Origin of the sequence: Chryseobacterium sp. SG20098 (assembly GCF_031844745.1) — a bacterium.
Classification (GTDB): Bacteria; Bacteroidota; Bacteroidia; order Flavobacteriales; family Weeksellaceae; genus Chryseobacterium; species Chryseobacterium cucumeris.
This window is the reverse complement of sequence record NZ_CP134622.1, coordinates 4,649,730-4,765,072: the sequence shown is the minus strand read 5'-3', so window position 1 is coordinate 4,765,072 and position 115,343 is coordinate 4,649,730. Positions and strand designations below refer to the sequence as shown.

Genomic DNA, 115,343 nt, shown 5'->3' with positions numbered 1-115,343 from the left:
CTGAAAATATAACAAATTAAATAACAGTCAATTACAAATAAAAGGTGTAGCAGGTGAAGATGGTGTAGATCAAAAACAATCTTTTTTTTCTGCGTTTATAATGGTTCCATACTTTCTGCGTGCTGTCTGGTATCCTGAGTTTCTTAATCGATCAGCAAAGGTTCTAAGTGAACAGGCTTTAAATCCGTTATCCTCGCAGAAATACTTGTATTCTTTGTACATCTCCTGTAATGGAATTTCCTTTATCACAGAAATGCTGTAATTATATTCACTTAAATACATCTGTACGCTGTCACTTTCCATTCTGTACCGCTCAACCGCTTTTTGAGCTGCCTGACAATCTGAAAATCTTTTCTGTTCCAATAATCTGTTCAATCCTTCCAGTACCCAGTTAAAGACTCCTGAGAGTTCGTTCTCAATAATTTTGGTATGCAGGTTTTTATCCTGCTCTTCCGGTGGAACCGTTACATCAAAAGGAATAATTAAAAATCTCCTGAAATAAGCATTGGTATGTTCCACATCTTTAGGAAGCTCATTGCAATTAAAGATCAGCTTAGCATACTGTTTTAAGGTAAAAGGCTGTCCATAAGGAAGTCTGGCTTCTACAGGTTCACCGGAAACCAACTGCTTGAATATGGAAGCTTCCAGGGTTCCGTTAATTTCACTGGCATAGTTCACCAGCTTATTAGCAATCTTCGCCCTGAAATATCCGTTATCATTGGTAAGGCTCTGTAGTGAATAGCTGCTTACATTCTGTTCTCCTAACAAAGCACCCACAATCTCAAAAAACACGCTCTTTCCATTGGCTCCTGTTCCATAGAGTATCAATGCTTTTTCTTCCTTTAAGACATTGCTTCCATGCTTAATGAATACAAAACCCAGATACTCTGCTAAAACTTGTTGTCTTTCCGTATCCGGCAGCACTTTATTTAAGTATGCCTCAAATAAAGGGGCCTGTGCATAAGGATCGTAGCTGAAAGGCAGCTGATAGGTCATAAAATCCGATCGGTTAAAGGGTCTTAAGTTTGTACCATTGGGACTTATTTCAAATGTTCCGTTTTGTAAATTAATCAGTACTTTATCTTTACTCATCTTAGGAGTAGGCAGATAAGCAGTAGAAAGAAACTGCTTAAAAAGCTGTTCCCGGAATTGGTAAAACCGGGCTGAGTATTTCGGAACTCCCATCTGTTCTGAAGATTCACCCAAAAACTTCTGAAAATGTTCCTTGTCAATTTCATCCCAGAATGCACCATTGTAGAGATAAATAAAGTCATTATTTTTACATAAGCCCCAGCGGTTCTTTTCTGCAAGCCGTATCACGTGCTCAATGGAGAGTACCAGGTAGTGCTTTTGGTTCAGTTTTAACTGTGAGAGTGCTTTACGGATGAGGTTAGCCTTCTCACTTTCCCTGGGAAGCTTTTCCAATTCTCCCCGGAGCTTCTCTACCTGTGGAAATACCAGAAGCATAAAGTCCAGCTCTTCAAACTCTTCTTTCAGCTTTTCCAGAATTTCAGCGTGGGGGACTTTCTCCCGGCTTTTCTCTACCAGCCCCCGAACATGATTAATGATCGTAGCAGGATCATTCAGGTCATCAAATACAGGATTTAATTTCATTATGAAAGATTTTTAAAGATGAATAACGCGCTTACTTCAGTCTGTTTTTTTCAATAAGCGTCTCTATCTCATTTCTTTTGAAATAAATCCGGTTCCCAAGACCGTAAGCAATAAGAACTCCATCCTTACGCCAGCGGTGAAGGGTACTCATATCAATAGAAAGAAGATCACAGACCTCTTGACGGGTTAAATACACGGTGGGTTCTTTAGGCTGAAATTCCTCTTTAAGTTCTCTTTTAATATCAGGAATAAGCTCTCTTCTCATTTCCTGGATTAAATCATAGGGCTGCATACCAATAAACTGTAACTGTTTCATAAATAATTGTCTTAAATTTTATGAAACAAAGGTGAGTGAGGAAAAAATGCGGAAAAAATTTAATTTTCCGCACCCTTGTTTTTAGACCTATAAATAATTTTCAATTCACTTATTTACAATAACTTATGAAGATATTGAATTTTTATTTTTCACTTCTCAGAATACGCTTTTTAATTCCACTTTTTATTTTTCCGCACTTTTCCCTTACTTTTTCCGCACTCAATTTCTTTACAAAATTCGTCTCTCTTTCATTCCAAACGAAACCAGCAGCCTGTCCAGATCTTCTATATCTTTTTTATTTTTGATAGGATATTTAACAGATTTTTTATCACGTGTAAACTGACTGCTCTGATTTCTTACTGTGATAGGCTCCTTAGTCAGAAACTCAAAAAAGCCTGCCAGCTGACGATCTGATAAGGTGGGATATTGGGTTCTTAAAAAGTCCAGGATTCCGGTATGATGCAGTAAGGCTATACTTTGGGTTTTACTGGTCTTCAGTTCTGAAATATCTATATCGGCCTGAGGTTCTTTTTCCTGTGGAGAGAGTTCTTTAATCTTTCTTATGATGCTGCGCTGGAATTCATACAAAGAGAAAAATTCAAACGGAAATAGTAAGCTTTCCAAATCAATACAAACCGTTTCTTTTTCGCCGTTCTCTTTTGTATGGGTTTCCCTGATTTCTTTCTGCCGATCTGTAAAAAGATGCTCAGGTCTTATATCTAAGCGGGGAACAGGAAGGTCTTTAGCTTCACGTTCTTTAATAGCCTGAGCGATCTCATCCGAATCATATTCAGCCTCTTTCTGATCCTTTTCAATGAAAAGATAAAATTCAAGGTCTTTTAAAAGGGATTTCAAAAGGTCAGGGTGGTAGTTCTCTGTAATATCTTTTAAATATCGGCTTCTTTCCAGATAGCCTACATCATTATATCTGATATGATTAAAAAGTTCCCAGCTGTTTAAATCAATATTCTTATCCGCATTTGATTTTTTAGTTAGATCCTCAAACCTCAGCAGTAGAGTTTTTTCAAGTTCTATCTGCTCATCTATGAAGGCTATAATCTGATAAAAGTTTTCCATTCTTTCTGAAAAAAGGGTCTGTTTATAGGAAATTGTTTTTTTTAGCATAAACAAATCACGAATCTTCTTATAGAGTTCTTCCCACTCATCCTCCCGGATATTTCCAAAATCAACACATTCTCCCAGAAGCTTTGGATTTATGATAAAGTCATCATAAGTATATCCTCTGGGATTAAACTTTTCCAGAAGATCATTTTTAAGGATGAATGAACTTTGATAAGGTAGAAGGGATTCCAGCTCTCCTATCATATCAAATAAGGTGAAAAGGTTGGAATCTCCCTTCTCGTGCAGACTCTTACATTTTTCAATATACGTATTGTACCTCTTTTTTAACATAGAGAGGTACTTCAAAATACTTACTTCCGCCTGAAAGGAGAAATCTGCCAGATAATTGTCTTTGAAATCTTCCAGACTTTCATACAATGGAACTTCCATAATTTATAATTTGGGAAAACCAAGGTAAAAAGCTAACACGACAAAGTATGTCGCAAAATAATTTTATTTCAAAAGTGTGAGTTTTCGGAGTCCAAAAAAGAAAAAGAATTGAAAGAGTAATTTTAGTGGGCAGTAAGCAGTATAGATGATAAAAATGTTTTTTAGAGAATAACTTGAGTAACTCCAATAATTTTTTTCCGAGAAAAATATTTTTTGTTTTCTTGCTTCACCTGCTACACCTACTTCACCTTTAAAGACATAATGTGCTAAATAACAATCAATTACAAATCAGAGGTGTAGATGTGTAGATCAAAAACAATCTTTTTTTACACTTAATTTCTTTCTGACTGTACAACTTTCAATGAAAAATATTTTTGTTTTTTCAGCGTCACTTCCGTCACTTCCGTCACATCCGTCACGCAAAAGGCCTGTAACAAATCCAAAATACTGATTATTAAAAAATTATATACTAAGCAATAAATATCTCTCTAATAATCTTTTTTATTCCTTGTAGATGGATTTTTCAAAAAATCAGTATTGGCATTACTTTTCTGTTTTCCATAAATACCTGTATCTTTAATGGAAACCTAATGACCACCAAAAAACAACTCATATTCTCATAAAACCCTATGAGTGCTACGTTTTTATATTGCAGTAATGGCAACTGACCACCTTAAAAAAAATCTGTGGCTAGCGTTTTTCTGGGGTTCGCAGCACCGTAAAAGAAGATTCCTGTAAAGTAACTATTGAAATTTTGGGATGTATACCAGAATCTCTATATCTTAAGAAGCGCCTTATCTCTATTGGGATAAGTACTTTTCTTTCAGTTGCTCCTGCTTTTTCTTAAAAGATACTCTTCAAAAGTTTCTGCTTCCCATTCTCTTTTTTCAGTTGAAAATCTTACATACAACGGCAGCTCATATTTTTCATTGGAAGACTGATCAGATAAAAAAGTTAAGATTCTATCCAGTGACACATCGAAAAGCTTTTCACTACATATTTTGCTTAATTCAAAATTATAGCTTGTATTGTTATCCATAACCACGTGAAGACCAAAGGTAATAGGTTTTAATATGGGAATGTCCTTCTTTTGCTGAGAATAGATTTCATACTTTATCTTATTGCGGGTATAGGATAAAACGGTTTTGAAGGACTTCCAAATCTCAAGGCTTTTTTCATGATAGATCAGTGCAGCCAAAAAGGGAGATGAAAAACTATAAAATACCTGAAGGGAGAAGTCTTCAAAATTGGCATTATATTCTTTGTCAGATCTAGTCTCTTTAAGGACAATGGGTAAATCCGTAAACTGTTCTTCTATATATTGTAAATCAACTTCACCGATACTGCCTAAATGATTAAGCAAAACAATAATATTTGTGTTTTTATGCATCGTATTTTTTTTCAGTACCAAAAATACATAATCTCACCAAATACTTACGATAAGGGACTACTCATTTTTATGATATTTTTTGTTGTGATATTTCACGAAATGTTTTTGCTGTTTGTAAAGCATGGTCTGAAGATGTCTTACCAATATAGGATAAAAACGTTCTTTCTGTTTTGTGTCCTTTAATAGCCATTACTGTGGGTTGGTAAATCTTTTATCTCCTAGAAATTAGTAGCAAAATTTCTTATGCAAATATGGGAGCTTACAAGATTGAATTTTTCTGCCTCTCGCGAAAATTGCCATCTAAATATGATCAAATAAATGACGGAAATAAATTTCAGGTGATTCTAAAAAACTTTTTGTTATTTGATAATGTTCAGTATCTTTATGGTTTACAAGTTGAATATTTTCATCCAATAAGAAAATATCAGCTTTAGGATAACTCATCAGAATAGGGGAATGTGTAGAAATAATAAACTGAGCTTTACCTGTTTTCTCAAGTTTATGTATGATTGATAGTAATGAAAGTTGTCTTTGTGGAGACAAAGCTGCTTCTGGTTCGTCAAGAATATAAATTCCCTTTTGAAAATGATTATGAAACAAAGCTAAAAATGCTTCACCATGAGACCTGTGATGTAGTGATTTCCCTCCATATGCGTCTAAAATCTGCTTGTCTTCTTCAGCAATCTTGTCAATATATGTTGAAAAATTAAAAAAGCTTTCTGCTCTCATAAAAAAGCCTTGTCCAGTTTTAATTTTCCAAGACAGTGTAAGATATTCTGATAATTGGGATTCAGTTTTGTGGAAATTGTAATTATGATTTCGACTACCTCCAGACAGGTTAAAATTACATTTATCAGCAATAGCTTCTAATAAAGTAGATTTTCCTATTCCGTTTTCACCAACAAAAAATGTGACACTCTTGTTTAGTTTAATATTTAATCCGTCTTTCAAAAAAGTAAGATTGAAAGGAAAGGCTTTAGGACATTCTTCTTTTAGATAAATTCTTGATAAATAAAGCATAGTGTAATTCTTAACATTAGTTTTTAATTTAACTACAAAAATTATGCAAATATCTTAAATCATTTTCCTTGGCACTATAAAATTTTATAAATCGTCTTGAATTTTAATAAAATTTTGTTCACAAGTTTGAAATAAAAATCTCACTTATTTTACAAAGTACTGAGCAAATATACAATAGAATTAGAGATCTTACCTTATATTTCTGTTGAAAAAAGAGGGTTTGAATTCAAAGTACATCTCTGTGGTATTATTAATAGTATTTTATATAAGCTTAAAAACAGGTATTGAATGGTATCTTTTACCTATACTTCAGTTATTAAGCAAAGAAGTTCTTCATTATAAAAAGTCTTTGGATATTATCGTAAATGGTGTAAAGCAAGAAGATGAAAAGCCTGTTGGAGTAGTACTTTACAAAAGAACAAATCAAAAATTGATTTATCCAGTGGAGATGTAGATGGTAGCCACACAACAGCCTTGCTTGGTGATGAAGCAGTTGGTTATCAGGGTAGGAAAAAACGGAAACAACCAATGCTATATATCTGACTGATAGAAACAGTTTGCACTTAGCTATGTCAATACCTATTTGTAGAAATAATAACAATCTTTTTACTATTGAAAAACATTTTGAGCAGATCACAGATTTTTTACATCAATCAGCTATTCCCATTGAATGGGATTTCCCTGAATTTTGATGCAGGATTTGATGCTGAAAATTTACGTAAAAAAGCTTTCAATTTTGGAATAATAGCCAATATTCCTAATAATAAAAAAACTCATAAATATATAATGATTATTATTTTGATCATCAATTATACAAAGAACGATATGCTATCCAAAGAACAAATGCCTTACTGGATATCTTCAGATCAATACTTAAAAGGTTTGACACTTCAATAACAAGCCGAATAGAGTTTAATTATCTAGCTTTCATTGTGATTGCTATGAAAAAGTTTCAAAAAATAAAGTCCAGATAAGCTCTGTGTCAGAAAAAATTAGAATATAAAATTATTAATAAAAACAGCTATATATATCCAAATTAAGGAACACTACCTAACACGCAATATTTAACTTTTCTTGCCAGCTTCTTAAATGTTTATTGTTTCTCTCAAAAAAACTCAACTCACAAAAATAAATAACAGACATTTATTTTTAAACTTTATTTATACCGAAGCACTATTGTCCGATAAAATTTAAATTTTCATTTTTTTAATTTTACAAAACATTGATTATCAATTTGTTGTATTTTTACATTTTACAATTTCTAAAAACAAGCTATCAAAAAAGTGTAAGCTGTTCAGATTCTAGCCGCTCTATTTGCAAGTCTTTTTCTGGGTTTTCCAGAAATTTCATCAAATTGATATAGTTGAAAAGGTGGATTTTGCAAAAACTTACCAAATTTGAAAATGAGCAATTGCGTTTGACTCTCTTTTTAATTACCACAAGCAAAACATTAACAGTCAATACGCAGTAAATCTGTATTTTAATGGCGTTTTCATTATCTCCCAGAAAGTATTTTAAGGGAAAGTTTTGTTTGAGCTGTTGGAACAAAAGCTCTATTTGCCATCTTGTTTTGTAGAGAGCGGCAATCAAATTAGCCCGCATATCAACCAAATTGGTTAAAAATTCAAATTCTCTTTTGTTTTGGCGTTCATAAAACGTCACTTTTCTCAATGTTAATTTAATATTGCTTTGCCTTTTTTCACCTCAATTTCTATGACTTCATCTTTTAACCCCCTGAATGAATATGACTTTCAATATCTAATTTTTCTATTTTCAGATACGAGGCATTATCCTTTATTCGGGTTACAAGTCCTGTGTTTTGTGATGTGAAATGCTTGAAAGCCTTGTAGTCATTGTATCCTTTATCAAAAACATAATCATACAAAGTACTTCTTTTGGGAATATGATTGAGCCGAAATCCCGCCATTTTAACTGATAAACCTAACATTGCTCCTGATATTTCACGTAGGGAAGTACATTTTGAAAAAGAACAAAAAAGCATACTTATCAGATGATCTTTCGTCTTAAAGCGTTTGGTATAGCGGTCGGAATCACATTTTTTAACCTCTTTGCCAATCAATCCTTCATCAATTAAAGAAATCAGCTGTCCGAAAACCGATTGGGTAGAAAAATGATTACTTTTACTCATCGTATTTTATTTCTTTCAAAACTAAATTAAGACAATTTCAAGAAGCCTTTAATTAGGCTTCTTTTTTATCGGACAACAGTGATACCGAAGCTAGTTTATTGTAATTTCTCAATGAAAAAAGAAAGATTACTTAAAACAGCAGGACTGGTCATATTATCATTACACAGTATTGTAATACGATATATTTCTCCGGTAGTGTGCAATGAAACTAGTATTCTACCTTGGTCTCTAACAAGAGGATTAAATGATAAATTCCATCCAATCCAGTTATTAGAATTTACTGTAGCTTGTGTTTGCTTGAGTAAAGCTGAAGTAGAACTGCTACCAATCAATTCTCCCCATATTGTCATTTGGGTTGTAATGCTTGGACTTAATTGAATTGAATTCGCACTATTTTTTACATTATTAACAAGTCCTCCATATCTAATTGATAGATTTCCGAAAGTTGTTTTAGTAGCTTCTTGAACTGCAGCATCTGTTGTTGTAGGGATTGGACTGACTATCTTCTTTAAGTATTGAACTGGATTAAGACTTACATTTTCTCCCACTGTAGCGTTACAATTTTTCCCCAAAAAGCTTATTGGAAATGATACCGTATTTGGTGAGGTAAAGTTGGGCGTTCCCGATATTGAATAGGATATGGAGCCATTACCATAATTAAGTGTTCCAGGATTTAAAGTAAATGTAAGTCCATTCTGGGAGAATGAAGTTCCTGAAAAATAGGTTCCTCCATTACCTTTGATATAAGGAACAGTAAGTGTCCCATTATAAACAGCTCCAGCAGTAAATGTTGTCGGAAAAGTAGAAGAATCTGTACAATTAAGTGATAAAATATCAGGAAGTACAGTAGGATTGTTATTCAACGATCTCCATTCTGTACCATTCCAAAATACGAATCCCTTAAATGTAAATCCACTAGTTCCCATATTGTAAACCATCAAACCATCGGTAGGAGAAGATATCGTCTCTTGGTCTGTAGAACCTTTTAAGGCAACTCTTGGAATAAGAATTCCTTTGTTAGTAGAAGCCACTTCCAAAGCTGCGCTGACATCAGGAGAAGTAATCCCAATCCCCACATTACCGGAGTGATAAATATTTTCTGTAACCGTAGCTTCACCGGTGCCTGTAGTAGTGGAATGCCACGGTTGTAAAGTGGTAGTAACCATCTTTTGCCAAGCAGAACCATCAAAGTAATAATAGCCAACAGAAGTAATATTAGATCTCTGACCTGTTACATTTCCTCCAGAAACATCCGTAATGTAAACCATAGCTCCTTTCTGGTCTGGGCCATAAAGCGTATCACCTTTACTCGTAAGCTCAGCTATTGTAAGACGCGGAGCCTGAAGTCCTGCAATATCTGTGGAAACTGCTAATCCTGAAGAATCTTTTTTACCATTTATGTCAAAGGTACTTTTGGGAGTGGTTGTATTAATGCCCACTCCGGAAGATTGTGAATAAACTATCTGAGAAAATAGAACAATCACTGTAATAAAATTTTTTTTCATTATCATTCAGTTTAATTTTAGAATCATTTAGCTAATAATTCAATTTTGACAAAGGATCACTGCACAGTATTTGAAAATTAACTAACAGATAATCATAATAGTTATTTTAAAGAATAATAATCCATATAACTGTTTTATTATAAAAAGTTTTCACAAGCATTTACATTTTCAACTCAACCATCATTATTAAAATTGAAGTGTTATATAAATAATCTCGTTAAATAAAAAAGCAAACTTACTAAAAAAAACATATCCTATGATTATTCATATAAAAATAATTACAAAACAAATAAAAACTAAAGCAAAACAAATACCATTACTATTATAATCAGAATGTAAACTCACTAACTTCAGCTATATTCAAAATTATAGTTTTGGCTAATAAATTCATTGTTATCGTTGGGGAAATTTTGCTAAAGTGTAGGAAAATTATTTGACATTAGAAGCTTAAAACTACCCACTCACTTAGATCAATATATTAGAAGTAAGTATATAATACGAAATTCATTTGAGTTGTAATTAGGATTTCAATATTTTAAATGTTTCAGTTATGTATATACGAACAGTTACAAAATTCTTATACATACAATTTTGTCCGTTATTCTCTAGATTTTTTTTAGTAATTAAATTTGGAAAATAAATTTTAATAAATGGAATTAGTAAGTAAAATAATTTATTGGGTATGTTATGTCTATTATTTGTACGTATTCGGATATGCGTCATTATTCAAAATCTTTCAGAAAGAATCTATGATGAAAAGTATGCAATTGCTGGGTTTCAATAGAACATGGACAATAATGATTGGTGCATTAGAGTTTATTGGCTTTATATTGATTGTTGTGGGATTAATTAAACCACAATTCAGAAATTTGGGAATTCTTTTTCTATTTCCTTTTGCAATCGCTGCATTCACTACTCATATGGCTCATGGAGAGTATAATCATTACTATAATTCCTTAATAATGTGTGTATGTTCGGTAATTCTGCTAATGTTGGATAAGAATTTTAAAATAATAATTTAATAACTGTTATGTTATTGAATAGTAAATCACCGCAATTTATATTAGCGGAGATTTTATGTTTTGTCATACCTCGACTCACCCCACTCATCCATGCACTTGATGATTTCTTTAAGAGATTGGCCAAGTATTGTTAATTCGTACTCAACTTTTCGAGGGTATTGGGGGTAAATGATTTTGCTTATTAATCCGTCATTTTCTAATTCTTTCAGCCTTTTGATGAGCATTCTTTCGGAAATTCCTTCAAGTTTATTTTTAAACTCTCCAAATCTCAGTTTCTTTTCTTTTAAAAGATAGGCTAAAATATTTATCTTCCATCTACCACCAATCATTACCAGCGTATACGAAATGCCACAATAATTATTCAGATAATTTAGATTGACATTGTTTGTAGAGTTTTCCTTTTTTGTTTCCATATCTAACTTCTAAAATGTTTTATACATTACTATTAATTAATTGTAAAAGAATAAATTGTGTATTTAGGGCTGAAGTAATACAAAAATACGTATTTAAGTTTCAGATAACAAAAGAAATAGGAATACGAACAAAATTAAATTACCGTTTGCATTTAATTTTTTAGTAACAGATATAATTCAGAATACATAAGATTGGCAGCGATACTTTCAAATGACCTCCCCCAAAAAAATACATGGAACAGTCTAAAATAGAGAAATTTGTATTTTATGACTGTTATTGATGAATTCATTTGGCGTTAAATTCCCTGGCGAGCTATGAGGTTTGTATTTATTGTAATCATCACTCCAAAAATCCAATTTTTGCTGTGCATCTCGTAAGGAGAACATTAAGACACTCATCCCGTAATGAACCGTTAAAACTCTCAATAAATGCATTTTCAGTAGGTTTTCCCAGTCTTGAAAATTCTAATTCTATTTTTTCATAAGCCCCTCTATCCAATTCTTTGCTGATAAATTCAGGACCATTATCTATTTTTATACGCTCGGAAAAGCATTCTTTTCAAAGGTAATATTTTTTAATATTTCTGTGACGTTTCTACCTTGATGGAAATTCCCGCCTCAATAGCCAAAAATTTTCGACCATAATTATCAACTAAAGTCTAAATCTCTTTCGATCAAACAAGGCATTGCTCATGAAATGTATGCTCCAGCATTTGTGTAAAATGGAAGATGTACGATCCGTAGGCTTTCTGTTTCTTGCAGATTTTATTCTCTTATTCTTCTTCCTACGCAGATTAAAGCCTTCCTCACAATAAATCCGATACACCCGTTTATGATTATCTTTCCAACCCTCACGCCTGAGAAGAAAGCGTTGAATGCCATAAAGGACACAAATTTGTGAAAGCTACCAAATCACAGCTCCTTCTTAATGATATTTGTAATTATAACATATTTCAGAATTACAAACGATTAAGAAAAACAATAATATTTGTGTTTTTATGCATCGTATTTTTTTTTAGTACCAAAAATACATAATCTCAGCACATATTTACTATATTACGATAAAGGACTGATCATTTTTTATGATATTTTCTCTCCCTTCTCTTTTATCTCTCTAAAAGTTTTTGCTGTATTCAAAGCATGGTCTGATGAGGTCTTTCCAATATACTGCAAAAAGGTAGTTTCTGTTTTGTGTCCTGTTATAGCCATAACCTGGGGCGTGGTGAACCTTTTGTCACCGTAGAAATTGGTAGCAAAACTTCTTCTGCAGATATGGGTGCTGACGAGATTATATTTTTCTGTCTCTACAATCTCATTGCGTTTTAGATTGTCATCATAGATCCTGCCTTTTAAAATCTGATTAATGCCGGAAAGTTCACAGACTTTCTTAATAAGGCTGTTGAAACGGGTTGCATTACTATTTAAAGTTGCACCCCTGAATAATGGAGGAAAATGATCCCTATACTTTTTAAGAATTTGTTCAACCTCATCATGGATGGGTATGCTCACATCTTTACCTGTCTTACGCTGGACAAGGTCTATAAATCGGAAGCTTTCCCCTTCAGAATCTGTTTTAGTGAAAATTTTTGTTGGGTTCATCTCCAATAGATCACTCACACGCTGTCCCGTATAACAGCCGATTAAAAGCCAGTCACGGGCATGAAGCAAGTCTTCCCCTATAATATTGGCGTTTTTGATTTTTGAAAGTTCCTCAAAGTTTAAAAATACTTTTATAGAGGTTACACTCTCAATGGTAAACTTATCAACCTGAGGGTGAAGCAGCTTGCCGTTTGCTCTGGCATCCAGCAATACTGTTTTCAGGTTCTTTAAGGTTCTGTTAGCAGTTGATTCCATTAACTTGTCTTTTACCATAAGCCAGTTCTTAAATTCAAGCATTACCCGTTTGTCTACCTCAGCAAATACATAGTTCTTTTTCTGAACTTCCTGAAATCTTGAAAATTTATCCTCAAGCATAAGGTACTGGTGATCGGTAGTCTTTTTAGTCTTAGCCAATGCCCGAAGCTCGTTAAAGTTTTTCATGTAGTTGACCACAATATCATCGCTGGTTTTTACATCTATTCTCTCAAAAAAAAGACTGATCTTATTTTTAAGCCAATGCGAATCAAATAGAACACCACCAGAAAAATCCTTATTATATTCTTCTAAAACAAATTTCTTTAAATCAACAAGCTCTGCAATCAGATTTTTATTATGGGGATTGTTTTGTTTGGGAAGAGAAGTCTTATCGCTCCAATCAGAATAATCAATCTGCAAACCTGTAGAATTTCGCATTTTAAGATCTTTCGATATTGATAACTGAATTTGTATTGCACTGCCCTTTGTTTTGCTACGCAAATAGTATTTTACCGTTGCCATATAGAATATTTTAAAACAAAGATATTCAAACTAAACAATGTGTCAAAATTTGTGTCAATATTTTCGCCTATTTATGAAATGAGATAAAACCTATTGCAATGAAGATTAATTACAAAAACACCATATATAGATTGAATACGAATAAATTACTACATTTTCAGAGGAAAATAGAAAAATAACACATTGCAAACTTGTAGTACCTACGGAATGACAAATAGAATGCCAAGTCTATTCATGCAGTCTGTAATTCCGTAGGAATCTAATTGGAATCGTTAAAGTTTCGGCTAAAGCCAGTGGAATTTGGGGTATCGTTTCTAAACGGGCTCCCGTCATCTAAGCTCAGGATGATAAACCGTTTCTATTGAATATCTAGAACAGTTTACTCAATATTCTGAAACGATAATCAAAGATATGTTCCAGTTTCTTTTTCACGAAAAGATCGTGGACAATTTCTCCTAAAAATCCCATGGGAAGTTCATAGTCTATAGTATCCTTCATCAATACGCCTTCTTTATTGGAAATAAATTCATGATAGTGGTTCCATAGTTTGTACGGACCTTTTTTCTGAAAATCAATGAAACTTTTCTGAAAATCTACGTGGGTGATCTCCGTCTGCCACTTCATTTTGATACCGAATAATGGAGAAACATAATAATCGATGAGCATTCCTTCAAAGATTTCATCATCTTCCATTTCCGTTAATACGACGAAGCCCATATCCTTCGGAGTAATTTCTGAAAGATTGTTTGCGGAGGAAAAGAACTTCCAGGCGGTTTCTATATCACAATTGAGCTGTTGTTCACGGAAAAGAGTATGCTTCATAAGACCGGATCAGTTTATCTGATTGTTGTGAAACAAATGTATGACAAAGATTTAATTATAGATCCACATCAGTACTGGTTTTCCCGATTTCTGAATCATCGGATCAATTTCTTTCATGGCATTGTTGGAAACAGTCGGGCAGCCCCATCCTTCGGGAGATCCGTCAGGAAACACTTCCTCATCGCTCATAAGATCCCAGGAATGAAAGACAATATATCTTTTTAAAGCATTGCTGTTGGTTTCTTCAAGGCCGTGCATAAGGTATTTTATATTGATTCCCCAATCGCTGTAGCCTCTTCCTTCCAATTTATACTTTCCTAAAGATGAAAGGTGGCTTCCATCTTCATTGCTGAAACTCGGATTGGCTTTAGAATTATCTTTACTCCAGGAATTGGAACCGCAACCATGCCCTACCAGATATTTTTTCGTAATCTTATTATTCTTAAAATCCCAGACAAAAAAACGGTTAACGCCGGAGTGAAGGCTCATATCAATGAGAATACAGAAATCTTTGCTGAGGTTCTTTGAAGCACAGAATTTCAGGGCTTCTTCTGCTTTTATTTTTAATTTAGAAAAATCAGCTTCAGGTTTCTTTTCTGCAACTACTGATGTTTCTACCGTTCTTATTGTATTATTTCTCCTTTCCTGAGAACATGAACAGATCCAAAAGATGGTGAAAAACCAAAAAACCTTTTTCATATTTTATTTATAATGCTGAAAGATTCCGAAATCAGAAGGAGTCCAAAGTGCGGCTTTTTGCCCTGCTGCCTTCAAAGCGTTATTTGACCAGGTGTTGCAGGTATACAGAAAGCTATAAGTCCCTTTTGCATCATAAAAAGCATCGTTATCACCGTAAACAGCATTGGTAGGGATCAACATAAAATTTCCGTTCTGATCTCTGTCAAATTTATCTTCCACATATTTCACCAGATTTTCATACTGACTTCTGCTGATCATAATCATTTTACAGTCATCGCCTTCTTTCATCGTATTATAATAAGTACAGTGCATAGCTGAATCACTTAGCCAGAATGCAGCTTTTATGGCTGTTGAAAATTTCAGGTCTGCCCACGTAGGTGTATCAAGATAAAAACCTTTATCTCCCCATCCTATCCCTATATACTGATAGTCTGTTCTTTTTGATTTTGTATTGGCAAAAGGAATTTTCCGGCTCCAGTCCTGCAAATCGTTTTTCACAGGCATTACAATATCGGTATGCACTCCGTTGGTATAAATGTAGATTGGAATTTCTTTCTTTTGTCCGTCATCTTTTGCGGAAACAGGAATATAGGGAATCAACAACCCAAGGATGACATAAATAATCACAATCCCTAAAATAATTCCTACCACTTTCAGGAGATACATAAATATTGTTTTCACAGTCATGTTTTTTAATAAAATTTAATCTTTAATTTTTAGTAAAAGTATTTGTTTTAATCGAAAAATTAGCTATATTTAGTTACGAAATATTCACAAATATGCGTAAAAATACTAAATCCCAAAAAAGGTTTAAAGTAAGAGTAAAAACTGCTCCTAAAAGAATACAAAAAAGACGTTGATTTTCGGTGAGATTCTGATCTCCTGAAAATCAATTTTTCTTTATAGGAAAGGCTTTTTAAGAAACTTATTAATGTAAATCTTCACCTCCTTAAAGCGAAAAATTTAAGGAATGGTCGACCATCAGCTCTGGTTTGGAACTTCAAAAAATTCCAAAAGAGGGATTGTCACCAAAAGTTCAGAGAAAACTCAGTCAGAAGATTTCTGTAAAAACTCAATATTTCTTTTGAGTCCTGTAAATTTAGTACGTTTTACGGGAGACTTTCTGAAGATTTCTGAGAAAATTTCCTGAGTAAGTTCCTTCCATTCTCCTTTTTTGAAGTTTTTCAACGCTTCATTGGGTTGGAAGCGGCTCTGTTTGTTAGGCGCTGAGAACCTGTTCCAGGGACAAACATCCTGACAGATATCGCAGCCAAACATCCAGTCTTCCATTTTATCTTTAAAATAATCCGGGATTTCGCTTTTGAGTTCTATGGTTGCATAGGAAATGCAGCGGCTTCCATCTATAATTTTTTCAGAAACAATGGCATCTGTAGGACAGGCATCGATACATTTTCTGCAGCTTCCACAATGATCTGTAGTGGCGTGGTCAGGAATCAGCTCCAGATCGCAGATGATTTCGGCCAGAAAATAAAAAGAACCGCTTTGTTTGGTAATGAGGTTGGCATTTTTCCCTACCCAGCCTATTCCTGATTTTTTAGCCCACGCTCTTTCCAAAACCGGCGCAGAATCTACAAAGACACGAAATCCAAATTCCCCTATTTCTTCCTGCAGCTCTGCAACCATTTCACGGAGTATTTCTTTGATTACTTCATGATAGTCTTCTGCATAAGCATATTTTGAGATTTTAAAGTTCTCCAGCGCTGAAATTTTTTCTTCAGGAAAGTAGTTGTAAGAAAGTGAAATCACAGATTTTGAACCTTCTACCAATAGTCTCGGATCAAGTCTTTTGTCGAAATGATTTTCCATATACTTCATTTCGCCGTTGTAATTATTCTTCAGCCATTTTTCAAGATGAGGAGCTTCTTCCTCGAGAAAATCAGCTTTGGAAATGCCACAACTCTGGAATCCAAAACTTTTTGCCTTGGACTTTATGAGTTGGGAATATTTTTCAGCGTCTGCATTCATTAATTTCACACTGCAAAATTAAGATTATTTTATCAATCTTCAGATTTATGCCAAAGTACCTCCCACGAATGGTTCTTTCTGAAAAAATTATGTTTTAATTAGGATTTTTTTCAAAAAAAAAATACGTAATTTCGTTTCTAATTTAATATTTAAACCAACAACTATGTCTTTAATAGAAGTAATACAATCAGGAAACTATGAATTAATCGACGTTCGTGAGCCAATGGAGCTTGAAATGGACGGTAATATAGATGGTGCTAAGAATATTCCTTTAGGTGAAGTAGAAGACAGACAGGATGAGATCCTATCTATTGAAAAGCCTGTTATCTTATTCTGCAGAAGCGGAAACAGAAGCGGAAAAGCATTGGATTATCTTAACGCTCAAGGATTAAAGGACGGTTATAACGGCGGAGGCTGGGCTGAGCTGAAGGCTGTTCTGGAAGCAAATCAGGGAACTTTTTAAAAGTTCCTTTTTTTATATCTTATTTCTATGAATCTGAAAAACTATTTTGAAACGCTTTGTTCTTCTTTCACCGAAAACAAACAGCTGATCGACAGTCTGTGGAACGAAGTTGAAACCAGATATTCTGAAAAAGGCAGACACTACCACAATCTTCTTCATCTTGAAAATATGTTCAGTGAGCTTGAAGCTGTGAAAAGCGATATTTCAGATTTTACAGCCATTTCTTTCTCCGTGTTTTACCATGACGTTATCTACGATGCTTCTTCTAAGTCTAATGAGGAAAAAAGTGCGGCCAAAGCAGAAAAAAGGCTTGGAGAACTTGATATAGATAGAAATAAAATTTCACTCATTTCTGCGCAGATTCTGGCAACAAAATCACATCATCAATCCGATAATGAAGACACCAATTATCTGCTTGATGCCGACCTTTCTGTATTGGGTATAGATTTTAAAACTTATTCAGAATATACTCAGAATATCAGAAAAGAGTATTCTATTTATCCTGACTTCCTTTATAAACCGGGACGAAAAAAAGTGCTCAAACATTTCCTTGAACTTGAAAGTATCTTTAAAACAGAATATTTTAAGGATAAATATGAGGCTCAGGCAAGGGAAAATATTGCTGCCGAGCTACAGTTATTGAAATAAAAATAGATCAATCTGTTGATTTAACAAAGACACCCGTTAACAGGTGTCTTGTTGATATTGTATATTAGAAATAATTGCTGATAAATCCGGCCGCTTTCTCCAATACAAGCTCAGGCACTTCTTTATGCGGTGTATGTCCTATACCGGGAATGATATATTTTTCTGCACTTCCACCGACCTGAGTAACTGTTTTTTCTACCTGATCCAATGTGCCATATTCATCGGCTTCTCCCTGAATAAATAACAATGGAGCTGTAATATCTTTCAGGAAATACTCTATATTCCAGGTTCTGTAATCATCCCGTGTCCAGGTTTCTGTCCAGGCTCTGAAAAGCATTTCTACTTTATCACCATGATATTTCTGCAAACGTTCCGGAAGATTGGTCGTTTTGTAAGCTTCCCATGCGTCGTAAACTCCTTTTAAAGTTGTTTTTTCTACAAAAATATGACCAGCTTCACAGATAACGGCTTTTATTCTTTCGGGATATTTTGCAGCGGTGATCAAAGCAATTGTTCCCCCATCACTGTGCCCGAACAGGACAACGTTATCAATATTCATTTCAGTCAATACATCATTCAACAGATCTGCTTCCAGTTCCATATAATGTACCGGCCTCTCATGAGTAAGCATAGGAAACGATTTCCCATAGCCTAAACGGTCATAAGCAAGAGTATTGCATTGTGTGATCTCAGCCAGCTTAGCCGGAAAATCTCTCCAGAGCTGCACAGATCCTAATGAATCATGCAGAAAAACAATGGTAGGCCTGTCTCGAAGTTGATTATTGTGTTCGATATATAATTTTTGTCCCTTTACATCAATTATTCTTCCTTCCATCGAATAAAATCATATCAAAAAACCGGCATTTTCGTTTCTTCAAATTCTTTTAAAAGATGGCTGAAAACAGTTTCCACCGGAAGAATTTCATCAATTAAAGCAGAAACCTGGCCTATTTCTAGTTCTCCCTCTTCCATATCTCCTTCAAACATCCCTTTTTTTGCTCTGGCTCTTCCCAGCGATGCGATTAAAGCATCTTTGTTTCTTCCGTTCACATAAATATCTTCCAGCTCATTGAAGAATTTATTTTTAACCATTCTTACAGGAGCCAGTTCTTTCAACGTAAGGTGTGTATCTCCTTCCTGGAGTTCTGTAATTTTCTTTTTCCAGTTTTCATGGGCGCTAGCTTCGTGGGTAGCAGCAAAACGGGAACCGATTTGTACACCGTCCGCACCAAGAATCATTGCAGCCTTAATTTGTGAACCCAAAGCAATTCCTCCGGCAGCGATTAAAGGTTTAGAAATATGTTTCTTTACATTCGGAATAAGACAGAATGTGGTGGTTTCATCTCTTCCGTTGTGGCCTCCTGCTTCGAAACCTTCTGCAACAACAGCATCTACTCCTGCGTCTTCGCATTTTACAGCAAATTTAGTAGAAGAGACTACGTGAGCAACCTTTATTCCTTCTTTCTGAAGGGTTTCCGTATAGGTTTTCGGGTTACCGGCTGATGTAAATACAATTTTCACTCCTTCTTCAAGGATGATCTGAATGATTTCATCAATATTAGGATATAACATCGGTACATTTACCCCGAATGGCTTATCTGTCGCCAGTTTACATTTCCGGATATTTTCTCTCAGGATATCAGGATACATACTTCCTGCTCCTATTATTCCTAATCCTCCACAGTTAGAAACTGCAGAAGCAAGTCTCCATCCTGAATGCCAGATCATGCCTGCCTGGATAATTGGATATTTAATATTAAAAAGGTGTGAAATTCTATTGTGTGTAGCCTCCATGTCATGAAGTTTTTTTGCAGCGTTAAAATCTATAAAATTGCTCATGTGTAAAAATAATAAAAACAACTGTTTTCCGGGAAAAATATGTCAATATTTTCTATCATAGCTTATTATTCTTTAAAGCTTATTATAAAAAAAACCTTCAGAAATTCTGAAGGTTTTGATTTTATTTTGTTAAGGATTGTTTCTTCCAGTTAGACTTAAAGTTACAGGTGTCGTAACGTCCGTCAATTGAAATAAAGGTTGTCGGTAACTTTGAGTTGACAAACTTTTCAACCATTTCACTTTTCTTTTTATTCAGCGCCATCTGCTTGATTCTGCTGAAATCTGTTTCCAGAGTAATCTGGTGAGAAGGAATCACATCTTCAACTTTGATGATCTTGATTTGTTTTCTCTTATTCTCTTCGTCTTCAAAAGCAGTAGTGATATCACCTTTGTTTAATCCTGCCAATTCGTAACTGATTGTTCCAGGGATACTTTCTCTTTCAATTTTATCAGAGCCATCAGCTCCAGGAATGATCCCGGCATTGAATTTTGTTCTTTTATCGTCAGAGAATTTAAAAGCAGCATCTTTAAACGTCATTTTACCATCAACGATAAGACCTCTTATACTGTCTAATTTTGCTTTTGCTGTTTTGATCTCATCATCAGTAGGTACTGCTTTTAACAAGATATGTCTCGCATCATATACTTTACCAGATCTTTTCACTAACTGAATAATATGGAATCCGAATTCAGATTCAATAGGATCTGAAATTTCATTTTCCTGAAGGTTCAATGCTGCAGCTTCAAATGGCTTTACCATCTGTCCTTTATTGATATTTTTATATAATCCTCCATTAGCGGCAGATCCTTCATCTTCAGAATAGATTCTTGCCTGGCTTTCAAAAGTTTCCCCTCCGATAATATCCTGCTTGATTTTTTTCAACCTGTTGATAAGCTCTTGTTTGTGAGCTTCTGTAAGTGACGGGTAGATCATAATCTGAGCTAAAGTAACTTCATCTTTTACCTGTGGCAGCTGTGTTTTATACATATTGTAAAAATCAGTTACCTCATTAGGAGTTACGTCCGCTTTATCAGTTATTCTCTGGTACTTTGCCTGTCCGTAATACTGGTCTGTATCAATTTTTTCAATAGCATTTTTCAGTTCATAAGCATTTCTGAACTTATAAGCTGCAAGCATTGTTTTTTCATCCGGAAATTGAGAAAGCATCTGACGGTATTTTGCATTAGCCTGTTCTTTGATTGCTGCAGAACGATTTTCAATTAAGGTATCTTTTTTTGCTTCGTATACAAGAAGCTTATTGCTGATAAGGTTTTCCAGGAACTCACATTTATCTGTGTTGGCAGCTCCCTGTTGTTTACCATAATTCATCTGCTCGATTACATCAGATTCCAATACAATCTCATCCCCGATAACAGCTGCAATACCATCCACCAAATCTCCTTGTTTTAGCTGGGCATTCATCATATTTGAAGAGAATATCATGATGAAAATCCCAAGAAGAAAAGTGATTTTTAGTTTATTTGTCATTTTACTATTTTAACAAGTTGCAAATTTAGAATTCTTAACGAATTTCACTCAATTTTTTATTATAAATATTTCTTAAAAAGACTTATTTACTGCAGTTCAACATCAAATGTCGTTAATTCTTTGAATTGTCTCAATCTGCTGAACATATCTGCTTCGTTTACTTCTTCTATTCTTTCTGTTCCGAATTTCTCTACAGTGAATGAAGCCATTGCAGATCCTACGATAAGAGCAGATTTCATCGTTTCGAAGTCAATTTTTCCTTTTTTAGCAAGATATGCCGCGAAACCTCCTGCAAAAGTATCTCCAGCTCCTGTCGGATCGAAAACATCTTCCAGTGGAAGTGCCGGGATAGCAAATACTTTATTATCATGGAAAAGTAGAGCTCCGTGCTCTCCTTTTTTAATGATCACATATTCAGGACCCATTGTGTGGATCTTTTTAGCTGCTTTCACTAAAGAATATTCTCCTGAAAGCTGTCTTGCCTCTTCATCATTGATGGTAATAACATCTGTTTTAGCAATCATATCCATTAAGATATCCCATGCAGAATCCATCCAGAAGTTCATGGTATCAAGGATAACCAGCTTAGGACGGTTGTTCATTTTTTCAAGTACAGATAACTGAACTCCAGGGTGTAGGTTTCCAAGTAGTAAAATTTCGGCATCCTGCATTGAATCCGGGATTTTCGGATCAAAGTTCTCCAACACGTTTACTTCTGTAGCCAAAGTATCTCTTGTATTCAGATCGTTGTGGTATTTTCCGGACCAGAAGAATGTTTTTCCTTCTTTCACAATTTCAATTCCTTCGATGTTTACCTCTCTGTTTGTGAACATATCAAGATGTTCCTGTGGAAAGTCTCCTCCTACTACAGAAACAATTCCGGATTTAACGCCTAAAATTGATGAAGTGATCCCGATATAAGTGGCTGCACCTCCTAAAATTTTGTCCGTTTTACCAAATGGTGTTTCAATTGCATCAAATGCAACACTTCCTACAACTAAAAGTTTCATATATTTTTCAATGTATATTAAAAGTAATTATTTTTTCCATTCAAAAGTGTCCAGCAGATGTTTCATATCATTTTTGATATAGTTCACTGCAGGCGCAAGAGAGTCCGGTTTCGGTCTCGTATTAAAGTATAAGTAAGCAGTCACGAAGTGTTTCGTACTGTCTGTAATGTAAAACTGAAGATTGGAAGCACTCTGCCCTTTCAATTCATAGAAGTTTCCATATACTTTCTTTTCAGGGTATTCAAAGGATTTTGTATCAATGGAACTGGCTTTGATGGTATGCTCATATACCATTTTTTCAGCTTCCTTAATATGGTCAGCAAAGTCGTTTTGTATAGGGTAATAGGTAATGAAAAGCTTAGCTTTCATTTTTGGATAGTTCAGATAGAACCAACAAGGTTTCTTCGCTGGAGCAATCGAAGCAAAGTCCGAATACTCAAAGGTATAGGCGCAATCGTTTTCAAACTTCTGGTATTTCGGTGCGGGATATTCAAGACGCAGTTCTCCATAAGGTTTTGGTGAAGGGTCTTTTCCACATGAAATTAAAAGCAGCGATACAAAAATAAAAATGACTTTTTTAATCATTTTGCAAAAGTACAAATTAGATTTCAGATTTCGGAAGACAAATTTCAGTCTTTCAGTGCGTTTTGAATGTAAATTTCCAAAGGCTTCGGAAAGGATTTTTCATGAGAGCCTTCAAGGTCTGTAATCAGGTATTGATTTTCAGCGATAAAATCATTCCATTGTTTTTCTGAAGTAACCTCGACATTCCAAATTTCAATGCTTAAATTCTTATGAGTCAGTTTATGGGTGACTGTTTTTGAACCTGTAATGAAGGGTTTCATATCGGAAGGAATAGCTGTGGGAAACTCAAATAATTTCTTCCATATGAAGTCATCTGCTCTCTGACGGATCAGAAATTGTCCTTTTCTATGAACAAAATAATAGGTCAAAGCAAGATCTTCTGCTTTTACTTTTTTCGTTTTTACAGGATAATCTGAAATTTTTTGCATGGAAAATGCCAGACAATCTTCATTTACAGGGCATTCTCCGCACAACGGATTTTTGGGTTTACAGATTTCCGAGCCGATATCCATCATAGCCTGATTAAAGTCTCCTACATTTTCCGGCATTACCAAGGCGGCCAGTTCAGAAAAATAGGTAAACGCTCTTGAATTTGAAATATCGAAGTCATCGGCAAAAAGACGGCTCAAAACGCGGTAGAAATTTCCGTCAACAGCAGGCATTCTTCCACCGAAACAAATGCTTGAAACAGCTGCTGCAGTATATTTTCCTACTCCTTTCAGTTTTAAAATTTCTTCATATTCGTGAGGAAAGACACCCTGATAATCGTTCATGATCTGCTGGGCCGCTTTATGAATATTGATGGCTCTTGAATAATATCCCAATCCTTTCCAATAGAGTAAAACTTCATTTTCTTCAGCCTCCGCCAATGTTTTTACATCGGGAAATCGTTTAATGAAATTATTATAATGATTCAATCCCTGATTGATTCTCGTCTGCTGAAATACAATTTCACAGATCCAGATTTTGTACGGATCTTTTGTCTGTCTAAAGGGCAGATCTCTTGCATTATTTCTGTACCACTCCAAAAGCCTGTTTCCTATATGAAGGAATTCTGAACCTGTTTTATTTTTTTCCAAAAACCAATCTTATTTTAAATCATTGAAGAGATGATTTTCTCTTCATCCAGAACATTGTTTCTATGCTGCAAAGATAGGTTTATTTTATTTTTCCTGTTTTTGATGTTGAAGGAGTTTTTTTGTGAATCTGTTATTGTATAAATTTATTTTTTTTCTCTTATCTCATCATACTTACTTGAATATCAAAAAAAATATAAACATCATGAAGTTAAAAAGGATTTCATCAGTTGCTAATCATATTTCATCTATTATAAATTATTTTTTCTTTAGTTCGTGCTGTTCCGAAGAACTTTCCCAAGTAGTATTAGAATTAAGTTTATATTTATTTATATTAATATGACAACATCCTATAATACTTTGTGTTGTAATTGTTTTGTTTACTAAATCAATATTTTCTGCTAAAATTCCATGCTGTAAAGGGAAAGATGCTAAAGCAGAAAAATTTCCGTTTTTATCTTGAAGATAATATTCATACAACTTTTCGACGCCTCCCTGATCCCAAACAATTGCAAAATCTTCTAAGCCGTCAAAATTAAAATCTTTTACAAAAAAGTTGGTACACGGCAAATCTTGATAAGATGTCCATGAATTTGGTTCATAATGAATCTCCTGTGATTTGCCGTTCTTTTTATTTGTTACAATAATCCACGCTGAAGTTGGATATTTTTGTTCCTTCTCATTTTTATATTCTTCGGCTTCTAAAATAAATTTATACTTATTTGACAGGTTTTTAAACTCACATGATTTAGTACTTGGCTGACAGGTTTTATTCTTAATGCTTGTTAATTTTTTTTCTATTATAAAAAGGTTGGATTCATATGTATTTAATTGGAATGATATAATTCCTTTATTCTTATCAACCCATCTTATCATGTAATAAAAAGATTCTTTTTTATCTCCATACAAAAATATTTTATCTCCTTTTTCTTTTTTATGATCAATACTAAAAGTGGTATCTTCCATAGGAGTATGATCGTAAATTTTATCTTTATTTATTTCGAAAAATTGATCTCCATTAGTACAATAGTAATATTCATTGTTTTCTTTATTAATGAGATACCATTTACTATTATATAAATCACTGGCAATATTTTCAGAATAACCTTCATTCATTTGTTTTTCTTCTTTAGACTGACAGGAGATTATTATAGAAGTAAATAATGTTATGTATGATAATTTATTTATTATATTTTTCATTCTTTAATTATTTTTTCTTATTTGAGTAACTGTATAAAAATGGCCATTATAAACTGTCTTTCCCTTTAAAGAGTAATTTGTTGGATCGAAATACAAACGATTATCATCACTCGCCCCTTTATCTTTATTACTCGTACCAACATCGTAAAAAATATAATAACATTTAATACCATCACATTTTCTTCCAACAATAACTACAAAATGATCAGTAGAATGATCAGCGTTATTATTAATTTTGTAACCTAATCCATGATCCACTCCCACTTGTACTGGATGTCCTTTTTCCAACTCAGCATCTAGATATAAAACAGCTTCTTTTGAAATTTGAGTATTAATATCTAACTGTGTATGAGTATTATTTTCTATTGCTATTTGGTATAAGTGAGATAATGAAGTAGCTCTAAGTCCACTATTAATCAATATATCATCACAAGTCTTTTTACAAGCTACCATTTGTTTATCACGTCCTCCCCACTTAGAGTCAAATTGTGTTTGCCATTTTATTTTATCTCTCAAATCAATTTCTGATTTGCCACAGGATAATTCTATTTGATTATTCTTTTGGGAAGTTTCTTCACAGCAATCATGTCCGAACTCTTTTAAAAAATCTTTTTTTAAATGTAAAGGGCTTTTACCAGATAATTCTTCTTGATAAAATCTAGTATATAACTCCAATGCTTTTTCCATTGTTTCAATAGGTTGTCCATATCTTCCAGGAGGTAAACTCGCCCATTCATAACTTCCATATTTTTCAGTAGCACCTTGTATATCTCCTTTCATTATCAAATCTAACATACCTGCTCGTTTATGTTTAAAAAGTACCAGGCAAAATTTATCTTGATTTTCGGGAGAAAAGTCTTTTATTTTATATATAGTTCTTTTCTTTATCATTTCATTATCATTCCAAGTATATCCCATTACTTGGTACGCACCTGTTGCCGAACTATATACCTTTTCTCCATTTTTTTTTGTGTACCAAAGAATTTTAATATCAGGGTGAGTAATCATACCTTTGTTATAAGGTGGGTCAGTGAAATGACTACCTCCAAATAATTTAGTGTAACCACCTTCAAAATCATTGGTAATATAGACAACTTCCATCTTTTTCTTTTCCTTATTATATTTTTGAGATTTAATTATTTCTCCCGTACCTTCACCAACTCTAAGCATCCTCATATAAGCTCTTACCCTAGCTTCGCATTCGCACACTTTTTTGCCAGTTGATTTCCCTTGCACAGGCTGCTTCTGTACCACCACCGCACTCTTCACCTTCTTCACCTGCATCAGGCCTTCCGAATTTACCCCAAATTTCTGAGATTCTGCAGAAAGATCTTTGGAGATAATTTCTATAAAATAGTTTTGTGTATAGAAATTCGAATTGCCGATAGGAAAGCCTATTCCTTTTTCAGAACTCACTTTTGTAATGATAAATCCTGAGGTATCGTATACATCGGCAGGAATTTTAATCATTGCACTTCTATAAACTTCATGAGTGGATGTGGAATCATATTTCCAGATGACATACTGAATGTGTTTTTCCACCATATTCTTGGAGTGAATTCTGACCCTAACTTTATCTCCTACCGCTACTTTGGAAAGCTCTTTTCCTGTATCATCAATGAAAACAGCTTCTATAATATTACCTTTAGGATCCGGCTGTTTAGGACCACCTTCTGGTCCGACAGGGAATTTTGGTGTGTGTTTCTCAGGCTGCGGCTTAGGTTTGGGGTGATTTTGAGGTTGGCTCTTATAATCAGGGTTGGCTACCTCTACATTCACCTGGCTGGCTCCCAGAATTTTCCCGGAGTAGGTAGCCGTAATATAATATTCATGATTGGCGCCTTCATTTCTGTCACCTTTCATCAGAAACTGATCGGCCATCTGACGAAGGATTTTTTCATCAGACATTAAATGAATAGATACTTCCGCAATTCCTTTTTCATTGACGTGAGCCTTGTAGCTGTGGGTGTGACGGTTGCTTTTGTTAATACTGGCATCGTGCCCTTTTCCAGGAGCGTCATCTTCCCAAAGATGAAACTCAATCTCTTTATTAAACATCGCAATACAATGAGCTTGTGCGATAAGAGTATCACTGTAGCTGGCTTTATTGACGTCTTTTGCTCCTCTGTTGAAGAGGACTACTTTATCAATCTTTGGAACCTTGTTGCTGATAGGAACAATTATAAGGCTGTCAGCCAGTTCTTTGGTAACGGGAAGGCCGGGTAAAATCCCTTTTTTAATTTCATACACCTTCATTTGAAATTCTACTCCCAGCGCTATTTCTCCAAAGTTGTATGTCACTTTTTCACCGGTTTTTGGTTTTCCGGTGATGTCTTTCCAGCTTCCGTTTTTCTGTTTCTTATAAAGATACCATTCAAAGTCTCTATTCAGTACAAATGAAAGTACTGAAGGCTTTATTTCGTAGGAACATGTTGTTCCAACCCGAGGATTCTGATCCCCGGCAATATTCCCTGTCATGGCTGATAGAATTTAACGAACTCCCAGTCGGAAGCTATTTAGACAGGTACTACTTTTCAGATTAAATGGTTGGAGACGATAGAGGGAGATATCCTCATACAGGGTTACATTCTTTTTCATTTTGTCTTTGTGTTTGTTCAAAAACAAAAGTAAAAAAAATCATGACATAGTGATATAAAAAACTTGAATTTAAAGTTAATTTTTCTCAACTGAATATACCGGAGCCGCTTTTAACCACTGATACTTAAGGTTTCTGTCTTTGGCTATAAAACGATACCCTTCAAGCTTCTTCAGATACACATACATAGAATCTGTATTTTTGATCTTTAATTTGTATTGAGATAAAAACAGCATTGGCATATCTACCGTAGAATCTCTTACTGTTTTCAATACTTTTCCGGATTTTACTTTATAGAGATAGAATGATTTTCCGCGGCCTTTTGAACTGTCTGCCAGTTTTACCTCTGAACTTGCAAGTACGAGTTCACTGCCATCAAAACATTCATCTCTGTTCATGATGTATGCTTTTCCTTCCTGGCGTTCCTGTGCGAAAAGATCATTTTCGTAAGTGCCTGGACTTTGGTATTTTTTTTCACAACTTATCAAAAGAAGTATTGATAACATTGGTAAACCAATGATAAGTTTCTTATTCATATTCAATTTCATAGGTGTTGGTTGAAAAAAAACCGATGTAATATTGCATCGGTTTTTGTTATCTAAAGTACGTTTATGTTACTCCTGAGTATATTCTGCATCCCATTCGTTACCATCATCTCCTTTGTGCCCGTCCAATTTAATAACGAAACTTTTTGTAGGGAAATAAGGGGTCATACGGATATCCAGCCATACTCTGTCTTTGTTTACTCTATCCTGCTCGAAACGAACAATTTTGAATTTCTCAATCAGCTTGTCCGGTCCTTTGATGTTATCCAGGAATGTTACAATCTGTCTTCTCAAATCATCCTCATTCTTAGCATTCCAGTTTTCGAAAGCTCTTCTATTAAGGAAATCAAGTAATACTTTAGTTACATAGTCAAATACACGAACTACGGAATACGTCTGAAGACCGATATTGTCTCCTGTAAATAAGGTCTTCGCTGAGAAAGCCATAATTTTTCCGTATTCGTTAACCATTGGTACAAGACCCATTTTTTCCAACTGAGAAATTTCACTTTTCTTAAGCTCGAATTTTACAGCGTCTACTTCGTTGATATTACCATGTTTTTTACCTGCTGCTACCTGAGACATCAGTGTTTTATGGATTTTTCCTGCTAATGAAGTGGAAGGCGGAAGTTCTACGTTTTCTTCTTCCCCTACTTCTTCAGCTTTACCACGTCCTACCAGCCAGTTACACGTCATGATAACGTTACTTCTGTGAAGCTCACCTCCTGTAAGATTGGCAGAGTGGAATAAATCTACCACGTCATCCGGCTTATCAAGGTTAGCGAAGTCTGTAACCATCATTACTTTGTTTTCGTTACAGATTTTTGCCCACTTCTCGATGACCTTGTTTGATCCTAAATATCCAGGTATGGCAAGGATTGAGTAGTTGTCTCTAAGGTCAAGACGGTCATAATAATTTTTGAATTCTTCTGAAATAGCGTCAATGAACAGAGGATTATCCAGATCGGAAACCTGCTCAAGGCTTGCATTCACGATACTTACGTTATCCACTTTATCCAATTCCGTATTTTTGTAGAATTGGGCTACTGTTCTGTAGTTGGTTTCCAACATACGAACGGCATCCAGTGTATTTTTTAAGTTTTTCTTTAAATTCTCGTCGGCCTGTTGTGCTTTACTTTTGCACGTATCAGCCATTTTATCAGCAGATTCGCTACCTTCTAAAAGGTTTACCCAAAGGTTGATCTTCTGAAGAAGTTCTTTTCTTTCTTCTGCTTTATTGCTATCGTTCAGGAAGATTTCTTTTCTTGCCTTTCTTGTGGGGTTCATATTGGCAATACCGTCTACAACGGATTCAACAAAGCCAAATCCTCCCATTTTATTGAGCTCTGCAAGCGGGTTACCCTTCGGCTGCCCTGCGTGTTGCTGCTGACCCTGCTGCTGGCTTTCTTGTGCCTGTAATTTGCTATCCATGATTTAATGTAAGTCTTTAATTATTTTTCAAGTTCTTGTGCCACTTCTTTCAATACCTCTATGAACGCCGCTCTTGTCTGATCGTTCTCCAGCATATTGCGCAGAATTTTGTTTGTTTTCAGCTGACGTACTATTTTATTGTACTGCTCCTGTTCCATGCTCAATTGCTGCAGATAATCTGACTTCTGAGTAAGGCTTTTAGGGGTAAAGTCTCCAAGGTTTTGAAAACGGAATTCTTCTTCTACCACTCCACCATCTTCTGTTTCGTGCTGTACCGATACTGAAGGCTGGAAATGTCTGAAAACGTCTTCCACTGTTTTTAATCCTGTTACGATTTCAGGGGTATAAGACTCTTCTGTTGTAAGCTGGCTTACTATCAGTGATTTATTTTCCTGTATTTCCTGAATAGCTTCATTAGCGTCTACTTTTACCTCGTTTCCGCCAACACCATAATTAAACATTGCCATATTATTGTTATTTTGAGATTTACTATTTTGGTTTGGATCTGTCCTCGAGTAATTTACCGATGAATCAAATAAATTACCAATCCAATGTTTAAATTTAAAAAAAAACTGTAACATACAAAATTTTACTAAGATTTTTCTTGGATCATCTAAATTCTTCTGCATTTATTCAACATAAAATCACCGTATTACGATATCACTAAGCTATGAAAAAATAAATAAAGTCTTCCAAGAAAAATAAAATAAAATTTTTGTCCGCTTTACTCTTTTAAAAACATGTCTGATAAATGTTAAAATAAGAATTGCTAAGATTTTACAAAAAATTATTCTTTATATTTAAACAAAGTGAACAGTGTCATGAAAGATGTAAAAATAGCATTCAGAAAACCGATATTTCCTGTTTCAGAAGCATTACAACAATATTTGGAAAAATATAACAGAACGACCAAGATTAAGTTTCTGTATGAAGATCTTTTAAGGTTCAGCGACAGTGTAAGAATTCTGGATAAAGATGGCAAAGATACTTTGTGGCTTGGGGTACTGTATTCTGAATATGAGTTTAAAGAAATAGAGGCCAATTTAAATAAAATCTATACCCTCCTTCATTCTGATGGAGATATTGCTACTTTACCTTATCTGAAAGTTGATACGATCGACTTTTGTACGTTCGGAAATTCTAAACCTTTTCGTATTCGGGTGAGAAATATACTTAACGATAATTACACCTATTTTTATATTAAACAGGCAGATGCTTCCCGAATATTCGGGCTGGAACTTGAAGATCTGCTTTCCCCCAACCGAATAAACTTTCTGGTTTACAAAAACACTTTGATCGAGGAACATATTTTAGGAATTCCCGGAGACGTTTTTATTCAGAAACATTTATCCAACTGCTCCGAACTTGAAAAAGCACAGATTTCCAAAGAATTTGTGAAATTCAATGAGCGTTGCCTTATTGGACTCCTTGGTGATATGCGTTCTTATAATTATGTAGTGATTCCGATACACGATTTTGATCAGGTTATTTACAGAATCCGTCCTATCGATTTTGATCAGCAAACGTATGAGGGAAATCTGAAAGTTTATCTTCCACAGTATTTCAAAGAAAATAATCAAATGGTGAATATGGTATTGGAAAAGCTGAAGCCAAGTTCCATAGAACAATACCGCAAAGAAGTACGTTCACAAATTGTAAAAAGAGTAACGAGCAGTCAAAACAGATTTGATGAACTTATTTCTATTATGAAAAAAGATAATCTTGCACCGGAAGCCAATGTCATAGAACTAAGAACAGCTTTACAAAAACTCACCTATGATGTTAATTTCAAATATTGTAAAACCATGGGAGATATTATAGAAACCGGAATAAAGTTTGTGCTCCGAAACTATAAGAAAGAATATTAAAAAAGAGAATCCGCTTCGTATTGAATCGGATTCTTTCTTTTCTAACAATTTATGGTAAAATTACCAGATTTTTATTCTGTCCTGAGGAGCTTTATACATTTTGTCTCCCGGTTTGATATCAAATGCTTTAATGAATGAGTCCTGATTAACCAACGGACCAAATGCTCTGAACATTCCCGGAGAGTGGGGATCGGTTTTCACCTGGTTGATCATATACTGATCGGTAGCTTTCGTTCTCCAAACCGTTGCCCAGCTCATGAAGAATCTCTGATCCTGAGTGAATCCGCTGATCTTTCCAGGGTTTCCTTTGTCTTTTAAATACATCTGAAGGGCATCGTAAGCCACTGCTACTCCACCTAAATCACCGATGTTTTCACCACTAGTAAATTTACCGTTTACGAAGCTTCCTTTTACAGGTTCGTAAGCACTGTACTGAGCAGCTAACTGACCTACTTTTGCATCAAAGTTTTTACGGTCTGCATCCGTCCACCAGTTATTCAGGTTACCGTCTCCATCGAAACGTGAACCGCTGTCGTCAAATCCGTGAGAAATTTCGTGACCAATAACGGCTCCGATTCCCCCGAAGTTCACTGCTGCATCTGCTTTAGGATTGTAGAAAGGCGGCTGAAGAATGGCTGCCGGGAATACAATTTCGTTGTTTGATCCGCTGTAGTAAGCATTTACAGTTTGTGGAGACATTCCCCATTCTGTCTTGTCAACAGGTTTTCCTACTTTATCTAAGCTTCTCTGATATTGCCATGCTGCTACATTCTGAAGATTAGAATATAATGTAGCCCCTTCTTTTGGTGATTCTACTTTCAACTGAGTATAATCTTTCCATTTGTCAGGATAAGCGATTTTCACTGTAAACTTGGATAGTTTTTCCTGAGCTTTTACTTTGGTTTCAGGAGACATCCAGTCTATGTTTGCGATGTGTGTTTTAAATGATTTTAAAAGGTAATCAATATACGTTTCCATCTGCTTTTTAGCTTCTGGAGTGAAGTATTTGTCTACATACAATTTTCCGAAAGCTTCACCCAGAACACCATTGACAAGGGTAAGCCCTCTTTTGTTCATCGGACGCTGTTCTTTTTGTCCCTGTAAATATTTAGCATAGAAATCGAATCTGATCTGCTCCAAATTGTCATCCAGATTACTTGCGTTTCCATTGATAATATGATATTTCAGATAGTCTTTCAGTAAAGGAAGGTTTTTCTGGGTAATGAACTGATCCATATTCTGGTAATATTTCAGTTCTCCGATGATCACCCGGTCTGTGTTTACTCCTGCATCTTTCAGATATTTTGCCAGGTCAACGTTTTTCACAAGCCCAGATAATTCTGATACTTTTTTAGGGTTATATCTTAAATTGGCATCTCTGTTCTGCTCAAGAGTCAATAAATAATTAGCAAGCTGTTTTTCAAAGTCTACCACATTCTGTGCCGCCTGAGTAGTATTTTTATATCCTAAAACTCCGAATAACTTTCCAACATAGGTTTGATATTCCGCCAGTGTTTTAGTATTGGCATCATTTACTTTCTGGTAATAGTCTCTTCCCAAACCAAGATCCGGACCGCCAAGATACACCGCATTCATATTGGAATTCTTCATATCAGCACCTACTCTCCATCCATAGAAAGAATTATCGCCTAATCTTGTAGCTTCTAAAAGATATTTCTGAAGATCACCAAGACTTTTAATAGCATCTACTTTGGCAAGATCAGCTTTGATAGGAGCCAGACCTTCTGCATTTCTCTTATTGGTATCCATAAAAGAGGCATACAGATTCTGGATTTTCTGTCCTTCTGACCCGGAAGGATATGATTCTGTAAGAATTTTGTTTAATATATCTAATGAAGCATCATCTACATTTTCTCTCAATGCATTGAAAGATCCCCAGTTTGCTTTATCTGAAGGAATCTGAGTCGTTTTCACCCAGTTTCCATTCACATAGCTAAAAAAATCATCTTGTGGACGGACACTGGTATCCATATACGATAAATTGATTCCCTCTTCTTTTGCTTCTTCTTTTACCGGTTCAACTACTTTTGCTGTAGCTTCTGTTTTATTGTCTGTCCCTACAGTCTTTGCTGCACCACATGAGTTAAGAAATACAATACCTGAAAGGGCAAGTATTCCAATATTTAGCTTTTTCATTAAAGATAATTTTTGATTTTACACAAACTTATCAAATATACAAACTTTAATGATATGTAATGAATGATAATTGATAATTCGGGATTTAAAGTTTAATGTTATTAGACCACCCCGTCAAAAATTCTTTGAATTTTTGCCACCCCTCCGAAAGAGGGGAATGATGGAAACCGTTAATATAAAATTGTCACTTAGATTCCTAATCATGATTCCTATTACTTATTATTTATTACCTATAATCTGCAACCCATCACCTGCTACCTAAAAAAACAAAACCGCTCATTGCTGAGCGGCTGTTATTGTTACCAGATTTTGATTCTGTCTTCCGGAGCTTTGTATAGTTTATCTCCTTTTTTAACGTCGAATGCTTTGTAGAAAGCGTCAACGTTGATAAGCGGACCAAAACTTCTGAAGTATCCTGGAGAGTGTGGATCGGTTTTCACCTGATTCACCATATATTTCTCACTTGATAACGTTCTCCAAACGGTTGCCCAGCTTAGGAAGAATCTCTGATCCTGAGTGAATCCGCTGATTTTTCCTGGGTTTCCTTTATCTTTTAAGTACATTTGAAGAGCATCATAAGCGATATTTACACCACCTAAATCAGCAATATTTTCACCATTTGTGAAAGTACCGTTTACAAAAGTTCCTTTTACAGGCTCGTATTTGTCATATTGAGAAGCAAGAGCTTTTGTTGCTTTTTCGAAGTTTGCTTTATCTTCCGGAGTCCACCAGTCTACTAAGTTACCATCTGCATCGAACTGTGCACCTGAATCATCAAATCCGTGGCTCATTTCATGACCAATAACCGCTCCGATACCTCCGAAGTTTACAGCTGCATCTGCTTTAGGGTTAAAGAATGGCGGCTGAAGGATTGCTGCAGGGAATACAATCTCGTTGTTTACCGGGTTGTAATATGCATTTACAGTTTGAGGAGTCATTCCCCATTCTGTTTTATCTACTGGCTTACCAATTTTAGCCAAATCTTTGTTATACTGCCATTCACCGATGTTCTGAAGGTTCTGATATAGATTTCCTCCTTTAGCTTCAGAAACGATATTTAATTTTGAATAGTCTTTCCATTTGTCCGGATAAGCTACTTTTACAGTAAACTTATTCAGCTTTTGCATTGCTTTTTCCTTAGTTGTTGAAGACATCCAAGATAAGTTATTGATGTGAACAGCGAAACTTTTCTTTAAATAGTCGATCAACTCCACCATTTGAGCTTTTGCTTCAGCAGGGAAATATTTCTCAACATATAATTTTCCGAAAGCTTCCGTTGATCAACTCAAATCCTCTTTTGTTAAGAGCTCTTTGCTCCTGTTGTCCTCTAAGGTATTTACCATAGAAAGCAAACTTCATATTTCCTAAGTTTTCGCTTAAGTAGGAAGCGCTTCCGTGGATCATGTGGAATTTCAGATAATCTTTGATTACAGGAAGATTCTGAGCATTTACCAATTTATCGAAGTTCTTATAGAATCCTAATTCACTGATAATTACTTTGTCAGAATTTACCCCAACTTTTTTAAGATAACCTGGAAGGTCAACATTTTTTACCAAAGCAGAAAGTTCAGCCATCGTCTTAGGATTGTACTGAAGCGTGTTATCACGGCTCTGCTCATTGGTCAGGTAAGTTTGTGCGATGCTCTTTTCATAATTAACGATACCTTTTGCTGCTTCATCAGCATTTTTGTATCCTAATTCTTTTAGCATGGAAGCTACATATTTCTGATATTCAGCGATAGCTTCAGTATTTTTTTCGTTTACCTTCTGATAGTAATCTCTTCCTAAACCTAGAGAAGCATTACCTAAGTAAACTGCATTCATTTTAGAATCTTTAAGGTCTGCATCAACTCCCCATCCGTAGAAAACATTTTCACCTTCTTTCGTTACAGAAGTAAGGTAGTTCTGAAGATCAGTCATGTTTTTAATAGCGTCAATCTTGTTCAGGTTTTCCTGAATTGGTTTAATTCCATCGGCATTTCTTTTCTGCATGTTCATATAAGTAGCATACAGATCCTGAATTTTTTTTCCTTCACTTCCGTCAGCAAATTTATCTTTCAGAAGAGAGTTCAGGATGGTCATGGAATTGTTATCCGTATCCTCAGCCAGTTTGTTGAAGCTTCCCCAAGTTGGTTTGTCAGATGGAATTTTGGCAGTTTTCATCCAGGTTCCACTTACATAGTTGTAAAAATCATCCTGCGGACGTACTGAAGTGTCCATCAAGCTAAGGTCTAAACCTTTATCTGTGTTATTCACTGCTACTTTAGCAGCTTTAGCTTGTGCGCTCATTGTAGTCTGAGTGCAGATCCCTGCTATTAAAAACAAAGAAAGCGTTATTTTTTTCATTATGATAACAATTTTTAGAATATGTATGATTTATTTCAGATTTTTTACTTGAATATGAAAACAAATTTAAATAAATAACATGAAAGTATCCTAAGTGGGAAGTTGGTGACAGAAAGCTCGAAGTTATGAAAGTCATGAAAACAACCTCCAGCCTCATTCTTCAGCCACCAACCTCATTAAGAAGTTGCTATCTCTTTTACATTCCCGGTTCTTTTCAGGAATCCCCAGGACTGCATTTCGCCTTTCAATGCTTTTCTTAAACTTTTAAATAATACAATATACATCAGCCATCTATACCCAAATCTCTGTGGAATAATATACAGGAGATTGATCAGTTTTTCCCGCTGCATGATGAATGCTACTAATGCTAATGAAGCATCTACCAAAAGGAAAATCAGATAATAGGTGAATATTTTGTCTCCGTTTCCGGACAGGATTCCAAAGAACATAATTACATCTGCCAATGGCGAGAAAAATGGGATGATGTATTGGAATAATAAAATATTCGGCATTGCCCAAAGTCCCAATCCTTTATATTTGGGGTTAAGGAAAGTCTGTCTCTGTTTCCAGAACATCTGCATAATTCCATAAGTCCAGCGGAAACGTTGTTTTAAAAACTGTTTTGTGGTTTCGGGAGCTTCCGTTACTGCTATTGCTCTGTTTTCGTTCGCTACAGTATATCCGGCTTTTAATATTTTCACCGTAATATCACAATCTTCTGCCAGAGTATCTGATGAATAGCCTCCTGCTTCAATGATCACGGATCTTTTAAATGCTCCGATAGCTCCGGGAATAACTGTAATGGCATTGATATGTGCATACGCCAGCCTGTCAAAATTCTGACTTGTTGTATATTCTATAGCCTGCCATCTGGTAAGCCAGTTCACCCTGTTTCCTACTTTCACATTTCCTGCTACAGCGGCTATTTTTTCTTCCGTACTTGAATTTAAAAATCTTGCAATAAGATATTTCACAGCATCCTGCTGCAGTTTCGTATCAGCATCAATACATACTACATATTCGGCATTGGTCTGTGATATTCCGAAATTCAAGGCAGTGGCTTTTCCACCGTTTCCTTTGCTAAAGATTTTCAGTTTCGGGTGATCCGGAAATGCTTCCAATGCTTTTTCATAAGTAGAATCTTTACTTCCGTCATCTACCATAATAATATTAAAATTGGGGTAAGTCTGTTTCAACAAATTCTGCAGGGAAGACACAATATTCACTTCTTCATTATAAGCAGGAACTATGATGGAAACCTTCGGATAAGATTTCAGAACCGGAAACTCACCCAGTTTTTTTTCTTTGCTTCTTTCTTTAAAAGCCCAGTATGCCATCAGCAGTAATCTGATCATTCCTAATACAATGAAAATGGTAAACAATGCAACCAGGAAATGGCTTATTCCGTAGATAACAGTAGCCAATACAAGGTTCAGCTGCATGATGTAATATGATCTCGTTTTAGGAACTTCAGGCATCAACTCGTTTCTGCTTTTGTGCAGAATATTCGTTAGATTGGTAAAATGATAGCCCTGTTTCTGAAGTGTCGGGATCAGAATTTTTAAAGCTTTTACCGTTTCTTCTCTGGTATCTCCGCCTGCATCATGAAGAAGAATGATATTTCCTCTCTGCTGCTTGATTCCAGCCATTACACGTTTTACAATTTCATCTGCTTTTATCCCCGGCTGCCAGTCTTCAGGGTCTATATTTTCCCCAATATCAAGATAGTTTTGCTGTCTGGCCAATGCTACCGGAATAATCTCTTCTGAAGTGGTAGGCTCAGAGTCTGCGTTATAAGGAGCTCTGAACAGAATGGTACTGTGACCAGTAATACATTCGATCAGCAATCTTGTCAGTTTCATTTCCAGCAAAGCTCTTTCCGGGCTTACTTTTGCTACATTTTCGTGGGTAAAGGTGTGATTTCCTATTTCATGTCCTTCTCTGTAAATTCTTTTAACAAGCGGAAGATTTTTTTCTGCATTTAATCCTACCAGAAAGAAGGCTGCCGGAACGTGGTATTTGGAAAGAATATCCAATACCTGCGGCGTATACGTTTCATCCGGACCGTCATCAAAAGTGAGGACAAGCTCTTTCTGAGGAGCGCTTCCGTATTTTTTTACTTCATATGAACTTGGGTAAGTGACATAATTTTCGTCTGTGATAATTTTCTCTTTCGGATCAATCTCCAGTGCAATTTTTCCGTCATGAGGGGTATTCAGAACATCCAGAACTTCTCCGTCTCCGATATAATCCACCATGGTCTGCCCTTTTACATTTTCAAGTGATTTCAAATTCACTTTTGAAAGTCCGGCGAAAGTAAGATCTTTATCATAGAAATTCCAGACTCTGCTGTCTTCACTTCCCAATCTCCAGAGCGCTGTTCCGGCCAGAGGATATTCTGAAGAGAAACGCATTGTGTTGAAAATAGAAGCGGCGTCATTAAAAAATACGGTATGGGTCAAATTTTTAGAATCGGTATAAGAATAATTTAAATTAAAAGTATTATCATTAAAATCAATAATTGCTTTACTGGCACTGGCTTTGGTAATTGCCTGCATATAAGTAACAGAAGTATTATCATCCTTATTGGAACTCCAGTCGTAACCGTATGCTCCCAACCCTAAAATAATCTTTTGAGGAGAGGTTTGTTTTACAATTTTTCCAGTCTGCTCTTCAATCCATTTTTGAGAAGAAACCGGACCTGCATCACTTCCTGCTGAATATTCATCATAAGCCATCAGCACAAAATAATCTACATAAGGATTCAGCCTTGGAATATTGTAATCATCATTATCCGTCATGATATCCATCGTAACCAGTAACTGATTTTTTTTGAAAGTCTCTGAAAGTTCTTTCATAAAGGCGATCAGATTCTCATCAGAATTCAGATTCATATCTTCAAAGTCAATATTAATTCCTTTGAAGTGGTATTTTTTACATTGCTGAGTGATTTTTTGGATTAGATGAGTTCTTTTCTGAGGATCATTAAGAACTTTTACCAGCCCTTCTGAACGGAATTCTCTGTCGAAGTTATTACTAAGCATCGGCATGGCAGCCACACCTGTTCTTTTGATCACTTTATATCCTTCCGGATCTACATTGGTTTTCAGATCTCCTGTTTTGGGATCAAGGAAAAACCATTCAGGGAAAACAAGATTGACGTGTCTGATATTTCTTTTCAGTGACATCAGCGATTGAGGATCCCACGCTACATAAAATGCAGAACGTATTCCTCCCGGAAACTGAGCCCAGTTTCGGTTCTGATTCTTGTATCTTTCTGCTCTCGCCTTCTCAATTTTGTCGAGGCTGGTATGAATTGTTTTTTCAGAAATAAAGCTTCTGAAACCTTTATATTCTTTTGAAATTTTATTCTCCTGAAGATAAGGTTTATTAGCTGTAATTACCGCTTTATAATCTTCTTTAAAAGGTATTTTAGGACTTCTGTCCAGAGTCATCATCAGACCTAAAGCAAGCAAAAGCAGTATTCCGATGAAAATAAAAATACGGCTTCCCCATTGGACACTTTTCCAGCGTTTTTTGCTGCTGGTCTGAAAAATCTGTTTGGAATTTTCCACGATTTTTGAAATTTATTGTAGGGCTTTCAAAAAGCGTGAAAAACTGTATAAAAATTAATTAAAAAAAAATTAAAAAGATATATTCGTATTTAACTGTTTACGAGAAGACTTACCAGATCCTGAATCACCTTTTGGGAAACAAAATCCATAAAGTCTACTCTTTCAAGATGTGGCATATATAATTTGGAGGTTACTTCCTGATCATTGATCCTGATTGTATAGTAAATCGTTCCTACATCTTTACCGTCTTCTCCTTTTCCTGGCCCGGCAACGCCTGTTGTAGAAAGGGAAATATGAGTTTCAAACAATTCCTGACAGCCTTTGGCCATTTCCTGTGCCACCTGTTCACTCACTACAGTGAACTCATCAACGGTTTCTCTGGAGACATTTAGAATTTTAATCTTTTTCTCTGTGGCATAAGCTACCATTCCACCCAGAAAATATTTTGAGCTTCCGGAAACTGAAGTAATCATTTTGGCCAGTTCACCTCCAGTGCAGCTTTCTGCAGTAGAAATCGTCAAATTTCTTTCAGTGAGCATTTCTGCCAGAATATTTTCTATTTTATCTTCAGTTACGGCAATTACATGACCTTGTACCAAAGGAAGTAATTTTTGAATTTCTTCTTCTGTTCTTTGTTTCAATTGTTCTTCATTCTCACCGGAAGCTGTCAGACGGAGTTTTACACGTGTTCCTACCGGAAGATAAGACAGTGCAATATTTTCAGGAAGCGCCAGTTCCCATTCTTCAATTTTGTCTGCAAGGATACTCTCAGGAATTCCTACTACAGAAACAATTCTGGTATGGATATAATGAAGGCTGAATCTTTGCTGTAAATAAGGAATAATCTGATCCTTAATCAGTGGTTTTACTTCATAAGGAACTCCAGGAAGACTGTAGCACAATTTCCCGTCCTGTTCCATCATCATACATGGTGCCGTTCCGTAATGATTCTGAAAAACGATGGATTTTGTAGGTACAAAAGCCTGTTCTTTGTTTCTCTCCAGAATATCTGCGCGTCCTCTTCTTTCCATATAGCCTTTCAAATGATCGAAGGTTACCTCATCCAATGCAATTTCATCATTGAAATATTCAGCAAGTGCCTTTTTGGTTTTATCATCTCTGGTTGGCCCAAGTCCTCCGGTTGTAATGACTAAGTCTCCGGTTTCAAAGGCAGTACTTAAAGCATTTTTAATGGTTTCAATTTCGTCTGAGATTGTAAGAATCTGAATAACTTTTATTCCAATATTTTTAAGTTCAGTTGCAATAAAATTAGAATTGGTATCTACCGTATTTCCGGAAAGAATTTCATCCCCGATAGTAATCAGAACAGCTTTTTCCATATGTTTTTTTGTTGAAAAAAATTCTATGCAAATGACGGAAAATTCTATGGCAGCGGCAATATAAATTGATTTTTTCTATTTTTGCCAGAATTATCAAAAACTATAATACAAATTATGTCTAAATATGATGATGCGTCATGGCATTATGGTGGTGATTTTCCGGAAGGACTTCCTCAGAAAAACGGGGCAACACATACAGGAATGTTTCTGAACTGGTGTATTCATAACAATCTGATCTCCGATGAACTGAAAGAAGATGCTGCAGAAGAAATAGAAAAGCTAAAACGAAGAGAAATGACTGGAGCAGAATTTGTTATGGATTCCTGCGATGGAAAATTTTCCGAATATGATCTGAATGAACTGGGAAATCTTTTTGCCAAAGACTATTATGCAGACGATACTGATTTCGGTAACCGATACAGTTCATTTGCTGATGATTATGTGAATATTTTTGATGCCAAAGCAGAGGAAAGCGACTACGAATACGAGACATTCTACCACATCGAAGACACCTACGAAAATTATGATCTGATGAAACAGGTTATTGACCACCGTTTTGAAGAATGGAAGGAATATATAAACAGCTAAAAGCTTAGAATAAAGAAAACAGAGAGCAAATTAGTTTAGGAACCTCATCTGTTTTCTTCGTTTTTTTATTGGTTATGCTTTACCCAGGTCAGTTCATCGGTATTATAGCCTATTTTTTTTGCTTTCTGAATGAAACGCTGGCGGATGCTTTCAGGAATATTGGTAGTACGGGAAAGAATCCATAAATATTTTAAACTGCTTCCTGCTACAAGAGCATATTGATAGTCTTCATCAATATCTATAACGTTATAACCCGCCCATATTGGTTTAAAAAATGAAACTTTAAGGCGTGCTTCTGTCGGGTCTTTTACAAATTTTGCCTCTCCAATAGATTCATTCCATACTTTTTTAACGTAATCATACCCTTTATTTCTGACCTGAACTGTTCCATCCGGATTCTCTGTATACTCTGCAGTAACATTGTCCATATTTTTCTCGAACCTGTAATCAAAACGGGCAATCTCATACCATCTGCCCAGATATTTTTTAAGATCAAAATTCTTTACAGCAAATGCACCTCTGGGAATCCTTACAGAATAGGAATTGAAAACGATAAGCCCCAATGCTCCTAACGAAACGGGAAGTATAATTTTATGAATAGTTTTCATGACAGAAAGATTTTGTATGGTTGTTATAAAAACGTCAAAAATAATGCCTTAAGTCTGTTAAGGTACAATAAATTCTATGAAAATACTTTCAGGAAATTATCTTTAAAGCTTCCTGAAACCTCAATTTCTGTATCATCAGACAGCATCACTGTTCCGCTTTTATGGTAGGATTTCACAAAACCTGTATTGATAATATGGGAACGGTGAACCCTCACAAACGGATTTTCCAGAAGATCATCAAAGTGTTTCAGAAAGCGGCATACCATCTTCTTTGAACCATCCGTAAGATATACCTGAGTGAAATTTCCATCCGCCTGAAGTCTTACAATATCTTCGGTTTTTACGACGTCAAATCCTTGTAAAGTTGGCAAAATCAATTGCTGTTTTTCAGGTTTTAATTTCAGGTTTTCAAGAAGGATTTTATTCCGGTTGAGTTCATCTTTTTTCTCAAGACTTTCTGTTACTTTATTGACTGCAAGAATCAGTTCCTGAATATCAATAGGTTTTAGAATATAATAACTTGCTGATTTATTTAAAGCCTGTAATGAATATTGTGAAAATGCAGTAATGAAAATAGTTTCATAGGAGAATTCTTTGGTAGCTTCCAGTACATCAAAGGCATTTCCAAAAGGCATTTCCACATCCAGGAAGACCAGCTGAGGCTGCTTTTCAGCGATTAATGGCACGGCTTCTTTAATATTTTCAGCTTCACCCAGAATTTCCACTTGCGGACAGTATTTGGTCAGATAGTTTCGTAAAACTTCTCTTGCTATGAGTTCATCATCTATAATTACAGCTTTTATTTTCATCAGATCAGATTTTAGGTAGTAGATCATTAGATTGCAGGTGCAAATTAGGAATATTTAACCAACCTTACAATTTGCTGACACAAGTTCTCTAGCCATACTTTTGGTAACTTTTATTGCAGGAAAGGTGCAAAAGATTTATTTTAGAGATTAAAATTAATAAACCAGACAAAATCATATGAAATCAAAACTTCTTATTCTTTGCTGCATGAGTGTATTCAGTTTTTCTTTTTCACAGATGAAAATTTCAGAAAGAGAGGATATCAGTAAGATCAATAAAAACTGGAGACTTACAAAAACCAATTCCGGAACGTATGGAATTTCAGATGTAAGCGGAAAAATCATCACTCAACCTGTGTATTCCAGGATTAATAAATTCGGTGAATACTCTGAGGATCTGGCATTGGTAAAAAACATAACGGGGACCTATGGATTTATTAACCGTTCAGGTACTGAAATCATTCCTGCCCATTATGAACTGGACTATATCAAAAAGAATTTTTCTGTTTTAAAGAAAAAATATATCAAATAGAAACCACAGATCGATTTGAATTCAATTACTTCAAATTGACCTGGATAGTTACCAAAACACCATTACTATTTTCCTTATCCTTTACAGAGCAGGTGATCTCTTTTTTGTAGAGATCATTCAGAAGTTGAATTCTTTCCAGCGTATTTTTCATCCCTCTTCCCTCTCGGGTCTTTTGGTGCTGGGTTTTCTGCTTTTTACTTTCTTCAATACCTATTCCGTTGTCTTCAATAAGAATGTTCAGATGAGACTCACTTTTTTTAAAGCTTAATTTTAAAAATCCTTTGTCAGTTCTGTAGCGGAGTCCGTGCCAGACAGCATTTTCCAGAAACGGCTGTATCAGCATTCCCGGAACTTGCAGATTTTGCATATTCAGGCTTTCATCTACTTCAATTTCATAATCAAATTTATCTGCGAAACGCGTTTTTTCCAGAGCAAGATAATTCTGAAGAAGATCTAGCTCCTGCTGAAAAGGAATAAAATCTTCAGTGGAATTTTCCATTACACCGCGCATCAGCTTCGAAAATTTGGTAAGATACTGATTCGCTTCCAGTTCATTATTGGTGGCTATAAAGTGATTGACACTATTTAAACTGTTGAAAATAAAATGAGGATTCATCTCACGACGTAACGACTGAAGGGCAATTTTCTTATTTTTCGTCTGAACCTTTTTCAGGGTGCTGAAAATAAACATGATTAGTCCTGTCAGCAAAACCAATGCACCGATCAGACTGTAATTAAAGACATTTTTCTTTCGTATAAGTTCGTCTTTAAGCTCTTTTTCTTTTTCCAGCTGTGAGATTCGTTGCTCTGTATCTTCGAGAATTTTATTATCAACAAGGCTTCTGTCTTTGGAAACAAGATTCGGAAGTTTTCCCAAAAAATCTCTGTACAGCTGAACTGAGGCATCCACATTTCCTGAAATCGCATAAAGGCTATCCAGTTTCTTTACACTTCTTTGTGCTTCCAGCGTATGACCTTTGTCTAAAGCAATTCCGTAGGCATTTTTCAAAAGGTCTACGGCTTCTTTAGGATCATTCTTTTTAATATAGATATCGGCCAGCTCCTGAATCTGATTCACTTTTTCCTGTGAGTTCTCTTTCACAAAATCCTCCTTCAGAACTTTCTTTTTAGCTTCAATAGCTTTCTCAAAGTTTTTGTTTTCCACATAAAGATCTGCCAGTTTCTGATTGATGGCAAGCGCTTGCTGAGGAGCTTCTTTTTTAGAAATTTTATAGGCTGTATTCAGATTTTCTTCGGCACTGGAAACGTCTTTCTGTCTCAGATTAACATCTGCAAGCTGGCTGTAACTTTCTGCAAGATCGCCCTGTTCATTTTCTTTTTTGGTCAGATTGATATTATTCTGAATGGCTTCTGCTTTGAGCTCCGGTGTGGGAGAAGAAAGTCTTGCTACATCATTAGCATTGACCGCTTTACTTTTTTCACTATAGCTTACCTGTGCAGCCATGCTGTAATTGCTGATGGCTGGTGTTATTTTATTCTGCTTTTCCTGTGACTGGGCTAATCTTCGGGTAGCTTTCTCAATATTGGGCTTATCGTTGAGTTTTTCATACAGCTTTTTGGCTTTTGTATAATATTCTTCACTTTTCGCAAAGTTTCCGCCATTGAAGAATGTTTCTCCGATATTATAATAAGAATCTGCCTGGGCAGGTTCATTTTTCTTGTCCATTGCTTTTTTCAGCTTCTTCGTTTCTACCTGTACTTCTTCCACAGCAGCACTGCTGTTAGTAGTGGTTTGGGAATAGATTATATTTCCCAAAAGCACAAGTAAAACGATAGTAAAGAGTTTAAGCATTTTCATAAAACAAAGATATACATATATATAGTCTGCTCAAAAACTATTCACCAAGTGAAGTTTCCCTTTCACCAAGTTGAGTGTTTGATACTCTGGGGTAAGATGATTTTTTTGAAATAAAGAGAAGGTCACCACTTAAGCATTTAAACAAAATTAAGTCTCTTGATTCTATTAATGGTTTAAAAGATTTTTTTTCAAAACAATACTTTTTTCAAGACTCACCAAGTGAAAACTCTATTTCACCAAGTCTCCCGGAATCTGGTTTCTGATCAGCGTAATTTTACATCAGAATTAAAAATTTAAAAACAGGAAATTATGAAATTGAAACATTTTTTATTAATCGGAATTTTAACCCTTGGAAGCTTTGTAGATGCTCAGGAAGTAAAGAAAAACGCCATTGAAGTAACAGGCGTTGCCGAAATGGAAGTGGAACCGGATGAAATTATCTTTAGCATCGGGATAAAAGCTGATAATAAAAACGATCTGGCAGATAATGAAAAGAAGTTATTTGATATTTTAAAAAATGCAGGAGTAAAGAACGAGGATATCAAATTCAAAGCGATGTACCAGAATATCTATTCTAAGACAGCTAAGTTCTCTAAGAACTATCAGTTTAAAGCCGGTACAAAATCAAACCTCAGCAAAATCTTTGAAGACCTGAATCAAAAGTGGGTAAGCAGCCTGAATATTGCAGAGGTAAAGAATACTAAAATTGCGGATTTCAAAAAAACAGTGAAGATCAATGCTTTGAAAGCCGCTAAAGAAAAAGCAGACTACCTACTGGAAAGCATGGGTAAAAAAACAGGAAACGCTCTTGAAATTGTAGAGATAGAAGACTACACCAGTGATGTAATCATGCCTGCAGCTTATAAAGGAAGATCTTACGGTGTGCAGGTGGAAATGGCTGACGCTCCTGTAGATTATTCTTTTGATAATATTGAAAATATCAAGCTGAAATACAGTATCAAAACAAAATATGAAATCCTTTAAAATAACAGATGTGAGAAAGCTGCCTTTTGGGCGGCTTTTTTGTTTTTGTACTATTGGGTTATCGGGTAATGGCTGAAGAAAAATACCTGTCGGTCTTTTAAAGTTTTTCGAATGGTAAAGGCCTCGACTCCACTCAGCCTGACAGTATTGAAATGATACATTAGATTATTACTATCACACTAAACATACAATTAGAGCCTTCCTTATTTTGTCATCCACCAAGTGAAACTTTCCGTTCACCAAGTTTCGTGATTTCAAGCCTCAAATAGGGATAATTTTATTTCAGGAATTTAAAATAATAAGGATTTAAAGATTTCCGATTACAACAAATAACCAATAAAAAACAACAATATGACAACTTTAAAAATCTTAGCACTTGCAGCAGGTACAGCTTTCTTAAGCTCCGGAAACATTCAGGAAAACCTTGCTGCAAAAAGTAATACTGACGATCATTTACCGGTACAAAAAGCAACATTAATTCCGCTAACCTCAACGGTAAAAGACAATAAAATTCAGGTTGCTCTTCTCCTTGATACTTCCAATAGTATGGACGGACTGATTGATCAGGCAAAATCCAGACTGTGGAATATTGTGAATACGCTGACCACTCTTAAATACAACGGAAAAGCTCCCGAGATCGAAATTGCACTGTATGAATACGGTAACGACGGAATTCGTGATGAAAATTACATCCGCCAGGTAACTCCCCTCACTCAGGATCTGGATCTTGTTTCTGAAAAGCTGTTCGCATTAAGAACCAATGGCGGCAGTGAATATTGTGGTGCTGTGATCCGTGATGCTGCTGCCAACCTGAACTGGGACAGCAATGAGAAAAGTATTAAACTGATTTATATCGCAGGTAATGAAGCATTTGATCAGGGAAAAACAAATTATAAGGAAGTTGTTTTAAAAGCGAAAGGTAAAAATATTTACACCAACACCATTTTCTGCGGAAGCCGCGAAGAGGGAATCCAAACGTTCTGGCAAAACGGGGCATCTCTGGGAGGTGGAAAATACTTCAATATCGACAGCGACAGAAAAGTGATGTACATTGAAACACCTTACGACAAAAGAATTTCCGAATGCAATGCCAGGTTAAATGATACTTATATCTACTACGGAAATCATGGTTCAGAGTACAGGCTTAAGCAGATCACACAGGATAAAAACGCAGAAATGCAGTCAGCTTCCAATCTGGTAGAAAGAACAGTTGCCAAATCTAAAAAGAATGCTTACAAAAATGATCACTGGGATCTGGTAGATAAAGCTGAAAAAGATGCCGGATTTATCGCCAATGTTAAAGAAAGTGAACTTCCTGCCGAGTTGAAAGGAAAAAGCAAGGAAGAAATTCAAAAAACGATTGCTGCCAAATCTGCGGCACGCGATACAATTCAAAAGGAAATAGAAGAACTTTCCAAAAAACGCCAGGGTTATATTGATTCCGAAATGAAAAAAAGAGGAACAGAAGATTCTGATGATTTGGGAAAAGCCATTGAGAGTTCTATTGTTGAACTTGCTAAAAAGAACGGGTATAGTTTGTAGTTGAACAGGCAGTCTTTTTGTGACTGCCTGCTTTTTTAAACCACCCGTCAAAAATTCTTTGAATTTTTGACACCCCTCCACAGGAGGGGAATTGGGCACAACAATTGGAGTATTGTCATATATAAGACAAAGCATGAAAATTTACCTTCCAAACTTAAAATATCTTGATAACGGATGCTTTTTGCCTTTCATGAACAAAGAAGTCATTTCCATTCCCGCGACTGAAAAAGTAATTCCGTTTCCTCCGAAGCCTAACACAAAATAAGAGTTTTTAAATTTTTTATGCTCACTGATATAGGGTAAACCGTCTTTTGTTTCACCAAAAGTTCCAGCCCAGACAAAGTCTGTATAGAAATGATAATCAGGTTTTATTTTCTTCAGTGTTTTGATGATCTTTTCTTCTTTTTTATCTAAAATAGCATCACGTTTTTCGGCATCATAAAAGTCTTCGTCTCCTCCTCCAATGAGAAGTCTTCCATCATCAGTAGTTCTCATGTAGAGGTAAGGATCATCAGTATTCCATACTAATGTGCTGCTGATGTTTTTGAACTTGTCTTTATCAATTTCAGAGACGACCGCGTAGGTACTTTTAAGGTTGACAAAGTTCTCTTTGATCAGATTTTTGCTTTCGTATCCTATACAGTAAATCATTTTTTTTGCTTTGATCTGAAATCCGCTGTCTGTGGTGACCAGATTAAATCCTTTATGCTCCTCCACTTTTACCATTTCAGTTTTATCAAATATCTTCAATCCCTTCTTTACATTATGCATGAAAAGCTCATGAGCGAATTGGAAGGCATCAATGCTTGCGCCCTGTTTTGACAAAATTCCGCCATACGTATTTTCAAATCCGAACTGGTCCATAACACGATCCGAAGACAGCCATTTTACTTCAAATCCGGCGGCTTTTCTCGCTTCATATTCTTTTTTCAGCCATTCCAGGTCTTTCTTTTTCGAGGCATAGTATAATGATTTTTTGCGTTTGAAACCTGCTTTGGATCTGATGGTTCTTGTGATTTTCTCCAATGTATCAATAGCATCGCTACAGGCTTTATAACTTAAGACCGCTCCTTTTTTCCCAATCTGATCGATCAGTTCATAGAGAGGAACATCTATTTCGTATTGTAACATTGAAGTGGTAGCGGAAGTACTTCCGTTGCAAAGTTCACGTTTATCAATCAGGATGGTTTTATACCCGTCTTTTATCATCTGATGAGCGATCAGGCTTCCCGTAATGCCGCCTCCTATAACGAGAACATCACATTCTTCATTTGATTTTAAAGATGGATAAGATGCTAACAATCCGTTTTTTAAAAGCCAGAAAGGTTCATTTGATTTGAGATTCATATTAATATTTTACACTGAAACTAACAACATTTATACCTTTTTTAACAATTTTCTACTAAATTATGGTGTAATTATTGTTATTCTTTTAAACTGAACCACCATAAAATATTGATTATGATAACAATTATTCCAGAAGCCCCGGAGAATGTTGCGGCATTCAATGCAACGGGTGAAGTAACGAAAGAGGATTTTGAAAAACTGGTAATTCCGCGCGTAAAAGAGAAGGTAGAGCAGTTCGGTGAGCTGAATTATTTATTGTATTTGGATACCGATCTGGATAATTTTACCATGGGTGCGTGGCTTGAAGATTTATTGTTGGGACTGAAAAATCTTACCAACTGGAACCGGTCAGCCATTGTTACGGATAAAGAAGGAATACGTGATTTCACCAGTGTTTTCAGTGTTCTGATGCCGGGAGAGTTTAAATCTTTCCCCAAAGAAAATTTATACAATGCCCTCTACTGGTGTAAAAACGGAGATGAGGTAGAGGCATAACATTTATTTGATAAAAAATCGTCTGTTTCAGTAAGAAACAGGCGATGTTATTTTCACTATGACTCATTTTTATTTATCGCATGAGACGCATTCTGCAGCCACATCTTCTTCATTTTGAGTTTTTGAGCCGTACAGGTACATATATCTAACGCTTATAACCAATCCGATAAAGGTCATCCCTACTCCTACCAATGATGGATAGTTGAAGGAGTACCCATATTCCAAAGGAATTCCTCCCAGGAACGCTCCCATTGCATTGGCAATATTGAACCCTGCCTGCATAAAAGCCGCGGCCATCATTTCACTTTTCGGAGCAGCTTTCATCATCATAATATTGATGGGTGATGCGATAGACATTGAGAGCGCACCACACATGAACGTCAGTATCAAAGCAATATTCTTGTATTCTGCAAGGAAGAAAACACCTCCAAGAGAGATCATCATAAGGAAAATCAGTAATACACAGGTTTTTTCCGGGCCTAATTTATCTGAAACAATACCACCCACCAGGTTTCCAACTACCATTCCGGCCCCGGCAAGGACCATTACATAAGCCATCTGGCTGCTTTTAATCCCGGCAACAACAGTCATTAAAGGAGTAATATAGCTCAGCCATGTGAACAATCCTCCAAATCCAATGGCTGTAATAGCCAATACCAGCCACGACTGTTTATTTTTAAGGAATTTCAGTTCTTCCATAAAGTGGGTATTCTGGTTGGATTCCAGATTCGGAAGCCACAGTTTTAAAAATAAGATGGCAAAAAGTCCGATAACAGCCACAATAGCAAAGTACAGCCTCCAGTGGAACGTATGCCCGATATAGGTGACCAGAGGCACCATTGCGAGATTGGCAACCGTAAGCCCTGTAAACATCATCGATATATAAAATGCTTCTTTTCCTTTTCCTGCCATTCTTGAAGCCACTACTGTTCCTACACCGAAGAAGGCTCCATGCGGAAGTCCGGACATAAAACGGATAACCAGCATACTGTTATATCCCGGTGCAATAGCCGAAAGCGCATTAAATAATGTAAAAAGGATCATAAAAGCCATCAGGACTTTTTTCGGAGGGAATTTTACAGAATATCCAATCAGGATTGGAGCTCCGATAACCACGCCCATGGCATATGCTGAAATCAAATGTCCGGCTTGTGGAATCGTAATCTGTAATGTTTTGGCAATATCCGGCAGCAGTCCCATGACGGTAAATTCCGTTGTTCCTATCCCTAAACCACCAATTGCCAGTGGTATTATTCTTTTATCAATCTTCATTGTCTCTAAATCTTTTTCTGAATTAATTTCGTTCAAGTTAAAGGATCACCTGAGTATCTTTATTTTGAAAGTGCAAAAATCGCAAGAAAGTTTGAATTTCACTCCTCTTTGAATGATAAAAACTTGCTCCATATTAACCTTTTTACTTAATTTTAAATTCATAAATAATCAAATAAGAACAAAATGAAGATCCAGAAAGAAATTATTGAGTTTGAAAAAGGGAAATCCTTCAAACTATTTTCTCCTTCTCTGAAAAACTGTTTTTTCTGGCATTATCACCCGGAAATTGAACTGGTGTATGTAGAAGCTGTGAATGGAATCCGCCACGTTGGAAAAAACATTTCCGGCTTTACGGATAGCGATCTTTTACTGATTGGTTCCAACGTTCCTCATCTTAATTTTGACTATGGTATTCAGACCGAATGCAGGCAGCTTGTATTACAGATGCGGGAAAGCTTCCTTCAGGATATTATCCTTCCTGTTCCGGAATTTGAGAATATTAAGAACCTTTTGGAACGTTCCTATCTCGGACTTTCATTTTCCGGAGAAACCAAAAATACAGTTGTTGAAAAACTACAGTCTATTAAAGATAAAAACTCTTTTGAATCCTTGGTTGGGCTGATTGAAATTCTGCAAATTCTTGCCCATTCCACAGAAGTGAAAGAATTGAATAAGGAAGATACCCGGATCAAATGGTTTTTGAATGATAAAATCAGAATGGGAACCATCTACGATTATATCCACGAAAATTATGACCGGAAGCCCAATGTCAATGAAGTGGCCCAAGTTGTCAGCTTGAGTACTCCTGCTTTCTGCCGGTATTTTAAAAAGCAGACGAATATGACGTTTACTGATTTTGTTAACAATTACAGAATCAATCAGGCTAAAATATTCCTGCTGAAAGATCAGTCTGTGACAGAAGTTTGTTTTCAGGTAGGTTTTGAAAGTCTTTCTTATTTTAATAAACTTTTCAAACAGCATACGGGAGAAACGCCTTCGGAGTTTAAGAAAAAACATTTCAGACCGATTGAAATAAATGGTAGGATTGGAGTGATTAAGAAGGATACGACTTGTTAAGTAGGCTTTGTTGAGTGTTGTAGGAACCACCCCGTCAAAAATTCTTTGAATTTTTGCCACCCCTCCAAAGGATGGGAATGATGACAGCCGTATTGTAAATATTGCCGCCTTCATTAGTAACCACTAATACCTGCAATCTATCACCTATAATCTGCTACCTAAAAAACAAAAAACCGCTCATTGCTGAACGGTCTGTATTTTTAGTGAATATGTTTTTCTGCGTGGTAAGAACTTCTTACGAGTGGAGAACTTTCAACGTGTCTGAAACCTAGGCTTCTTGCAAAATCCCCGAACTCATCAAATTCTTCAGGAGTGATAAATTTCTTTACCGGAAGATGTTTTTTAGTCGGCTGTAGGTATTGTCCAAGTGTAATGACATCTACATTGGCATTTCTAATATCTTCGATCGTCTGGAAAACCTCATCTTTAGTTTCACCTAATCCAAGCATTACCCCTGTTTTGGTTCTTCTTTGTCCGGCTTCTTTCAGGTATCTTAATACTTCAAGGCTTCTTTCGTATTTTGCCTGAATTCTCACTTCTCTGGTCAGACGTTTTACGGTTTCCATGTTGTGAGAGATTACTTCAGGACCAACTTCTACTAATCTGTCAAGGTGTTTTGTGATACCCTGAAAGTCAGGAATCAATGTTTCCATTGTGGTTCCCGGAGAGATTCTTCTGACAGCATTCACTGTTTCTCCCCAAAGAATAGAACCCATATCTTTCAGATCATCGCGGTCTACAGAAGTAAGCACGGCATGTTTGATCTTCATTAACTTGATGGATCTTGCTACTTTTTCAGGTTCGTCCCAATTTACGTCAAGCGGTTTTCCTGTTTTTACGCCACAGAATCCACAGCTTCTTGTACAGATATTTCCTAAAATCATGAAAGTAGCTGTACCTTCACCCCAACATTCTCCCATGTTCGGGCAGCTTCCGCTTTGGCAAATGGTATTTAATTTATATTTATCAACCAAAGTTCTCAGCTCTCTGTAATTCTTTCCGGTAGGAAGTTTTACGCGGATCCATTTTGGTTTTTGAACGGTAGTGTCTTGAACTGAATTTTCCATTTCTAAAATTGAAGCTCAAAGTTAAGGATTTTTTAATGGAAACCATCAACCGGATATATTGATGAAATTGATCATTCAAATTTCATTTGTATATTTATCTGCTCAAAATATTCTTATGAAAAAAATATTCTTTCTTTTATTCGCTGTATGCGGAACATTTTGTCTGGCCCAAAAACAATTTCAGCCTGCAGGTTCTTCAGTTATTGAAACAGTAGATGGTGATCTTGATGGTGATAAAATTCCTGAGAAAGTAATTATTTACAATACAAAGGATACGACTGATATGGGAAACATCCGTGAAATCCAAATTCTGAAAAAAACAGGTGGAGCATGGACAATTCTTGAAAAATCCAGAAACACTGTTATGGAAAGCAATGGCGGAGGGATGATGGGTGATCCTTATGGAGAAACTAAAATAGAAAAAGGAATTCTGATTATTTCCCAAAACGGCGGAAGCAGCTGGAAATGGGATGTTACAGATAAATATAGATTTCAGAACGGGCATTTTGAGCTCATAGGAACCTCCTCCACTTCCGGAAGACCTGGTGATTACTGGAAAGAGATAGATTTTAACCTTTCAACAGGACAGCTTAATTATTCAAAAGAGGTAGAAAATACTGCGGAATATGGTAAGTCTTTAAAAGAAACTTATATTAAAAAAGGGCTGAAGATCAATCTGCAGAACAGAAATCAGGAAAAGCAGCAAAAAATAGTTCTTCCGAAAACAAAAGAAGAGGTTTATTTTTAATCTTTGGCTAAAGCCAATTTTGAATTTGTATTTTTAGTAAACGGGTTAAAATACGTTTCTATTGAATAGTATGTATTGAATTATTGAGCTTAATGATCATCAAATTCATTATTCTTCAACAGTTCGGCTAAGACTTTTTTGGCTCGCATTACTCTTACTTTAGTATTGGCAACGGAGATTCCCAGCTCTTCAGCAATTTCTTTGATGCTTTTTTCTTCAAAAAATCTCAGCTTGATAATGTCCTGATAATTGGCATCCAGCGATTCTATGGTTTTGATGATTTTCTTTTGTTCTTCTTCAGAAATCAGAAGCTCTTCAGGTGATTTTGCATATTGGTTTTTGACTTCATCAAGGTTTTCAACAGCGTCTTCGTTATCCCGATTCTTCTTTCTCCAGAAATCAATAACAGTATTTTGGGCAATGGTCAATATCCAGGTCTTGAACTGAAAATGAGGATCAAACATATCCAGTTTTGACAATACTTTTGAAAAAACATTGACGGTAATTTCATCCGCATCATTTTCATCTCTTACCTTTTTCATGACAAAAGAGAAAACATCTACCCAAAAAATATTGATGAGTTTAGTCTGAGCCTTCTGATCTTTATCTTTGGCCTTCTGGATGAGCAGGAATAGCTGTTCGTCGTTCATTAATAACAAATATAGATTATTTGGGGTAAAAAACAAAGGAGTAAAAGGGCAAAAATGTGAACTTGTTCAATTCTTAAAGTTAACAAAGATTTTCATGATTTGTGACTTTCTTTTCGCGACATTTTTGCTGTTTCGCTTTTACCCTTAATACTTATGAATTTACTATCTTTGCATCTTAAAATTTTAAAGTTAAAAATCAATGAATTCCTTTATAGAAGAACTAAAGTGGCGTGGTTTGTTTGCCGATATGATGCCAGGAACCGATGAACAACTGAATAAAGAGGTAACTACTGCATATATTGGTTTTGATCCTACTGCCGATTCTTTACATATCGGAAGTCTTATCCAGATAAAAATTTTAGCGCACTTCCAGCTTCATGGCCACAAGCCGATTGCATTAGTGGGAGGTGCAACGGGAATGATTGGTGATCCGTCCGGAAAATCTGCTGAAAGAAATCTTTTGGATGAAGAAACTCTTTTACACTATGTTGACTGTTTAAAAAACCAGCTTTCGAAATTCTTAAACTTCGAAGGAAACGAGCCTAACAAAGCTGAGCTGGTAAATAACTACGACTGGATGAAGAATATTTCTTTCCTTGATTTTGCTAAAAATGTAGGAAAAAATATCACAGTCAACTATATGATGGCTAAAGATTCTGTAAAGAAAAGGTTTTCTGGAGAGTCAGGGGCAGACGGAATGAGTTTTACAGAATTTACGTACCAGCTCATCCAGGGATATGATTTCCTCCACTTATACCAAAACAATAATGTAAAGCTGCAGATGGGAGGTTCAGACCAGTGGGGAAATATCACTACAGGTACAGAATTGATCCGTAGAAAAGCTCAGGGTGAAGCATTTGCATTAACGGTTCCTTTGATCACCAAAGCAGACGGCTCCAAATTCGGGAAGTCTGAAAGTGGAGAAAATTACTGGCTGGATAAAAAGAAAACTTCTCCTTACAAATTCTACCAGTTCTGGCTGAATGCTACTGATGAAGATGCTGAGAGATTCATTAAGTTCTACACTTTCTTAGGAAAAGAGGAAATTGAAGCTTTAATTGAAGAGCACAAAACAGCGGCACACGAAAGAAAACTACAAAAGAAACTGGCTGAAGAAGTAACAGTTTGGGTACATGGAAGAGAAGAGTATGAGAAAGCACTAAAAGCTTCTGAAATCCTTTTCGGACGTTCTACTGCTGAAGATCTTGTAAGTCTTGATGAGGAAACATTCCTTGAAGTTTTTGATGGAGTTCCTCAGAAAGAAATTGCAAAAGCTGATGTTTTAGGAGTGAATATTGTTGATCTTCTTTCTGAAAAGTCAGGGTTCTTAAAATCTAAGAGTGAAGCTCAAAGAGAGATTAAAGGAAATGCAATCTCTGTCAACAAGCAAAAAGTAAATGATACTTTTACAGCTAATGAAACGGATCTTATCGATGGTAAGTTCTTATTATTACAAAAAGGTAAAAAAAGCTACTTTATTGTAAGAGCAAATTAGTAAAAGATACATATAAAAACGGGCGCTGAGATTCATCTCAGCGCCCGTTTTATGTCCTAAAATAATTTAATATTAAAATGTATAGCTTGTAGAAGCCGACAGATACTGTCCGCTGGAAGTCCCTTCTTTCTTCAGTTCTCCGTCTACCCAGATCTGAACTTTCAATGTTGCAGAAGCATCCGGTCCGACAGCGTTTACTCCAACGGTGGCATTGTATGCTCCCGGTTCTGATGTTACCTCAGGGCTGCTCCATGTTGTTCCGCTAAGACTTGTTGCAGTGGTAGGATTACCGTCAATTCCATAAACCGCTACCTCAATATTACTACCTGAAGAAGCGATTGCTTTAAAAACCACTTTATGACTTTTTCCTGCTCCATTCTCATTGTCATCGTTATCTTTACTGCATGAAGCCGTAAATCCAATAAGCATTGCTGCTATTACTGCAACAAATGCTCCTCTTAACAGCTGATTCATTCTCATTTTTTTCATAATCTTTTTGTTTAAATTTTAGTTACTATATTGAATATTCTATGATTAATGATTTGATGTTTGCAAAGCTATGAGCATCACGTACGTCTATCAATCCTGAAAAACCAGTAATTTTTTCTACCTAAATTCAGGTATTTTTTATGCTAAAATTTTTAATTAAATTGAACGTTTTAAAAAAACAATTTTACAGAATTGATCCATAATGAAGAGATTACTTGTCCTGTTAAGTCTATTTTTATCTTTTACTTTACAATCCCAACAAATCATTCCGCTTAATGAGAAAGCTTATATAGACAGCTTACAAAACATTACAAAAGGAAATCATTCCGATCCTTCAAAAGCAACGGCCTCTTTTCTTTTATCAAATTATTACAGGAACAGTGATTCGGTTTTGAGTAAAAAATATCTTGCAAAAGGGAAAATACTGGCTCAAAACAATCCTTTTATTTCGGCAAAATATTATTATTACGAAGGACAGTATAATCTGGACAGAAATAAAAACAAAGCTGCTGTTTCTTATCAGCAGGCTATTCAGTCTTTATCAAAATTTAAAAATGAAGAATCCGATTTTCTTCAGGCTCTTGCCTGGTACAGCTACGGAGTCTCTCAAAAGGATAAAGAGGGGTATATTCCGTTGGTTAAAATCATGCTTGAAAAGAGTATTCCATTGGTTGAAAAATATAAGAACAGCAGAAACCTGGGATTCCTGTATACTCAGCTTGCAGTTATTCTTACTTATAATGCCCAGTTTAAAAAAGCTGAAGGTTATAATAACAAAGCCCTTGAAATTCTTGAAAAACAATATCCGAATTCTGCGGAGCTATTTTTTACCTATCTCAATTCTGCCAACAATTTTTGTTATCAGGCCAATGGAGACCAGGCTGAAAAGTATTTGAATAAAGCCGAAAAGCTTGTCAGGACATATCCTGAATCTTCATCCAATGCTTTTTATTATTACAGCAAAACCCTGTTGTATATTACCCGGCAGAAAAATGAGGAAGCTCTTCCTGTGATAGAAAAAGGAATATTGTATACCAGAAAGTACAATCAGAATCTTCTGGCTCAAATGTTTTATTTCAACAAGTTTGACATTTTAAAGAAACTTAAAAGATATAAAGAAGCTAAGACTACCCTGGAAGATGTTTTAACGGAAAAATCTCTGGCTATTGATCTTAATAACAGAAAAACTTTTTATAAGCAGCTTTCCTTGCTTAATGAAGAACTGGGAGATACTAAAGAAGCGCTCCTGTGGGAACAAAGATATTCCAAACTCAACGATAGTTTGAATACAGAAAATGTAAAGCTTGAAATCAACAAACTCGAAACTAAATTCAATACTGCTGAGAAAGAAAGGAAAATAGCAACTTTAAATGCTGAAAAGAATCAAAAAGATCTGGAAGTCAACAAAAAGAATTCTTATTTGTGGGGAATGGGTCTTGTTTTACTGCTGGCGTTAAGTCTTCTGATTTTTCTGTTTATTATTTTCAGAAAAAACAAAAAAATAAATGAACAGAGAATCAATGATATTAAACAAAAGGAAGAATTGTCGTTAACCAAAGCCATTCTTGATGGCGAAGAAAGGGAAAGAGAACGTATTGCAAGAGACCTTCATGATGGTCTGGGAGGAATGCTTGCCGGCGTAAAGATCAACTTTTCTACGTGGTCTTCCAGTCATTTAAACCCTGAAAAAGATCAGGAGTTTTATAAGATACTGGGGCAGCTGGACAGCTCTGTAAGTGAACTCCGTCATGTAGCGAGAAATTTAATGCCAGAATCATTGCTTAATTTTGGTTTGGAAACCGCGATACTCGACCTGTGTGAATTTTACAAGAGAAAAAACCTGGAAATTGATTTTCAGGCTATTGATATTGACAAAGCATTACCTTTAAATATCCAGCTTAATATTTACAGGATTGTACAGGAGTTACTGGCCAATGCTGTAAAACACGCCGAAGCCAGCAGTATTCTGCTTCAATGCTCCCAATCCGGCGAGAATTTTCTGATCACGATTGAAGATAACGGAAAAGGATTTGATAAAAATATAGAAAATACCTCCAAAAGTATGGGACTTCGTAATCTGAAAAACAGAGTCAACTACCTGAAAGGAAAAATGGAAATCAATTCTGATGATCAAGGAACAGCAATTAATATAGAACTTAACATCCATGGAGAATGAAAAAATAAATATTGTCATCGTAGATGATCATCCCATTGTCATTGAAGGATTAAGAATGATGCTGAGAAGCCAGCCTTTCTTCAATGTCGCAGGAAGTTTTGCATCCGGTGCAGAAACACTGAGTTTCATCCGGTCTGAAATGGTAGATATTGTTCTTCTGGACATTACGCTCCCAGATTCCAACGGAACAGAACTCTGCCGAGAAATCAAAAAAATATCGCCAAGCACCTCTGTCATAATGTTCAGTAACCGTTCAGAACGAAGCATTATTATGCAGTCTATACAAAACGGAGCAAGCGGTTACCTTCTCAAAAATACTTCCATTGATGATCTTGTGATAGGTATCAGAGGAGCTCTTTCGGAAGATATTGTTTTCTGCAATGAAACCAAACAGATTATCAGTCTTCCTTCTCAGACTACCCTTCCTATTCCAAGACTGACTAAAAGGGAAAAACAAATTCTACAGATGGTAGCACAGGGAAAAACAAGTAATGTAATTGCTGAAGAACTTTTTTTAAGTCCTCTTACCGTAGACACTCACCGTAAGAATCTGCTACAGAAATTTCAGGCAAAGAACTCAACAGAATTGATTAACCTCGCAGTACAGCAACGTATGATTGAAGAATAAAAAAACCGCTTTAAAAGCGGTTTTTTATATATTGTTAAAGTAATTAAGGTTCTAAGAAGCTATAATCAATAGAAGCAACCAATACCCCTTTACCTTTCTTCTTCACTGTTCTTGCTATCTCGCCATCAATATAAAGATTGATTGTCAATTCAGAATTATCATCCGGCATTGATGCATTCGCATCAAGATTAAGCTGTGCCTGGCTGGAATTCACAAAGAATTCTCCACTTGTCCATGGTGAAGTTACAGGAGACTGCGGAGTATTGTATATGGTATTCTGAGCTGTACCTACCTGTGTTACAACACTTATAATATTTCCTCCGGCAGTGGTCTTCACTTCGAATTGAACCACATGATCCTGAAATTCTTCATCATCATCTTTTTTACAAGAATTAACAACGGTGATTACAGAAAATAATAAAACGAATAAAAAAGAAAGTCTAAGTAAACTTTTTGAATTGTAAAATTGCTTCATTTCTCCAAATAGATTTTTTAATGTTTCAAATATAAGTTTTTTATTAATATAAAAATAACTTTTATGAAAATTTTCCAATAAAGATTTCCAAATAATATCAAATCAATAAAAACAGAAAGACCCGGAAAAATTCAAAAATATACTCCAAATAATTAATCATTACACATAAACCACCATGCAACAGAAGTTCATTGTATGAATAATAAAAGTTAAGATTCTGCAGGTAATTTAATTATCTTTGCTGTATGAATTTAGATTATCTAGTAAGAGAGCCGGAAAATATTACTTCCCAAACTCCCATTCTTTTTATGCTTCATGGCTACGGCAGCAATGAGCAGGATCTTTTCAGTTTTAGAGAAACTCTTCCCAATGACTGGATCATTGTAAGTTTCAGAGCTCCACATGATACTCAATTTGAAGGATATTCATGGTATGATATCAATTTTAATGATCCTGAAAATTTCATTGATGTTCCCCAGGCCAACGAATCTTTACATGCAGTTCTGGAAAGTATACTAAAGATTGTCAACCACTATGGGCTTACGGAAAGCAAAGCTCATCTTTGTGGCTTCAGCCAGGGTGGTATATTATGTTATGCTTTGGCTTTAAAACATCCTGAGCTTTTCAATCGTGTTGCCTGTATGAGCAGTTATCCTGAAGATAAAATTCTGGAGGGTATTGTAAAAGATAAAAAGAAACTGGAGGGGCTGCGTTTCTTCATTTCTCATGGTACGGATGATGCTGTGATCCCTCTGGAATGGGGAAGAAAAGCAGCTGATCTTCTTTATGATCTTAGCTGTTATTTCACGTTCAGGGAATATATGAGCGGACATGGAGTCAACCAGAAGAATTATATGGATTTGATGGACTTCTTTTCAAAATAAACAAAACCTATTTTGGAATAAATTTAATAAAAAACATTACTTCATTGTAACTTATATAAACATTCCAGCTTTTGGAATGTTTTTTTATTATCATATAGATAAATTCAGTAAATTCAGTAAATGAAATTTAAATTGCTTTTACTGGGATTATTTCTAAGCATTTTTGTAAATGCTCAAAATACTTTTGAGTTAATTAATACTAAAAAAACAGTCATTCCTTTTCAGCTTATCAACAACCTTATCTTTATTCCTATTAATATCAACGGTGCTGAACTCACCTTTCTTCTGGATACGGGAGTTTCTGAAACCATCCTTTTCAGTCTGGAAAACAAAGAAGTGAAGCTAAGCAATGTTGAAAAAGTCAAATTTTCCGGGCTTGGGGGTAGTTTAAGTATTGATGGACTGAAGTCTGAGCGCAATATAGGCAAAATAGGTAATGGGATTATCAATACCTCCATGTCTCTTTATATCATTATTGATGAAGAATTTAATATTTCGCCTCACGTAGGAATTCCTGTAAATGGAGTGATTGGCTATCATTTCTTCAAAAATCATCCTATTTATATCGATTATTCATCCAAGAAAATAACTGTATTTGAAAATGCTGCTCTTTTAGAAAAGAAAATCAGAAAATTTGAAGAATTCCCCATTACCATTGAAAGAGATAAGCCCTATATGTATGCAGGTGTAGAAATGACAAATGAAAAGAAAGACTCAAAACTGCTGATTGATATTGGAAACAGTGATGCGATATGGCTCTTCCCTACACTGATTAAAAATTTTGTTTATAACAGGCCTAATATTGATGATTTTCTTGGCCGTGGTTTTAATGGAGATGTTTATGGTAAAAGAAGTCGTATTCATAATTTTTACCTTGGAAATTTTAAGTTTGAAAAGCCTCTCACTTCTATGCCGGATGAATTCTCTATACAACACGTCAACTTAGTAGAAAACAGGAAAGGCTCTATAGGCAGCGAAATTATGCGCAGATTTACAGTCATTTTTAATTATCCTAACAAAAAGTTATATTTGAAAAGAAACAGATATTTTAATGATCCTTTTCACTTTAATATGAGCGGATTGGATTTCAAACAGGACGGGCTGGAATGGCAGCAAGACCGAATAAGTATTGAAACCCAAAAATCTGCTACGGCAGTAAATGAAGTTTATAAGGATGCTTTTCAATATAAATTCAGTCTAAAACCTATATTTTCTATTGCCGGAGTAAGAAAAGATTCGCCGGCCTATGAAGCAGGACTGAAAAAGGAAGACAGAATTCTAAGTATTAATGGAGATCCTACTTCCGAGATGACCCTTGAAAAAATTGTAGAGCTTATGAAATCTAATGAAGGTAGAACTATCAATATGCTCATTCAAAGGAAAAATGAAAAACTCACACTAAGTTTTACCCTTCAAGACCCTATTCCTTATCAAGAATAATAATATGAATACTGAAGAAACCACCTTAGACAGAATAAGAACCAGACCCAGGTTTAAAATGTTTACTCATCTTACTAAAGAAGAGTATGCTGAAAATCTGAAAAAATATATGGAAGAGCATAAAGATGAGTTTTCAGGCAATATCAATAAAGAAGTGGCTACCATCTGGGTAAAAACAGAATATGATAATTACTGGAAACCCAGCCTTGCCTTACGGATAGAAATGGAAGATGAGCATACGACCATACGTGGAGTGTTCGGTCCCAGTTCTGCGGTGTGGACCTTCTTTATGTTCCTGTATTTTTCTTTTTCTATTCTTTGGATGACCTTTTTCACAATGTATTACGTAGAAAAGCAAATAAAAAGCGCAGAATACCCTTGGGCACTGAGCGCTTCTTTTATCATGTTATTTTTTATTCTTCTTACGTATATCGCTGCCAGATTTGGGCAACATAAAGGTAAAGAGGAAATGCTTAAACTTAGAAAGTTTGCTGAAGAATCTACTTTACAATTTGAAAAGAAAATTAATTAGACAGAGGTTCTACGGGCTTTTCATTTTGAATAGGAGCTGCTGCTTTTGCTGCTTTGATAGAATCTGCAACTTTTTCTCTGTTGCTTTGTTCTTTAAGCATCTTCGGAACGTCTGGTTCTAAAAGTTTCGTCAATTCTTCAACGGAAATATTGTTGGCATTAGGATCATCCAAAAGATTTCTCCATGGTTTTCTTCCTCCCCATTTATAATCTCCGAATACCATTACTGCTGTACCTCTGGCTTTAGTAGTAGCTCCACCGGGATTCAAAATCCAGGTATCTGCATAGGAATACAACCATTGGGCATCTTTTCTCAACAATCGTAAACATGAGTGTGAAGCAGGATATCCGGGAAGTGTATATTCATGCCACCCGATTCCGCCTATATTGTGAATATTAAAATTGTAAGGAAGTTTCCATTCGCTGCTTACAGTGGAAATAGCCAGTTTCTTTTTCCAGTTGGCAAAAGTAAGGCCTCTTGTAGTCTGGGCTGCTTTTTTACCCATACTTGTTGGTCCCCATTTTATAAGACTTCCATTAGAGTATACCGCAAAAGCCTGTATAGGATATGAGAAAATGACAAACTTTTTCACTCCGCTTAACACATCCAGTTGCATTGGAAACGGTGAATAGGCCATCAGCGTGGTATCTATTTTTGCAGGAACTACCAAGGTGTCGGCATTCCATTTACTTTTAGAATCCAATCTGTTTAAGGCTAAAATAGCTGTTCTTTCTTCCACACTATATTTCTTGCTGAATTCTGCGTAAACAGAATCACGCATCTTTTTATCTTTGGGAAGAACAAAGGCATTATAAAAGCCATTCTCCTGGATAACAGGCGGAACAGATTCTTTTTTAACGACAGGAACAGAATCTTTCTTTAGAGAATCCTTTTCTACCTCCGCAACTTCCGAAGAAGAAACTGTATCTTTAAAAGTATCACTTATTTTTTCTATTTCCTTTTTACAGGAAACCAGAAAAAAAGCACATAAACAGATATAAAAAAAGGATTTTTTCACAGATATGTTTTTCATAAATAAATCGGCCATTTAGTTTGGCTACCCAGTACAAATATCAGACCTAAATTTGAATCCTAAAAGACATTCTTAAAAATACCGTAAAAAAACGGAGGCTTTATCACTGTAAATGAGGAGTTATTGTTCAAAAGCACAAAGAAACATAATTACTTACTTAATTTTTACTTGACCCATTTGATATCCTCAAGTAGAACAATATAATAGTCAAGCTCACATTTACTTTGAAAAAAAAACAGCATTCCCCGGGAGTTTAAAGAAAGGTTTGTGGAATCGAAAGGCTTTTTACGTGAGATTATTGTAAATGATTATCCATTACGCTATAAAATCGTAAAACTTTATGTTAAAAAAGAAGATGGACTGATACGTCATCAAGAGAAATCCTTCAGAGAGATTGGCATCTTGTAACTGAAGGAACGTTTATGGCTAAATACTTTGCAGGCTTCTTAAAAAAATTATCCGGCACTAAAGCGATCCAGGCTATCAACCGTTTCAATGCTCTGTTTTTTCTATTTTAGAAAATTATTTTATTGGAGTATTATTTATTAAGAAATCTCTTTTCAACCAAGTTGTAAAAAATAGTTGTTACAGGTATGATTAAAATAAAGACCCCAATAAAGATAATCCATTGCCTTGTGTCATTTGTGAGTTCAAAGTTTTTTAATAAATAAAGATTCATAATTGCAAGGAGCGGCCCGTGTATAAGATATAAACTGTAAGATATCTTTCCTAAAAATTCTAATGGTTTATTTTCAAGAATAAGGATTGGTTTTTCTGTTGATTTTGTGTAAGAGACTAAGGAATACAATAAAAAAGAAAAAGTTATCCCTGTTAGTAATATCATTACAAAACCGTTAATATGTAATAATGCGAAAGCCAATAAACCTGCAAGGAAAATAGTTGTAGCTAAGGGAATTAATAATTTATTGACTGTCATTTTTTTAAATGACAAATAACAACATATAACTCCCATGAAAAATAGAATTATAAATTCGGGTTTTGCCATTGGAATCAGCTTTTTTAGTAATAATGCCAATAATACGAATATAATAAAAGATATGTATACATTAGTTCTTCTCCAAAACAGAAGCATGAAAGGAAAAAGCCAATAAATCTGCCATTCTGTAGCAATAGACCAATGCGCTCCATTTATCTTGAAAATCCATGAAGATTTTAAATTATGAAATAATCCAATATGGCTAATGACAGACCAAAAACTTACAGGTAATTTACTGTCCCAGGCCGTATTGTACGGTGTTTGTAATAAAGGAAAAAGTAAAATGAGCAGTCCTGATAATAATAAAGCAACATAATAGGGAGGAATTAATCGTTTAGCTCTTCTGCTAATATATCTTTTAAACCCTCCTTTTATCTCCATATTATTGTTAACCACTGGAAGTGCAAGACAAAATCCGGAAAGAACTATAAATATAGATACTGCTAAGTGACCAATTGATGTAGCTTTTTGTATAAAAAATAAAACAAAATGATTAGACCATTTAATATTGTGACCTGTAGAATAGCCGTTAAATAATAAAGAATGATATAAAACTACCCATAACGCAGAAATTCCTCTTATTCCATCCAAAAACTCAAACCTTACCTTCATCAAGAAATTTTCCACAAAAATAAATAAAATTAATGGATAAGTCTCAAAAGTAGGAGTAATAAATAAAAGAGCCTTCTAAAAATAGAAGGCTCTTTTGCGATCCGGACGGGACTCGAACCCGCGACCTCCGCCGTGACAGGGCGGCATTCTAACCAGCTGAACTACCGGATCAATTTTTTAAGGTAGCATTTGCTTTTTAACTGGTGCAAATATATAGATTTTTTTAACTTTTCCAAAGAAACGTATTTCTTTTCTTTCAAAGTTATTGTTAAGATACAGATTGTCAAATATAAAAAAATTAATATAAAGCTGTACTTAATACTCTTCTGCCCTATTTTACTTAGAAAATTTAAGAAAGTCGATTATAAAAACACACACAAAACCAACATTCTTGTTACTTTAAATTCTAAGATGACCCTTTATCTATAATTTGTACATACAATAAATTCTTTGTCTTGGTCATTTATTCTGTTTGTTCGATGACTTCAACAAATTTTTTACACAAAATGGATTTATCATAAACTGTTTCAGCCAATTTCCTTGCATTCTGTCCCATTTCCGTTACCAATTCAGGATTGTCTTTCAGATAGAGTACTTTTTGTGCAAGTTCTTCCGGACGGTTTGGGTTCACATAAAATCCGCAATGGTATTTTTCGGCTATATCTTTGGTCCAGCCGGCAGAGTTTACAATAATTGGTTTTCCTGCAGACAACGAATCGAAAAGCTTGTTTGGAGAGTTGGTATACAAAATAGGAATATCCAAAAAGGAAATCATCGAAACATCCGAAAAATTGACAATCTCAGATACGTCAGTCATAGGGAACTTTCCGAGAAATTTCACATTTTTAAGATTGCTTTTTTCTACTTCTTCTATCAAATCTTTTTCGGTCGAACCTCCTCCTACAAACAAAAATTCTATATCTTCTCTATTGTTTAATAATTTGGCGGATTCAACAATTGTCTGAGCCCCATTTGCCAATCCCAAAGAACCAAAGTGAACTATTTTGAAGGAATCTTTTTTTAAGCCGAGCTTTTCCATCAGTTGATCATTTTTTCCCCTAGGCCAGAATTCGTCCATTTTAGCCATATTAGGAATCATGGATGTTTTTTCTTTAGGAATATACTTTACAACTCCAGCCTGCATACCCGGAGAAAGAGCTATAACACGGGAAGCATTTTTATAAATCACTTTTTCCAGCAGACGAGTCGTTTTTATTGTCCAACTATTTTTTATGGCTCCCATCTGTATTGGCACCTCCGGCCAGAGGTCTCTTACTTCAAAAACAAAAGGCTTCTTTTTAAACCACTTTAATATAAGTGCCGGAATACCTATTGTAAGAGGAGTAGATGTAGCAATTACCAAATCGATATCTTTCTGTTTCATTCCTACTACAGATGATTTGTACATAAATTTCAAGAAGGCCTTTAACCTTCTGGAAACACTCATATTCTGGTCGTAGTCTTCTTTTATATAAACGACTTCAATACCATCAATTTCTACAATTTTAATATCCTCTGAAAATTTGGATGATGAGGTGAGCATAGTAACTTTATGCCCGTTTTTAATAAGTTCTTGTGCCAGCCAGTACGATCTTGTTCCTCCTGGCTCCTGAGGAGTTACGAAATATTGGTGGATGTATAATATATTCATTATTTTTTTTCTATATATAATTGTTGATATACTTCAGCTATTCTCTTCCAGTCATGATTTTCTAACAATTGTTCCATATCAAAACTATAATGATCTCGTTTTTGGATTAACCGTTCAAGCCCTCGTTCGATTGCAGAAACAGAAGTGTCTTCCACTTTTTCTCCAATAGAATCATCATAAAAACCGTCGATCCCTTCATTTTGCGTGTACATCACCGGTAAACCTTGCAAAAGTGCTTCTATATAGACCAAGCCAAAGGTTTCTGCTTTGGAAGGCATTGTAAAGAAATCGCTTCGTTCGTAATAGGATTTTAGAACAGGCAGACTGTCTACTTTTCCTACAAACTCAAAGGAATGATCATTTTTAATAGAATCCAGGATTCTTTTCTCGTCATTTCCTCCCCCTCCAATCAGTGTTAATTTTATTTTATTCTGAATTTTGTGATTATGATTCTTAACAGCATTAATAAGGTTAAAAACATTTTTGCCCTTATTGAATTTCCCTATATAAAGCAGCTGAATGTTTTTTTCATTCTCAACAATTTTCCTGTTCATAACCTTTGATTCTATCCAGAAAGGGTCTACACCATTTGGTATCACCATTAGTTTTTGCTGTATATCGCTCATGATATGAGACAAGCGGGGATCTTCAAGCATTCTTTTTTTATAGACTGCCGAAATGGTTATGATCTTATTTGCATTCTGAAGTATTTTTTGTCCGTAGCCTCTTTCGTGCAGAAAATACTTCAAAAACACGTTAAGATCTGTATTTCGTACTGCTAATATGTATGGAATATTATATTTTTTATGAAGCTCATAGGCCACCCCACCATCGCTGTACCAGGTGTGAGCATGAATAAATCTGACGGTCTTGAGGTCTATTTTTGCTTCAATGTCCTGTACTATTTTTTTAATTTTTCTTTTATACAAAATCCGATCTGCATATTTTGATAAAATATGGCTATAGATAATTTGAGAGCGGGTATTTTTAAAATCTATTTTATTTTTCCCTATTCTGGAAGATTCTCGAAATGGATTATATACAATCTGCTCTAGCCCGTTATTATCCAGCTCCCTCACCAAATTTTTATAAACTGTAGATCCTGAGTAATCGTTTGTAATGTGAAGTATCATTATGGATAAATTGAATTAAACTGCAGCTCTAAAGAAGAGTTGCTAATTTTATTACTGTAATTCGAAAGGTTTTTTTCGACTAAAGGGTATAAACTTGCATCAAAATAGATAAGTTTCATCCAGCCATCCGATATCTTCCATCCTGTATTCTGCACACTTGGATCTGTAGTACCATCTACATTATCGGCAATACTGTTCCCTTTAAGAATCTTAAGCTTTAAGGTATTGCATAAATAATTGAAATTAAAGTCAGCCCAATTGGCATTTCCCAATTCTCTTGCCTTTATTAAATATAATACGACATGATTTCCATGTGACACATCCTGTACAACCGGTTTATAATTCTTAATTTTCTGTAACGCCTTACAAAAAGTATCAGGATATGTACTGTTCCACGTATAATACAAAACGCTACCTGCGCTCTTGTTTAAAACCAACGCTTTTTTCAGCTGCTGATCAAACTGATTTACAAATAAAGCATATGAATTTTTATCAGATTCGTCATACTTCATCAGATAGAGTGCAACAACAGCCCAGTTTGCTCCTGTATGAAGCCTCTGATGAAACAATAATGAATAATCTCCATATTGACTGAAGCTTCTGGCTTTCCATTTATCGAAGGAGTATTTTAAACCACTTTCTATCACTGGTTGATAATTCGTATACAATTTATTCTTAGCTAGAATATCCAAAAACTCACCGATATATCTGAAAAAATATCCTTCTGAAATTAAATGTTCCTGTCCGTTCGCTACTGCATTCTGATTTCCTTTTGCGACATTCATCACCCAGCCATTCTTTTGGTACGAGGTATTTGAATTCGTATCAATCAGGATTGGTTTTATGACAGAAATATTAGTATCAATATATTTTTTATCTTTTGTTTTAAGATACATATTGTTATTTGCATTGATAAAATATCCTAATGCCATGAAATCATAAGTATTTTTACTCTTCGATGACAGTTCCATTTTCTGCAAACCATAACTTTTGGATGCCTGCATATCTGCATTATACCTGCTTACTCTGTTTTGCTGAGCAAAAGAAAAGCTAAATAATAATAATAACGCACTAAGCTTTATAAAATCACTTAAATATTTCATAATTATTAATATTATAATTTTGAATCAGATTCTGTAACTGCTTATCGTTACCTCCATCTGCAACGTTTTCCTGACTTAACTTGAAGAGTGAATTTTTATTTTCAATGGGAATTAAGTTTGAAAAATAATCGGATTTCACTGTCTTTGTCCTATTCAACTGAGCCATAATATTCAGCCAAACATCATCTGCCATAAAACATAAGCTGACAAATGCATCTTTATTTACAACTTCTTCACTAAAAAAATTACTTTTATATAAAGTTCCTCCCCCACTTGTGTGAAATAGATCAAATGTCGGTCCACAATTTCCGAAGACTTTTTTCCATTTTGAATATTTGCTTATGGTATTATCATCATTTCTAATAACCATATGTGCTCTGTGGCAACAAATTGTATCGGGAAATTTCTTATGTAAATCCATTAAGTCTTTAATGATATTCGACGGATAAAAAATATCATCATCTATGGTTATAATAACGTCGTTTTGATATTCCTTAAAGGCATAGTAATACTTTTTATGAGACCTTAAATCTTCGTCTACAAATATTATTTCTAATTGCTTCTTATTATAGTAACCCAGAAGATTATTCGGTATATCTTTCAACTCATTCGGAAATTGATCTTTTGCCAGATACAATACAATTTTATTTGGCAGCAGACTTTGTCGTAGCATACATTCTACAACCATCCATAATTTGGATATTCTTCCCGGAAATGTTGTGAGTGATACGATAATATTTTCCGGCAATTTTTCGGGTAGTACTACTTCCTTTTTAGTGTTTTTAAGATATATCGGGAAGACAAAATTTGAAAACTTTCTTATAGAAAATCTTGCTAAAGACTGAGCTTTAGAAATTTTTCTTAACGATGAATACGTTCTATCTATATAATCAATTAACATTTTTAGTTGTCGTTTTATAAAATGATGATATACAGTAAAGACTTGCCAGCCAAATCCACATGTAAGGATTATTTAAATAAACACTATTAATTGTAAATGCTAATGGCATTACCAGTAATGATCCTAATAAGATATAGTTTGGAATTTCACGCTTTTTAAAAATCCTTTTGGGATTAAAAATTTTAAATAACAATAAAAGAAATGTAAAGAAAACAACAATCCCATATTGAGAGAGTAATTCTATAAATAAATTATGGGGTACTAGGATAGGATTATTTGTCATTTTATTCGCTGTATCAGAAAAATTTCCAGCTCCCACACCCAAAAATTTTGAGTCAATAAACATGTCTATACCGACATTGATCATTTCTTTTCTAGAATTGTCTTCCAGTCCTTTTTGTTCTATTCTTGTCTTTAAATAAGAAAATGCTGCATTATTCATTACATATATATACCCTGCAACAGATGCTATTATTGAAATGAATGTGTACATAATGGTTTTGCTGATTGACTTGCTGGAATAAAAAATAATATATATTACAGTAGATATTAATAAGCACAGCATAGTACCACGACTTGCATTAGTTAATACAACCCAAACAATTGCAAAAATAAAAAGGATATAAAATGTTTGAAATAATTTGTTTGAAATAAATTTGAGTTTAGCTAAAATAAAAGGAAATGAAATCGCCAAAAGGTGATTATATAAATTATAATTTCCAAAAGTAATAGCTGCATATTTTCTAAGAGTTCCCACACCTCCTAATACCGTATCATCTCCAAACTTTGAATTAGAAAAGTGTAAGTTGAAATTAATTTCTATAATTGCAATTGGAATACTTAGTAATACAAATATAACCCAGCCATTTATCAGTTTATTTAAACTTATATACTTGCTAAAATTTACTATTTCAACGAAAATAATAAAATTTATCAGCGCATATGCAAACTCTTTTAAGGATTGGTCATTATTAAATGTTAAAAATAACATTGACAATACACAATACATAATAAAAGAAAAGAAAAACAATAAATACTCTTTCCCTTTAATAAGCTTTTTATTTAAATCCTGTATCAGTAAAGGTAAAAATAAAATAGCAAGAAGTCTCGGTGCTTGTAGCATACCACCGTATAAACCAAATATCTGTGAAATGATTAATATTAGGGTTATATTTTTCTTTAAGTAATTCATCTATTAATCAAATTATCCAACCTTATCAGAAGGAAAATAAAATTCCAATTCTTATAAATAAAAACCGATTTGGAAGGAAATAGTTTTCTTTTAATATATTTCACAATAAAAGAATCATACTCTCTTGTAAAAACAAAAAAGTTTTTTTTACTGATGCTATTTAAAAGATCCATAATTTCATCTTTTTTCATATTACTCTTATGTAAAAAAATGAATAGCAAACTAAAATAATAGTGGTGTCTATTGATTATAAACTTTTTTGGAAAGAAATCTATTATATCTTTCTTATTATATAATTCTAAAATTTTTAAAACTGATTCTACATTTTTTATAGTCTGCTTTTTCTTCATGATTGACTCTCCCCTTTGTACATAGTTTACGAAGATATTGTCAATAACTTGCAGCGCAGGATTTTTACTATAGACTTGTGTATTAAATAACACATCCTCATAGATGGCTCCTTTTTCAAATATGATCTTATGTTGATCCAAGAAATTTTTTGAATAGATCTGTGTCCATGCTTGAACACCATAGTTATTGTATTTTAACAGCAAATCGTGGCCACTAATCTTTTCTTCATTTTCAAATTTTTCAAATTTGACAATTTTATTTTCATAAATTTCCTGATAATTAAATAAGAAAATATCGGTCTCTTTATTGATTTTTTCAAAAAAGATATCAATACTATCACTTTCAATATAATCATCTCCATCAACAAACCAGATATATTCCCCTTTGGCTATTTTATATCCGGCATTTCTGGCATCAGAAAGCCCCCCGTTTTCTTTTTCCAGGATGACAATTCTTTTATCCGCTTCTTTATATTTTTTACAAATACTGATACTATTATCCGGAGATCCATCAATTACCAGGATCAGTTCAAAATTAGCAGAAGTATTTTGTATTATACTGGCAATACATTTTTCTATATAATTTTCAACATTATATATTGGGACGATAATTGATAAAAAAACATCATTCATTTACATTCTCTATTAATGGTAGGTAAAACTTCCTTATCTCCTGAGGATTATATTTCTCATAGCTATCATTATTCAATAACTCATCTATTGCTGTGTTTGCTTCCTCTACATTTTTAACAAACTTGATATATTTTAAATACTTAATCCAGTTGTAAGTTCCTATAACTTTCTGATTATAATTTGAAAAAACCACGCATGGTGTTCCTGTAATGATGCAAAGAACCATTCCGTGTAATCTGTCAGTGACCACTATCTTTGCCTTAGAAAATTGTAACAGCTTATTAGTTAATATTTTTTTTCTAACAGATTTTATATCTAAATCTGTTATTTTATCACAATGCATATCAGAATTAATTATTTTGTCAAATCTTTCTTTTAAGATTTGGGTAATTTTATCTTTATCATCTGCTGTTAATATTGATTCCTGATCATTTCTGATTACTTCCAATGCATATTCCCGCTCATTTTCAAAACTATATTCAGTGTAAAGAACAATATCGGGAGTCAGAATTATTTTGTTTTTTGGAAAATATTTTTGCATTAATTCAAATGATTTTTCCTCCCTGGCTGTTAAAATCAAATTTTTATGTTTTCCAAAAATATCTTGTGTTCTTTTTAATTCAGATTCACCAATCTGATCATTTGAATAATAGATCGTTTGTGGAAACAGTATAATTTTATTTTCAGGAAAGTTCTGAATTACCATTCTCCTTAAATTTTCTTCCCTCATATATTCATTCCCGAAATTGCCACCTCCATGAACAAATATCAAATCATCAGGCTTAATATTATTTCTGTACTTTTCTATAAAATACTTCATCTGAGACTGATTGATCTCAAAAATGTGATGCCCGGGTAAATTTTCCTGAAAAAATTTTAGCTGCCCCTCGGCAATAGCGTGATCTCCAATATTAGTATGAGTAGGAGTCTGAAATAAAAATAACCGCTTTGACCTGCAATTAGTAATTTCATCAGCAATTTTATCTACTCTGGCATTATTCTGTATATTATTGATAATTGAATTTGCTTTATTTTTTATTTTGTTAAATAAATCCATATTTATTTCTTTATTTTTTTTATGATTGTTTTTTTAAACTGTAAATACTCTTCCCGCTTAATACCAATAAGAATAATTAATACCAACAAAATAATCTCAGCAGCAATGGTTGAAGATATTGCAAAAAAGTAACTGCTAAAATCTATTTTTTTTATGACCCATACCAGAATAAAACAAGAGAAAATAACCAGAAAGGTCTGTTTTAAATAAAGTACTACGTCTGGCCAATCATATTTCAATTTATGATTAACATAAAGAAAACGAAATATGAAGGTGCATAAATTTAAAATAACATTTAAGCTCATAATATATACAGGAGAAAAACCTAATTTTAAGAATATATATGCCAGCGGAAGATTTAATAATAATATCAATGAAACCCCTAATTGATAATTTCTGATATTTCCAATGGCATTGGCAGACATCCAGAATGGTCCAACTATAGCATTAATAATAGAGCCTATTATAACTATTTGAGTGAAGCTTACAAGGTATTGAGGTAAATTAACACCAAGCCATAATTTTAAAATAAATTCTGTATGTAATAAAATCGGTATTGATAAAACTAAAAATAGAAATACTGAATATTTCGAAGTATTTAATACTAATCTTTTATGTGTTTCCAAATCATTTGAAGCATAACTCTGAGTAATTTGTGGATTGAATGCTACCTGCATATTGGAAACAAAACTATATAAAACACTATTTACCTGATTCGCGATACCTAAGGCTGCATTTACAGTTACACCGATGAATATATTCATAATCATATTCAATCCCTGTGTTGAACTTAAAACAGCCACTTGTCCGAATAAGCTCCAACCAGAAAAAGATAATAATTCCCTGAATAGTTTTTTGTCAGAAAAATAATGGTAAGCAGTTTCTTCCTTAAAGTTCCTATAGCAATAAATTTTATAGATTACATTAATTATAAGATTGACCAGTAATAATAAAAATGAATACACTATCAGCTGATCATATTCAACAAAAAGAGATAATAAAAATACAATAGCTAGTTTTAATATAGTCTCTACTATACCCAGATAGGCATAGAAAGACATCCTTTCATTCGCGAGTATGGTAGCATTGAAAGGTATTCTAATGATATTAATTATTGTTGTAATTATAGAAAATTGAAATACAAAATTCGCTGCATTAAGCCGGTTAACTGGAATATTTAATTTGTAATTTAAAAACCACAATCCAATAGTCTCCGACAAAACCAATACCATAATTGAGATAATTATATGAATATTGAGACTCATACAAAAAACTCTATTAACTTTTTCTTTGATTTTTGAAGCTAATTCAATATTTAAAAATCGTTGAGTAGCACTTGTCATTGCATTATTTAAAAAAGAGAATAATACAACTACCCCCGCTACTAAATTATATATCCCAAAATCCTCTACGCCTAACTTCTGTAAAATAATCCTTGAAGTATATAAGGAGATCCCCATATTGATGATCATCCTTATATAGAGTAATATTGTATTTTTTGCGATCTTTTTTGTACTGGACAATTTATTTACTTTTAATCATTACCAAATAGATCCCTTGTGTACACTTTTTCCTGTACATCAGCAAGTTCCGGTGCATTGCGGTTAGAAATAATGACATCGCATTCTTTCTTGAAAAGTTCTAAATCTCTTACTACTCTGGAACCGAAAAAAGACTCTTCATTAAGGGCCGGCTCAAACACTTCCACTTCTACTCCCTTAGCTTTAATCCTTTTCATTACGCCCTGGATGGCAGATGCTCTGAAATTGTCGGAGCCTGCTTTCATGATCAGACGATAAACACCTACCTTTTTTGGTTTTTTGGCAAGCACAGAATCTGCTATAAAGTCCTTACGGGTTCTGTTGGCATCTACAATTGCCTGAATAATATTATTGGGAACAGCGTTATAATTTGCCAAAAGCTGTTTGGTATCTTTAGGCAGGCAGTATCCTCCGTATCCAAAAGACGGATTATTATAATGCGACCCAATTCTCGGATCCAGACCAACACCTTCCACAATCTGGCGGGTATCCAGTTCATGAATCTGCGCATAGCTGTCTAATTCGTTGAAATAAGCCACACGCAATGCTAAGTAGGTATTTGAAAACAATTTAATGGCCTCTGCTTCTGTAGGATTTGTAAATAATACTGGAATATCCTTTTTTACCGCACCTTCTTTCAATAATTCTGCAAAAATCCTTGCTCGCTCACTTTGCTCCCCGACAATAATTCTGGAAGGATATAAATTATCATATAAAGCTTTACCTTCTCTCAAAAATTCAGGAGAAAACACCACATTATCTAAATGCATTTTGCTTTTTAAGTCTACGGTATAACCTACAGGAACCGTAGATTTAATAATGATTACAGCCTCAGAATTATACTCTGCAATTTCCTTAATTACATTCTCAACACTGCTTGTGTCGAAATAATTAGTAGTGGGGTCATAATCTGTTGGAGTGGCGACAATAATATATTCAGCCTTATCGTAAGCTTCCTTTTTATCTAAAGTGGCTTTGAAATTAAGGGGTTTAGTACTTAGAAACGTACTGATTTCTTCATCTTCAATAGGAGATTTTTTAGTATTAAGCAATTCTACTCTCTCCTGAACAATATCTAAAGCTACAACTTCATTATGTTGAGCCAATAAGACGGCATTAGACAAACCTACATACCCTGTTCCTACGACTGCTATTTTCATTCTCTATTTTTTTATAAACGATTATCGTATTTCTCTAAAATTCCTTTAACATCATATAAAACTCCTCCTTCCTTCAGATAGCGGGAAAGATCAATATTCAGGAATTCATCATGAGAAACTGTGAGAACAATTGCATCAAACTGTCCCTTCACATCTTCAAGAGAATTGGTAGATTGTATACCATATTCATGCATTACTTCTTCTGGATTTGCCCACGGATCATACGTTGTCACTTCTACAGAATAGTCTTCCAGCGCATTGATAACATCTGCAGCTTTTGTATTTCTTACATCCGGACAGTTTTCTTTAAAAGTGATTCCAAGATTCAGTACTTTGGCATCCGTAATGTTGATCCTTTTCTTAATCATTGTTTTTACCACCTCCGAAGCTACAAACTGCCCCATGGAATCATTCAGTCTTCTTGCGGTAAGGATAAGCTCAGAATAATATCCTACGTCCTGCGCTTTCTGGGCAAGATAGAAAGGATCTACCCCGATACAATGTCCTCCTACCAATCCGGGCTTGAATTTCAGGAAATTCCATTTCGTTCCTGCTGCCTCCAGAACTGCGTGTGTATCAATATCCAGAAGATTAAATATTTTGGCAAGCTCATTCACAAAAGCAATATTGATATCACGTTGTGAGTTTTCAATAACTTTTGATGCTTCAGCTACTTTAATAGTAGGTGCCAAATGGGTACCTGCTGCAATTACAGATTTATATAATTCGTCTACTTTTTTACCAATTTCTGGTGTAGAACCTGAAGTTACCTTTAAAATCTTCTCTACGGTACGTTCTTTATCTCCCGGATTGATTCTTTCAGGAGAATATCCTGCAAAGAAATCCTCGTTAAACTTTAATCCCGAAACTTTTTCCAGCACAGGGATACATTCTTCTTCTGTAACACCAGGATAAACAGTAGATTCATAAATAACAATATCCCCTTTTTTCAATACTTTTCCTACTGTTTCAGATGCTTTATATAAAGGTGTCAGGTCCGGACGATTATGTCTGTCTACCGGTGTAGGAACAGTTACGATATAGATGTTAGCCTCCTTAATATCTTCCAGATCAGATGAGCAAAGCAATCCTTTTGATGAGTTTGAAAATGGGTTATCTTTCACTAAAACCGGCTGTAGTACTTCATCTTCTACTTCCAACGTGGAATCTTTTCCGCTATTCAGTTCTGCAATTCTGGCCTGGTTGATATCAAAACCTACTACGGCATATTTTGTTGCAAATAAACGGGCCAGTGGTAATCCTACATACCCCAATCCGATTACCCCAATTTTATTCTGTATATTCATATTAAATGTGATGTTCTTACTTTATTTTAATGTTTATTTTGAAGATAATTTGATTTATTTATTAAAAAGCTTTTGCCACCAGTTTTTCTTCTTATCAGCTGTATATCCGTAACCATAGCCATAGTTGTATCCGTAACCGTAACCACCAACATTTTTAGAAACATCATTGATCACGAAAGAAACGTTTGATATCTTTGATTCTTTAACCAGTTTATTGGCAAAATCTATTAATATTTTTCTTGATACTCCTGATCTTACCACGTATAAAGAAGCGTCAGCAGTATCAGAAATACTCAATGTATCCGAAACAAGCATCAGCGGAGCAGAATCGATCACAATATATTCGTAACGGGACGACATCTCACTGATAAGCTTCTGATAACGACCGTTGGAAAGAAGCTCCTGAGGATTTGGAGGAATAGATCCCGCATAAATTACATCACATTCAGGATTGGTATCGGAAATATGTATAAGATCTTCTATATCTGTCGTTTCATCGTATAAATATTCCGTAAGACCTGCATTCTTAACACGCTCATCATCATACCTCTGTATTTGCGGATTTCTAACATCCGAACCAATGAGTAATGATCTTCCGTTTTTGCTTCCCAGTGTCAGAGCAAGATTCACTGAAACCAGTGTTTTTCCTTCTCCTTTCACTGAAGAAGTTACCAATATGACTTTCGCTGAATCTTTTTTAGGAAGCAGAAATTTCAGGTTGGAAACCAATATTCTAAATGATTCCGCCAACTCTGAGAAATCATTCCTCTGTACCAAATGATTCTGATCATCCTTCAGCGATGGTATATCTGCTAACACTCCAAGTGGCGAATTTTCAGTAATATCTGTACGGCTGTAGATTTTATCATCCCACATAAAGAAAAGATAGAATACTCCCAACGGTAACATTAATCCCAATAAAGCCGCTGCCAAAAGAATAATATTTTTCTTAGGTGAAACCGGAATATCATCTGTATAAGCAGGGTTTACAATTTTAGCTTTCGGAACATTCACAGAAAGATTGATTGCGTTTTCTTCTCTTTTCTGTAAAAGAAAAAGGAAAAGCTGCTCCTTAAGATTCTGCTGACGTTCGATACCTCTGTAGATTTTTGATTGTCCGGGAACCTTTTCAATCATATCTGTACTGGCAGAAATTTGGCTGTTTATCTGTGCGATAGATGCCTGAACGGTTGCTTTTTGCTGACGAATGTTATCTCTTACAATTTCTTTTAGTGAAGAAATTTCTTTATTCATTTCTATCACTGCAGGGTTCTCATTGGTTGCCTGCTTCAAAGTTTTATTTCTAGTGATAACAAGATTATTATATTGTAAAATGGCCTGTTCCAAAGAAGGATTAAGCCCTAAATTAGAGGGCATAAGCTGATTATCTCCTTTTGAAGCTTCATTTTGAAGAGAGTTAAGAAGATCCAGCTGGGTCTGCTGTATAAGAATTTGTTTTGTGTTATCATTTGTATTCTGAAGCGCCAACTGAGCCTGCGCCTGTAAGTCTACGATTCGGTTACGATTTTGGAAATCTTCTTTTTGATTCTCCACTCCTGAAAGGTCTCGTGAAATAACCTCTAATCGTTTATCGATAAATTCCTGAGTATTTTGAGCTTGTAAGTTTTTATCTCTTAGCCCATCCAGATTATACTGTTTGGTTACCTCATTAAGAATAGCCTCTGATTTTTCAGGAACAGTTCCTACAATCTTAATGTCCATAAGCATAGCCTTCTGATCCGGAAGATCAACCTGGATCTTTTTTTCCAAAGATTTTACCTTCTCTATAGGATTCCAGAAGACAATTTTATATTTATCTTTAAAGGTAAGACCCGGTACTTTTTGAAGAACTACAGTTCCAAAATCAAGAGCTAGATTTTTATCGAAAGTTCCCTTTACTTTTTTGTTTTCCTTATCTTCCAAAACAAATTCGTTTCCGTTGACTTCTTTTACCATGTATTGGGAAGAAACAAATTTTTTGGTATTCTTATAAGAAATAATTTTTGCAACAATCGGTACTTTGATAAATAATTCTGAATCCCTTATCTCACCCGAATTATAATATTGTATATTAAGATTTAGGTTTTCAACAACTTTCATAAGGATTGGTCTGGAGTTTACCACAGCCACTTCACTTTTAAGTTCATCTGCATTTCCTAAACCAAGTCCTAAGTTATCAAGATCAATTAGTGCTCCTGTTAAATCAGACTGTTTCTTATCAAATTTTAAAGTAGTAGTCGATTCATATTGAGGCACAGCATATCTTAAATATATAAAGGCTATAGTAACAAATAATAAGACAGATGCTATAAACCAAGGCCATTTTACTAAATATTTTCCAATGATCTTTCTTAAATTCAAAGATTCTTCACTTTCCTGAAATTCTATCTGCTGCATATTTTATTTTCGAGTTAAAGCAATAATAAGTGTACCCGCTGTAAGTAAAGCACCAATAATCTGGAATGTAAGAGCTCTGTTCGGATTTGAGTTAGCCTGGACCTGCTTATTTTTGTCCGGCTGTACATATAATATGTCATTTTGTTTCATATAATAGTACGGCGAACTCACAATATCGGATCTTGTAAGGTCAACATTCACCACTTGGTCAGCACCATCTTCTCCTGTGCGTATAAGTTTTACATTGGTACGGTCTCCGAAATCCGTCATATCACCTGCAAGTCCAAGTGCTTGAAAAATATTGATTTTCTGAGAGAGACTTTCTTTCTGCCCTGGTTGTTTTACCTCTCCTAAAACACTCACATTGAAATTTTTAAGGGTAATAGTCACCAATGGATCTGTTAGATATCTCTTAAGGCGTGATTCCAGTTCCTGTTTTAGCTGTACCTGTGTCATCCCTTTAGTATATACATTTCCTAAAACCGGAAAAGAAATATAACCTTCTTCATTGACAAGGTATTGACTTGGTTCTACGTATTGGTTGATGCCTCTTCCACTGTCGCTCCCTACTTTGTTTGCAGTATTAAGATTAAAAGGTTTTACGGCAATTTCATCAAGTGCGGATACCAGAATAAGAAGAACATCTCCTTCCTGAATATGTAATCCCTGAAATTTTGCTTTCGCAACTTCCTCTTCCATATTATGTTTCGACATATATACCATATTCTGCTTCGGTCTGCATGATAACAAAATAACCGATAACAATGTTATATATGTAATAATCTTTTTATTCATATGTTGTTTATTCTAAGTCTACTTGTGTTATTATTTAAAATCTATCTGAACTAAATTTAATTTAAGATACCTAATAGGAAGAAAACTAACCACATAAGTATTCTATATTTATAAGAAGTTTACGAATGTGAGAGGTATTTAATCTTTATATTTAAATCAATTCTTTCTCTAGCAATTTTCATTCCGTTTGGAATTAAAATAGCAAAATTATTATTTTATATCAGTTTTTTATGTATTTTATTCTTTAATTTCATTCATATGCTTCATGTTCAGATATCTTGTCAAGAATTTCAAATTCAGAGTTATTGCTTTTAAATTCCGGCACAATTATTTTTAATATTCTTACAATCTGTAAACTATCTTTATTCATTGCTGAAAGAATAATTTGCGAGCACAAAATATCTATATCTTCAAACTTCATCAATGGATCTCTGGATATCATAATTTTCTCATGATGGGTAGGAATAGTTGTAGAATTATTCGTTAAAAGTTCTTCATATAGTTTTTCACCAGGTCTTAAGCCAATAAAATCAATTTTAATATCGATACCTGGAGTATATCCTGATAATTTGATCATTCTTTCCGCTAAATCCAAAATTTTAACCGGTTTACCCATATCAAAAACATAAATCTCTCCTCCCTGTCCCATTGTTCCTGCCTGAAGTACCAATTCGCAGGCTTCAGGAATCGTCATAAAATAACGAATGATATCGGGATGAGTAATCGTCACCGGACCTCCTTTTTCAATTTGTTTTTTGAAATGTGGTATTACAGAGCCATTGGAACCTAATACATTTCCAAAACGCGTTGTTATAAATTTTGTTGTATTCTCCGAAGAATTTTGTAGAGACTGTACAAAAAGTTCAGCAGCTCTTTTAGAAGCTCCCATTACGTTGGTGGGATTTACAGCTTTATCTGTAGACACCATCACAAAACGATTTACATTATATTTTTTCGATAAGAGTGCCACATTTTTAGTTCCTCCAATATTGACAAAAATAGCTTCATGTGGATTATCTTCTATTAATGGTACATGCTTGTAGGCTGCCGCATGATAAACTATTGAAAACTGATAATCATCAAACAATTTCTCCATTCTGGAATAGTTTGAAATATCAGCCAGTATAAATTTGAACCTTTGATTTGGGAATCTTTCTAATAATTCAAGCTGCAACTCATATAAAGGAGACTCAGCCTGATCTACCACAACAATCAATGATGAATTTAGCTGAGCAACCTGCCTTACAATCTCACTTCCTATAGACCCGGCACCTCCGGTTACCAGAATATTTTTATTAACATGAAAACATTTTACCTCATTGTTTTCTATTTTAATTGTCGGACGATTCAGTAAATCTTCAATCTGAAGAGGACGGATACTTCTCACCTTATCATCCTCTTTTATGATATTGGTTACGGGTACTTTTAATACTTTCAATCCTTTATCCAATGCAAAGCTAGTCCATTCTTCTATCTCTTGCTTTGTCATCACATCTTTGATTAAAACCGCATCAAATTGTTCTTTCAGAGTATCACTCTTAAGAAATTGCTTTTTATTATAAATTTTATGGCCAAGCAACCTTGCTTTTTTAGAATCTGATCTTGCAGTGAGAAATCCTGCCAGCTGATAGGGATGGTCGGGATTGTGAATAATAGCCTTTGCTAATGACACGGAAGTATCCTCTACTCCTAAGATAGCAATTCTAGCTTTGGATAGAGTATCCTTAGAATCTATTAATACACCGAAAAGCTTTTTGATTGCCATTCTGAAAAAAAACATCAGAAAAATGGAGACAAAGAAAAATAAAAAAAGAACAGGATATAAAAATACGGGTTTGCCCAATATCAGTTCTGACATAAAATTCAGTCCAAGCAAGACAATAAGAGCACTCCCTGAAGACCATACAATTTTAAAAAAGTCAAAAAAAGTAGAGTGTCTGATAATTCCTGCATAAGTTTTGAACAGAATTATACACAGAATATTAATAAGCACCACTGAAAATATCTTTTCCTTTTGATACTTAGTAAAGTTAAGTTTTACCTCCAGACTATTCAGAAGAAAATATGAAACTAAAATTGAAAAAAAAATGACTGAAACATCAATAAGAAAAACCGACCACCTGGGTATATATCTTAACTCCCTGATTTTAAAAACATTCCCCATACACAAATAAACCTAAAGTATCTTTTTCATTATTTCAACAATTGGTGGTTTTATTATCAGGCGAAGATAATAATTATTATTAATATTTTTAATAGCACACGTTAATTTTTATTCAAAATATAAATTACTAGTGCCACAAAATATTTTAACCTAAAATTAATACGCATATTCCAAAAAAAAATACTGTAAAATAAGTATTTTACAGTATTTTGACTACTTTGATTGATAGTTGCGATCCGGACGGGACTTGTACTTTTTTAGAAAAAGCCCTATCCATAAGCTTTATGCTGTTCTCTTATATTGTAGGTCACCGAATAGGTCACTTTTTTAATAAGATTAAGAGCGTTTGTTTTTAACTGGTGCAAATATATAGATTTTTTTTTGTTGTACAAAGAAATTACGTTTTTTCTTTGTAAACAATCCTTAGCTATATAAAAGATATAATTTAAAAGCAAGTCTACAACGTCCAGATTTCAAGAAGTACTAGATTTACCAAAGATAAAATAGAAGTTTGTAAGGATTGTGAATCCCACTATATCTGTACATTGTAGGGCTTACATTAAACACATCAACAGTAATGACGATGATTTCATATAAATTTTGGTGATGGTAATTTATCGTCTTGAAATGGTGGAGTAGCATTTCCATATAAGTAATATACTATTGTAGCTATTAATATTAAAGCCAACACTAGAATCCAAAGAGTTGTATACCATTTTCTCTTTTTTGTAATATACAACAAATCAGAATTATGCTCTTCATCGTTATTAAGTATACGCGCAATATCTTCTTCTGTCAATAAATCAGTATATCTCTTCTTAAAATCACTATAACTTTTTTTGAATCTACTTTCTTGCTCACTCAGTTCAAATCTTGAGATTATCATATAAACTAATGTTATACCTAAAAACACCAATGTTATTAGAGTACTGTACATAATAAAATCAGAATTATTCTTAGGAGTGGCTAATATTCTTGTCACTATAAGAGAAGAGAAAAATGTAACAAGCGACAATGCAGACTTTTGAAATCCATTGGCAAAATTGTCTGTAAAACTAGCCACCCGTTTACCGTAATCTGAAATTTGGTCAGACATTTTATTTCTGACTTCGATATATTGTTTTACATTCTGTTTTTCATATACTTTGTAGCTAGATTTTAACGATTCAAAAACATCTCCTTCAAGCTCTAAACTGGAGTCTTTTTTTAGATGTAATGAAATTAAGTTTCTAGCTAATCCAAGCTTATCTAAAATATTCCCGCTGTTGTATATCCATAAATATATATTGTAAAAATCATCTAAATTTTTAATATTAACATTAGCGGTATTTATGGATTCACTTATTGACTTATAGCCGTTTAACTTATAATAAAAACTTTCTTTTGTCAGATCAGTGATATCAAAAATTGATGCTATTAGAAGAATTTTGGCTAACCTTTGAAATTGTTCCAATGCTAACAGTTCAATTTCACCGTTACCGCTGAAAATAAAATCTTCTGGGAGAACCTTTAGTTTTGCAAAAAAAGATGAATGATTATTGGAAATAATATTATTAATTCTCTTTTCACGGTAACCATAATCCTCTTCTTCTGCTTGATATTGCGCGGCAATAAAGAATTTACTACTATTTAATGTACCAACAAAATCATTTATTAATATATAAATCTTTGAAGTATGATCAAAAACACTGCTGGAGAAAAAGTTTGCTAAACTTACACTGTCAAATGATTTTATATAGTTGAAAAAACAGTCTTTTGAATAAAAGTGGAATTGGTTATCGGTTGAAGTCTTATAAATATTGATTTTAATGTTGATTTTTTCTCCCTCTTCATGACTTGACAATAAATTATTTAGATCGTTGAAACTTAATGAAAAATTATTATCATCTTTGATTACAACAGATTCCCCCTGATCAATAGATAAATAGAAGGAACAAATATCAGAATTTTTTACTTCCGCAAAAATATTTTTGATAGTTTCTTCTGTAGGCAGTAAGATTGTAGGATATGAATATTCTATTGTAAATTCATTGAAATCTTCTTCAAAAATTTCAATCTCATTGGGAGTTCCAATACTATTAAAAAAATCATGATACCACATACTTTTATAGATTAACCACCAAATTCGTCGAAGCCCGTTGAGGTCTTGATAAATATACCTTTCTCATTTCGATCGTTACGAGCACTTTCTATTGTACCAGGATTTACTTCTCCTTTGAGAACCAAATCGATACTCTCATGTAAGCTAATAGTTTTCTTAATTTTTGCAGTAATTGCTTTTTTAACTAAGCTAAACTGAGGATCAAAAGCAAACTTTTTAGGAAGCTCTCTAGCCTTCACCACAAATTTTTCAATATCTAAATCTTCTTTCTCTGGAACATAACCATCTAAACATTTTTCAATATAATCCTCTATTTCAAACTCCTCATTGGAACGGAAATAATGAATAGTAGTATTTCTTAAGTTCCAAAAATCAATATTTGATTCCTTTCTAATAATATTGAGTATTTTCGATTCTATAATAGAAAATGCCCTTTTTGTATTTTCCTCATCTTCATACTTTTTCGCAAGTTCTAAGAAAGTATCCCACCAATATTTTGATATTGATTCATTAATATCATTAACATAAATCTCTTCTATATTTTTGTTATTGTCAAAAATAATTTGAACAGATTTAAAAATCTTTTTCTTTAATGGAAATCCATCTTGTTGAGTAAAGGTTTTCCTTTCTATGTAGGAAAGAGTTTCAGCTTTACAAATTATTATTTTTTCAACATTTCTATCAGTGATATGCGAAATGATAAGCAAACCTTCGTGCAATTGTTTACCTAATTTTGATATTTTTTCCTGGGCTTCCACTTCAATTCTTAGTAACCTGTCGGCAATTGCTTCTACTTCACTGAAATCTATATCACCATTAACAATTTGGCTGACAATATTAATAACTTCAGTATGCATGCTATTACATATAAACTGTCTACCCCCTTGTATTGAAATTTCGTGCACAATCCCATGAATAAAACTCAAGTAATCTGATTCATTTTCGGTTGCTTCTAAACTCGTATGTTTATTAGCATTTAAATCAAGGGTATATGAACCGATGCCATGAATCTGGAGATCACGTTGTGGAAAAACTCCTTCGTACTGTAAATCATTATTGTCTGCCATTTAAGTAATCGAATAAAAATACAATTCTACTGTATTATAGTTAATAATTTTTTGTTAATGCAATGATTATAACATTATTGCCAAATATATTAAAAATACATTATTAGAAATTACGTGTTTCCATAATAAAATGAAGTTAAAATAATATAGTGCTATAGCCAGGTTAATCTATGAGACAATTAAAAAAATTCAATGAATCCGAATATTGATCAAAGGATTTTAAAATTCAGATATTTTTTTCTCACTATCATTTAGATAAATAAGATTATTCGGTTCTGACATAAACCATGCAAAACTTCCCCAAGCCAATTCGGGAACGGTTTTACGGAATGGCTGTACTTGTCTATCTTTATAAGCTGTTACGAATGCTATGTGCTTGCGATCAAATCCTGCTCTATCACTTAACTCATAAAGAGCATTTTTTCTTCTTTCAGAAATTGGCCCATCAGACGCAACAACTTCAACGAATATTAAAAGTGGATTAGGTGTACCTAAATCTGCTAAGATAAGATCGGGTAAATTTTTATCTGCTTCTATTTCAAGTCCAATAGCTTTAGCTATAACATTATCTACAAATGTTACTTTTGCATCGCTTGTACTTAACCATAACACTGCAGGCTCTTTTAAAAATTTATTTGCAAAAACCTCTACTACAGCTTTTGATATCACCGAACTGGGTCCTGCAATTAAATTTCGTGCCTCACCATTTGGAAATGTTACCAAAACTCTTCCGTCAGTTGCATTTCCTGTACGACCTGCTACAGATAATCTGGCTCTTGCACTTGCTGATAAATTATTATCCTGCCATGATTTGACTGCTGCTTCTAATTCCCCTTCAGCAATTGCCGGATCAAAGAGGTTAGCGAAATCATTCTGAAGTGCATAGCGTGGTCGACTGGAAGTAGTAGGTAATCCAGTTTTAGTTAATACAGCTCCAACTGGAATCAAGCCTTCTCTTAGCGTTTCATCTCTGATTGGCTCTCTGGTATTATCAGCATACCATCTTTTACCCTCAGGTTGAACCTTTCAACAACGCATTCTTACCATACTCTTTGCGACTTAAATCATCTGAAAGAGCTGATTGCTCCATAGTCATCCTATAAACGTGAACAGGCCCTATATAGGTTTCTCTCCCGTCAATTGCGCCAATATACAACATTGTAAAAATTGTGCTGGCTGCCATCTCCCTGATAAGATAAATTCTGTTTGGAGTACCTTCAGGAAATATTACTGGAAGTCGTTCATGGATTAATTCTCTCGTTACGTAAGTAGGCAATTGACTCATTTAGTTTTTGTATAAATTTTCGTGCATTCTTTTTCTATAAGATCAGAATCTGCATTATTATTGATTAGTGTATTTAGTCGTTTTAATTTTGATGGTGCGGGTAATGGTAATGATTCCAGTTCATACGCAGATACCGCAACACTCCCACTGATTGTTCTAAACGCATCATTCACTACTTTGCTATTTAAGAAAGTTGATAATGTTTTAAGGTTGACAGTAGGATTTGACACTGTTGGAATAATCATATTCAAATGATTTTCAACAACAGCAGATGTATATTCTTTAAATAATTCATCAGGTAGCACTGTGGTAATCAAACGCTTTTCCTGTTCCTTAGAAGTCGTTCGTTGTAATAAAACACAAGATTTAGTAGTCAGCAAAAAGTCATTTCCTTTTTTAAAATGGAACCATTTTTTATGATTAGCTTTCTCTGCCTTCAATTCAAAGTTACCATCTTTAGAAACAGCCTCAGCCCAAATTATAGGAAAAGAACTTTTGCTTTTCTTATCTGACAACTGTTTTTTATGCCTGTTCCAAACCAATTGTCCAGTGCTTACTTTATAACCGTAGGTACTTAGACTATCCTTCATGTTCGACATGGATGCTACAATTTTAGCATGTTTAATGTCCCTTGGTAATATCCATGGAGAGCATGTGTCGATCGATAATTCGTATCTTCCAACTGAAGAAATCTTTAATCTGCCATTAGGCAATGTAGAAATCTCACTAATTTCTAGAACCGGAGCCTCATTTGATAAATGATTTTTCTTTTTATAAACTGCCAATAGTGTTTCTTGAAGCACATCTTCAAATACTCCTTTTCTGCCGGCAACAAAATCAATTGTTAAAGGATTTGTTTCTTTTCTAATGAACATTCTTAATTTTTTAAAATATTCACCGGAAAGAAAACTGGTAGGGGTAAGGTACCCGACAATTCCTTCAGGTTTAACCAGATTAATAGCTAAATGGGTAAACAATCCATAAAGATTCGCATGACCATAAAGGCTTTCCTCATATTCTCCTCTAACTTCCTTATTTAATGTCAATTTTCCGTAAGGCGGATTTCCTATTACAACATCAAACTTCCTTTGGTTATCTTTACTTGAAAAAAAAGAGAGCGTATCACAAATTGTTACTATAGGCTTTATACGACGACCTGCTAAATTCATGACATCTTTTACAGCAATTTGCAAAAATACTTCTGTCAACCATGCTGAGAATGGATCAATTTCATAGCCTTTTAAGTTCTGCTCAAGATGTTTTAATTGTTCTTCAGGTGATAAATAATCAGTTGCAGAGATTATGCGAAGAGCTATAGGTGCTAAAAAAGCACCACCTCCACATGCAGGATCAGCTACAGATGATGATGTCCAGTCAACACCAGCATTTTCAACAGCGTTTAATAATCTATCTGTAAGCGCTGGCGGAGTATAAAATACGCCGTTATCTGATCTCAGCTTTTCTGGAAGGATACTCGTATATAAATTTCCTAACTCAAATGACGCTTTAATAACATCTAATTCCGCCGCAGCTTTGCCAATAACATTTGCAACAGCTTCAATGCTATCATCAAGTTCAACAAAAGGAAACTGGATGCTACTAAGTTGTAGAGGAAAGAACGGTAAAAAATTTTGATTTGAATTCCAATAAGAATTAATAACACGTTGCATGAAATATTGTGCCGTGTGAAGTCTCACCTCTTCATCAAACTGTTTCACCCAAGCTTTAGCCATAATCCTTCCGCTAAGCAAGGTCTTAGAAGGCTCTCTATCTTTGTTACTCAAAACAGCTAAAATTTCCTTTGTAATAGCTGATTTAACTGTAATTCTTTTATGGCTTAATGTAGTACTCATAATATATTTCAAATATAACTAAACTATAATCTTTAAACAAGAAACTTTAGAATTGCCTTTTACAAAGCTACGTTCATAATGCGACAAATTATGACGTATTAAAATAAATGTTGAAATATGTGAAACCATACCTCCATTTTAGATTCTAAAAGCTAACAGACTTGATTTTGACTTTTTAAATTCTGTAATAATAGTATTCCTCTAAATACTTTTTCATTATCTTTTTCCTACCACGGCCGATACTTTTTCCAGATTCCCCTTCTCTTGACATTCATAATTATTTCGTTTATTTAAGGTCATAGTTTATTTTTTACACAAAATATCATTTTCTTCAAATTTAGCTTATTGAGTGGGTTATCAAATATATAGTTTTTTTTCTCTATTATTTAAAGTCAATTGCTTCAAGTCTGTAGACATAAAACTACTTGTCTAAAATTAATTAATATTTCGGTCAAATATATTAGTATTTAGAAAGGCAATTATTCTCTTAAACGGCTCACTAACTCTAATTTCACTTATCTTTTTCTGATAGCAGTGGTTACGTTAGCCAAATTCATATCCTCTTCTTGATTTGATATTAGATCTAAAGAATTTTTACTGTCCAAATTATTCATAGAACTCATTTTCAATAAAGTATTGTATAGAATTTTATTCTCTTCTGCCCTGTCTTTTACATGATCTATATACTTATTAATTTTAAGCTGCTGCTCTTTTTCTGTCTTATATTGAGCAATTAAATTATCTTTTATCTCTGGAAGCTCTTCCAGTTTTTTATCCAATTCAGCTATTTTACCTTCTGTAGCCTTGGTTTGCTTCTCAATTTCTGTAACATTCACTCCTTTTTCAGCTAAATGCTGAATTGCTTTTTGAACTTCTTCTTTTGCAAGATCAATCGTTTTTTGATAAGATGGAAGCTGATTTCTCCAATATTCTGAGTCATCTCCTTCTTCTTTGGAGTACCCTAAAATCCTGTTATAACTATACTCTGCTTTGGTTACGCCTTCCTGAACTTTGATAAAATCTTCATACTTCCTTAATACAAAGGCACTATCCGCAAGGTGTTTGTTTTTCTCACTTTCTATCCGTTTTTTCATCAGTTCAATCTCAATATTAGCCCTTGTTTCCGGATTGGTAATAATTGATGTTTTGAGTTCCTGGGTACTGATATCCGAAACATCCAACACATCTGCTCCTTTTTTCATCGCTTCTAAATATCGTGCCTGTTTAGCCTGCAATTTTTGAAGCATAAAGACATCAATACTGTCATTGGTCAGCATAAAATTGACACGGACATTTTCATTCTTATTTCCCTGTCTCCATATTCGGCCTTCCACCTGCCGCAAAGAAGTAAAATTATAGGGTAAAGAAAGGAGATACAGATCGGTTGTATTTTCCTGAAGATTCATTCCTTCCTGGATAGCTTCGCTGCCAATAATAATTTTAATTTTCCCGGAATTAAAATCATCCTGGATTTTCAACCTACCCGGTTTACTGGTTGCTCCGGTAATAATTCCAATTTCCTCGGGTCTATAAACAACTTCATTAATGAGATATTCTTTCAGCTTTGGAAATTCTGCAACGGCTAATTCTGAATAAATAATCTGTCCTGAATCCGGAATATCTTTTTTATTCTGTCGGATCAGCTCCATCGTCTGCCTTAGCTTCGGGGAATTCTCTATAAATTCCTGCAGAGAAGGCTCTTCTCCATCATAATAAGGTGATAAATACGGAGAAATGGCAATCAACCGGGCATTAAGGATATGGGTAAGGATCGCTCCTTTCTCCGTTTCACTAAAGCTTTCATTGAGTAGATCATATTGCTCTTTTGTCAGATCATTTTGCTCAATTTTATATTCTTTGTTGATTTTGTTGGGACGCTTCAGTTCTGGATTATCTTCTTCCCCTTTAATATCAATAAATTCGGAAAGCAGCTGTTGAAACAAAGAATTATTCTTAAACCTACGGACATTCGCCTTGAATTTCACATCACCTTTGGCATCAATTTCCATATCATTATCTGCCTCCATAAAGGTTTCAAAAAATGTATTGACATTGAAGTAACCGGACTCTTCCAAACGTTTATTGGCGATCAGGGATAAAATGGAATAATATTCTAAAGGCTTATTGGTGAAAGGGGTAGCAGAAAGCAGAGTAACATTTCTTCCATCATTCTTGTCCTGAATGTATTGTGCTGCCATCCAGGTATTGATTCCCAGTTTGGAAGTCTGCTGGTTCTGGCTCCTGAAATCCGAAGCAAATCTACGGTCTTCTACCCTAACCTTTCCGACAATATGATTGGCATTATGGACTTCATCATATGTCAGATGGTCAAAGCCAAAATCTTCCCAATCATAGATTTTACCACGCTTCATTTTTCCCTCCAGTTCTGTTTCTTTCTCCAGTTCTTTCTGAAAATCCCTTTCGCTAATGGAATTAACACTTTTTAGTTCACTTTCTGAAATGTAAGAAAACCTGGAAGCCAGCTCCTGAGTAATATTTTCAGAAAAACCGATATTATTAAAGCCTTCATAGGTAACGATGGTAATCTCTCCGTCCTTGTTATCAAACTTTGAGAGATCATAATCTTTACCCAGGTTTCCCAGTATATTCACTCTCGCATGAGGAATGGTTTCAAAAATTGTTTCCACCCATTGTTTGAGAATACTTTCGTTGGGAACAACAATTAAAGGTCTTTTTGCATTTCCGCGTTCCATCGCTTCATGCATGGATAAGATTCCGGATAAAGTTTTCCCAAAACCGACTTCGTGAGCTAATAAGCCAACCCCTTTTGTCGTTTGTCTTCCGATTCCCGCTTTCTGAACTTCGGTTAGTTTCAGTTCTCTTCCTTTGAAATTGAGATGAATTTTAGAAAAAAGAGGGAATTTCGCATAATCAGGAACATGGATGTTATTATAGTTTCTGTTAAAGTCTTTTACGAAACGTTGCCTTAGTTCACCCGATAATTCTTCTCTTAAAAATTTATAAAACAAATCGTTAGCAGCAGCTTTTCTCCTTTCACGGATGAGAGCATTTCTTTCTTTATCACTTCCCGTAACGGTCTCATTATCGACAAAACTTCGCACCTCCCACGACGACGATCCCGCAAAGGCATCACTGGGTAAACTGTTTACAAAATCTTTAAATTTCTCTGCAAGTGTATAATTTTCCGTGACCGGCTCCGTGCTTTTTGTCACTGAATTATATCTTAACCTTTCAATAGCACCTAAATTAAACTGATGAATGAACTCATGGTTAGGACTGATATAAATTTCATCGAGGGATTTAGGCTTGGGTAAAACACTTTCCAGTAGAGCCTTTTGCTTTTCATATTGATTTTCGGTTCCGCCAATAGCATATTTATCGGCAAAATCTTTTTCTAACTGTTCCAGTTTTTTATAAATATTCCCTTCGGCATAATAAAAATCATGCACCCATTTTTCGTCTATGTAGTTGGCAAATTGATAGTGCTTTCCACGATTATGTAAAGTTCCGTCATATGAGGTATCCCTGAAAGCGTCAACCTGTGCGTTAGAAAGATCAGAACTGTTTTGAACCGAAGCATTTACAATTTCATCAGGTTTAAGGAATTGATACTTTAGAACTCCTTTTTTAATCTCCGGCTTGGTCTGAATTCTATACTCTGTATTTTTTTCATTTTGAGACTGGATAATTTTCTCCGCTTTTTGGAGAATTTCATCAATTTGGCTTTGATCGAATTTCTTTGGCTCGCTGGCAATTTGGGATTGAATTTTAGAGTACTTCTCAATCTCCTTTACTACTGCCGGAGATTTGAATTTTACAGAATTAAGCGATGAAAGTACCTGTTCAACCTTTTCCTGAACTTCAGTAAGATTTATCTCACCAGGCTCAGAATCTGTAATTTTTTCCGGTTGAACCTCCGAAACCTTATTTTGTAAGGTGATTTTAGGTCCCTCTTCAGCTTCCAGGAATAAATCTTCAAAAAGATTCCCGATTCTTTCGGTTTCTTTTTTGCCTCTCAGCTGTTCAATTCTTATTAAAGCCTCCTCTAAATTTCCGTGGACATAGTTTTCCTGACGTCCAAACCGGTTGGTTTTTTCCCGGGTTTCACCCAGAATTTTTTCCGGATTAATTTCAAAATAACTGGAAATATCCGTGGAAATTTTCTGAGGGTCTTTTCTTAGAATAATAATATCCGTACCAATGGCAGTTCCGGCAAAAGCACCGCTGGGCAAGCGGTATCCCTCCATTAATTCGGCATTTTTCAATTGGTCTTGACGGTTGAGCCAACCCGAAGGAAGTACCATCGCCAGAATCCCACCGGGCTTTAAGGAATCTAAAGAACGTTTGACAAAATAATCTTCATATTTTGAGATTTTCGGCTCTTCGCCCAAACCTTTGTACAATCCCCGATGATCACCATAAGGAGGATTACCAATAACCAGTTCATATTTTTCGGAAAATTCTTTTTTGCCACCCTTCTCATCAATAAATTCAGTTTCAAAGGAGCGCAAATGGATATCAGCTTCAGGATGAAAGATTTTGGCAATTTTTGCTGTGGTTTCGTTGATTTCAAAAGCCGTAATACTGATTTTTATACCCAAATCTTTTGCAGCATAGAGAAAGTTTCCTGTTCCTACGCTCGGTTCCAATACTGAAATTTCCTTCCGGTTTTTAAACCGGTCTTTAATTAAATTGCGTACAGCATCTACAATCCTTGAATCGGTGTAGTATTCATCTAAAATCCCTCTGCCTTCCTTCGCTGTTCCACCGCTTTTGAACTGACTGCAAATATCTTTCAGTTCATCTGTAGGGCTAAGATTTTCATTTAAAATAATTTTATTGTCCTTTGAAACAAAGCAAGCTACGGAAACCACTTCCGCAACTTGCTCATTAGTCAGCTTCTGACCTCTATACTTTGAAATGAGAATATCTACATCCTCATTATTTTTATGGGATAAATCTAATCCTGATCTATTGGATAAAGTTCTCCCGGATATGATTCTGCCCACGGAATGTTTTCTTCCTTCATTTTCTTCATCATTTTGCGGTTGTGCTCCGTCAGTGGATCTTCCTCTTGTTCCTTCTCCCAAATCGCTCCGCCTTGTCCCTTCAAATCCATTTCCAGCATGGTTGCTGCCCATAGCTTGTCCTCCCGGGTGATTTCCGTTTTCCCCGGATTGGCTTCTTTGGAGAGGCTTTCCAGAATTTCGTTCAGAAAGTTGGGATCCCACGTGATGAGCGTCGGAAATTCCGTTTCGTTTAATACTAAGGTTTGCATCTTCTGAATTTTTTGGTTCGACTAAAGTAGTATTTTTATTTTGAAGACCTAGTTTGTTTTCTAAATATTCACTTAGGTTTTGATTAGCGCTTTCTGAGATTCCATATAAGGGGCGGATGTCCTTTATATTTTTAACATTCAGCTCAGTAAGGATTTTCAGTGTCATCATATTTCCTGTTCTGTCACCATCCAGACAAAGGAATATTTTACCTTCATAGTTCTGATACCTGTTCATAAACTTTTTGGTATTTGCACCGGAATGAATGGCAACAAGGGTTCTGTTATTATTCTGATTATTTAATTTCAGCAGTTGCAGGAATGAATCCCTGTCCTTACTGCTGTTAAAAACAATCAGTTCATTTTTATTCCCTTCTATTACGGAAATATCATCGATGTTATATGTTAGCTGATTTTCATTCACTTTCCCTTTTTTTTACAAAATGATTAAATTCAAATAGTTCTTTCGCAGTATCATCCCAGTTTTTTCTAGGCAGTAAAGGGGTATGCTATCCGTATCAGTTGATAGGATGATATTTGGTCAATTTTGAAATGTTTATTACGGCTTAAATGGCGGAGTGGTAGATCTTCTGGCCATCGTAATTAGCCACGAGCTGCACGGTGGTTTCCGATAAATTCAGAAGCTCTTTCCAATGGGACTTTTTAGGCTCAGCCTTTTCCCTTTTAGGATATTCTTCTGCTTCGTTGGGCATATCCTGAGGTTGGCTTGTGTTATCGGACGGGCTCTTTTCTACGGGTGCTGCTGTGGTATCGTTCACTGGTGCTGGCAGATCATCAATATCCTGCTCCGCTTCAAATCGCTTTCTCATCTCTTCTAAATCCGGCTGCTGGTCGGTAGAAGATGGTTTTTGAAAATCAAGCTCCTTTTTCAAAAAGGATTTGGGGGTACTGAGATTTTCAACATCTTCAATTCCAATCCGGCTTGGAGGTTCAGCATCATTTTGTGCAAAACTGCCTAGTGAAAATTCTTCGGTCAGATCTACGTGAATGATTTTTTCTTTTTTTAAAAAAAGGTCATACAGGATATTTCCGGCATAATACAGGAAATAAGCTGCTAACAGGATGAGTGAATATTTTATCATATTTTTTATTTTGGTTTTTCTTTGGAATCAGCCTTACATGGTAATTTGTAATGCTTCACTTATTTGTTCAATGATTTCATTGAATGGCTTTTTTATGGCGTATCGCTGCTCGTAGGTAAGCTTCCTCGTATTAATGGTCTGCAAACAGTTCCTTTTGTACACAGGGCTTACAATCAGGGTTCCGTATTTTGCGATCTCGATATCCATCTCCTTTTGGTTGAGATATTTATAGCCTTTATCATATTTGGAACGAATGAAGATCCTTTCTGCTTCACTTTCGAGTAGACCCAGCAGGTTTTTGAATACCAGGGTCGATTTTACCGATACATCGGAGTATTCAAAGGGAATGATAATAAAATCGCTGTAAATGAGTAAGTCACTGTATTTCTGGTCCAGCGTGCCTGCCAGATCAAACAGGTATATTTCCTCACTTTCCTTAAGACCTATAATTTTTTCCAGATCGGCAAAAGGCTGCTCTTCTTCATCGTCTCCAATGAGCTCCACTTCATAAAGCCTGGGCAGCTCAGAATCTTCGTCTTCTTTCCATTTGTTGAAAAAAGATTTCTGAAAATCAAAATCATACGCCTTAATCTTCCTTTGGGAAACCTCGCAAAGGTAATTGGCAAATGCAATGGCAAGAGTGGTTTTCCCGGCTCCTCCCTTTTGGGTAGCAAAGGTGATAATCATAGTTATATCTTTAATTTTTAATGGATGCAGAACTTTGGTACTTAGGGTTATCGGTTTTTCTTTTTACGTCTTTTCTTACGCTCCTCTCCTCCGGGGTCTTTTCCTGATCCTCCAGAAGATTTACTGAATTGAAAAATCAAGTCATTGATACTTTTATTCAGTTCTTTTGCAAGTGTTTCATTTTGGGTTTCTGAAACCTGTTGCCCTTTTTCAGCCGGATTCAGGAATCTTTGATAATCTTTTTCGCCGATCAGCTGTTCCAGCTCTCCTACATAGTGTAGTTTTGAGTGTATCGCATAAAATTTACCGTCTTCGGACTTTATAATGTGAACATCTTTTAAGTTCTGTATTCTGAGATATTGCTTTATCTCACTCCTCACTGAGCCAAATATTTCTTTATTTTTTCTTTTTTTAGTTTCAAAAAGCATAAAATCTTTTGGTATATGGTCTGGATTCAGGCGTTTCAAATGCTCTAGTAGGACTTGTTTAGCAGACTCATCTGCTATATTGTAATCCTTTAAGCTTTCAAAAAGCCTTTTGTCTATGGAATCGGAAGTGAACTCAAATAACTCGTTCATTTTCATAATCTCGCTTCCTTTATATATCGATCCTGTCTTATGGTCAATTAACGTATATCCAAAAGGTTTGAGATCTACAGCAGTTTTTACTTTGTCAGAAGTATGGAATACAACATCAATCCCGAAAACATCCCGCAACTTTTTCTGAAGCTCACTCTCAAATTCAATTTTTGGCTTCCAGTTCTCGTTGTGCTTTTCTTCTGGTAATACACCTTCCTGAGCCCTGTGGTCTTCGATCCTGAATACCTTGCAAGAGTGCAGTTCTTTGTATTTTAAGAGAATCGCCTTTAACTGCCATGCCCTGGAATCTTTTTTTTGACTGCTGAAGTTGAGCTCGGCGGCGTTAATGGTTTTTTCCCAGGCTCCGTTTTTTAGTATATCTAAAGCACCCTCATCATTCCTATTGGGAGAAAGCCTAAAGCCGTTTCTTTCTAAAAGCAGTTCCAGTTGCTTAAGAGAAGCATATCGGTAGCCCAATAATTTTTCTATTTTCTCCTGCACATTTAATCCATACAGCTTTTCCATAACCCGGCTTAATGCCTGCTGTGCCTTAAGCTTTTCATAACTGTCATTAATTTTCTTTCCGGTCTGTTTACTGACACGGGTGGAAACAATGTGTGTATGGTTATTTTCCGTATCATTATGGAACACCACAATAAAGGGCTGTTTTCCGTACCCGAGCTCATCCATAAAATTTTCTGCAATCGTTGTAAGCTCTTCTTTGGTATGTTCCCGGAACTTCGTGGAAACGACGGCGTGGAACTGAGGCTTTTTTACCCTTTCATTATTTGATACGGATTTTAAATATTCCCGCACCTGTTGCTGGCTGCTATCTTCGTTAATAAATGAGGGAAAATTTTTCATCAGCATCAGCTCACCACTCCCTTTCTCTACCTTTTTATCATTATACTGTACTCCGGGAAAGCCGGACCCCGCAGGTTCCATAATTTTTACGATCAATTTTTATGGTAATATTAACCGCCTACTTACGGATTATACTTTAAGGTTTGTTCCTCTTATTTTATATGCCTAAAATTTGTTTGATCTGTATTTTTTGTGCGGGGGTTGCTGTCTCGAGAATGGATATGAAGGCCGCTACATTATCGTTAATTAATCCAAGTTTGCCATCCGGTCTTGCAACGACTTTCAGGGTATGAGAAGTGTCTGATTGCGGTACCATATGATAGGTAGGATTGAGATTCAGTGTCCCATTGATCTTGAGCCATCGCTCAGCAAAGTCACCGATGATCAAACCATTGGTCCAGGAAGCGCTCAGATCAACGACGTTCTCTGTTCCGATAGCTTCGGAAGGAACCAGGCTTGCATTGCTGTGTATGACCAGCCTGTTATTTACTGTTTCTACAGTATTTACCGTATTGCTGTGCCCGGCTCCTGTTCCGATAAATACATTGTTTTCTCCCCGGATATAGCCTCCGGCCTGCGCCCCGAGCATCACATTTTTGCTTTCCGTCGTAATAAACTGCCCCGAAGACTGACCTATAATGGTATTATAGCTGCCGGTATTCAAACTGTTCAGGGCCGACTGGCCTATTGCTATATTCTTATATCCGGAAGTCAGTTTTGCCAGAGTTGCATTTCCAAGTCCTACGTTCACATTTCCCGTAATAATTTTTCCGGCATTGGAAAGATCATATCCTGAAATATGGCCGATAAAGGTATTGTATGCTCCTGTTGTCACTCCATTCAAACTGTAGCTTCCAAAGGCGACATTCCCTGAAGCAGTGGAGAGCTTCTGCAGGGCTCCGTATCCGTAAGAAAGATTATACGTTCCCGTGTGCATCTGGTTCATATTTCCAAAATACATCGAATAGGTCTGCGGATTCATTCCTAAGGCAGCATCTGTTGTACCTTGCTTTGTGATGGAGCTTCCCGTAAACGAAATATATCTCGGGGCAAAGTTTCCTCTTTCGACCACATCATATAAGCTCCCATAAAGCGGCTCCCACGCCGAACCATCGAAGTAATAATAGGTATTAGGGGTTGTGATATGGACAACCTGACCGGAAAGTACCGGTGCTGCTTCGGTTACATAGACCAATGCTCCTTTTTGCAAATTTGTATACGTATAGGTAGCCAACTCGCTTCCTTTCACTCTTGGAGCAATAATGCCATCCAATGCTTTGCTTTTATCCGTATTACCGATAACATCAAGGGTTGCTGCGGGGCTGGTGGTATTGACACCGACCTGACCCTGAATATTTCCGGTCGCTGCAAGAATGAAAGATAATCCTGCGAGATTATATATTAATTTCTGCATATTATTAAATTTGCTGTTTGTTTTATTTTCCGATCATTGAATAAATCTTTTTAAAAATGCTATTCTGTTCTTTTTTTAATTCAATAATCTGATTCAGCTGCCTGTTGAAATAGCCTACTTCCGAAGGGGTTATGGCTTTCATTGTATTGACATGCCGGGCCAGCTGATTGATGTTCGTTTCTATCTTGACAAAAATGTTGTCCTGCACCTCAATGAAATTCAAAACTTTCCGCCTCTCATCATCCAGAATCCTGTTTTCTACCGAATGGATAATTAGGCTGGACAAGGAGATTTGCTTTTCTGAGCAGATTTTCTTCCAGTTGTCTTTTCTGGATTTTTGGATTCGTATGTAAATCCTTACCTCCTTTTCCATTTTTCTATTTTTAATTTTTCCTAAAGTAATAACTCAGTGAAGCTTTCCGATTTAAATAGCTCTGAGCTTCTCGGTAAGTAAGGGTTGATATTGTCTCTTTGATAAATAACAGAAAAATAAATCTGTGTTTTCATTTTGCTTTCCGATTAAAATTTCTTTTGCAAAATTGGGGCATAAAAATCGTGAAAACAATAGTATTCATCTGACGTGGGCTAAATAAGAACATGCTGGAATCATCTGGAATATGTGGAGATTAAAAAAGAATATATTGGGCTAATCTGGAATATTGCTCATAATTCTCCCCGAAATAAAAAAAACAAGTTCCGACGTTTTTTCTCCTTTTTGCAAAAAAAGGCAAGATCGTCTTTGTAGGTACAACTTGAAAAGTTTGTACGTACAAAGACACATCTTGCCTCTGTAAAGTCGCCCACTTTTTCAGAACTTTGAAAAGCTTTTTCACCAAAACATAAAATATTAATAACCAGCACCTTGATTCCATTTGAACATTTTTGCTCTTGAAAGAAAAGATATTGTAAAACATTGAAGTACGGAGAATACACTAACCTGTATCCATTTCACTCAGGGTAATAATATAACCTGATACATTTTTACACAGGTTCTGTAATAGGGGTGGGCAAAATTTACACAGGTTAGAATAAAACATGGGTAATTTTTACGCAGGTTGCAGCTTTGACAATTAATATTCAAGATCAGAATGTACCTGATACTTTTTTATGCAGGTCTTATAATAAGGTGGATAAAAGTTACTCAGGTTAGGAAAAAACATGGGTAATTTTTACGCAGGTTCCAATTTTTGCCTGTAATTATTTAAGATCAGACATATACCTGATACTATTTTGCGCAGGCGATACAATAAGGTGGGTAAAATTCACGCAGGTTAAAAGAAAACATGGGTAATTTTTACGCAGGTTCCAATTTTTGCCTGTAATTATTTATGATCAGACATGTACCTGATACTATTTTGCACAAGCGATACAATAAGGTGGGTAAAATTTACGCAGGGTCAGCTTTAGCCTGTTACTATTTTACTCAGGCAAGGAATGATATCATATGATTTGTGCAAGCAGTGCTTGCACTATTGTAAACTACTTCAAAAAAATATTTTTATAAAATTCAAAAGAATCCATTAATTAATCGGGAACTGAGAAATCAAGTTTTGTATCTTTGGAACATGGCAGAAAGACCTCAAAATTACAATAAGACCTTATACAATTCGATTGCACAAATTATTATTGATGCAAAATCGGCGGTTTACAGAAATACTAATTCAATAGTATTAAAAATGTACTGGGAAATTGGTAAGCTGATTATTGAAGATGAACAAAATGGGCAAAGCCGTGCCCAATATGGAAAATCTATACTTAAAAATCTCGCCGATCAGCTGACTCTGGAATTTGGAAAAGGATTTAATGAAAGGAATCTCAACAATATGAGAGCTTTCTTCAGTTCATTTCCAATTTGGAACGCAGTGCGTACCGAATTGAGCTGGACGCATTACAGGATTATCAGCCGGATTGAAAATCCTGAACACAGATTACAATATATGCTCCATTCCATTGAAGGAAACTGGAATACACGGACGCTGCAACGAAACATCGATAGTCAATACTTGGGAAGATTGCTGAAATTTCCGGAAAGTGACAGTAAAGAAACTTCACACTTTATTAAAGACCCTTATATTTTTGAATTTTTAGGGCTTCCGTCGGATAGCTCTCAGACAGAAACCCAAATAGAATCGGCTCTTATTTCCCATCTCCAGCAATTTTTAATGGAGCTTGGAAAAGGGTTTGCTTTTGTAGCAAGACAGCAGCATATTGTAACGGATACTTCCGACTTTTTTATCGATCTTGTATTTTATAATTATTATCTTAAGTGCTTTATTCTGGTAGATTTGAAAACTCATAAACTTACCCATGAAGCTATTGGCCAGATGGATATGTATGTAAGAATGTACAATGACCTGAAAAAGAATGCTGATGATAATCCTACCATCGGGATCATTCTGTGTACAGAAAAAGATGAAACGGTTGTAAAGTATTCAGTGTTGTCCGAAAATAAAAAGCTTTTTGCAAGTAAATATAGAACATACCTGCCCGATGAAAATGAGCTAAAACAACTGATTGAGGCAGATAGGGTAAAGCTTGAACTGGATAATATTGATTAATACATTAACATTTTGAAAAACATTATAAATTCTGTATCAGCTTCTTCAAAGATTAGCAAAAAAACATTAAATTAAAACCCGCAACCTCTTTTAAAAACACAAGGCAACAGCTCTGATTGTTTTTAAATGGGTTTGCTCCGCTTTTCGCAAAAATGCGTTTCCGACTAAAAGGAGGAAGTGCTTTTTTTGTCATATGATTTTCCTTAATTAAATTTTAGGGATATTTTTAGTTAGTTTTTTCATTATTTTTCACTAAATTGGGATAATCTTCTTTTTAAGAAAAGCTTGACCATGAAAAACTTTCTTACTGATTTCAAAACTTCATCCGAATCTATGAATTATGAAGCCCAAATCCATTGGATCTCCAATGTTATTCCTGCTTTCTTTATAGTAATCGGTTCTGTGGGAGTTCTCTATTTTCTATTGCTTGGATACAAATTTATGTTGGGATTTATCGGCATTATTTCCCTGTTTCTTATTTTTCTTTTTATCAAAGGGATCATCGCTGTAATTCGGAATAAGAATACCAAAATCTACGTTACGGATAATCATCTTTCGTTTACCACGGGGATATTAGGAAAAACACTTTCCGATCTTCCGTTAAATAAGCTTGAAGGAATGCAATTACACCAAAGCTTTTTAGGTAAAACATTAAATTTCGGAACATTGGTTGTTACTACTGGGGGAATGACTCACTCATATTTCATTGCAAATCCGATGGAGCTAAGGAATGTTTTGCTTCATTCTCAAAAACGGTCCGATTAAAAAATAACTTATTAATTTGAAATTAATTGCTATAAATCAATCTCGCAACCTTTTTCAAAAACATACTCTGCTTAAATGCGGCAATGTTTTAGAAATGGGGTTGCACCACTTTCCGCAAAAATGCGTTTCCGACCAACGGGAGGAAATGCATTTTTGCCGCCGAATTTTGATTTGACTGATGAATAAAAAAAGCACCCGGAATAATTCCGATTGCTTCAAAACAGATTTTACAAATATATGTTACAAATCCTGTCTGAGTAATCTCTCAAGGTTTTTTGATTTTCTGAAATGTATATACTTGCTAAATTCGGGTGTTGTGGAAAATTTTTGCAGAGCTTTGATTGTTTCTATATCCTTTTCGGATATACAGGAGATCTTAATACAGGCTGTTCCTATATCTCCAAACAATTTTTAGGTCCGAATAGGAGCGAATAATAAGTTTCCCTCGTAATCGGACGCTGATAATGTGGAAGGTTAGCCCTGCCTTCCTGATCTTCATTCATAAACCTAAGATCTTCATCAAACATTTCCTGCGAGTAGAAAATCCCGTAATCTACTCCGTTGTAACGTTCGTATGTTAGATTATATTTTTCTTTCAGAAGTATATTGACTTCTTCTGCCATTTCAGCCTTTTTCAAATAGATAATTGTGTAGGTTCCCATAGTTGAATATTTTAGATGTTTTATGATGAAAATTAGTTGCTTACTATAAAATCAGAAACTGTTTTTACAGTCTGATCGGCTGTGAATGAAAATTTTTCAAATTCAGGAAAAATCCCCTGTTTTCCGTTAATCCGTTTCTGAATAATCCCCACAATAGAGAGCTTCCCATCTGTGCCAATGTTGAATTGATAAACAAATCCTGCTTTTCCAATGCTTCTGCCAGTGAACAGCTAGGTGTATCATCAGTGTTTTCTGATTGCTTTAGCAAATTCCCGAACTCATCGGTGATAAAAGGTAAATGATCCACTGTTTCATATTTCTCGGAATTGGGTTGTTTGATCGTTCCTATGGTAGCTAACATTGCCTGTGCTGTATGTTGATTATTGCCATAATCTAACCAATACAAAGGACGGTCAGCATAATACCTGCCGTTATTCAGTCTTTTCAATATATCAGCAATTTCAAATCTTGCACTCACACGGTCAACACAGGAAATATAAATATTTGAAAGAATATTTTCAGAAAATTTTTCTGATTCACTCTTTTTAAATTTCTGTGTTTCTGCTTTCCAGTTTGTCCCCATCCAGCGGTTAGCACGATTAATTAAGGCAACGGACTTGTATAACCCTATTTCTGATTCTGCAAAACGCTGTCTCCCTAAATTAGCATCAGTAATGAGATCATCATCCCACAACCGCACTTGTAGTCCTGCATGTCCCAATTGAATCAGGCTGTGATTCATTTCCATTAATGCCGTCAATACTTTTGAGCCTGTTCCTCCTGCACCAATTAGATTAATGGTTACAGGATTGGTAGGATTAATCAGGTAATTGTCTGTAAAATGAACTTTTGTTTTTTCACTTGTCATGGCAGTATATTTTTAAGGATTTTATTGGTCTTTTTTAATATTTCTTTTGGAAAGCTTTTATCTGTATTTATCAGCTCTTTCCACATATTTACACAGTTGCCTTTGGTAGGGTTATGATTGTTTAAATGGCTGAACTTACTGTTAAAAAAATAGTGTTCCCAAGCGCGAATAAATTCTTCAACCGATGCTGAATTTTTAATATCAACATTGACTGTTCCCATGCAGACACTTCCGCTGTCATACACATTAAAAAAGGGAGCATGGTATAAAATTGTTTTTTCTATGGGTCTTTTGTCAGATGTGAGAGCAAATACGGTAAGATTTTGCTTTGATGCCACCCACAGCATAGCAGGAACATTTGCTGTACCATTGGGAATTCCAAGTGATTCTGTGAAAAAGAGTGTTGTTTTTCTGGCTTTGGTGTACCATATTACCGAGCCTTTTTCAGTTGGATTAATATATAGGACATTGGTGGGCAGGATACTTTCAGGTTTCAGAAATGCTTTGCTTTTTTCTTTTCCCGTGTTAAGGGATTTTGCCAATATTTTAGCTTCCCTTTCGCTCAAAGGATGAGCATTAATGGGATTTCCGTTTTTATCCATATCGAAATGCTCCACATAGGTGTCCCCATTATCATCTTCGTTAGCCTGATAAATGACCAGAGCTGCAACCGGATGATACAGTGTTCCGAAGTGATCGGTTATATCTTTCATGATGTTATATTTAAATGCTGTTTAATAGGTCAATTAATCGTTCAATCAGGGGAAAAATGCAGTTTTCAAAATCAAGGTTATTATTGCTGATATTTGTTCCGTCAAATCTTTCTTCGATGGTTCTTCTATTTCTATACTTTCCTGAAATTCGGCATTAACGGAATCAAATAATGTCTGAAATAATCCCCCTTTATCATCTGCACAGAATGAAACATATTTTTCCATTGTGATGGTTCTTTCATGATAATCGTAGTCGTCATTATTTGTATTTCTTTCCTTCCTCTGAATATTTCGGTAAATAGTAGCATCAGGAAACATTTCGTAAAGAGCAAGGGTATCACAGGCTAAAAGGAGACAATCGGTTTCAAATGAATCTCTATTTTCAAAACGGTTGATCCTCTCTTTAAATAAGGTTAAACTCAGTGGATTGTATATTTTTTGTTCCATATAGTCACCAATCCATTCACTTTGTTTTATTTCACGTACATATTCGGGAGTATCTTCGGTTTCATCATTAATGAGCCAGTCCGAAATCATTTCGTACATCCAGCACAGGTAGCTGTCCTGTTGTCTGTAATAAGGGACATCTGCAATGTGATAAAAGTATGAGCAAACGGATTGCAAAAGCTGTGTAGCCTGTTTATAATTGGGATTTTTAGATAATCGGTACGGTGGAACGATTGGAATGTAATATAATGTTGCTCCTGTATTATATCCTTCTTCACTTAACAAGTACGTTTTCTTGTTATCCTGTACCAAACGGATTTTCTCCCAATTCTTAACTTTAATTTTTAACTGCTTTTTGATATTCTCTAAAGCAAAAGCAATATTGTAAGGAAAACCTAAGTGTTTTGAATGTGCAGGTGTGATTCCGTAATGTTCAGCCAATTGGGAAAGGGACTGATAAAAATTCCTTTCCATTTGGTCTGTTTCCTCCCAAGCCTGTACGGATGGTGTGTCTTTTAGTTTGGGCAGGAACGAACAATTTAAAAAAGCATGGGTAGCATGGCTATCGGTACTGCCTTCATTTTGTCTTTCTGTATTTCGTTCGCATCCTTTGGTCTTTGCATCCAATGGGCGAACTCTCCCAACTGTTTGTGCAGTTGCTTTTGTTTTTTCTCTTCGGGAAGCTGTATTTTTCCCGATATGATTTTTCGTTGCATTCATCATAATTTAGTGATTGATATTTCGTAAATAGTGGTCGGATTTAAAGCAGATTACTAAAAATCCAACCATAATAATGTATCAGCCTTTCGTTCCCATTACACTTTCAAAACGGTATTCTACCGTGTCATTCCTGATTTGTGGTGCAGAAACTTTTGCAGTTGTTAGGATGGGATATGTATTGGCGTAAAAATTCATCACGGCTTCTACACTCCATTTGGGTTCAGGGTCTGTTAATCGGATTTCCTGTCCATTATCTTTCAGGATAAAAACTCTTTCTAATTGGGTTGCAAGTAACATAATTGTTGATTTTCTGATTTGACCTATTTTTTTACTATTTTCCTACCCTTCATCTTTAGTCCGATGATTGCTGACAGTGGGCAATTTTCTATTGCCATTATCTGTTGTATGGCTCCCTGTTTTCCACTCATAGAATTTATTTGAAGTCTTATTCTACCTTTATCATGTTGTAAAGTTGCTATATAGGTTTCTCTAATCATGGCTGTGGATTAATGACTGTGGTAGGCGTTTTTTCCTCACTGAAAAGGTTATGTGTAAAGTGCCTTTCATATTCATCCTGCTTTTTGCGGATAATATCTGCATAGTCGGGATATTCCGAAGCCTTTGGAAGTGCTGACCATGCCCCTTTGTAGTTGCCTTCTTTTTCGAGTTCTTCGGCTTTTTGAAAAGCATCTTTGCATTTTTTTTCTTTGGCTTCCTTTTCTTTTTTCTCCTTATCGGATTTTTCTTTTTCCATTGCGGATTGCTTTTTGGCTTCTTCAAGCTGTTTCATAAAGCTTTCCATACCAACCATCAGTCCCGAAGCGGTTTGTAATGGGGCTTTAATGTGTTCAAAAAATCCGGCATCAAGCTCGTCTGCCGTTCCTTTAAGGTTAAGAGGAGGAATCATATTTTTTGCTTTATCTCCACATCCATCATTTTGTACTAATATGGAAGCCACTATTTGACTTTCGTTGGCTTTGGTAATGGTTAGAATCAGCTTACTGTTAATATCCATTTTGGCTATCAAATTGAAAAAATTGGTTTGCATAATTTGTTAATTTGTAAGGTTGGTGTCATTTTTTATAAGTTCTTCTAAGGGAAAATCTTCTGTCCAGAAATCTTCACCTGTATGCTTACCGTAAGTCTGGCACAGGGCATAGCCACTTTTAAATACATGGAGTGTATGGGAAGTCAATCTGTTTTCAGGTACGGATAGCTTTTCCAGTGTTTCTTCGTCCAGTTCCACAAAAGACCATATTCTATCCTCTAATAAATCTGTGGAATCGAGGCATATCTCATTATCATCCTTATAAAATGTAATGGATGCATCACTATACATCATCGAAAGAAGCATGTAATCATCAGAAAAAGGTTTAATATTTTCAATCCGTTTCTGCTGTTCTTTTTTCCAGTCCTCTGAAAGAGAAATGATGGCGAAGTCACAGTAATCCCATTCGCTGTTGGTATTGTCTGTACAGTAAGTGACGCTTCTGGTGTCCATGACCTGTATGAATCCAGTTGCGAAACAGAATTATTCAGAATTCCTTAACTGTTAGCTATTACTAACTACTAAAAGAAGGGTGCACTTTATTGAGCACCCTTTATGTATTTCTGTATCCAGGGGATATTTCTTTCATCCTTTAAATGATAATTAAACCAATCCAGAATTTTCAGGGTCAGGTCTTTCTGTGCTTCTGCCTTACTCAGACTGTGACCTTCTTTATCATAAAACAAGGCAATAACCGGTTTCCGGTATTTTCTTAAGGCAATAAACATCGATTTGGTCCCTTCAGGACTTACGTTTCCATCATCAGTCCCTGTCCACAACAGCATCGGCGCACTGACATTCTGAACAAACATTATCGGATTATTTTTGATATATTTTTCAGGATTTTCTGCCAGTGTAGCTTTAAACCAATATTGGCGTCCTTCATACCTGTAATAGTCGGGAGCATTAAAATGATAATTGTACGCATAATAAGTCCGTACCACATCAGAAACTGCTGATCCTGAGACATAGGCTGCAAAACGGTTTGAATGACCCGCAATAAAGTTAGTTTCATACCCGCCAAAAGATTGCCCCATGAGTCCAATCTTTGTCATATCTACATTCCTAATCTTTTGTAATTCGTCTAAGGTATTATTAATGCTTTCCAGTGATGAAATTCCTGCTCCTTTATCAGATTGCGAGATATCAGCAAGCAGTACGGCGAAGCCCTCCTCCATCAACAGCGGGATATTCAGCCCTGTGGGATTCGAGAAGGAAGGTCGCAGGAATCTTTTGGTCATATAATCCTGCTTCTCATACACATGGATAACAACGGGGTATTTTTTTGAGCGGTCATAATTCATCGGCATATACAAAGCTCCGCTTATGGTTTTTCCATCCGAGCCTTTGTAGGAAATTTTAATAAGCTCTGCCTGTTCAAATTTCTGATTCTTCTGATCTGAAACATAAAGAACTTTTGGATTTTCTTTCTCTTTCTTTACTACAAGCCTTGGCCGTTTATTATAGCTTTCCTCAATCCAGTAATAATTTTCACCCTGATTCAGCTTTTTAAATGCCGTGATCTCATTAGGGGTAGGCTTTTGGATGATTTGCAGTTGCCTGTTTCTTAAACCGGCATAAGTGATATGACTGGTCTTCGGATCAGTGATTTTTAACAGCAAGCTCTTTTTGATATCTACGGTTCTGAAGTCTCTACCGTATCCTAATTCCGTACTGGCTCTTGTAAAATCCACCAGCTCAACTTCAGATTCTTCGCCTGCGATAAATACTTCTTTCATTTTCTGAGTAGCCAGATTATATTCAGTAATCCTGTTTCCTCCTACCCACACAACCTCTTTCTCGGAGGTAAAATAAGGAACCATGGCCGCAGAAACCTTTACATCTTCCATCACCAGGGTTAGCGTATTGCACAGCTGCCAGTTTTTTTCCTTCTGAATTAACAGGTACTGACCGGATGGTGAGATTACCATCCGTTTCTGCAGGTCCGTAATCAGGGTATAGGTATCGGTTACCGCATTCCAGAGATACAGCCTGTCAAAGCTATTTCCTCCTGCTTTATCCATTTTATCCACCTGCTGCTTATCGGTTTCATACATCAGGTAGCGTGAATTCCCGATAGCAGTCTCCCCGAAATATCCGGGACGGGTTATCAGAACCTGTCTCCCGCTTACCGGGTCCCAGTCCAACTGGATGTATTCGGTTACCGCCTTTGCATGTTTCTTAAGTTCGAAGTCCGTTCCGTACCAGATATCAACCATTCCTTTTGCAGGCGGGATTCTCTTTCCTAACTTAAGAACAACACTATTGTCAGAACGCGAAGGATTCAGCATCATCTGATCATAGTCAGCGTACCTGCTTCCGTCAAACACATATTGTTTTTTATCCTGAGAAACATAATAGAGGTTGGTCTTGCCTTTCTTTCGGGTCTGAATCACAAAGCCTTTCTGTTTCATTCCTGAAGGTAAAATATTGCTCAGCTCATCATGGGTCGAAAAGATCGTTTCAAAAACTCCATTCTTTAAAATTAATGCTTCATTCAGATCACCTGTCTTTCTCCTGGCAATGGTCTCATCCCCTTCAGAATAGATATGCTGAATACCGGAAATACTTTGTCGAAAGCTAAGATCAGTATCATAAACTTCCAGCCTGCTTCCATCTTTTTCAGTATACAGCACCATAAAGGTATGCTGCTGTTTATTGTAGATAAACTTTTTTACGTGTTGAAAAAAACGGGATTTTCCGGTTTCGGGATTAAGATACTCCAATGTAACTTTTTCTTGTATCGCGAGATCGTTCCCCACAAACATGATAAAATCAATATTTTTTCTTTCCAATCTATAACCCTTCTCCCCTGTGCTTTGCAGTATCATATTCTTTGTCCTGTCAGCAGAGAATATATACCATGCCAGCCATTTACCGTTATCAGAAGCCTCGGGAAATTTCATTTCTTCGGTATCCTTAACCAGCTTTTCCAGATGCTCATACCGCTGGGCTGAAAGGTTTTGTGGTATAATAAAGAGAAGAAATATCCATAATATCCATACTACTACAGAGAAATTTCGCCTTAGGAAAGATTTGAAAGTGATATAATCAATATGTGACGCCTTAATATCCATCATTTTGTGGTGTTAAGTGACTATTCAAAAGCATTTCTTTCTGCGGCAACGGCAAATATTGATTGGTTGTTTTCCAGTTAGGCTTTACCGTTTGTAAAAGGTCCAATTGTCCCCATCTTTTAAGGTCAATAAACCGGCTTCCGTGTTCTGCAAAAAATTCTTTTCTTCTTTCATTTTTAATTTCTTCCATCGCCTGAGTCTGTGAAATGGCAGTACCAAGCGGTGCTAATCCTGCCCTTTGTCTTGTCTGATTGATCAAAGGAACCGCCTGGGCTGTTTTGCTCTGCATGGTTAAAGCTTCTGCCAGCATCAGGTACACGTCCTCCAGTCTATAAATGACGGAATACTCTGTCATGTTAGTAGTGGTTGTTACTTTGTATTTAGTCTGCTTATAATTGGTCTGCGAACCAAATACGACAGGGGTAAAATAGTTTTGCCTTCGAAGATCGATGGCTGAAAAAGAACCTATAAGATCCGGATTCAAAATAAATGAGGTAGGTGCGCCCACAAAATTATAAAGTACAGCTTCGCTTGTCGGGTCAGTATTGTTCTTAGGTTTCAGCTGCCAGATAATATGCTTTCCTGCTTTCTGAAATACTTTGGAAAGGTCATTTTGAAAAACATAGTCAGTATTCTGGATGACCGTTTGGCATAAAGCTTCTGTTTCCTGCCATTTTCCCAGCATCATTTTCATTTTGGCCTGTAAAACCAAGCCTGCTGCTTTGTTCACATAAATTCTTTCTGCATTTCGGTATGCTGAAGGCAGAAGGTTCACCGCTTCCGAAATATCGGTTTCCAGCCTTGACAGGAATTCAGTCTTAGGCATTCTGCTTAAGGTTGAGTTATACACATAATCTGTCATAGTAGTGTAGGGAATCTCACCATACATCTGGTACAGGTAATGGTAAATAAGACTGCGGATCAGCATGGCTTCGCCTTTTATCCTGTGTTTTGCTGCTAAAGAAAGGCTTTTGGATTTTTCTACGCCTTCTATGATGCTGTTGGCCATATACACCTGCTGATAAGCCGTCGTCCATACCTGGCTCACGGTAGCATTGGTTGCCAGTGGCTGGTTATGGTAGATATCCAGGATTCCGTTTCCGGCAGTGGTGAAAACACAGATAATATCATCGGTATAATTTCCCAGTAAAGCACCGGAACCGTCTGTCGTGCCACTGATCACTGAACCGGTCCATAGTCCTGAGTACAGTCCCGTGAGCGCAGCATCTGCGGTTTTCTCATCTTCAAATACCTGCTCTGTGGCCAGCTGGTTGTTCGGAAAATCTGCTTCTATGAATTTCTCACATGATACTGCGCTTAAAGCGGCATAAAGCATCAAAAGAAGCGCTATGATAGAGTTTATAATATTTTTCATTGTTGTTAGTTGCTAGGAGTTATTGCATATAAAATCATCAATCTTATTGCTAAAAAGTCACCTGGAATCCTAATGAATAGGTTTTCAGTGGCGGCAGGTAACCTACGAGATAAAACTCCGGGTCCATTCCAAAATAATTGGTGATCGTCAGAAGGTTTTGCCCCTGTACATAAATCATGGCTTCTTTGATGCCCATTTTCTGTAGAGGAAGAAGGTAATTCAGCTGTACATTCTTTAGCCTGATATAGGACGCATCACTTACTGCCGCCGTGGAGTTCTGAAAGAAACCATGCAGGGAAAGCTTCTGAGGGTTGTATCCTGCCGAATATTCCATATAGCTGCCTCCCGGATTAGAGGGCGACCATGCGTCCAATACTTCTACAGGCTGATTGCTGAGCGCTCCGGGTAAAAGCATCTGGCGGTTATAATTCCAGTTTCTCTGTTTTACAAACTGCCACAGGAAAGATGCTGACCAGTTTCCCCACGTGAATTGATTCGACCATCCGGCAAAAAACCGGACACCCAGTTTTTCTACTGCCTTATTATCGTCAGGGGAAGTAATCTTACCGTCACCATTGAAATCTGTAAACTTATATAATCCGGTTGCAGGGTCTATGCCTTCATACTGGTAGACTTTGGCAATCGCCGTAGGATAGCCGATCATATACTGATTAGAATAGGTAGAACCTTCGAGGTTCGGAAATTCGACAAGGGTATTCTTAGGGATGCTCAGGTTAAAAGAGGTTTCGTACCTGAATTTCCCTTTTCTTAAGACCTGAACCGAGTTATCGAATTCCCAGCCTGTATTCCTGATCTTTGCCGGAAGGTTGGACTGCACGGAAGGAAAGCCCGTAGTGGCTGGAAGCGGAATTCCCACCAGCTGGTTAGAAGAGGTGTTTTCATAATAAGCCCCTGAAAAATTAAAGCGTCCGTTCCAGAGTCCTAATTCCAGTGCCAATTCTTTTTTTAAGGTCTTCTCCCAGCTGAAATCAGGATTATACAAACGGGCAGGATTTAAACCGGTCTGCCCGTTATAAATACCTGATGAAATGATATAGGTATTGAGATACTGGTAATCCCCTATTTTATCGTTTCCCGTGGTTCCGATGCTTCCCCGAAGCTTACCCAAGCTCAGCCATTTTACCTCTTTGAGAAATGGTTCTTCTGAGAAAAGCCATGCTGCTCCTACCGCTCCGAAGTTCCCGAAATGGTTATTGGCTCCAAAACGGCTGGAACCGTCGCGCCTTCCGGTAAGGTTCACGATATATCTTTTTTTCAGCTGATAATTAAAACGAGCGAAAACTGCTGTGTAATTATACTGGCTCCGTACCTGGTCGGAGATGATCTTTACACTGGCGGCACCGATATTATCGATCAGTGCATTGCTCTCAAAGCCTTTTCCCTGGATAGCTCCCTGCTCCGACTGTGTTTTCTGCAGGGTTGCTCCCAGTAAGAATTCAAACTGGTGATTTCCGGTTTTGTAGGATCCCACCAATTGGGGTTCGAGGATATAGGAAAAATTCACCTGGTTATTCCGGGAAGAGGTGGAATTCATGCTGGTCTGTCCGAAAGAAGGATTATTGATCGTATGAGGCTTTATCGAGCGTTCATCGAAATTCTGATAGCTGATTCCGGCGTTCATTTTTAATGAAAGGAAAGGAAACAACTTATATGACATATTGAGGCCGTTATTAAAAAAGGCGGTCTTATTGGAATACTCGCTCAGAAGCGAAGCCACCGGATTGTTAAAGGTTCCATTCTCCCAGTTGATGCTCCCGTCTGCGGTATAAAGTGCCAGCGCATTAGGGCTCAGCATAATACTCTTTAGCGTAAGGTCATCATTCTGCACATTGTTCTGCTGAAAAGAGAAGGTATTTACCATGCTAAATTCCATTCTCCTGTTGGGAGTAAGATAACTGAAATTGGCATTGATGTTATTGGTTTTATATTTGAAATCAGCCGGCAAAACAGTGGTCTGCTCATTATGGCCATAGCTGATCTGGTAAGAAAAGTTTTCAGAGCCGCCACTCATCGACAGTTGAACGCTGTAGGCATCTGCCATGTTTCCGATCAGTTCTTTCTGCCAGTCGGTGTAGCGGGATTGGTCCCAGGTTCCGTTGATGTCATACATGGTAGCGGGATAGGCTACATTATCATTCTGGAATGCCTGACGACGCATACTGATGTACTGCTCCGTGTTCATCATTTCCATAGGCCTGGTAATCCTGCTTAAGGAATACGAGGTATTAAGCTTGAACTCAGATCGTCCTTTCTTTCCTCTTTTAGTGGTTACAATAATCACCCCGTTGGCTCCTCTTGATCCGTAAATGGCTGTTGCATCGGCATCTTTTAAAATCTCAAAGCTTTCAATGTCATTCGGGTTGATCGCATTCAGTGGATTGATAGAGGACCACGGAAGGATTTTAGTGGAATACAGCGAAGGGGTTTCGGAAGCCTGGGGAATTCCGTCTATAATATATAAGGGTTCATTACCCTCACGTCGGATACTGTTCTTTCCCCTAATCTGGATATCGAATCCACCTCCGGGAGTTCCGGTGTTCTGGGTAATGCTTACCCCGGACATTCTTCCCTGAGCAGCAGCTAATACATTAGTGACAGGCTGGTTCTCGAGGTCTTTCGCAGAAGCTTTGGCAATGCTTCCGGTACGTTCTTTATCTTTGACTTTATAGTACCCTGCATTAAGTACCACTTCTTCAATATGGCTCACTTTTTCTGATGCGGGCTTACCTGACGGGGATATGGTATCGGTCTTTTTCCTAAGCAAAGAAGATTCAGGGGTATTCTTTCGGGAGATCGTATCCGAATTGTTCCGTACCTGCGCCTGAAAATAGCTTCCTGCTACCGTCAGCATAACGACACATGAAATGCTCCCTATGCTGGTATAGGATTTTTTCATAAATTTGTTGGGTTTAATAAACTTATTATAACTAGCTGCTCTTTCCTGCACCAGCTGTCAACTTTTGCGGAAAGGGCTTTTTTATTTCTTACAGTACAAGATATACAGCCTTACGTATCGTTATAGTAAGTGAAATTCGGCTTCATGTTGTTCTTTATATTTTCTTTGTGTTTTATAGTTTTTGCTGTTTTATAATTTGTTGCGGGCGGAAACTATAGCCTCCGGCCCGAGCAAATATTAACATGAATGTAAGATTTAGTCCTCTCTAAGCATTACTGCCGCAATGGTATTGCTCCATTGTGTCTTTCTCAATGCGAACTTATTTTGTAAATTTTTGCTTAGATGTATGAGAATGCCGGAAATAAAACGGCGTGGGAGCTCTACATTATCCGAACAGAGGTACTGCCATACCATGGAACAGATAAGAGGAAGAGACCCACGCCTAGGACATGAGCCGCTTACTTATCATCTCGTTCCTATTTGAAAATTGGCAGTTTTCTGTTCGAGACTCTAAGCAATAGCTTCTATTTTTTCGTTGAAGTATCGCAAAATTACACTATTTTATAGTGTATCACAAATATAGTATTTTTTTTAATACATCCAAATATGGATGTGTTTTTATTTATAATTATTCTGTTATTGCTATAAACAATAATAATGGAAGGTAAAATCGTTGAATTAATCATATCCGAACTTGATTTATTTCTAATTGACAAGGTAAGAGAATTAAGAGGTCGTGCCCAACCTTATATTTCGCAAGTAGAATTATCACAAAGAATGGGCTTTGCAGATGGATATGTCGGAAAGGTGGAAAACTTCAGTTCCAAGACTAAGTATAACTTAAGAAAACTGCATCTTGCTGCAAAAGCATTGCACTTGGATTCATATCAGTCTATCTTACCTGATAAAATTTTAAGTAATGATCTTTTGTATCTTAAAATTGAAGTCAATAGAAAAAGAAATGATACTGTCGATTTCGATAAGAATAATCAGGTTATAAAAAATTATAAAATTGTTGAGATGCGTGCTTTAAACGAAGCAGAAACAAAAGATTTTAATAATAGAAGAAAAACAAAGTAAATCATGACAGGTGGTGTCTTATAAGTTCGTAAGACAGTATCCCGTAAAGTGTCTCGTCCTAAAATAGCGTTACACAATTCAAGTAATGTTATGGAACAAATTAAAAATCAGTATGTAAAACGAAGTCAAAAGGATTATAGCTTATCCTTTAAACTGGGAGTAGTCCAAGAAGTTGAAAATGGTTTGATTAGCAACCGTGCCGCCATGCGCAAGTATGGTATCCAGGGTCACG

The 115,343-nt window shown here is 35.4% G+C and carries 97 protein-coding genes, 1 tRNA gene and 2 pseudogenes (2 of these 100 cut by a window edge); 24 read left to right on the top strand and 76 right to left on the bottom strand.

The window, feature by feature from the left end; translation table 11 throughout:
- Positions 1-4, top strand: partial view of a hypothetical protein gene (locus RHP76_RS21850; RefSeq protein ID WP_311229055.1) — the final stretch only. It extends 137 nt beyond the left edge of the window; only the last 4 of its 141 coding nucleotides appear in the window; its start codon lies beyond the left edge, outside the window; the stop codon is at positions 2-4.
- 65 nt (positions 5-69) lie between these two features.
- Here the strand turns inward: RHP76_RS21850 and RHP76_RS21845 are convergent, their stop codons facing one another.
- The 5 genes from RHP76_RS21845 to RHP76_RS21825 form a co-directional block, all read right to left on the bottom strand.
- Positions 70-1,614, bottom strand: a complete 1,545-nt coding sequence (locus RHP76_RS21845; RefSeq protein WP_311229054.1) for a DNA primase family protein — start codon at positions 1,612-1,614, stop codon at positions 70-72.
- A 31-nt stretch (positions 1,615-1,645) separates the two neighbouring features.
- A complete protein-coding gene (locus tag RHP76_RS21840; RefSeq protein ID WP_311228768.1) occupies positions 1,646-1,930 on the bottom strand; it encodes a helix-turn-helix domain-containing protein in 285 nt (94 codons plus the stop codon).
- Positions 1,931-2,158: 228 nt separating this feature from the next.
- Positions 2,159-3,442: a hypothetical protein gene (locus RHP76_RS21835; RefSeq protein WP_311228767.1), complete on the bottom strand. Its 1,284-nt coding sequence runs from the start codon at positions 3,440-3,442 to the stop codon at positions 2,159-2,161.
- A gap of 823 nt (positions 3,443-4,265) precedes the next feature.
- A complete protein-coding gene (locus RHP76_RS21830) occupies positions 4,266-4,832 on the bottom strand; it encodes a hypothetical protein (RefSeq protein WP_311228766.1) in 567 nt (188 codons plus the stop codon).
- A 300-nt stretch (positions 4,833-5,132) separates the two neighbouring features.
- Positions 5,133-5,852, bottom strand: a complete 720-nt coding sequence (locus tag RHP76_RS21825) for an AAA family ATPase (RefSeq protein ID WP_311228765.1) — start codon at positions 5,850-5,852, stop codon at positions 5,133-5,135.
- 220 nt (positions 5,853-6,072) lie between these two features.
- Between RHP76_RS21825 and RHP76_RS21820 the strand changes: the two genes are divergently transcribed.
- Positions 6,073-6,306 (top strand): hypothetical protein, encoded by a 234-nt coding sequence (locus RHP76_RS21820; protein ID WP_311228764.1) that lies wholly within the window; start codon positions 6,073-6,075, stop codon positions 6,304-6,306.
- Between the two features lie 170 nt (positions 6,307-6,476).
- A complete protein-coding gene (locus tag RHP76_RS21815) occupies positions 6,477-6,749 on the top strand; it encodes a hypothetical protein (protein WP_311228763.1) in 273 nt (90 codons plus the stop codon).
- A gap of 378 nt (positions 6,750-7,127) precedes the next feature.
- Here the strand turns inward: RHP76_RS21815 and RHP76_RS21810 are convergent, their stop codons facing one another.
- The 3 genes from RHP76_RS21810 to RHP76_RS21800 form a co-directional block, all read right to left on the bottom strand.
- Positions 7,128-7,514 carry a transposase gene (locus RHP76_RS21810; protein ID WP_311228762.1) on the bottom strand — a complete coding sequence of 129 codons (387 nt, stop codon included), beginning with the start codon at positions 7,512-7,514 and terminating at the stop codon, positions 7,128-7,130.
- A gap of 64 nt (positions 7,515-7,578) precedes the next feature.
- On the bottom strand, positions 7,579-8,001 hold the full coding sequence (locus RHP76_RS21805; protein ID WP_311228761.1) for a DUF4372 domain-containing protein: 423 nt from the start codon (positions 7,999-8,001) through the stop codon (positions 7,579-7,581).
- A 95-nt stretch (positions 8,002-8,096) separates the two neighbouring features.
- Positions 8,097-9,506, bottom strand: coding sequence for a phage tail-like protein (locus RHP76_RS21800; protein WP_311228760.1), 1,410 nt, complete (start codon positions 9,504-9,506; stop codon positions 8,097-8,099).
- 650 nt (positions 9,507-10,156) lie between these two features.
- Between RHP76_RS21800 and RHP76_RS23500 the strand changes: the two genes are divergently transcribed.
- Positions 10,157-10,528, top strand: a complete 372-nt coding sequence (locus RHP76_RS23500; RefSeq protein WP_409193501.1) for a DoxX family protein — start codon at positions 10,157-10,159, stop codon at positions 10,526-10,528.
- Positions 10,529-10,581: 53 nt separating this feature from the next.
- Here RHP76_RS23500 and RHP76_RS21795 read toward each other — a convergent pair whose 3' ends face one another.
- From RHP76_RS21795 to queG, 7 genes and pseudogenes are all read right to left on the bottom strand, one after another.
- Positions 10,582-10,941 carry a winged helix-turn-helix transcriptional regulator gene (locus RHP76_RS21795; RefSeq protein WP_311228759.1) on the bottom strand — a complete coding sequence of 120 codons (360 nt, stop codon included), beginning with the start codon at positions 10,939-10,941 and terminating at the stop codon, positions 10,582-10,584.
- Between the two features lie 243 nt (positions 10,942-11,184).
- Positions 11,185-11,440: pseudogene (locus RHP76_RS23495) on the bottom strand (transposase).
- 581 nt (positions 11,441-12,021) lie between these two features.
- Positions 12,022-13,317, bottom strand: coding sequence for a tyrosine-type recombinase/integrase (locus RHP76_RS21790; RefSeq protein ID WP_311229053.1), 1,296 nt, complete (start codon positions 13,315-13,317; stop codon positions 12,022-12,024).
- A 369-nt stretch (positions 13,318-13,686) separates the two neighbouring features.
- Positions 13,687-14,139, bottom strand: coding sequence for an SRPBCC family protein (locus RHP76_RS21785; protein WP_311229052.1), 453 nt, complete (start codon positions 14,137-14,139; stop codon positions 13,687-13,689).
- Positions 14,140-14,190: 51 nt separating this feature from the next.
- A complete protein-coding gene (locus tag RHP76_RS21780) occupies positions 14,191-14,838 on the bottom strand; it encodes a murein L,D-transpeptidase catalytic domain-containing protein (protein WP_311229051.1) in 648 nt (215 codons plus the stop codon).
- Positions 14,839-14,841: 3 nt separating this feature from the next.
- Positions 14,842-15,525 carry a TIGR02117 family protein gene (locus RHP76_RS21775; RefSeq protein WP_311229050.1) on the bottom strand — a complete coding sequence of 228 codons (684 nt, stop codon included), beginning with the start codon at positions 15,523-15,525 and terminating at the stop codon, positions 14,842-14,844.
- Positions 15,526-15,885: 360 nt separating this feature from the next.
- Positions 15,886-16,824, bottom strand: coding sequence for a tRNA epoxyqueuosine(34) reductase QueG (gene queG, locus RHP76_RS21770; RefSeq protein ID WP_288442589.1), 939 nt, complete (start codon positions 16,822-16,824; stop codon positions 15,886-15,888).
- A 163-nt stretch (positions 16,825-16,987) separates the two neighbouring features.
- Between queG and RHP76_RS21765 the strand changes: the two genes are divergently transcribed.
- Both RHP76_RS21765 and RHP76_RS21760 read left to right on the top strand, forming a co-directional pair.
- The gene (locus RHP76_RS21765) at positions 16,988-17,287 is read left to right on the top strand and encodes a rhodanese-like domain-containing protein (RefSeq protein ID WP_047377132.1); all 300 of its coding nucleotides are present in this window, start codon (positions 16,988-16,990) and stop codon (positions 17,285-17,287) included.
- A 27-nt stretch (positions 17,288-17,314) separates the two neighbouring features.
- Positions 17,315-17,935 (top strand): HD domain-containing protein, encoded by a 621-nt coding sequence (locus RHP76_RS21760; protein ID WP_311229049.1) that lies wholly within the window; start codon positions 17,315-17,317, stop codon positions 17,933-17,935.
- Between the two features lie 64 nt (positions 17,936-17,999).
- Here RHP76_RS21760 and RHP76_RS21755 read toward each other — a convergent pair whose 3' ends face one another.
- The 11 genes from RHP76_RS21755 to RHP76_RS21705 all read right to left on the bottom strand — a co-directional run bounded on the left by RHP76_RS21755 (position 18,000) and on the right by RHP76_RS21705 (position 30,173).
- On the bottom strand, positions 18,000-18,770 hold the full coding sequence (locus tag RHP76_RS21755) for an alpha/beta fold hydrolase (RefSeq protein ID WP_311229048.1): 771 nt from the start codon (positions 18,768-18,770) through the stop codon (positions 18,000-18,002).
- A 14-nt stretch (positions 18,771-18,784) separates the two neighbouring features.
- Entirely contained in the window at positions 18,785-19,729 is a 945-nt protein-coding gene (locus RHP76_RS21750) for an NAD(P)H-dependent flavin oxidoreductase (protein WP_062676472.1), read from the bottom strand.
- 166 nt (positions 19,730-19,895) lie between these two features.
- Positions 19,896-21,263, bottom strand: coding sequence for a peptidylprolyl isomerase (locus tag RHP76_RS21745; protein WP_062676359.1), 1,368 nt, complete (start codon positions 21,261-21,263; stop codon positions 19,896-19,898).
- 86 nt (positions 21,264-21,349) lie between these two features.
- Entirely contained in the window at positions 21,350-22,273 is a 924-nt protein-coding gene (locus RHP76_RS21740) for a PfkB family carbohydrate kinase (protein WP_062676360.1), read from the bottom strand.
- A 27-nt stretch (positions 22,274-22,300) separates the two neighbouring features.
- Entirely contained in the window at positions 22,301-22,858 is a 558-nt protein-coding gene (gene gldD, locus RHP76_RS21735; protein ID WP_062676361.1) for a gliding motility lipoprotein GldD, read from the bottom strand.
- 44 nt (positions 22,859-22,902) lie between these two features.
- Positions 22,903-23,937 (bottom strand): A/G-specific adenine glycosylase, encoded by a 1,035-nt coding sequence (gene mutY, locus RHP76_RS21730; protein ID WP_288442096.1) that lies wholly within the window; start codon positions 23,935-23,937, stop codon positions 22,903-22,905.
- Between the two features lie 255 nt (positions 23,938-24,192).
- Positions 24,193-25,134, bottom strand: a complete 942-nt coding sequence (locus RHP76_RS21725; RefSeq protein WP_311229047.1) for an XAC2610-related protein — start codon at positions 25,132-25,134, stop codon at positions 24,193-24,195.
- Positions 25,135-25,137: 3 nt separating this feature from the next.
- Entirely contained in the window at positions 25,138-27,612 is a 2,475-nt protein-coding gene (locus tag RHP76_RS21720; RefSeq protein ID WP_311229046.1) for a glycoside hydrolase family 24 protein, read from the bottom strand.
- 195 nt (positions 27,613-27,807) lie between these two features.
- Entirely contained in the window at positions 27,808-28,266 is a 459-nt protein-coding gene (locus RHP76_RS21715) for a hypothetical protein (RefSeq protein ID WP_228432261.1), read from the bottom strand.
- A 78-nt stretch (positions 28,267-28,344) separates the two neighbouring features.
- Positions 28,345-29,706 carry a DUF5458 family protein gene (locus RHP76_RS21710; protein ID WP_062676366.1) on the bottom strand — a complete coding sequence of 454 codons (1,362 nt, stop codon included), beginning with the start codon at positions 29,704-29,706 and terminating at the stop codon, positions 28,345-28,347.
- Positions 29,707-29,726: 20 nt separating this feature from the next.
- The gene (locus RHP76_RS21705) at positions 29,727-30,173 is read right to left on the bottom strand and encodes a type VI secretion system contractile sheath small subunit (RefSeq protein WP_041461881.1); all 447 of its coding nucleotides are present in this window, start codon (positions 30,171-30,173) and stop codon (positions 29,727-29,729) included.
- Between the two features lie 354 nt (positions 30,174-30,527).
- Between RHP76_RS21705 and RHP76_RS21700 the strand changes: the two genes are divergently transcribed.
- Positions 30,528-31,574 carry a hypothetical protein gene (locus RHP76_RS21700; protein ID WP_120233008.1) on the top strand — a complete coding sequence of 349 codons (1,047 nt, stop codon included), beginning with the start codon at positions 30,528-30,530 and terminating at the stop codon, positions 31,572-31,574.
- A gap of 60 nt (positions 31,575-31,634) precedes the next feature.
- Here the strand turns inward: RHP76_RS21700 and RHP76_RS21695 are convergent, their stop codons facing one another.
- From RHP76_RS21695 to RHP76_RS21680, 4 genes and pseudogenes are all read right to left on the bottom strand, one after another.
- Entirely contained in the window at positions 31,635-33,731 is a 2,097-nt protein-coding gene (locus tag RHP76_RS21695) for a M13 family metallopeptidase (protein WP_123278149.1), read from the bottom strand.
- Between the two features lie 299 nt (positions 33,732-34,030).
- Positions 34,031-36,077 (bottom strand): annotated as a pseudogene (locus tag RHP76_RS21690) (M13 family metallopeptidase).
- A 176-nt stretch (positions 36,078-36,253) separates the two neighbouring features.
- Complete coding sequence (locus RHP76_RS21685; protein ID WP_311229045.1) at positions 36,254-39,652, bottom strand: trifunctional glycoside hydrolase family 18/polysaccharide deacetylase/glycosyltransferase family 2 protein; 3,399 nt, start codon at positions 39,650-39,652, stop codon at positions 36,254-36,256.
- 89 nt (positions 39,653-39,741) lie between these two features.
- A complete protein-coding gene (locus RHP76_RS21680; protein WP_311229044.1) occupies positions 39,742-40,992 on the bottom strand; it encodes a CinA family nicotinamide mononucleotide deamidase-related protein in 1,251 nt (416 codons plus the stop codon).
- 114 nt (positions 40,993-41,106) lie between these two features.
- On the opposite strand from RHP76_RS21680, the gene RHP76_RS21675 reads away from it, so the two are divergent.
- Positions 41,107-41,580, top strand: coding sequence for a DUF7832 domain-containing protein (locus RHP76_RS21675; RefSeq protein WP_120233005.1), 474 nt, complete (start codon positions 41,107-41,109; stop codon positions 41,578-41,580).
- A 65-nt stretch (positions 41,581-41,645) separates the two neighbouring features.
- On the opposite strand, the gene RHP76_RS21670 is transcribed toward RHP76_RS21675, so the two are convergent.
- Both RHP76_RS21670 and RHP76_RS21665 read right to left on the bottom strand, forming a co-directional pair.
- Positions 41,646-42,188, bottom strand: coding sequence for a lipocalin family protein (locus tag RHP76_RS21670; protein WP_062676373.1), 543 nt, complete (start codon positions 42,186-42,188; stop codon positions 41,646-41,648).
- A 74-nt stretch (positions 42,189-42,262) separates the two neighbouring features.
- Positions 42,263-42,997 (bottom strand): LytR/AlgR family response regulator transcription factor, encoded by a 735-nt coding sequence (locus RHP76_RS21665; RefSeq protein WP_065119735.1) that lies wholly within the window; start codon positions 42,995-42,997, stop codon positions 42,263-42,265.
- Positions 42,998-43,172: 175 nt separating this feature from the next.
- On the opposite strand from RHP76_RS21665, the gene RHP76_RS21660 reads away from it, so the two are divergent.
- The gene (locus RHP76_RS21660; RefSeq protein ID WP_120233174.1) at positions 43,173-43,526 is read left to right on the top strand and encodes a WG repeat-containing protein; all 354 of its coding nucleotides are present in this window, start codon (positions 43,173-43,175) and stop codon (positions 43,524-43,526) included.
- Positions 43,527-43,551: 25 nt separating this feature from the next.
- Here the strand turns inward: RHP76_RS21660 and RHP76_RS21655 are convergent, their stop codons facing one another.
- Entirely contained in the window at positions 43,552-45,345 is a 1,794-nt protein-coding gene (locus RHP76_RS21655) for a tetratricopeptide repeat-containing sensor histidine kinase (protein WP_123278154.1), read from the bottom strand.
- 309 nt (positions 45,346-45,654) lie between these two features.
- Here RHP76_RS21655 and RHP76_RS21650 point away from each other — a divergent pair, with 309 nt between their 5' ends.
- Together RHP76_RS21650 and RHP76_RS21645 are read left to right on the top strand one after the other, a co-directional pair.
- Positions 45,655-46,329 carry an SIMPL domain-containing protein gene (locus RHP76_RS21650; RefSeq protein WP_311229043.1) on the top strand — a complete coding sequence of 225 codons (675 nt, stop codon included), beginning with the start codon at positions 45,655-45,657 and terminating at the stop codon, positions 46,327-46,329.
- 351 nt (positions 46,330-46,680) lie between these two features.
- The gene (locus RHP76_RS21645) at positions 46,681-47,871 is read left to right on the top strand and encodes a VWA domain-containing protein (RefSeq protein WP_311229042.1); all 1,191 of its coding nucleotides are present in this window, start codon (positions 46,681-46,683) and stop codon (positions 47,869-47,871) included.
- Between the two features lie 141 nt (positions 47,872-48,012).
- On the opposite strand, the gene RHP76_RS21640 is transcribed toward RHP76_RS21645, so the two are convergent.
- Positions 48,013-49,218 (bottom strand): NAD(P)/FAD-dependent oxidoreductase, encoded by a 1,206-nt coding sequence (locus RHP76_RS21640; RefSeq protein ID WP_311229041.1) that lies wholly within the window; start codon positions 49,216-49,218, stop codon positions 48,013-48,015.
- Between the two features lie 114 nt (positions 49,219-49,332).
- Between RHP76_RS21640 and RHP76_RS21635 the strand changes: the two genes are divergently transcribed.
- Positions 49,333-49,713 carry a SpoIIAA family protein gene (locus RHP76_RS21635; RefSeq protein ID WP_047432974.1) on the top strand — a complete coding sequence of 127 codons (381 nt, stop codon included), beginning with the start codon at positions 49,333-49,335 and terminating at the stop codon, positions 49,711-49,713.
- A 69-nt stretch (positions 49,714-49,782) separates the two neighbouring features.
- Here RHP76_RS21635 and RHP76_RS21630 read toward each other — a convergent pair whose 3' ends face one another.
- Positions 49,783-50,985, bottom strand: coding sequence for an MFS transporter (locus RHP76_RS21630; protein ID WP_311229040.1), 1,203 nt, complete (start codon positions 50,983-50,985; stop codon positions 49,783-49,785).
- A gap of 183 nt (positions 50,986-51,168) precedes the next feature.
- Here RHP76_RS21630 and RHP76_RS21625 point away from each other — a divergent pair, with 183 nt between their 5' ends.
- The gene (locus tag RHP76_RS21625) at positions 51,169-52,062 is read left to right on the top strand and encodes an AraC family transcriptional regulator (protein ID WP_288442077.1); all 894 of its coding nucleotides are present in this window, start codon (positions 51,169-51,171) and stop codon (positions 52,060-52,062) included.
- 200 nt (positions 52,063-52,262) lie between these two features.
- Here RHP76_RS21625 and lipA read toward each other — a convergent pair whose 3' ends face one another.
- On the bottom strand, positions 52,263-53,129 hold the full coding sequence (gene lipA, locus RHP76_RS21620; protein ID WP_311229039.1) for a lipoyl synthase: 867 nt from the start codon (positions 53,127-53,129) through the stop codon (positions 52,263-52,265).
- 115 nt (positions 53,130-53,244) lie between these two features.
- Between lipA and RHP76_RS21615 the strand changes: the two genes are divergently transcribed.
- The gene (locus RHP76_RS21615; protein WP_311229038.1) at positions 53,245-53,877 is read left to right on the top strand and encodes a hypothetical protein; all 633 of its coding nucleotides are present in this window, start codon (positions 53,245-53,247) and stop codon (positions 53,875-53,877) included.
- 89 nt (positions 53,878-53,966) lie between these two features.
- On the opposite strand, the gene RHP76_RS21610 is transcribed toward RHP76_RS21615, so the two are convergent.
- A complete protein-coding gene (locus tag RHP76_RS21610; RefSeq protein WP_034692096.1) occupies positions 53,967-54,527 on the bottom strand; it encodes an RNA polymerase sigma factor in 561 nt (186 codons plus the stop codon).
- 199 nt (positions 54,528-54,726) lie between these two features.
- On the opposite strand from RHP76_RS21610, the gene tyrS reads away from it, so the two are divergent.
- The gene (gene tyrS, locus RHP76_RS21605) at positions 54,727-56,022 is read left to right on the top strand and encodes a tyrosine--tRNA ligase (RefSeq protein WP_062676382.1); all 1,296 of its coding nucleotides are present in this window, start codon (positions 54,727-54,729) and stop codon (positions 56,020-56,022) included.
- Positions 56,023-56,094: 72 nt separating this feature from the next.
- On the opposite strand, the gene RHP76_RS21600 is transcribed toward tyrS, so the two are convergent.
- Entirely contained in the window at positions 56,095-56,511 is a 417-nt protein-coding gene (locus tag RHP76_RS21600) for a hypothetical protein (RefSeq protein WP_062676383.1), read from the bottom strand.
- A 202-nt stretch (positions 56,512-56,713) separates the two neighbouring features.
- Here RHP76_RS21600 and RHP76_RS21595 point away from each other — a divergent pair, with 202 nt between their 5' ends.
- A complete protein-coding gene (locus RHP76_RS21595) occupies positions 56,714-58,687 on the top strand; it encodes a tetratricopeptide repeat-containing sensor histidine kinase (protein ID WP_120232997.1) in 1,974 nt (657 codons plus the stop codon).
- Positions 58,677-59,315 carry a response regulator gene (locus RHP76_RS21590; protein WP_311229037.1) on the top strand — a complete coding sequence of 213 codons (639 nt, stop codon included), beginning with the start codon at positions 58,677-58,679 and terminating at the stop codon, positions 59,313-59,315. The genes RHP76_RS21595 and RHP76_RS21590 overlap by 11 nt, the downstream gene beginning before the upstream one ends.
- Before the next feature lie 43 nt (positions 59,316-59,358).
- On the opposite strand, the gene RHP76_RS21585 is transcribed toward RHP76_RS21590, so the two are convergent.
- Entirely contained in the window at positions 59,359-59,790 is a 432-nt protein-coding gene (locus RHP76_RS21585) for a hypothetical protein (protein ID WP_228432265.1), read from the bottom strand.
- A 245-nt stretch (positions 59,791-60,035) separates the two neighbouring features.
- Between RHP76_RS21585 and RHP76_RS21580 the strand changes: the two genes are divergently transcribed.
- The 3 genes from RHP76_RS21580 (at position 60,036) to RHP76_RS21570 (ending at position 62,646) form a co-directional block, all read left to right on the top strand.
- Complete coding sequence (locus tag RHP76_RS21580; protein ID WP_062676386.1) at positions 60,036-60,674, top strand: alpha/beta hydrolase; 639 nt, start codon at positions 60,036-60,038, stop codon at positions 60,672-60,674.
- A 120-nt stretch (positions 60,675-60,794) separates the two neighbouring features.
- Positions 60,795-62,114 (top strand): PDZ domain-containing protein, encoded by a 1,320-nt coding sequence (locus RHP76_RS21575; protein ID WP_311229036.1) that lies wholly within the window; start codon positions 60,795-60,797, stop codon positions 62,112-62,114.
- 4 nt (positions 62,115-62,118) lie between these two features.
- Positions 62,119-62,646 carry a hypothetical protein gene (locus RHP76_RS21570; RefSeq protein ID WP_120232994.1) on the top strand — a complete coding sequence of 176 codons (528 nt, stop codon included), beginning with the start codon at positions 62,119-62,121 and terminating at the stop codon, positions 62,644-62,646.
- Here RHP76_RS21570 and RHP76_RS21565 read toward each other — a convergent pair.
- The 27 genes from RHP76_RS21565 to RHP76_RS21435 all read right to left on the bottom strand — a co-directional run bounded on the left by RHP76_RS21565 (position 62,639) and on the right by RHP76_RS21435 (position 99,254).
- The gene (locus RHP76_RS21565) at positions 62,639-63,664 is read right to left on the bottom strand and encodes a L,D-transpeptidase (RefSeq protein WP_288442069.1); all 1,026 of its coding nucleotides are present in this window, start codon (positions 63,662-63,664) and stop codon (positions 62,639-62,641) included. The genes RHP76_RS21570 and RHP76_RS21565 overlap by 8 nt on opposite strands.
- A 553-nt stretch (positions 63,665-64,217) precedes the next feature.
- Positions 64,218-65,288, bottom strand: a complete 1,071-nt coding sequence (locus RHP76_RS21560; protein WP_123278161.1) for an acyltransferase family protein — start codon at positions 65,286-65,288, stop codon at positions 64,218-64,220.
- Positions 65,289-65,385: 97 nt separating this feature from the next.
- Positions 65,386-65,459 (bottom strand) — tRNA-Asp (locus RHP76_RS21555).
- 292 nt (positions 65,460-65,751) lie between these two features.
- Entirely contained in the window at positions 65,752-66,939 is a 1,188-nt protein-coding gene (locus tag RHP76_RS21550) for a glycosyltransferase family 4 protein (protein WP_288442067.1), read from the bottom strand.
- Positions 66,939-68,072 (bottom strand): glycosyltransferase, encoded by a 1,134-nt coding sequence (locus RHP76_RS21545; RefSeq protein ID WP_311229035.1) that lies wholly within the window; start codon positions 68,070-68,072, stop codon positions 66,939-66,941. Before RHP76_RS21545 ends, RHP76_RS21550 begins: the two co-directional genes overlap by 1 nt.
- Positions 68,072-69,175 carry a hypothetical protein gene (locus RHP76_RS21540; protein WP_311229034.1) on the bottom strand — a complete coding sequence of 368 codons (1,104 nt, stop codon included), beginning with the start codon at positions 69,173-69,175 and terminating at the stop codon, positions 68,072-68,074. Before RHP76_RS21540 ends, RHP76_RS21545 begins: the two co-directional genes overlap by 1 nt.
- Positions 69,159-70,076, bottom strand: coding sequence for a hypothetical protein (locus tag RHP76_RS21535; RefSeq protein ID WP_311229033.1), 918 nt, complete (start codon positions 70,074-70,076; stop codon positions 69,159-69,161). The genes RHP76_RS21540 and RHP76_RS21535 overlap by 17 nt, the downstream gene beginning before the upstream one ends.
- The gene (locus RHP76_RS21530; RefSeq protein WP_120232990.1) at positions 70,066-71,268 is read right to left on the bottom strand and encodes an O-antigen ligase family protein; all 1,203 of its coding nucleotides are present in this window, start codon (positions 71,266-71,268) and stop codon (positions 70,066-70,068) included. Before RHP76_RS21530 ends, RHP76_RS21535 begins: the two co-directional genes overlap by 11 nt.
- Positions 71,265-72,251: a glycosyltransferase gene (locus RHP76_RS21525; protein WP_311229032.1), complete on the bottom strand. Its 987-nt coding sequence runs from the start codon at positions 72,249-72,251 to the stop codon at positions 71,265-71,267. The genes RHP76_RS21530 and RHP76_RS21525 overlap by 4 nt, the downstream gene beginning before the upstream one ends.
- Complete coding sequence (locus tag RHP76_RS21520) at positions 72,244-73,308, bottom strand: polysaccharide pyruvyl transferase family protein (protein ID WP_311229031.1); 1,065 nt, start codon at positions 73,306-73,308, stop codon at positions 72,244-72,246. The genes RHP76_RS21525 and RHP76_RS21520 overlap by 8 nt, the downstream gene beginning before the upstream one ends.
- A gap of 2 nt (positions 73,309-73,310) precedes the next feature.
- A complete protein-coding gene (locus tag RHP76_RS21515; protein ID WP_311229030.1) occupies positions 73,311-74,780 on the bottom strand; it encodes an MATE family efflux transporter in 1,470 nt (489 codons plus the stop codon).
- 62 nt (positions 74,781-74,842) lie between these two features.
- Entirely contained in the window at positions 74,843-76,009 is a 1,167-nt protein-coding gene (locus tag RHP76_RS21510) for a nucleotide sugar dehydrogenase (protein WP_288442057.1), read from the bottom strand.
- Positions 76,010-76,020: 11 nt separating this feature from the next.
- Positions 76,021-77,316 carry a nucleotide sugar dehydrogenase gene (locus tag RHP76_RS21505; RefSeq protein WP_277694231.1) on the bottom strand — a complete coding sequence of 432 codons (1,296 nt, stop codon included), beginning with the start codon at positions 77,314-77,316 and terminating at the stop codon, positions 76,021-76,023.
- Positions 77,317-77,370: 54 nt separating this feature from the next.
- Positions 77,371-79,713 (bottom strand): GumC family protein, encoded by a 2,343-nt coding sequence (locus tag RHP76_RS21500; protein ID WP_123278165.1) that lies wholly within the window; start codon positions 79,711-79,713, stop codon positions 77,371-77,373.
- Positions 79,714-79,716: 3 nt separating this feature from the next.
- Positions 79,717-80,427, bottom strand: a complete 711-nt coding sequence (locus tag RHP76_RS21495; protein ID WP_228432267.1) for a polysaccharide biosynthesis/export family protein — start codon at positions 80,425-80,427, stop codon at positions 79,717-79,719.
- 331 nt (positions 80,428-80,758) lie between these two features.
- Entirely contained in the window at positions 80,759-82,672 is a 1,914-nt protein-coding gene (locus RHP76_RS21490; protein ID WP_409193506.1) for a polysaccharide biosynthesis protein, read from the bottom strand.
- A 589-nt stretch (positions 82,673-83,261) separates the two neighbouring features.
- Positions 83,262-84,773, bottom strand: coding sequence for a hypothetical protein (locus RHP76_RS21480; RefSeq protein ID WP_311229028.1), 1,512 nt, complete (start codon positions 84,771-84,773; stop codon positions 83,262-83,264).
- Positions 84,774-84,784: 11 nt separating this feature from the next.
- Complete coding sequence (locus tag RHP76_RS21475) at positions 84,785-85,840, bottom strand: hypothetical protein (protein ID WP_311229027.1); 1,056 nt, start codon at positions 85,838-85,840, stop codon at positions 84,785-84,787.
- Between the two features lie 219 nt (positions 85,841-86,059).
- Complete coding sequence (locus RHP76_RS21470; RefSeq protein ID WP_311229026.1) at positions 86,060-86,788, bottom strand: BsuBI/PstI family type II restriction endonuclease; 729 nt, start codon at positions 86,786-86,788, stop codon at positions 86,060-86,062.
- A 64-nt stretch (positions 86,789-86,852) separates the two neighbouring features.
- Complete coding sequence (locus RHP76_RS23490; protein WP_409193505.1) at positions 86,853-87,125, bottom strand: hypothetical protein; 273 nt, start codon at positions 87,123-87,125, stop codon at positions 86,853-86,855.
- Positions 87,122-88,978: an HsdM family class I SAM-dependent methyltransferase gene (locus RHP76_RS21465; protein WP_311229025.1), complete on the bottom strand. Its 1,857-nt coding sequence runs from the start codon at positions 88,976-88,978 to the stop codon at positions 87,122-87,124. Before RHP76_RS21465 ends, RHP76_RS23490 begins: the two co-directional genes overlap by 4 nt.
- Before the next feature lie 515 nt (positions 88,979-89,493).
- A complete protein-coding gene (locus RHP76_RS21460) occupies positions 89,494-94,659 on the bottom strand; it encodes a helicase-like domain-containing protein (RefSeq protein ID WP_311229024.1) in 5,166 nt (1,721 codons plus the stop codon).
- A gap of 142 nt (positions 94,660-94,801) precedes the next feature.
- Entirely contained in the window at positions 94,802-95,338 is a 537-nt protein-coding gene (locus RHP76_RS21455) for a hypothetical protein (protein ID WP_311229023.1), read from the bottom strand.
- 33 nt (positions 95,339-95,371) lie between these two features.
- Positions 95,372-96,025 (bottom strand): ParA family protein, encoded by a 654-nt coding sequence (locus RHP76_RS21450; RefSeq protein WP_311229022.1) that lies wholly within the window; start codon positions 96,023-96,025, stop codon positions 95,372-95,374.
- Positions 96,026-96,072: 47 nt separating this feature from the next.
- Entirely contained in the window at positions 96,073-97,563 is a 1,491-nt protein-coding gene (locus RHP76_RS21445; protein WP_311229021.1) for a relaxase/mobilization nuclease domain-containing protein, read from the bottom strand.
- A gap of 61 nt (positions 97,564-97,624) precedes the next feature.
- Complete coding sequence (locus RHP76_RS21440; RefSeq protein ID WP_311229020.1) at positions 97,625-98,881, bottom strand: phage tail-like protein; 1,257 nt, start codon at positions 98,879-98,881, stop codon at positions 97,625-97,627.
- A gap of 22 nt (positions 98,882-98,903) precedes the next feature.
- On the bottom strand, positions 98,904-99,254 hold the full coding sequence (locus RHP76_RS21435; RefSeq protein WP_311229019.1) for a hypothetical protein: 351 nt from the start codon (positions 99,252-99,254) through the stop codon (positions 98,904-98,906).
- A gap of 1,192 nt (positions 99,255-100,446) precedes the next feature.
- Between RHP76_RS21435 and RHP76_RS21430 the strand changes: the two genes are divergently transcribed.
- Positions 100,447-101,439, top strand: coding sequence for a PDDEXK nuclease domain-containing protein (locus RHP76_RS21430; protein ID WP_311229018.1), 993 nt, complete (start codon positions 100,447-100,449; stop codon positions 101,437-101,439).
- 291 nt (positions 101,440-101,730) lie between these two features.
- Positions 101,731-102,204 (top strand): PH domain-containing protein, encoded by a 474-nt coding sequence (locus RHP76_RS21425; protein ID WP_311229017.1) that lies wholly within the window; start codon positions 101,731-101,733, stop codon positions 102,202-102,204.
- Between the two features lie 392 nt (positions 102,205-102,596).
- Here the strand turns inward: RHP76_RS21425 and RHP76_RS21420 are convergent, their stop codons facing one another.
- From RHP76_RS21420 to RHP76_RS21375, 10 genes are all read right to left on the bottom strand, one after another.
- Positions 102,597-102,866 (bottom strand): hypothetical protein, encoded by a 270-nt coding sequence (locus RHP76_RS21420; protein WP_311229016.1) that lies wholly within the window; start codon positions 102,864-102,866, stop codon positions 102,597-102,599.
- A 64-nt stretch (positions 102,867-102,930) separates the two neighbouring features.
- On the bottom strand, positions 102,931-103,734 hold the full coding sequence (locus RHP76_RS21415) for a PRTRC system ThiF family protein (RefSeq protein ID WP_311229015.1): 804 nt from the start codon (positions 103,732-103,734) through the stop codon (positions 102,931-102,933).
- Positions 103,731-104,447, bottom strand: coding sequence for a PRTRC system protein B (locus RHP76_RS21410; RefSeq protein ID WP_311229014.1), 717 nt, complete (start codon positions 104,445-104,447; stop codon positions 103,731-103,733). The genes RHP76_RS21415 and RHP76_RS21410 overlap by 4 nt, the downstream gene beginning before the upstream one ends.
- A 45-nt stretch (positions 104,448-104,492) precedes the next feature.
- The gene (locus RHP76_RS21405) at positions 104,493-105,617 is read right to left on the bottom strand and encodes a hypothetical protein (RefSeq protein WP_311229013.1); all 1,125 of its coding nucleotides are present in this window, start codon (positions 105,615-105,617) and stop codon (positions 104,493-104,495) included.
- Between the two features lie 75 nt (positions 105,618-105,692).
- Positions 105,693-105,911 (bottom strand): PRTRC system protein C, encoded by a 219-nt coding sequence (locus RHP76_RS21400; protein ID WP_069214556.1) that lies wholly within the window; start codon positions 105,909-105,911, stop codon positions 105,693-105,695.
- A gap of 196 nt (positions 105,912-106,107) precedes the next feature.
- The gene (locus tag RHP76_RS21395; protein ID WP_311229012.1) at positions 106,108-106,662 is read right to left on the bottom strand and encodes a PRTRC system protein E; all 555 of its coding nucleotides are present in this window, start codon (positions 106,660-106,662) and stop codon (positions 106,108-106,110) included.
- Between the two features lie 6 nt (positions 106,663-106,668).
- Complete coding sequence (locus RHP76_RS21390) at positions 106,669-107,115, bottom strand: hypothetical protein (RefSeq protein ID WP_311229011.1); 447 nt, start codon at positions 107,113-107,115, stop codon at positions 106,669-106,671.
- An 86-nt stretch (positions 107,116-107,201) separates the two neighbouring features.
- On the bottom strand, positions 107,202-109,742 hold the full coding sequence (locus RHP76_RS21385) for an alpha/beta hydrolase family protein (RefSeq protein WP_311228314.1): 2,541 nt from the start codon (positions 109,740-109,742) through the stop codon (positions 107,202-107,204).
- A complete protein-coding gene (locus tag RHP76_RS21380) occupies positions 109,729-111,114 on the bottom strand; it encodes a RagB/SusD family nutrient uptake outer membrane protein (RefSeq protein WP_311229010.1) in 1,386 nt (461 codons plus the stop codon). Before RHP76_RS21380 ends, RHP76_RS21385 begins: the two co-directional genes overlap by 14 nt.
- Positions 111,115-111,163: 49 nt before the next feature.
- A complete protein-coding gene (locus RHP76_RS21375; protein WP_311229009.1) occupies positions 111,164-114,031 on the bottom strand; it encodes a SusC/RagA family TonB-linked outer membrane protein in 2,868 nt (955 codons plus the stop codon).
- A 657-nt stretch (positions 114,032-114,688) separates the two neighbouring features.
- Here RHP76_RS21375 and RHP76_RS21370 point away from each other — a divergent pair.
- The gene (locus RHP76_RS21370) at positions 114,689-115,111 is read left to right on the top strand and encodes a transcriptional regulator (protein ID WP_311229008.1); all 423 of its coding nucleotides are present in this window, start codon (positions 114,689-114,691) and stop codon (positions 115,109-115,111) included.
- 90 nt (positions 115,112-115,201) lie between these two features.
- A protein-coding gene (locus RHP76_RS21365) for a hypothetical protein (RefSeq protein WP_311229007.1) crosses the window boundary here: on the top strand, positions 115,202-115,343 show its beginning. Its footprint extends 290 nt past the window's final position; only the first 142 of its 432 coding nucleotides appear in the window; its start codon is at positions 115,202-115,204; its stop codon lies off the right edge, out of view.

Coding starts and splice junctions, on each gene's coding strand:
- RHP76_RS21845 (WP_311229054.1), bottom strand. CDS start 1,614: ATGAAATTAAATCCTGTATTTGATGACCTGAATGATCCTGCTACGATC.
- RHP76_RS21840 (WP_311228768.1), bottom strand. CDS start 1,930: ATGAAACAGTTACAGTTTATTGGTATGCAGCCCTATGATTTAATCCAG.
- RHP76_RS21835 (WP_311228767.1), bottom strand. CDS start 3,442: ATGGAAGTTCCATTGTATGAAAGTCTGGAAGATTTCAAAGACAATTAT.
- RHP76_RS21830 (WP_311228766.1), bottom strand. CDS start 4,832: ATGCATAAAAACACAAATATTATTGTTTTGCTTAATCATTTAGGCAGT.
- RHP76_RS21825 (WP_311228765.1), bottom strand. CDS start 5,852: ATGCTTTATTTATCAAGAATTTATCTAAAAGAAGAATGTCCTAAAGCC.
- RHP76_RS21805 (WP_311228761.1), bottom strand. CDS start 8,001: ATGAGTAAAAGTAATCATTTTTCTACCCAATCGGTTTTCGGACAGCTG.
- RHP76_RS21800 (WP_311228760.1), bottom strand. CDS start 9,506: ATGAAAAAAAATTTTATTACAGTGATTGTTCTATTTTCTCAGATAGTT.
- RHP76_RS23500 (WP_409193501.1), top strand. CDS start 10,157: ATGGAATTAGTAAGTAAAATAATTTATTGGGTATGTTATGTCTATTAT.
- RHP76_RS21795 (WP_311228759.1), bottom strand. CDS start 10,941: ATGGAAACAAAAAAGGAAAACTCTACAAACAATGTCAATCTAAATTAT.
- RHP76_RS21790 (WP_311229053.1), bottom strand. CDS start 13,317: ATGGCAACGGTAAAATACTATTTGCGTAGCAAAACAAAGGGCAGTGCA.
- RHP76_RS21785 (WP_311229052.1), bottom strand. CDS start 14,139: ATGAAGCATACTCTTTTCCGTGAACAACAGCTCAATTGTGATATAGAA.
- RHP76_RS21780 (WP_311229051.1), bottom strand. CDS start 14,838: ATGAAAAAGGTTTTTTGGTTTTTCACCATCTTTTGGATCTGTTCATGT.
- RHP76_RS21775 (WP_311229050.1), bottom strand. CDS start 15,525: ATGACTGTGAAAACAATATTTATGTATCTCCTGAAAGTGGTAGGAATT.
- queG (WP_288442589.1), bottom strand. CDS start 16,824: ATGAATGCAGACGCTGAAAAATATTCCCAACTCATAAAGTCCAAGGCA.
- RHP76_RS21765 (WP_047377132.1), top strand. CDS start 16,988: ATGTCTTTAATAGAAGTAATACAATCAGGAAACTATGAATTAATCGAC.
- RHP76_RS21760 (WP_311229049.1), top strand. CDS start 17,315: ATGAATCTGAAAAACTATTTTGAAACGCTTTGTTCTTCTTTCACCGAA.
- RHP76_RS21755 (WP_311229048.1), bottom strand. CDS start 18,770: ATGGAAGGAAGAATAATTGATGTAAAGGGACAAAAATTATATATCGAA.
- RHP76_RS21750 (WP_062676472.1), bottom strand. CDS start 19,729: ATGGAGGCTACACACAATAGAATTTCACACCTTTTTAATATTAAATAT.
- RHP76_RS21745 (WP_062676359.1), bottom strand. CDS start 21,263: ATGACAAATAAACTAAAAATCACTTTTCTTCTTGGGATTTTCATCATG.
- RHP76_RS21740 (WP_062676360.1), bottom strand. CDS start 22,273: ATGAAACTTTTAGTTGTAGGAAGTGTTGCATTTGATGCAATTGAAACA.
- gldD (WP_062676361.1), bottom strand. CDS start 22,858: ATGATTAAAAAAGTCATTTTTATTTTTGTATCGCTGCTTTTAATTTCA.
- RHP76_RS21725 (WP_311229047.1), bottom strand. CDS start 25,134: ATGAAAAATATAATAAATAAATTATCATACATAACATTATTTACTTCT.
- RHP76_RS21720 (WP_311229046.1), bottom strand. CDS start 27,612: ATGACAGGGAATATTGCCGGGGATCAGAATCCTCGGGTTGGAACAACA.
- RHP76_RS21715 (WP_228432261.1), bottom strand. CDS start 28,266: ATGAATAAGAAACTTATCATTGGTTTACCAATGTTATCAATACTTCTT.
- RHP76_RS21710 (WP_062676366.1), bottom strand. CDS start 29,706: ATGGATAGCAAATTACAGGCACAAGAAAGCCAGCAGCAGGGTCAGCAG.
- RHP76_RS21705 (WP_041461881.1), bottom strand. CDS start 30,173: ATGGCAATGTTTAATTATGGTGTTGGCGGAAACGAGGTAAAAGTAGAC.
- RHP76_RS21700 (WP_120233008.1), top strand. CDS start 30,528: ATGAAAGATGTAAAAATAGCATTCAGAAAACCGATATTTCCTGTTTCA.
- RHP76_RS21695 (WP_123278149.1), bottom strand. CDS start 33,731: ATGAAAAAGCTAAATATTGGAATACTTGCCCTTTCAGGTATTGTATTT.
- RHP76_RS21680 (WP_311229044.1), bottom strand. CDS start 40,992: ATGGAAAAAGCTGTTCTGATTACTATCGGGGATGAAATTCTTTCCGGA.
- RHP76_RS21675 (WP_120233005.1), top strand. CDS start 41,107: ATGTCTAAATATGATGATGCGTCATGGCATTATGGTGGTGATTTTCCG.
- RHP76_RS21670 (WP_062676373.1), bottom strand. CDS start 42,188: ATGAAAACTATTCATAAAATTATACTTCCCGTTTCGTTAGGAGCATTG.
- RHP76_RS21665 (WP_065119735.1), bottom strand. CDS start 42,997: ATGAAAATAAAAGCTGTAATTATAGATGATGAACTCATAGCAAGAGAA.
- RHP76_RS21660 (WP_120233174.1), top strand. CDS start 43,173: ATGAAATCAAAACTTCTTATTCTTTGCTGCATGAGTGTATTCAGTTTT.
- RHP76_RS21655 (WP_123278154.1), bottom strand. CDS start 45,345: ATGAAAATGCTTAAACTCTTTACTATCGTTTTACTTGTGCTTTTGGGA.
- RHP76_RS21650 (WP_311229043.1), top strand. CDS start 45,655: ATGAAATTGAAACATTTTTTATTAATCGGAATTTTAACCCTTGGAAGC.
- RHP76_RS21645 (WP_311229042.1), top strand. CDS start 46,681: ATGACAACTTTAAAAATCTTAGCACTTGCAGCAGGTACAGCTTTCTTA.
- RHP76_RS21640 (WP_311229041.1), bottom strand. CDS start 49,218: ATGAATCTCAAATCAAATGAACCTTTCTGGCTTTTAAAAAACGGATTG.
- RHP76_RS21635 (WP_047432974.1), top strand. CDS start 49,333: ATGATAACAATTATTCCAGAAGCCCCGGAGAATGTTGCGGCATTCAAT.
- RHP76_RS21630 (WP_311229040.1), bottom strand. CDS start 50,985: ATGAAGATTGATAAAAGAATAATACCACTGGCAATTGGTGGTTTAGGG.
- RHP76_RS21625 (WP_288442077.1), top strand. CDS start 51,169: ATGAAGATCCAGAAAGAAATTATTGAGTTTGAAAAAGGGAAATCCTTC.
- lipA (WP_311229039.1), bottom strand. CDS start 53,129: ATGGAAAATTCAGTTCAAGACACTACCGTTCAAAAACCAAAATGGATC.
- RHP76_RS21615 (WP_311229038.1), top strand. CDS start 53,245: ATGAAAAAAATATTCTTTCTTTTATTCGCTGTATGCGGAACATTTTGT.
- RHP76_RS21610 (WP_034692096.1), bottom strand. CDS start 54,527: ATGAACGACGAACAGCTATTCCTGCTCATCCAGAAGGCCAAAGATAAA.
- tyrS (WP_062676382.1), top strand. CDS start 54,727: ATGAATTCCTTTATAGAAGAACTAAAGTGGCGTGGTTTGTTTGCCGAT.
- RHP76_RS21600 (WP_062676383.1), bottom strand. CDS start 56,511: ATGAAAAAAATGAGAATGAATCAGCTGTTAAGAGGAGCATTTGTTGCA.
- RHP76_RS21595 (WP_120232997.1), top strand. CDS start 56,714: ATGAAGAGATTACTTGTCCTGTTAAGTCTATTTTTATCTTTTACTTTA.
- RHP76_RS21590 (WP_311229037.1), top strand. CDS start 58,677: ATGGAGAATGAAAAAATAAATATTGTCATCGTAGATGATCATCCCATT.
- RHP76_RS21585 (WP_228432265.1), bottom strand. CDS start 59,790: ATGAAGCAATTTTACAATTCAAAAAGTTTACTTAGACTTTCTTTTTTA.
- RHP76_RS21580 (WP_062676386.1), top strand. CDS start 60,036: ATGAATTTAGATTATCTAGTAAGAGAGCCGGAAAATATTACTTCCCAA.
- RHP76_RS21575 (WP_311229036.1), top strand. CDS start 60,795: ATGAAATTTAAATTGCTTTTACTGGGATTATTTCTAAGCATTTTTGTA.
- RHP76_RS21570 (WP_120232994.1), top strand. CDS start 62,119: ATGAATACTGAAGAAACCACCTTAGACAGAATAAGAACCAGACCCAGG.
- RHP76_RS21560 (WP_123278161.1), bottom strand. CDS start 65,288: ATGAAGGTAAGGTTTGAGTTTTTGGATGGAATAAGAGGAATTTCTGCG.
- RHP76_RS21550 (WP_288442067.1), bottom strand. CDS start 66,939: ATGAATATATTATACATCCACCAATATTTCGTAACTCCTCAGGAGCCA.
- RHP76_RS21545 (WP_311229035.1), bottom strand. CDS start 68,072: ATGATACTTCACATTACAAACGATTACTCAGGATCTACAGTTTATAAA.
- RHP76_RS21540 (WP_311229034.1), bottom strand. CDS start 69,175: ATGAAATATTTAAGTGATTTTATAAAGCTTAGTGCGTTATTATTATTA.
- RHP76_RS21535 (WP_311229033.1), bottom strand. CDS start 70,076: ATGTTAATTGATTATATAGATAGAACGTATTCATCGTTAAGAAAAATT.
- RHP76_RS21530 (WP_120232990.1), bottom strand. CDS start 71,268: ATGAATTACTTAAAGAAAAATATAACCCTAATATTAATCATTTCACAG.
- RHP76_RS21525 (WP_311229032.1), bottom strand. CDS start 72,251: ATGAATGATGTTTTTTTATCAATTATCGTCCCAATATATAATGTTGAA.
- RHP76_RS21520 (WP_311229031.1), bottom strand. CDS start 73,308: ATGGATTTATTTAACAAAATAAAAAATAAAGCAAATTCAATTATCAAT.
- RHP76_RS21515 (WP_311229030.1), bottom strand. CDS start 74,780: ATGATCATCAATATGGGGATCTCCTTATATACTTCAAGGATTATTTTA.
- RHP76_RS21510 (WP_288442057.1), bottom strand. CDS start 76,009: ATGAAAATAGCAGTCGTAGGAACAGGGTATGTAGGTTTGTCTAATGCC.
- RHP76_RS21505 (WP_277694231.1), bottom strand. CDS start 77,316: ATGAATATACAGAATAAAATTGGGGTAATCGGATTGGGGTATGTAGGA.
- RHP76_RS21500 (WP_123278165.1), bottom strand. CDS start 79,713: ATGCAGCAGATAGAATTTCAGGAAAGTGAAGAATCTTTGAATTTAAGA.
- RHP76_RS21495 (WP_228432267.1), bottom strand. CDS start 80,427: ATGTCGAAACATAATATGGAAGAGGAAGTTGCGAAAGCAAAATTTCAG.
- RHP76_RS21490 (WP_409193506.1), bottom strand. CDS start 82,672: ATGGGGAATGTTTTTAAAATCAGGGAGTTAAGATATATACCCAGGTGG.
- RHP76_RS21480 (WP_311229028.1), bottom strand. CDS start 84,773: ATGTGGTATCATGATTTTTTTAATAGTATTGGAACTCCCAATGAGATT.
- RHP76_RS21475 (WP_311229027.1), bottom strand. CDS start 85,840: ATGGCAGACAATAATGATTTACAGTACGAAGGAGTTTTTCCACAACGT.
- RHP76_RS23490 (WP_409193505.1), bottom strand. CDS start 87,125: ATGAGTCAATTGCCTACTTACGTAACGAGAGAATTAATCCATGAACGA.
- RHP76_RS21465 (WP_311229025.1), bottom strand. CDS start 88,978: ATGAGTACTACATTAAGCCATAAAAGAATTACAGTTAAATCAGCTATT.
- RHP76_RS21455 (WP_311229023.1), bottom strand. CDS start 95,338: ATGATAAAATATTCACTCATCCTGTTAGCAGCTTATTTCCTGTATTAT.
- RHP76_RS21450 (WP_311229022.1), bottom strand. CDS start 96,025: ATGATTATCACCTTTGCTACCCAAAAGGGAGGAGCCGGGAAAACCACT.
- RHP76_RS21440 (WP_311229020.1), bottom strand. CDS start 98,881: ATGCAGAAATTAATATATAATCTCGCAGGATTATCTTTCATTCTTGCA.
- RHP76_RS21435 (WP_311229019.1), bottom strand. CDS start 99,254: ATGGAAAAGGAGGTAAGGATTTACATACGAATCCAAAAATCCAGAAAA.
- RHP76_RS21430 (WP_311229018.1), top strand. CDS start 100,447: ATGGCAGAAAGACCTCAAAATTACAATAAGACCTTATACAATTCGATT.
- RHP76_RS21425 (WP_311229017.1), top strand. CDS start 101,731: ATGAAAAACTTTCTTACTGATTTCAAAACTTCATCCGAATCTATGAAT.
- RHP76_RS21420 (WP_311229016.1), bottom strand. CDS start 102,866: ATGGGAACCTACACAATTATCTATTTGAAAAAGGCTGAAATGGCAGAA.
- RHP76_RS21415 (WP_311229015.1), bottom strand. CDS start 103,734: ATGACAAGTGAAAAAACAAAAGTTCATTTTACAGACAATTACCTGATT.
- RHP76_RS21410 (WP_311229014.1), bottom strand. CDS start 104,447: ATGAAAGATATAACCGATCACTTCGGAACACTGTATCATCCGGTTGCA.
- RHP76_RS21405 (WP_311229013.1), bottom strand. CDS start 105,617: ATGATGAATGCAACGAAAAATCATATCGGGAAAAATACAGCTTCCCGA.
- RHP76_RS21400 (WP_069214556.1), bottom strand. CDS start 105,911: ATGTTACTTGCAACCCAATTAGAAAGAGTTTTTATCCTGAAAGATAAT.
- RHP76_RS21395 (WP_311229012.1), bottom strand. CDS start 106,662: ATGCAAACCAATTTTTTCAATTTGATAGCCAAAATGGATATTAACAGT.
- RHP76_RS21390 (WP_311229011.1), bottom strand. CDS start 107,115: ATGGACACCAGAAGCGTCACTTACTGTACAGACAATACCAACAGCGAA.
- RHP76_RS21385 (WP_311228314.1), bottom strand. CDS start 109,742: ATGATGGATATTAAGGCGTCACATATTGATTATATCACTTTCAAATCT.
- RHP76_RS21380 (WP_311229010.1), bottom strand. CDS start 111,114: ATGAAAAATATTATAAACTCTATCATAGCGCTTCTTTTGATGCTTTAT.
- RHP76_RS21375 (WP_311229009.1), bottom strand. CDS start 114,031: ATGAAAAAATCCTATACCAGCATAGGGAGCATTTCATGTGTCGTTATG.
- RHP76_RS21370 (WP_311229008.1), top strand. CDS start 114,689: ATGGAAGGTAAAATCGTTGAATTAATCATATCCGAACTTGATTTATTT.